The 99269-nt window shown below is 59.3% G+C and carries 84 protein-coding genes (1 of these 84 cut by a window edge); 29 read left to right on the forward strand and 55 right to left on the reverse strand.

Translation table 11 applies throughout. The features are described 5' to 3' along the window. Together pepT and TQ39_RS06180 are read right to left on the reverse strand one after the other, a co-directional pair. Positions 1–898 carry the 5' portion of a peptidase T gene (pepT, locus tag TQ39_RS06175; RefSeq protein ID WP_050004913.1) on the reverse strand. 320 nt of this gene lie to the left of the window's left edge, so the window shows 898 of its 1218 coding nt (coding positions 1–898); it begins with the start codon at positions 896–898; the stop codon falls past the left edge of the window. A gap of 102 nt (positions 899–1000) precedes the next feature. Continuing rightward, a complete protein-coding gene (locus TQ39_RS06180) occupies positions 1001–2380 on the reverse strand; it encodes a hemolysin family protein (RefSeq protein WP_009324650.1) in 1380 nt (459 codons plus the stop codon). 309 nt (positions 2381–2689) lie between these two features. On the opposite strand from TQ39_RS06180, the gene TQ39_RS06185 reads away from it, so the two are divergent. The 8 genes from TQ39_RS06185 (at position 2690) to TQ39_RS06220 (ending at position 11605) form a co-directional block, all read left to right on the forward strand. Next, on the forward strand, positions 2690–3736 hold the full coding sequence (locus TQ39_RS06185) for a polysaccharide biosynthesis protein (RefSeq protein ID WP_050004914.1): 1047 nt from the start codon (positions 2690–2692) through the stop codon (positions 3734–3736). Then, complete coding sequence (locus TQ39_RS06190) at positions 3726–4862, forward strand: polysaccharide biosynthesis C-terminal domain-containing protein (RefSeq protein ID WP_050004915.1); 1137 nt, start codon at positions 3726–3728, stop codon at positions 4860–4862. Before TQ39_RS06185 ends, TQ39_RS06190 begins: the two co-directional genes overlap by 11 nt. Before the next feature lie 2 nt (positions 4863–4864). Next, positions 4865–6004: a non-hydrolyzing UDP-N-acetylglucosamine 2-epimerase gene (wecB, locus tag TQ39_RS06195; RefSeq protein ID WP_050004916.1), complete on the forward strand. Its 1140-nt coding sequence runs from the start codon at positions 4865–4867 to the stop codon at positions 6002–6004. Positions 6005–6055: 51 nt separating this feature from the next. Continuing rightward, complete coding sequence (locus TQ39_RS06200; protein ID WP_050004917.1) at positions 6056–7285, forward strand: glycosyltransferase family 4 protein; 1230 nt, start codon at positions 6056–6058, stop codon at positions 7283–7285. 67 nt (positions 7286–7352) lie between these two features. Next, complete coding sequence (locus tag TQ39_RS06205) at positions 7353–8066, forward strand: glycosyltransferase family 2 protein (RefSeq protein WP_009324661.1); 714 nt, start codon at positions 7353–7355, stop codon at positions 8064–8066. Beyond that, positions 8063–8470: a DUF2304 domain-containing protein gene (locus tag TQ39_RS06210; protein ID WP_009324663.1), complete on the forward strand. Its 408-nt coding sequence runs from the start codon at positions 8063–8065 to the stop codon at positions 8468–8470. The genes TQ39_RS06205 and TQ39_RS06210 overlap by 4 nt, the downstream gene beginning before the upstream one ends. A gap of 408 nt (positions 8471–8878) precedes the next feature. Further along, positions 8879–10378 carry an MBOAT family O-acyltransferase gene (locus TQ39_RS06215; RefSeq protein ID WP_050004918.1) on the forward strand — a complete coding sequence of 500 codons (1500 nt, stop codon included), beginning with the start codon at positions 8879–8881 and terminating at the stop codon, positions 10376–10378. Between the two features lie 12 nt (positions 10379–10390). Continuing rightward, positions 10391–11605 (forward strand): hypothetical protein, encoded by a 1215-nt coding sequence (locus TQ39_RS06220; RefSeq protein ID WP_050004919.1) that lies wholly within the window; start codon positions 10391–10393, stop codon positions 11603–11605. A gap of 211 nt (positions 11606–11816) precedes the next feature. On the opposite strand, the gene cysS is transcribed toward TQ39_RS06220, so the two are convergent. From cysS to murD, 4 genes are all read right to left on the reverse strand, one after another. After that, positions 11817–13214, reverse strand: coding sequence for a cysteine--tRNA ligase (cysS, locus tag TQ39_RS06225; RefSeq protein WP_050004920.1), 1398 nt, complete (start codon positions 13212–13214; stop codon positions 11817–11819). 30 nt (positions 13215–13244) lie between these two features. Next, the gene (locus TQ39_RS06230) at positions 13245–14510 is read right to left on the reverse strand and encodes a methionine gamma-lyase family protein (RefSeq protein WP_009324671.1); all 1266 of its coding nucleotides are present in this window, start codon (positions 14508–14510) and stop codon (positions 13245–13247) included. 69 nt (positions 14511–14579) lie between these two features. Beyond that, positions 14580–15341, reverse strand: coding sequence for a GNAT family N-acetyltransferase (locus TQ39_RS06235; protein ID WP_009324673.1), 762 nt, complete (start codon positions 15339–15341; stop codon positions 14580–14582). Further along, on the reverse strand, positions 15338–16732 hold the full coding sequence (murD, locus tag TQ39_RS06240; RefSeq protein WP_050004921.1) for a UDP-N-acetylmuramoyl-L-alanine--D-glutamate ligase: 1395 nt from the start codon (positions 16730–16732) through the stop codon (positions 15338–15340). The genes TQ39_RS06235 and murD overlap by 4 nt, the downstream gene beginning before the upstream one ends. Positions 16733–17001: 269 nt before the next feature. Between murD and TQ39_RS06245 the strand changes: the two genes are divergently transcribed. Further along, positions 17002–19092, forward strand: coding sequence for a glutamine synthetase III family protein (locus TQ39_RS06245; protein WP_009324678.1), 2091 nt, complete (start codon positions 17002–17004; stop codon positions 19090–19092). Between the two features lie 97 nt (positions 19093–19189). On the opposite strand, the gene TQ39_RS06250 is transcribed toward TQ39_RS06245, so the two are convergent. From TQ39_RS06250 to TQ39_RS06315, 14 genes are all read right to left on the reverse strand, one after another. After that, a complete protein-coding gene (locus TQ39_RS06250) occupies positions 19190–19438 on the reverse strand; it encodes a GNAT family N-acetyltransferase (protein WP_155201376.1) in 249 nt (82 codons plus the stop codon). Positions 19439–19699: 261 nt separating this feature from the next. Then, positions 19700–20743, reverse strand: coding sequence for a hypothetical protein (locus tag TQ39_RS06255; protein ID WP_009324684.1), 1044 nt, complete (start codon positions 20741–20743; stop codon positions 19700–19702). Between the two features lie 158 nt (positions 20744–20901). Then, the gene (gene proC, locus TQ39_RS06260; RefSeq protein WP_050004922.1) at positions 20902–21693 is read right to left on the reverse strand and encodes a pyrroline-5-carboxylate reductase; all 792 of its coding nucleotides are present in this window, start codon (positions 21691–21693) and stop codon (positions 20902–20904) included. Positions 21694–21738: 45 nt separating this feature from the next. Next, complete coding sequence (locus TQ39_RS06265; RefSeq protein WP_133303710.1) at positions 21739–23016, reverse strand: lipopolysaccharide biosynthesis protein; 1278 nt, start codon at positions 23014–23016, stop codon at positions 21739–21741. 153 nt (positions 23017–23169) lie between these two features. Continuing rightward, positions 23170–23568, reverse strand: a complete 399-nt coding sequence (gene atpC / locus TQ39_RS06270) for an ATP synthase F1 subunit epsilon (RefSeq protein WP_009324690.1) — start codon at positions 23566–23568, stop codon at positions 23170–23172. A 12-nt stretch (positions 23569–23580) separates the two neighbouring features. Then, positions 23581–24975 carry a F0F1 ATP synthase subunit beta gene (gene atpD, locus TQ39_RS06275; RefSeq protein ID WP_009324693.1) on the reverse strand — a complete coding sequence of 465 codons (1395 nt, stop codon included), beginning with the start codon at positions 24973–24975 and terminating at the stop codon, positions 23581–23583. A 341-nt stretch (positions 24976–25316) separates the two neighbouring features. Further along, positions 25317–26168, reverse strand: a complete 852-nt coding sequence (atpG, locus tag TQ39_RS06280) for an ATP synthase F1 subunit gamma (protein WP_009324695.1) — start codon at positions 26166–26168, stop codon at positions 25317–25319. Between the two features lie 27 nt (positions 26169–26195). After that, positions 26196–27716, reverse strand: a complete 1521-nt coding sequence (atpA, locus tag TQ39_RS06285) for a F0F1 ATP synthase subunit alpha (protein WP_009324697.1) — start codon at positions 27714–27716, stop codon at positions 26196–26198. A gap of 37 nt (positions 27717–27753) precedes the next feature. Then, positions 27754–28287: an ATP synthase F1 subunit delta gene (gene atpH / locus TQ39_RS06290; RefSeq protein WP_050004924.1), complete on the reverse strand. Its 534-nt coding sequence runs from the start codon at positions 28285–28287 to the stop codon at positions 27754–27756. Continuing rightward, a complete protein-coding gene (gene atpF / locus TQ39_RS06295; protein ID WP_050004925.1) occupies positions 28284–28790 on the reverse strand; it encodes a F0F1 ATP synthase subunit B in 507 nt (168 codons plus the stop codon). The genes atpH and atpF overlap by 4 nt, the downstream gene beginning before the upstream one ends. Positions 28791–28845: 55 nt before the next feature. Next, entirely contained in the window at positions 28846–29109 is a 264-nt protein-coding gene (atpE, locus tag TQ39_RS06300; RefSeq protein WP_009324702.1) for an ATP synthase F0 subunit C, read from the reverse strand. A 93-nt stretch (positions 29110–29202) separates the two neighbouring features. Then, positions 29203–29952 (reverse strand): F0F1 ATP synthase subunit A, encoded by a 750-nt coding sequence (locus TQ39_RS06305; protein WP_050004926.1) that lies wholly within the window; start codon positions 29950–29952, stop codon positions 29203–29205. Next, positions 29949–30368 (reverse strand): ATP synthase subunit I, encoded by a 420-nt coding sequence (locus TQ39_RS06310; protein ID WP_009324706.1) that lies wholly within the window; start codon positions 30366–30368, stop codon positions 29949–29951. Before TQ39_RS06310 ends, TQ39_RS06305 begins: the two co-directional genes overlap by 4 nt. 72 nt (positions 30369–30440) lie before the next feature. Beyond that, positions 30441–30674, reverse strand: a complete 234-nt coding sequence (locus TQ39_RS06315; RefSeq protein WP_009324708.1) for an AtpZ/AtpI family protein — start codon at positions 30672–30674, stop codon at positions 30441–30443. Positions 30675–31349: 675 nt separating this feature from the next. Between TQ39_RS06315 and TQ39_RS06320 the strand changes: the two genes are divergently transcribed. Then, the gene (locus tag TQ39_RS06320) at positions 31350–32831 is read left to right on the forward strand and encodes a DUF1846 domain-containing protein (RefSeq protein WP_009324710.1); all 1482 of its coding nucleotides are present in this window, start codon (positions 31350–31352) and stop codon (positions 32829–32831) included. Between the two features lie 131 nt (positions 32832–32962). Here the strand turns inward: TQ39_RS06320 and TQ39_RS06325 are convergent, their stop codons facing one another. From TQ39_RS06325 to TQ39_RS06350, 6 genes are all read right to left on the reverse strand, one after another. Continuing rightward, the gene (locus tag TQ39_RS06325) at positions 32963–33457 is read right to left on the reverse strand and encodes a DNA-deoxyinosine glycosylase (RefSeq protein WP_009324711.1); all 495 of its coding nucleotides are present in this window, start codon (positions 33455–33457) and stop codon (positions 32963–32965) included. Between the two features lie 102 nt (positions 33458–33559). Then, positions 33560–34369, reverse strand: coding sequence for an HAD hydrolase family protein (locus TQ39_RS06330; protein ID WP_050004927.1), 810 nt, complete (start codon positions 34367–34369; stop codon positions 33560–33562). A gap of 155 nt (positions 34370–34524) precedes the next feature. Then, a complete protein-coding gene (locus TQ39_RS06335) occupies positions 34525–35796 on the reverse strand; it encodes an ABC transporter permease (RefSeq protein ID WP_050004928.1) in 1272 nt (423 codons plus the stop codon). Beyond that, the gene (locus tag TQ39_RS06340) at positions 35783–36499 is read right to left on the reverse strand and encodes an ABC transporter ATP-binding protein (protein ID WP_009324714.1); all 717 of its coding nucleotides are present in this window, start codon (positions 36497–36499) and stop codon (positions 35783–35785) included. Before TQ39_RS06340 ends, TQ39_RS06335 begins: the two co-directional genes overlap by 14 nt. A gap of 1 nt (position 36500) precedes the next feature. Next, positions 36501–38249, reverse strand: coding sequence for an efflux RND transporter periplasmic adaptor subunit (locus TQ39_RS06345; RefSeq protein ID WP_050004929.1), 1749 nt, complete (start codon positions 38247–38249; stop codon positions 36501–36503). Positions 38250–38407: 158 nt separating this feature from the next. Continuing rightward, positions 38408–38614 carry a hypothetical protein gene (locus TQ39_RS06350; protein ID WP_156146198.1) on the reverse strand — a complete coding sequence of 69 codons (207 nt, stop codon included), beginning with the start codon at positions 38612–38614 and terminating at the stop codon, positions 38408–38410. Between the two features lie 137 nt (positions 38615–38751). On the opposite strand from TQ39_RS06350, the gene TQ39_RS06355 reads away from it, so the two are divergent. Beyond that, positions 38752–39360, forward strand: coding sequence for a hypothetical protein (locus TQ39_RS06355; RefSeq protein WP_050004931.1), 609 nt, complete (start codon positions 38752–38754; stop codon positions 39358–39360). 652 nt (positions 39361–40012) lie between these two features. Here the strand turns inward: TQ39_RS06355 and TQ39_RS06360 are convergent. Beyond that, entirely contained in the window at positions 40013–41908 is a 1896-nt protein-coding gene (locus TQ39_RS06360) for an alpha-glucosidase (protein WP_082052144.1), read from the reverse strand. 53 nt (positions 41909–41961) lie between these two features. Then, complete coding sequence (locus TQ39_RS06365; RefSeq protein WP_050004932.1) at positions 41962–42843, reverse strand: aldose 1-epimerase family protein; 882 nt, start codon at positions 42841–42843, stop codon at positions 41962–41964. 132 nt (positions 42844–42975) lie between these two features. Between TQ39_RS06365 and TQ39_RS06370 the strand changes: the two genes are divergently transcribed. Next, positions 42976–43764: a hypothetical protein gene (locus TQ39_RS06370; RefSeq protein WP_050004933.1), complete on the forward strand. Its 789-nt coding sequence runs from the start codon at positions 42976–42978 to the stop codon at positions 43762–43764. Between the two features lie 12 nt (positions 43765–43776). Here TQ39_RS06370 and TQ39_RS06375 read toward each other — a convergent pair whose 3' ends face one another. The 8 genes from TQ39_RS06375 to TQ39_RS06410 form a co-directional block, all read right to left on the reverse strand. Next, entirely contained in the window at positions 43777–45363 is a 1587-nt protein-coding gene (locus TQ39_RS06375; protein WP_050004934.1) for a recombinase family protein, read from the reverse strand. 667 nt (positions 45364–46030) lie between these two features. Continuing rightward, positions 46031–46291, reverse strand: a complete 261-nt coding sequence (locus tag TQ39_RS06380) for a hypothetical protein (protein ID WP_156146200.1) — start codon at positions 46289–46291, stop codon at positions 46031–46033. A gap of 5 nt (positions 46292–46296) precedes the next feature. Further along, the gene (locus TQ39_RS06385) at positions 46297–49176 is read right to left on the reverse strand and encodes a sialidase family protein (RefSeq protein WP_050004935.1); all 2880 of its coding nucleotides are present in this window, start codon (positions 49174–49176) and stop codon (positions 46297–46299) included. Positions 49177–49197: 21 nt separating this feature from the next. After that, positions 49198–50949: a hypothetical protein gene (locus TQ39_RS06390; protein WP_050004936.1), complete on the reverse strand. Its 1752-nt coding sequence runs from the start codon at positions 50947–50949 to the stop codon at positions 49198–49200. A 26-nt stretch (positions 50950–50975) separates the two neighbouring features. Continuing rightward, a complete protein-coding gene (locus TQ39_RS06395; protein WP_050004937.1) occupies positions 50976–53507 on the reverse strand; it encodes a hypothetical protein in 2532 nt (843 codons plus the stop codon). Between the two features lie 125 nt (positions 53508–53632). Further along, positions 53633–55222 carry an ABC transporter substrate-binding protein gene (locus TQ39_RS06400; RefSeq protein WP_050004938.1) on the reverse strand — a complete coding sequence of 530 codons (1590 nt, stop codon included), beginning with the start codon at positions 55220–55222 and terminating at the stop codon, positions 53633–53635. A gap of 56 nt (positions 55223–55278) precedes the next feature. After that, on the reverse strand, positions 55279–56193 hold the full coding sequence (locus TQ39_RS06405; protein ID WP_050004965.1) for a carbohydrate ABC transporter permease: 915 nt from the start codon (positions 56191–56193) through the stop codon (positions 55279–55281). Positions 56194–56227: 34 nt separating this feature from the next. Further along, on the reverse strand, positions 56228–57154 hold the full coding sequence (locus TQ39_RS06410; RefSeq protein WP_009324727.1) for an ABC transporter permease: 927 nt from the start codon (positions 57152–57154) through the stop codon (positions 56228–56230). A 211-nt stretch (positions 57155–57365) separates the two neighbouring features. On the opposite strand from TQ39_RS06410, the gene TQ39_RS06415 reads away from it, so the two are divergent. Genes TQ39_RS06415 through TQ39_RS06430 form a run of 4 tightly spaced genes read left to right on the forward strand, consistent with a single transcriptional unit; the run spans position 57366 to position 63155 of the window. Continuing rightward, entirely contained in the window at positions 57366–58469 is a 1104-nt protein-coding gene (locus TQ39_RS06415; RefSeq protein WP_050004939.1) for a response regulator, read from the forward strand. After that, positions 58459–60276, forward strand: a complete 1818-nt coding sequence (locus TQ39_RS06420; RefSeq protein WP_050004940.1) for a cache domain-containing sensor histidine kinase — start codon at positions 58459–58461, stop codon at positions 60274–60276. Before TQ39_RS06415 ends, TQ39_RS06420 begins: the two co-directional genes overlap by 11 nt. A 4-nt stretch (positions 60277–60280) precedes the next feature. Continuing rightward, on the forward strand, positions 60281–61861 hold the full coding sequence (locus TQ39_RS06425; RefSeq protein ID WP_050004941.1) for a DUF4091 domain-containing protein: 1581 nt from the start codon (positions 60281–60283) through the stop codon (positions 61859–61861). Continuing rightward, positions 61854–63155, forward strand: coding sequence for an alpha-L-fucosidase (locus TQ39_RS06430; protein ID WP_050004942.1), 1302 nt, complete (start codon positions 61854–61856; stop codon positions 63153–63155). Before TQ39_RS06425 ends, TQ39_RS06430 begins: the two co-directional genes overlap by 8 nt. A gap of 63 nt (positions 63156–63218) precedes the next feature. Here the strand turns inward: TQ39_RS06430 and TQ39_RS06435 are convergent, their stop codons facing one another. The 9 genes from TQ39_RS06435 to TQ39_RS06475 all read right to left on the reverse strand — a co-directional run bounded on the left by TQ39_RS06435 (position 63219) and on the right by TQ39_RS06475 (position 75451). After that, the gene (locus tag TQ39_RS06435; protein WP_050004943.1) at positions 63219–64376 is read right to left on the reverse strand and encodes an iron-containing alcohol dehydrogenase; all 1158 of its coding nucleotides are present in this window, start codon (positions 64374–64376) and stop codon (positions 63219–63221) included. 17 nt (positions 64377–64393) lie between these two features. Further along, positions 64394–65326: an amidohydrolase family protein gene (locus tag TQ39_RS06440; RefSeq protein ID WP_157257805.1), complete on the reverse strand. Its 933-nt coding sequence runs from the start codon at positions 65324–65326 to the stop codon at positions 64394–64396. 96 nt (positions 65327–65422) lie between these two features. Next, entirely contained in the window at positions 65423–66358 is a 936-nt protein-coding gene (locus TQ39_RS06445; RefSeq protein ID WP_009324734.1) for a BadF/BadG/BcrA/BcrD ATPase family protein, read from the reverse strand. A gap of 17 nt (positions 66359–66375) precedes the next feature. Further along, positions 66376–67446, reverse strand: a complete 1071-nt coding sequence (locus TQ39_RS06450) for an SIS domain-containing protein (protein WP_050004945.1) — start codon at positions 67444–67446, stop codon at positions 66376–66378. 38 nt (positions 67447–67484) lie between these two features. Beyond that, the gene (locus tag TQ39_RS06455; RefSeq protein ID WP_009324736.1) at positions 67485–68315 is read right to left on the reverse strand and encodes a carbohydrate ABC transporter permease; all 831 of its coding nucleotides are present in this window, start codon (positions 68313–68315) and stop codon (positions 67485–67487) included. A 13-nt stretch (positions 68316–68328) separates the two neighbouring features. Beyond that, the gene (locus tag TQ39_RS06460; RefSeq protein WP_050004946.1) at positions 68329–69312 is read right to left on the reverse strand and encodes a carbohydrate ABC transporter permease; all 984 of its coding nucleotides are present in this window, start codon (positions 69310–69312) and stop codon (positions 68329–68331) included. A gap of 146 nt (positions 69313–69458) precedes the next feature. Beyond that, positions 69459–70784: an ABC transporter substrate-binding protein gene (locus TQ39_RS06465; protein WP_133303715.1), complete on the reverse strand. Its 1326-nt coding sequence runs from the start codon at positions 70782–70784 to the stop codon at positions 69459–69461. A gap of 353 nt (positions 70785–71137) precedes the next feature. Then, positions 71138–73615 (reverse strand): LuxR C-terminal-related transcriptional regulator, encoded by a 2478-nt coding sequence (locus TQ39_RS20150; protein WP_082052145.1) that lies wholly within the window; start codon positions 73613–73615, stop codon positions 71138–71140. Between the two features lie 210 nt (positions 73616–73825). Beyond that, on the reverse strand, positions 73826–75451 hold the full coding sequence (locus TQ39_RS06475) for an FAD-dependent oxidoreductase (RefSeq protein ID WP_082052146.1): 1626 nt from the start codon (positions 75449–75451) through the stop codon (positions 73826–73828). 198 nt (positions 75452–75649) lie between these two features. Here TQ39_RS06475 and TQ39_RS06480 point away from each other — a divergent pair, with 198 nt between their 5' ends. Together TQ39_RS06480 and TQ39_RS06485 are read left to right on the forward strand one after the other, a co-directional pair. Continuing rightward, positions 75650–77758, forward strand: coding sequence for a peptidoglycan-binding domain-containing protein (locus tag TQ39_RS06480; RefSeq protein ID WP_009324742.1), 2109 nt, complete (start codon positions 75650–75652; stop codon positions 77756–77758). Positions 77759–77762: 4 nt separating this feature from the next. After that, positions 77763–78449: a peptidoglycan-binding domain-containing protein gene (locus TQ39_RS06485; protein WP_009324743.1), complete on the forward strand. Its 687-nt coding sequence runs from the start codon at positions 77763–77765 to the stop codon at positions 78447–78449. A 51-nt stretch (positions 78450–78500) separates the two neighbouring features. On the opposite strand, the gene TQ39_RS06490 is transcribed toward TQ39_RS06485, so the two are convergent. From TQ39_RS06490 to TQ39_RS06520, 8 genes are all read right to left on the reverse strand, one after another. Then, positions 78501–79121: an AAA family ATPase gene (locus tag TQ39_RS06490; RefSeq protein WP_009324744.1), complete on the reverse strand. Its 621-nt coding sequence runs from the start codon at positions 79119–79121 to the stop codon at positions 78501–78503. A gap of 15 nt (positions 79122–79136) precedes the next feature. After that, complete coding sequence (locus TQ39_RS06495; RefSeq protein ID WP_050004948.1) at positions 79137–79982, reverse strand: carbohydrate ABC transporter permease; 846 nt, start codon at positions 79980–79982, stop codon at positions 79137–79139. Beyond that, a complete protein-coding gene (locus tag TQ39_RS06500) occupies positions 79982–80878 on the reverse strand; it encodes a carbohydrate ABC transporter permease (protein ID WP_050004949.1) in 897 nt (298 codons plus the stop codon). The genes TQ39_RS06495 and TQ39_RS06500 overlap by 1 nt, the downstream gene beginning before the upstream one ends. Positions 80879–81001: 123 nt before the next feature. After that, the gene (locus TQ39_RS06505) at positions 81002–82363 is read right to left on the reverse strand and encodes an ABC transporter substrate-binding protein (RefSeq protein WP_050004950.1); all 1362 of its coding nucleotides are present in this window, start codon (positions 82361–82363) and stop codon (positions 81002–81004) included. Positions 82364–82485: 122 nt separating this feature from the next. Then, positions 82486–84063 carry a response regulator transcription factor gene (locus tag TQ39_RS06510; protein ID WP_009324748.1) on the reverse strand — a complete coding sequence of 526 codons (1578 nt, stop codon included), beginning with the start codon at positions 84061–84063 and terminating at the stop codon, positions 82486–82488. Further along, positions 84048–85802 carry a sensor histidine kinase gene (locus TQ39_RS06515; protein WP_050004951.1) on the reverse strand — a complete coding sequence of 585 codons (1755 nt, stop codon included), beginning with the start codon at positions 85800–85802 and terminating at the stop codon, positions 84048–84050. The genes TQ39_RS06510 and TQ39_RS06515 overlap by 16 nt, the downstream gene beginning before the upstream one ends. Before the next feature lie 472 nt (positions 85803–86274). Then, on the reverse strand, positions 86275–86667 hold the full coding sequence (locus TQ39_RS20155) for a TIGR04076 family protein (RefSeq protein WP_040910210.1): 393 nt from the start codon (positions 86665–86667) through the stop codon (positions 86275–86277). A gap of 365 nt (positions 86668–87032) precedes the next feature. Beyond that, on the reverse strand, positions 87033–87926 hold the full coding sequence (locus tag TQ39_RS06520) for an SPL family radical SAM protein (protein WP_009324750.1): 894 nt from the start codon (positions 87924–87926) through the stop codon (positions 87033–87035). 339 nt (positions 87927–88265) lie between these two features. On the opposite strand from TQ39_RS06520, the gene TQ39_RS06525 reads away from it, so the two are divergent. The 4 genes from TQ39_RS06525 to TQ39_RS06540 all read left to right on the forward strand — a co-directional run bounded on the left by TQ39_RS06525 (position 88266) and on the right by TQ39_RS06540 (position 93075). Further along, complete coding sequence (locus tag TQ39_RS06525; protein ID WP_009324751.1) at positions 88266–89198, forward strand: DnaD domain protein; 933 nt, start codon at positions 88266–88268, stop codon at positions 89196–89198. After that, a complete protein-coding gene (locus TQ39_RS06530) occupies positions 89195–90166 on the forward strand; it encodes an ATP-binding protein (protein WP_050004952.1) in 972 nt (323 codons plus the stop codon). The genes TQ39_RS06525 and TQ39_RS06530 overlap by 4 nt, the downstream gene beginning before the upstream one ends. Positions 90167–90324: 158 nt before the next feature. Further along, positions 90325–91677, forward strand: a complete 1353-nt coding sequence (locus TQ39_RS06535) for an MATE family efflux transporter (RefSeq protein WP_050004953.1) — start codon at positions 90325–90327, stop codon at positions 91675–91677. Positions 91678–91998: 321 nt separating this feature from the next. Further along, positions 91999–93075, forward strand: coding sequence for a zinc ribbon domain-containing protein (locus tag TQ39_RS06540; RefSeq protein ID WP_050004954.1), 1077 nt, complete (start codon positions 91999–92001; stop codon positions 93073–93075). A gap of 145 nt (positions 93076–93220) precedes the next feature. Here the strand turns inward: TQ39_RS06540 and prfB are convergent, their stop codons facing one another. Continuing rightward, a complete protein-coding gene (gene prfB, locus TQ39_RS06545) occupies positions 93221–94333 on the reverse strand; it encodes a peptide chain release factor 2 (RefSeq protein WP_050004955.1) in 1113 nt (370 codons plus the stop codon). A 155-nt stretch (positions 94334–94488) separates the two neighbouring features. Here prfB and TQ39_RS06550 point away from each other — a divergent pair, with 155 nt between their 5' ends. From TQ39_RS06550 to rpsR, 6 genes are all read left to right on the forward strand, one after another. Continuing rightward, positions 94489–95469 (forward strand): RING finger protein, encoded by a 981-nt coding sequence (locus TQ39_RS06550; RefSeq protein ID WP_009324756.1) that lies wholly within the window; start codon positions 94489–94491, stop codon positions 95467–95469. 30 nt (positions 95470–95499) lie between these two features. Next, positions 95500–96114, forward strand: coding sequence for a GNAT family N-acetyltransferase (locus TQ39_RS06555; RefSeq protein WP_050004956.1), 615 nt, complete (start codon positions 95500–95502; stop codon positions 96112–96114). 38 nt (positions 96115–96152) lie between these two features. After that, entirely contained in the window at positions 96153–97025 is an 873-nt protein-coding gene (gene galU / locus TQ39_RS06560; protein WP_050004957.1) for a UTP--glucose-1-phosphate uridylyltransferase GalU, read from the forward strand. A 260-nt stretch (positions 97026–97285) separates the two neighbouring features. Continuing rightward, entirely contained in the window at positions 97286–97603 is a 318-nt protein-coding gene (rpsF, locus tag TQ39_RS06565; RefSeq protein ID WP_009324759.1) for a 30S ribosomal protein S6, read from the forward strand. Beyond that, entirely contained in the window at positions 97603–98073 is a 471-nt protein-coding gene (locus TQ39_RS06570; protein WP_009324760.1) for a single-stranded DNA-binding protein, read from the forward strand. Before rpsF ends, TQ39_RS06570 begins: the two co-directional genes overlap by 1 nt. Positions 98074–98131: 58 nt before the next feature. Further along, positions 98132–98389, forward strand: coding sequence for a 30S ribosomal protein S18 (rpsR, locus tag TQ39_RS06575; protein WP_009324761.1), 258 nt, complete (start codon positions 98132–98134; stop codon positions 98387–98389). Positions 98390–98486: 97 nt separating this feature from the next. Here the strand turns inward: rpsR and TQ39_RS06580 are convergent, their stop codons facing one another. Further along, complete coding sequence (locus TQ39_RS06580) at positions 98487–98684, reverse strand: helix-turn-helix domain-containing protein (protein ID WP_009324763.1); 198 nt, start codon at positions 98682–98684, stop codon at positions 98487–98489. A 166-nt stretch (positions 98685–98850) separates the two neighbouring features. Between TQ39_RS06580 and TQ39_RS06585 the strand changes: the two genes are divergently transcribed. Continuing rightward, the gene (locus TQ39_RS06585; RefSeq protein WP_050004958.1) at positions 98851–99117 is read left to right on the forward strand and encodes a hypothetical protein; all 267 of its coding nucleotides are present in this window, start codon (positions 98851–98853) and stop codon (positions 99115–99117) included. The last annotated feature ends 152 nt before the right edge of the window (positions 99118–99269 follow it).

Raw genomic sequence — 99269 nt, forward strand, 5'->3', positions numbered from 1 at the left:
CCTTTTCCACGCCGCGCAGCAGCTCCTTGCGCGCCTCAAACTTTTCCCGGTCATGGTCGCGCACGATATATTCCAGACGCGCGGCAGCCGTGTCTCCGGACAGAGCGTCCATGTGGAAAAAGCCCTCCCGGCCCTCGGTGTGCTCAGGCACCTCCCGCGGCGGCAGCATGCCGTCGATCTCGCAGGCCAGCTTCAGCGCGTTTACCATGGTGTCCTTGGCGCTGCCCGGGTGTACCGAAACGCCCGTGATGCGGAACACAGCGGACGCGGCGTTGAAGTTCTCGTAGGATATCTCGCCCACCTCGCCTCCGTCCATCGTATAGGCATAAGCCGCCCCGAAGCCCGGCACGTCGAAATGGTCCGCGCCTTCGCCCACTTCCTCGTCCGGCGTGAAGGCGATCTTCACCGGGCCATGGGGCGCGCCGCTTTGCAGGAGCTGTTCACATGCCGTCAATATCTCCGCAATGCCCGCCTTATCGTCCGCGCCCAGAAGCGTGGAGCCGTCGGCCGTGATGAGCGTTTTTCCCTTCAGCTCTTTCAGGAACGGGAACTCGGACGTTTTCAGTACGCGGCCGCACTGCGGCAGGGCCACGTCGCCGCCATCATAATTCTCATGCAGAATGGGCTTCACATTCTCGCCGGAGAATGCCTGGGCCGTATCCATGTGGGCGATCCAGCCGATGGCCGGGCTTTTTTCGCAGCCGAGCGTAGCGGGCAGGCTTCCGTACACATAGCCGAAGCCGTCCACGCGCGCGTCGGCTATGCCCATTGCGCGCATCTCCTCCGCCAGCATCCGCGCCAGGTCCAGCTGGCGCTCCGTAGTGGGCGTTCGCCCCGTGCCGTCCTGGGATGTGGTGTGTACTTTTACATAATTCATCAGGCGTTCATAAGCGCGCATTGTTCAGCTCTCCTTTGTTTTATCGCCACACCGGGCTTTGTGGTTCAGGCGCCCGGACAAGTCCGCGCCCTAGTTTGCGCCTGCTTTCATCCTGGGACGGGTTCACTTTTCCCCGTCCCTGTCTTTTTTGCGTCCGAAGCGGCGCTTCTGCTCCGGCGCGGGCTGCGGATCGGCCGTTTTTTCAGCCGTACGGGTGATGGTCACCTTCGTCACGGCGCGGGGCGTGGCTTCCGCTACGGTGAGGGTATAGCCCAGCGTCTCCAGCGGCAGCGTCTCGCCCGCCTGCGGGATACGGCCCAATGTCTCGGTGATGAAGCCGCCGATGGTATCACAGTCGGCATTTTCAAAAATGTCCTCGCCCAAAAGGCCCTCCAGTTCATTCACCGGCACATCGCCGCCCACCTCATACACGCCGTCCGCCAGCGTGACGACGGCATTGTCGTCCTCGTGCTCGTCGTCCAGATCGCCCACGATCGTCTCCAGCAGGTCCTCCATGGTCACCATGCCTTCCGTGCCGCCGTATTCGTCTACGACGATGGCCAGGTGCACACGCGCTTTCTGAAATGCGTGCAGCAGGTTGGAGCACGTCATACCCTCGGGCACATACAGCACGCTTCGCATGTATTTTTCCGGCGTGGCGTCGGCATATCGGCCCGGCTCAAGCAGGGGGACAAGGTCTTTTACGAACACAGCGCCCACGATATCGTCCAGGTCCTCTTTATATACCGGGATGCGCGAGAAACGGTTTTCCGCCTGCAGCGCCACGATGTCCTGCAGCGTGGCCGTCACGGGCACGCCCACCACATCGGTGCGGTGCGTCATGATCTCGGACACCTTGCGGTCGTCGAACTCGAAGATGTTTTTGATCATCTCGTGCTCGCGTTCGTCCACGGTGCCTGTCTCCTCGCCAGCCTCCACCATCATCAGAATATCTTCCTCCGCCACCGGCTCCTCATCACTGGCCGGGCCGATGCCCAGCGGACGCAGCACAAGGTTGGTGGACGCGGCGATCAGCTTGATGACGGGCTTGCACACCTTGTTCAGCGCCCATATGACGCCCACGACCTTGAGCGCCACGCCGTCCGGATTCTTCATAGCGATGCGCTTGGGCGCAAGCTCGCCGAAAATCAGCATGAAATAAGAAAGAATAATGGTAATGAGAAACACCGTCACGCCGCGCAGCGTAGACGCGGGAATGGGAATGAACGACAGCGCGGAGACCAATGGGTCCGCGAAGCTGTCCGCGGCTGCGGCCGAAGCCAGAAAGCCGGACAGCGTAACGCCCACCTGAATGGTGGCCAGGAAGTCCGACGGAGCCTCGGTGATGACGAGCAGACGCGCGGCGGGCTTGCTGCCGCCCTCGGCCAGGCGCTTCATCTTCTGTGTGTTGACGGACACCACCGCAAACTCGCTCATGGCGAAAAACGCGTTGGAGGCAATGAGTATGACCTGCAGAAATAAACTGGGCAGGACTGTGTCCATAAAAATCGATCAATCTCCTTTTTTAATAATGGGAAGCTTTGTCTTTTTTGAAGCCGCGCTGAATCTCTTCACACCTGCAGACGGACAGGCTTGTTTTCGCACGCGCCTTTGTTGCGCAGGCGCTGCTTTCCGCGCCGCGCGCCGCTGCGCAGGACAGCTAAGAAAATAATACCAGAACCAAAGCGGACCGTCAAACGGCGAAATCCGTCAAAATCTTGGCATCCCGGGCGGATTATGGTATACTGTACAAGGTTATACTTTTCTTACGTGACATTACAGGGCCGCGCGCCCATTCTTGGAGGTTTCGATATGGAATCCACAGTATTTGCAGGTAAAACACTGCTCATCACGGGCGGCACCGGTTCTTTCGGCAATACGGTGCTCAAACACTTTTTATCCACAGACATCGGCGAGATCCGCATCTTTTCCCGCGACGAAAAAAAGCAGGACGATATGCGCCACGATTACCAGCTCAAATATCCGGAGCTGAGCGGCAAGATCAAATTTTATATCGGCGACGTGCGCAATCCGGACAGCCTGCGCGGCGTGATGCGCGGCGTGGACTATATCTTCCATGCGGCCGCGCTCAAGCAGGTTCCGAGCTGCGAGTTCTTTCCCATGGAGGCCGTGCGCACCAACGTGCTGGGCACCGACAACGTATTGACAGCCGCCATCGACGCGGGCGTAAAAAAGGTCGTCTGCCTCTCCACCGATAAAGCGGCGTACCCCATCAATGCCATGGGAATCAGCAAGGCAATGATGGAAAAAGTTATCGGCGCGAAGGCGCGCACCGTCAAGGCCGAGGCTACCACCATCTGCTGCACCCGCTACGGCAACGTCATGGCCAGCCGCGGCAGCGTTATCCCCCTGTTTATCGACCAGATCAAAGCGGGCAAGCCCATCACCATCACCGACCCGGAGATGACCCGCTTCCTGATGAGCCTGGACGAAGCCGTGGACCTTGTGGCCTTTGCGTTCGGGCACGCCAACCCCGGCGACCTGTTTGTGCAGAAAAGCCCCGCCTCCACCATTGGGGACCTTGCCAAAGCCGTGCAGAAGCTGTTCGGCGATACCGGCACGCACATCATCGGCACGCGCCACGGGGAAAAGCTGTATGAAACATTGCTCACCCGAGAGGAAAAAACGCGCAGCGAGGACCTGTGCGGTTATTACCGCGTGGCCGCCGACGGCCGCGATCTGAACTACGACAAATACTTTGTCAACGGCGAGGTGCGCACCCAGGCGCCCGAGGACTACACCAGCCACAATACCCGCCGCCTGACGGTGGACGAGGTCGTGGACAAGCTGCTGAGCCTTGAATATGTGAAAGAGGAGCTGGCCGCGCTTGGAAAATAAGAAAAAAACGCTGCTCATTACAGGGGCGGGCGGTTTTGTGGGAAAAAACCTTGTCGCCCAGCTTCGCAATGAAGGCTGGAACGACCTGCTTTTGTTCGACGTCGACACGCCAAAAGAGCTTCTGGCGGACTACGCCGCCCGGGCGGACTTTGTGTTCCATCTGGCGGGCGTGAACCGCCCCCAAAATCCGGATGAATTTTACGAGGGCAACCGGGGCTTCACCGAGCACCTGCTCGCCCTGCTGGCCGCGGAGGGCAACAAAGCGCCTGTGCTCGTCACCTCCTCCATCCAGGCGGAGCTGGACAACGACTACGGCAAAAGCAAGCGGGAGGCTGAGGAGCTTATTTTCGCCCACGAGCGCGCCACCGGCGCGCCCGCGCTGGTGTACCGCCTGCCGGGCGTGTTCGGCAAATGGTGCCGCCCGTCCTACAACAGCGTTGTGGCCACGTTCTGCCACAACATCGCAAACGGCCTGCCCATCGACGTGCGGGACCCGGCATACAGCTTCCCTCTGGTATACATCGACGACGTGGTGGCCAGCTTCATCGCCGCGATGGAGGGGCGCGCCGCGCGGGACTGCTCCATTCCCGGCTACTGCCATCTGATGTGCGACGCCTATGATGTGACGCTTGGCCGTCTGGCGGAGCTGATTGAAAGCTTCCGCGGCAGCCGCGGCAAGCTGGACGTACCGGACATGGGCGACGCCTTCACACGGAAATTGTATGCGACATACCTTTCTTATCTTCCCACAGACGGCTTCTCCTATCCGCTGGACATGCACTGCGATGCGCGTGGCAGCTTTACGGAGTTCCTGCGCACCCCGGAGCGCGGGCAGGTGTCCGTCAACATTTCCAGGCCCGGCGTCGTAAAGGGCAATCACTGGCACCACACCAAAAACGAGAAATTTCTGGTGGTGAAGGGCGAGGGCGTCATCCGCTTCCGCCGGCTGAACACCGAAGCCGTGTACGAATACCGCGTCTCCGGCGATAAGCTGGAAGTGGTGGACATTCCCACGGGCTACACCCACAACATTGAGAATGTGGGCGAGAGCGATATGGTCACCGTGATGTGGGCCAGCGAGCCCTTTGACCCGGAGCGTCCGGATACCTATTTCCTTGAGGTGTGAACATGGAAAAGATTAAACTCATGACCATCGTCGGCACAAGGCCGGAGATCATCCGCCTTTCCGCCGTCATCAAAAAATGCGACCGGTATTTCAATCAGCTTCTGGTCCACACGGGCCAGAATTACGACTATACGCTCAACCAGATTTTCTTCGAGGATCTGGAACTGCGCGCGCCGGATTTTTACCTGAACGCCGTGGGCAGTGATCTGGGAGAGACCATCGGCAACATCATTGCCAAGAGCTATGCGCTGATGGCGCAGCAGAAGCCCGACGCGCTGCTGATTTTGGGCGACACGAACAGCTGTCTTTCCGCCATCGCAGCCAAGCGCCTGCACATCCCCATCTTTCACATGGAGGCCGGCAACCGCTGCTTTGACGAGTGCCTGCCCGAGGAGACCAACCGCCGCATCGTGGATCACATCAGCGACGTGAACCTGTGCTACTCCGAGCATGCTCGCCGCTATTTGAACGCCGAGGGCACGGCCAAAGAGCGCACCTATGTGACGGGCAGCCCCATGGCCGAGGTCCTGCGTGCCAATTTTGCCAAGATCGAAGCCAGCGATGTGCTGGAGCGGCTGGGCCTTGAAAAAGGGCGCTATATCCTGCTCTCGGCCCATCGGGAGGAGAACATCGACACCGAGAAAAATTTTCTCGACCTGTTCCGTTCCGTCAACCGTCTGGCCGAAGCCTACGACATGCCCATTCTGTATTCGTGCCACCCCCGCAGCAAAAAATTCCTCGAGCAGCGGAATTTCAAGCTGGACGCCCGGGTGCGGCTGCATGAACCGCTGGGCTTCCACGATTACAACCACCTGCAGATGAACGCCTTCTGCGTGGTGAGCGATTCCGGCACGCTGCCCGAGGAATCCAGTTTCTTCACCAGTGTCGGCCGCCCTTTTCCCGCGGTGTGCATCCGCACCTCCACCGAACGGCCCGAGGCGTTGGACAAAGGCTGCTTTATCCTTGCGGGCATCAGCGGGGGCGGCGTGGAGCAGGCCGTGGCTACCGCCGTGGCCATGAATCAAAACAGCGATTTCGGCATTCCCGTACCCAATTACACCGAGGACGTTTCCGTCAAAGTGGTGAAGATCATCCAGAGCTATGTGGGTGTTGTAAACAAAATGGTATGGCGCAAGGATTGATGCTTTGCCGTCTTTTTCCCACCCCGGAACACTGAAAAAAGGAGTTTTTGCGTGAAAGGCAAACGCATTCTTGTGGTGAGCCAGCACTATTGGCCCGAAAATTTCCGCATCACCGACATCTGCGCGGGCTTTGCGGCAGACGGATGTGAGGTGGATGTATTGTGCGGCCTGCCCAACTATCCAAAAGGCGAGTGGTTTGAGGGGTACCGTTATACCGGCCCCCGGCGCGAGAGCCATGCCGGCGTGCAGATCTTCCGCGCGGGCGAAATACGCCGCAGGGGCAACACCTCCCTGCGCATCTTCCTCAATTATATTTCCTTCCCCGTTACGGCGCTGTTCAATCTGCCGCGCCTGCACAGAAGGAAATATGACGCCGTGTTCTGCTACGAAACCAGCCCCGTGCTGATGATGCTGCCCGCCGTCGTGTACGCAAAGCTGCACCGCGTGCCGCTCACCACCTACGTGCTGGACCTCTGGCCGGAAAACCTGTATTCGGTGATGCCTGTGCGAAACAAGGCGCTGCGCGCCGTGGCTGCGGGCGTTTCCCACTGGTTTTACCGCCGCAGCGAACGCCTTGTGGCCATGAGCCCGGCTCTGGACGAACGCCTGGCCGCCATCGCGCCCCGGGCGCAGCGCACCGTGGTGCCCCAATACTGTGAAGACCTGTATGCGCAGGACGTGCATGACGCGGCTCTGGAAAGCCGCTTTGCCGGGCGGTTCAACGTGGTGTTCGCGGGCAACATCAGCCCCGCGCAAAACCTGCCGCTTCTGGTGGAATGCGCGCGGCGGCTGAAAGCGGCGGACCGCCGGGACGTGCATTTTGTTATCGTGGGAGACGGCATGAGCCGCGACGCCCTTGAGCAGGAAATTGCCGCAGCGGATGTAGCGGATTGGTTCACATTCGAGGGACAGCATCCCGTAACGGATATCCCTGCCTATCACACGATGGCGGACGCACTGTTTGCCGCACTGAATGCCAGCGAGGACGTGGGACTGACGGTGCCCGCAAAAATCACCAGCTACTTAGCCGCCGGGCGGCCGTGCCTTGTTTCGGTGAGCGGTGAAGCCGCCCGCGTGATGGACGAAGCCGCCGCCGGTTTAACGAGCCCCGCAGGCGACGTACACGGACTGTACGAAAACCTGCTGGCCCTGGCCGATATGCCGCCGGAGCGGCGCGCGGCCCTTGGCCATGCGGGCCGGGCCTATTACGAAACCCATTTCCGGCGCGAGCCGCTGCTGCGGCAGCTGGAGGATTTTGTGCTTTCCGGTAAAAAAATGTAACAAAACCTTTTTTTGCCGCGTATTACTACTTGATACGGCGGGCGCGCCCGCCCAAAGAGGTGACGGTTTGAAGACCCTTGTGATCATCCCCTGCTACAACGAAGAAGAAAACCTGGACCGCGTGGTGGAACGCCTGCACGCTGCCGCGCCGGACGTGGATTACCTGATCGTCAACGATTGCTCCACCGACGGCAGCGCCGCGCTGTGCAGAGCCCGCGGCTACAATTACATTTCTCTGCCCGTAAACCTTGGCATCGGCGGCGGCGTACAGAGCGGCTACTTATACGCCCGAGAGCACGGCTATGACGTCACCGTGCAGATGGACGGCGACGGCCAGCATAACCCGTTGTTTCTGGCGGACGTGGTGCGGCCCGTGGCCGAGGGCAGGCTGGACATGTGCATCGGCAGCCGTTTTATCACGAAGGAGGGCTTTCAGACGAGCTTCATGCGGCGGCTGGGCATCAACTTCATCAGCGTGATGATCCGTCTTCTGTGCGGCGTGCGCATACTGGACACCACCAGCGGCTTCCGCGCCTGCAACAAGGAACTGACCGCCTATTTTGCTGACCATTACGCCCAGGACTACCCGGAGCCGGAGGCCATTATCACCGCTGTTCTGAACGGCTACCGCGTGGGCGAAGCCCCGGTCGTCATGGAAGAGCGCATGGGCGGCAAATCGTCCATCAGCCCTTTTAAATCGGTTTATTATATGGTGAAGGTGAGCATTGCGCTGGTGGTGTTCCGCATCACCTCCGGCAGACGGAAGGAGGGCCGCGCATGAACTGGCAGAGCATCAGCCCTATCCTGCGTGTCGGCCTTTTGCTGGGTGCGGTGTGCTATCTTGCCCTCATCCTGTGGCTGCTCAAAAAGAAAAAGCTCACGGTGCGGTACTCCATCATCTGGCTCATTTCGGCCGGAGTGCTGCTCGTTTTCGCAGTATTTCCTTATGTCGTTCTGGTGCTGACAGACCTGCTGGGCATGGCTGTGCCCGTGAACGTGGTATTCCTCCTTGTCATCGCGTTCATCCTGCTTTTGCTGCTCAGCCTTTCCAGCATCGTCTCCGGCTTCGCGGAAAAGATCAAGCGCCTTGCGCAGGAAAACGCCCTCCTGGAAGAGCGCGTGCGCAGACTGGAAGCGCAGCTCGCGGCGCAGGATAAGCAAACGGAAAACGAAAAAACCTCGTAACGCGCCGTCCAAAGGCGGCGACAGCTTGTCAAAAACGCTGCGCTTTTCCGCCAAGCTGCTTACGACCAGGGTCTTTGGCCCCGTTCGCCGCGCACGGCGGCCTTCGGCGGCCTCTTCGCTCTACACATGCCTCGGCACTGGCCCTGCGGGGGCGTCTGCGCGCTAAAAGCCGCGCTTTCAGCGCGGTTGCCCGCAAGGGAGGCTTCGCACCGTTCCGACACGCGCCTGCGGGCGCAATCACCACCCCTTTTTGGCGGCATTCGCCGCGTGGCCTGCACTTTGCCGCGCAAAGATGCATGACTTTGCCACCGCCAGCTTTTTCCCCGGACGCTTCTTTTACTTCTTTGCCTTTTTCAATAGTCTGGCGCCGCCCATGGGCGGCGATCCTCCCCGGAAGGAGTTTTGCGCATGAGCAGCTTTTTCGCTGTGGCGTTCCTTGTGTTCCTGGCGGGCACGTGCCTGGCCTACTTCGTGCTGCCCAAGGCGGTGCGTCCCTACTGGCTTCTGGTGTGCAGTTACCTGTTTTATATGTACGACCCGGAAAATGCGGGCTTTGTGGCGCTGCTGCTTTCGGCCTCGGCCGTCACCTGGGCGGCGGCGCTGCTGCTGGAACGTCTGCGCGTCAAATGGATGCGCCGCGTCTGTCTGGTCGTGTCGCTGGCGCTGTGCGTGGGCTGTCTGTTCTATTATAAATACTTCAACTTTTTGGGCGAAACGCTGGCTGCGCTGCTGGATTCCTTCGGCCTGCATTATACGGCCCCCAGCCTGGATATTCTCGCGCCGGTGGGCATCAGTTATTTCACCTTTGCCGCGCTGGGCTATGTCATCGACGTGTACCGCGGCCGGCAGCGTGCGGAGAAGAACTTTTTCTTTTATGCGCTCTTTGTCAGCTTTTTCCCCTGTATCGTCACAGGCCCCATCGAGCGCGCGGAGCATATAATCCCCCAATTCAAAACGCCGCAGACCTTCGATTACGCCCGCGTTTCAGGCGGGCTGTTCCGCATTCTGTGGGGCTTTTTCAAAAAATTCGTCATTGCCAACACGCTGGGAACAGCGGTGGATGCGGTGTACGGCAACCCGGGTTACGGCGCATACACCGGCCCCATCCTGCTGCTGGCCAGCTTGCTGTATACTTATCAGCTTTACTGTGATTTTTCCGCCGGATGTGACGTGGCGCTTGGCGCGGGGGCCGTGTTTGGGTTTGAATTGACGGAAAACTTCCGCCAGCCGCTGCGCGCCCGCTCCTTTACCGAACTGTGGCGGCGCTGGCACATCAGCCTGACAAGCTGGTTCCGTGATTACCTGTACATTCCTTTGGGCGGCAACCGCCGTGGCAAGGCGCGGCAGTACATAAACCAGCTTGTTGTTTTCCTTGTAAGCGGTCTGTGGCACGGCGCCTCCCTGTCTATGATGGTGTGGGGCCTTCTCAACGGCGTTTACCTGTGCGTAGGCAAGGCCACGCAGGACGCGCGGCGTAAATTGACGCGGCATAATCCGCTGTATCATTTCACGCCTGTGCGGCGCATTTTCCAGACCGCTGTTACCTATCTGCTGTTCACAAGCTGTATCATCTTCTTCCGTTCGTCGGAGGTGTTTGAAGGCAGTAAGGGCATTGCGGACGCGCTGTATATCTACGGCCATCTGTTTTCGGGCTGGGGCAAGCTGTTCACCGCGCCGGACGCCATTGGCCGCGCGCTTGTTTCCATCGGGCTTTCGGTGCAGACGGCGCTGGTACTGGCTGTGAGCATCCTTGTGGTGGAAACGCTGGAATCTGTGCAGGAGCCGGTGAACCGCACCATCCGCAAGGTACCCATCTTCCTGCGGTGGCCGCTGTATTACGCGCTGGTGCTGGGCATGCTGTTCTTCGGCTCATTTGCCAACTCGGGCTCTATTTACGGAAGGTTTTAAGGAGGACGGCAGATGAAAAAACGATTGCGCTTTTTGGGCAGCCGTTTGCTTTCCGCGCTGCGCCTGGCGTTGGGGGCACTGCTGTTTACACCTGTGTTTGCGTTGCTGGTCGCAGTCAATTACGGCGTGGATTGTCAGGGCTACTTCTTGGGCGATACCTATCTTCGGGAGATCGCCACGATGCTGTTTGAAAGAAAAAACGTTGTCGGGTTCAACCAGCTCAATGGACGTGAGCTCGAAGTGCTTGAAGTCATTGTCGCCAACATGAACGAAGAGACCACCCCTGAGACCATCGCCCTCGGTTCCAGCCGCATTTTGCAGTTGACGCGTGAAATGGTCGGCACCAGCTTTTACAACAGCGGTACCTCCGGCGGGGATTTCAACGATGTGCTGAGCGTATTTTCTTTGTATGACAAGGCGGGCAAGCTGCCGAAAAACGTCATCATCGGGCTGGACCCGTGGCTGTTCAATACAGATGTGGACGCCAACGGCTCCAACGATCCATCGCTGTATGCTGAATTTTTGACGGAAAAGCTGGACGTTCCCACAGAGTATGAAAAAAAGGACCTTTCCAAGACATGGAAAAATCTGTTTGATCTGACCTATTTTCAGGGCAACATCGAGTATATGCTGAAGGGCTCCAACAAGAGCGGCGCTACCCAGACCGTGGACGACAGCGCCCTGTATCAGCAGGATACCGAGGTAAAATGTTCCGACGGCAGTCTGGTGTACGACCGGGAATTCCGCGGCTGGAAACAGGACGCCGTGGACCATGCCGCGCTGGAGGTCGCCAATAACGGCATGTTCCGTCTGGATTATTACACAGAACCGGACGCTCAGCGGCTGGCCATCTTTGAAAAATGGCTCCAGTATATGCAGGAGAAGGGCATCAACGTCATCATCCTCCTCTCGCCCTACCACCCCATTATCTACGACCGCGCCCTATCGGACACCGAGCGTTACGGCGGCCTGTTCGGCACCGAGAAAGCCGCGCGCGCGCTTGGAAAAAAATACAATATCCCCGTGTACGGCAGCTATAATCCTTATGCCATTCCCGCCACATCAGCCGATTTTTACGACGGCCTGCACCCTCACGGCGACTGCCTGGCCCGCTTCTTTCCCGGCATTCCCCAGGCTCTGGCCGACCGTGACGCGGGCGTGGATGTAAGCCTGGACTACACTGCCGCCGCCCCGGATGCAGACGACGAAGCCGCAGACGCGGCATAAAAAACAGCAGCGCAGCTGCTGTTTTTACGCGCACCCGGGCACTTTGTGCCCGGGTGCTTGAGATTTTAATGCCGTGGGCCGGGCACGACCCACGGCCATCCGGATACGTTTTTATTGCGGAGCAATAAAAAATCCGACACAAACGCCCCGGCGCCGCTGTTTATAGCGGCGCCGGGGCGTTTGATATGTCATGTGTTTTGGATAGAGCGGCTTATTTTGCGCGGCTCACTTTCGGGCCTTTGGGAGTATCCTCCACCACATAGCCCTTCTCCGTCAGCTCCGCGCGGATGGCGTCGGCGCGGGCCCAGTCCTTTGCCTTTTTCGCGGCCGCGCGCTCGTCCACAAGCGCCAGGATATCCGCAGGGATCTCGTCCTTCTTGCGGTTATATAGGATGCCCAGCACGCCCGTCAGCGCGTCAAAAGCACCCGCCGCGGCCTCCAGCGCAGCTCTGCTGCTCTGCGGCGCAAGCGTGTTGATCTCACGCACAAAGTCAAACAGCGCGGCCAGCGCATCGGGCGTGTTCAGGTCGTCGTCCATGGCGGCACAGAATTTTCCACGGGCAGCCGCGGCCTTTTCCACCAGCGTCTCATCGTCGCCGTGAGCATTTTCAATGGCAAAGTCCAGGTTGTTCCGGCAGGTGTACAGGCGCTCCAGGCTGGCCTTGCATGCGCCGATCAGCTCAGCGGTGTAGTTCAGCGGGCCGCGGTACTGCCCTGTCAGCAGAAAGTAACGGATGGGCTCGTAGCCGTATACTTCGCTCAGCTCGCGCACGGTAAAGAAATTGTTGGCGCTTTTGCTCATCTTATGGTTGTCGATGTTCAAAAAACCGTTGTGCATCCAGTACCGCGCAAAGGTGCAGCCGTTGGCACATTCGCTCTGGGCGATCTCGTTTTCGTGGTGAGGGAAGATCAGATCCTCGCCGCCTGCGTGGATATCGATGGTCTTGCCCAGATGCCTGCGCGCCATGGCGCTGCACTCAATGTGCCAGCCCGGACGTCCCTTGCCGTAGGGGCTGTCCCAGTACGGTTCGCCAGGCTTCGCGGCCTTCCACACGGCAAAATCCGCGGGGTCCTCTTTCAAATCGCCGTCCATCTGGCTGCGAAGCGTGCGGTTGCCGCTTTCAAGGTCCTCCAGCACCAGATGGGAAAGCTTGCCGTATTCCTTGAATTTCTTAGCGCGGAAATACACGTCGCCGTTTTTGGCCACATAGCCGTAGCCTTTTTCAATGATGTCCGCCACGATGGACAATATCTCGTCGATGTGCTCCGTGGCGCGGGGGCGCACCGTGGGCGGCAGTGCGTTCAGACCGTCGCAATCCTTTAAAAACTCCGCCTCATAACGGCCCGCGTACTCCTGCATGGAAACGCCCGCCTCATTGGCCTTGGCGATGATCTTATCGTCGATGTCCGTAATGTTGGAAACAAACAGCACCCTGTTTCCCTGATACTCCAGATAGCGGCGCAGCGTATCGAACACCACCACCGGGCGCGCATTGCCGATATGCACATAGTTGTACACCGTGGGGCCGCATACATAAATGCGGTATTCCCCCGGCACCAGCGGCGTGAGCTCTTCCTTTTTACGCGTCATCGTGTTGAATATTTTCATTTTATGTTCCTCCTCCGTTCGGGGTGGGTTTCATTCAGAGCGCCGCAGACGCAGCATGCGGTCCGCGCCCAGCAGCACGCCCGCGCGGGCGGCGGCAAAATTCAGGCCGCCCTGCATATACACGGTATACGGCGCGCGCAGCGGGCCGTCGGCGGAAAGCTCGATGCTGCTGCCCATGGTAAATGCGCCCGCCGCCATGATGACGGGATCCTCGTAACCGGGCATGTCCCCCGGTTCGGGCGCTGCAAAGCTGTCCACAGGGCTGCCCGCCTGCACGCCGCCGCACAGCGCCACCATACCCTCCGGGCTGCCCGTCTCCACACTGGTGATAATGTCGTTCCGCTGCGCGCCGTAAGCCGGGGTGGCCGCATAACCAAGAAGCTCGAACAGACAGGCTGCATACACGCTGGTTTTCAGCGCCTCGCACACCACGCCGGGCGCATAGTACAGGCCCAGATACATGCCGCGCAGCATGTCCAGCGTGCAGCCGATCTCCCCGCCCACGCCGGGTGCGGAAAGGCGGTGGGCGCAAAGCTCCACCAGATCGGCCCGGCCCGCGATGTAGCCGCCCGTGGGCGCGATGCCGCCGCCCGGATTTTTGATGAGGCTTCCCGCCATCAGGTCCGCCCCGCGCTGGGTGGGCTCCTGTTTTTGAGTGAACTCTCCGTAGCAGTTGTCCACCATGACGATGATATCCGGCTGCACCGCCTTGGCTGCGCGGCTGACGGCTTCGATCTGCTCCAGCGAAAGCGCGGGCCGCGCGGCGTAACCGCGGCTGCGCTGAATGTAACACATCTTTGCCCCGCGGCACTTCCGGGCAATGCCTGCAAGGTCCGGCGTGCCGTCCGCCAGCAGATCCACCTCATCGTACTGCACGCCGAATTCCATCAGATTTCCGTAATGGGTGCCGTCGATACCGATCACGCCGGCCAGCGTGTCGTAGGGACGGCCCGTGACGGCGACCATGCGGTCTCCCGGGCGCAGCACACCGAACAGCGCCACACTGAGCGTATGCGTTCCGGACATAAAGTTGTGGCGGAACAGCGCCGCCTCACTGCCCGTCAGCACAGCGAACACTTCCTCCAGCTTTCCGCGCCCCGCGTCGTCCATGCCGTAGCCTGTGGTACCCACAAGATGGCTGCCGCCCACGCGGCAGTCCGTGAAAGCCTTCAGCATTTTCAGCTGGTTGTATTCCTTGATTTCTTCCAGCCGGGCAAACTGCTCCCGGCACAGCGCCAGCGCCCTTTCGTCTGCGTCCAGCAGCGGGCGCGACAGATCATAAAACTGCTCGATCATTCCCTGTCCTCTTTCATCGTAGTGTCGGCGGCACGCCGCCCTGTTTTTCCTCCCGGCTGCGCAGGCCCTTTATTTTTCCTCCGGCAGCCCGTCCAGCGCATAGCGCTGCACGGTATCCTCCGCCGCAAAGCCAAGACGGTGGTAAAAATTCAGCCGTTCTTTTTTGCAGGAGAGTGCCACACGCCGCCCCCGGGCTGCCAGATCCGCTGCAAGCAGGCCCGTCAGCCAGCCGCCGATGCCCTGCCCGCGCAGCGCTTCCAAGGTTTCAACGGCGGCCAGATATGCGGTATCCGGCGAAAGGGCGTAAGCGCCCGCCGTAGAAACGAGCGCGCCCTCCCGCCGCACGGCCCACACCTCGGCCGCGCCCCGGGCCAGCTTTGTGCAGAGCTCGGAATAAAAATTGTCCCACGCGCCGGGGTCGTCCTCGCCGCGCATCATAAAATCCGTCACCTCGGCGGGCGCGGGCGCGCGGTCCAGCGTCAGGCGGACAGCGTCCGGGCACGGCGGAGCGGCGGCTTTCGCCAGCACCAGATTGTGCAGCGCGTACAGAGGACTGTACCCCGCCGGGGCCGCGCCGCCGGCATTCACATACCGTACGCCCTGCATACGCAGGAACGCGCCCGTCTCCTCCGCGTCGTATGTACCGCACAGCACGGCGCTGCGGCCCTTGAGCTGTACGGCGGCGGAACCATCCGCCACATAAAAGCGCATCAGCGCGCCGCTGCGGCCGAATACGGCCAGATGCACGGGCAGGATATCCCCGAAATAGGGCCTGCCCCGCACCGCGGCAAGAAACTGCGGACGATTGCTCTCATTCAGTTCCGCGATCACAGCGCGTTCACCAGCTCTTTGTAATAGCGCCCTCGCGCCTCAAAATTGGGATAGCTGTCAAAGCTGGCACAGGCGGGCGAAAGAGACACGATATCGCCCGGCTGCGCCGCCGCTCTGGCCATCTCCACGGCCTGAGGCATGTCCGCCGCCCGCAAAATCACAAGCCCGCTTTCGGCAAAGCCGGGGTCCGCCTTCACCGCATCTTCGATTTTCTGCGCGGTGGCTCCCGTAAGGATGAGTGTTTTCACATGAGCGATCAGCTCCGGCGCCAGCGGCGCAAAGCTGATGCCTTTGTCCGAGCCGCCTGCAATAATGATGAGCTTCTGGTCAAACGCCCGCAGCCCTGCGATGACGCGCGTGGGGCTGGTGGCGATGGAATCGTTGAACCACTGCACGCCGTTCAGCGTGCGCACCGGCTCGATGCGGTGCTCCACGCCTGCAAAGCTTTTGGCGACGGCGGCCATGGTGGAGACCTCCGCCATACCCCACACGGCTGTAAACGCCGCCAGCAGGTTTTCCAGGTTATGCTCGCCCCGCAGGGCCACGTCCTCGCGGCGCACGATGGGCGTTACGCGTCCGTTTTCCGCCATGCACAGCATGCCGTCCGCCCGCAGGAAACCACCGTTTTCCACCACGCTCTTACGCGTGAACCAGCGGCAGCTCCCCTTTACATCCGCGGCCATGGCGCGGGTGACCTCGTTTTCATAGCCCAGCACGGCTTTTCCGCCCGGCTTCTGGTACAGGAGGATATTGCGCTTGGCGTCGATGTATTCCTGCATATCCTTGTGATGGTCCAGATGGTTGGGCGTGACGTTCGTCACCACCGCCACCTCCGGGGACTGGCGCATGCTGATAAGCTGGAAGCTGGAAAGCTCCACCACGGCTACATCCGTGGCCGCGATGGCGTCCACCACAGGCAGCAACGCGCGGCCCAGGTTGCCGCCCAGATGCACGGTGTACCCCGCCGCCTCCAATATTTTTGCAATGAGCGTCGTGGTGGTGGTCTTGCCGTCGGAGCCCGTCACGGCCACGATCTTGCAGGGACAAAGCCGGAAGAACAGCTCCATCTCGCTGGTCACCTCGGCGCCCGCCTCCCGGGCGGCCACCAGCTCCGGCGTATAGTATTCAAAGCCCGGCGTGCGCATGATCATCTCCTGTCCCGCCAGCCCGTCGAGGTAATGCTCTCCCAGCGAAAACCGGATGTCCAGCTTGCGCAGCGCCTGGGCATACGGGCCAAAGGCGTCGATGTCCGGCTTTTTGTCGCACAGCGTGATCTGCGCGCCGCACCGTGCGAACAGCTCAATGCACTGCTGGTTCGTGACGCCCGTGCCGATGAACGCAACGCGCCTGCCGCGCAGCGAACGGTAAAAATCCTCGATTTGTTTCTCCATTGTCCCACCTCATTCGCATAAGTATAGATAGTATAGCATATTTATGGTAAGTTTAAAAGGTTCGCGGGGATTTTGGAGGATTTTCCGCCGTGTTTCCGCAGGCTCTGCGCACACGCTGCTTTTTCCGCTCTTTTTCACACCGCCGGGCAACATTTTGTCTTGTGCGTCCCCCGCCCCGCATGGTAAAATATAGGGCGTACAGAAAAAACAGGACACGCCCGCGCCGGGAATCGTTTTCCCTGCCGGGCCTCATAGGGGAGGAACCGTTTTTGGCCAATGAATTGTTCGGGCTGTTCGGCAGCCATCTGTTCGACGACCGCGTGATGCGTGAGCGCCTGCCGCTGAGCGTATATGAATCGCTGCGTGAGATTCGCGACGAGGGCAAGCCCTGGAACCCGGAGGTTGCGGATATTGTGGCAGACGCCATGCAGGCCTGGGCCATGGAGCAGGGTGCGACGCATTACATCCACTGGTTCAGCCCCATGACGGGCACGGGCAGCGGCAAGCACGACAGCTTTATCGATGGTGTAAAGCAGGGCGAGCCTATCTTGAATTTTTCCGGCAAAATGCTTGCCAAAGGCGAGAGCGACGCTTCCAGTTTTCCTTCCGGCGGGCTGCGCGCCACATTCGAGGCGCGCGGATACACCGCGTGGGACCCCACCTCCCCCGCTTTTGTGCTGGGCACCACGCTGTACATTCCCACGGCGTTCTGCGCCTATACCGGCGAAGCGCTGGACCAGAAAACCCCCGTGCTGCGCAGCATGCAGGCGCTCAACAAACAGGCTCTGCGTGTGCTGCGCGCGCTTGGCGATACCGAAACGGTGTCTGTACAGCCCACTGTGGGCGCGGAGCAGGAATATTTCCTTGTGGACAAGGACCTGTTCGACCGCCGGCTTGACCTGAAGGTCTGCGGCCACACGCTTCTGGGCGCGAAGCCGCCCAAGGGACAGGAGCTTGAGGACCACTACTACGGCAGCATCAACGAACGCGTGCGCGAATTCATGCGCGAACTGGACGAAGAGCTGTGGCGCCTTGGCGTACCCGCTAAGACCGAGCACAACGAGGTCGCTCCCGGCCAGTACGAGCTGGCCAGCGTATTCGCCACAGCCAATATCGCCTGCGACCACAACCAGATCATGATGGAGCTGATGCGCAAGGTAGCTTTGCGCCACAATTTTGCATGCCTGCTGCACGAAAAGCCTTTTGCGGGCGTAAACGGCAGCGGCAAGCACAACAATTGGAGCATCGTCACCAATACGGGCAAAAATCTTCTGAATCCCACCGACAAACCCGAGGAAAACCCTGTTTTTCTTGTAACGCTGTGCGCGGTGCTGACGGCTGTCGACAAATATGCGGACCTGCTGCGCCTTTCGGCCAGCTGCCCGGGCAACGAGGAACGCCTTGGCGGCAACGAAGCGCCGCCTGCTGTGGTGAGTATCTTCCTGGGCAACGCACTGACGCATATGCTGCAGGAGCTTGCCGAGGGCCACGCACTGCAAAAGGAAGAGCGCGGCGCGCTTCTGACGGGCGTAAAAAGCCTGCCGCTTTTAAAGCTGGATGATTCCGACCGCAACCGCACCTCGCCTTTCGCTTTCACTGGCAATAAATTTGAATTCCGCATGGTCGGCGCGAGCCAAAGCATCGGCCTTGCCAATGCGGTGACAAACGCTATTGTGGCCGACGTGCTGCACGATTTTGCCGACAAATTGGAAGGTGCGGACGATGTTTCCGCCGTGGTGCGGGAAATCGTGGCTGAGACCTGGCACGCCCACGGCCGCATCATTTTCAACGGCAACAATTACAGCGCCGAATGGGCCGCCGAGGCCGCACGCCGCGGCCTTCCCAATATTCAAAGCATGGTGGACGCAGCCGACGGCTTCATCGCGGAGAAGAATGTAGCCATGTTCGAGCGCACCAAGGTGTTCACCGCTGCGGAGTGCCGCTCCCGATATGAGATCACGCTGGAAACGTACGCCAAGCATATCCACATCGACGCCTCCACGATGCTGGAGATGGCAGGCCGTAGCCTTCTTCCCGCCAGCTATGAATATCTGTCCCGCGTGAGCCGCGCGGAATATTACGCGGAGCGGAACGGCTGCGCCTGTGCCAGCGCCAAGGCGCAGGTGGAAAAACTGTGCGTCACCATCGACAAGACCGCGGGCGCCATGGAGGCGCTGCGCCGCGCTCTGCATGCGCTGGACACTGCACATTTGGGTGAAAAGGCCCGGGCGGACGCCTGCCGCGCGCTGCGCGAGCACGAGATGGCCGCCCTGCGCGAGGCCGCCGACGAGCTGGAGGAGCTTGTGCCCCAGACGTACTGGCCCATGCCGGATTACTGCGAGCTGCTGTTCGACCTGTAAGGTCCGCTGCTCACGGCTTCTGTGTGCAAAAATCATACTGCAAACGCAAAACGGCCCCGTTCCGGGCGGCTGCAAGCCGCGGGACAGGGCCGTTTCCTTATTCCGCCGGGTGTCCGTGCAGCACACGCCGCAGCGCAAAGCCGCAGCCCCCGCCCGGCATTTTCCGAAAGCCCAGCTTTTCGTAAAAGCCCTCCTTGCCTCCGGCCGCAATAAGCTGTACGCTCGTGCGTCCGCCCGGAGGCAGCCGGCTTTGGGCATAGGCCAGAAGCTTTTCTGCCACAGCCTTTCCAATGCCGCGCCCCTGGTATTCCGGCGCGACCACCACGTCCGCGATGACGTCGTACAGCCCGTCCCCACCAAACGCCCCATGGCAACGGCGCGGCCATCCTCCACGGCGGTCACGTCATACAGGGCGGCGGCAAGCGCGCGCCTCGTCTGTTCTTCGGAATGGGTTTCCCACCCCGCAAGCGTGCGCAAGGCACGGTAATCCTCGTAGCACAATTCGTTTTCCCGGTATTCCGGCATCGATTTTCTCCCTTTCGTTCTCCCGCGTCCCGCCCGTGCGCACGGAGTGGGACGCAGCATATCTTTGCCGTTTCCGCAGGTGCTATCCCACCGGGACAAAGGGCGGCGGCTCCTCTCTCGGGCCGTTCACAGCGTATACGGCCCGCAAGATCTCATCCCGGCGCACCGCGGCCTCCTGCTCCGGCAGCTCCAGCCAAACGGCGTGCAGGTCGTATGGCCCGTAACGGAAATGTCCCATCACCGCGCCCCGTATCACGCCGTCCACCAAAAGATACTGCGTTACCTCGCTGCCCTTTTCCGGGCTTTTGTAGCGCTCCTTTCGTGCGCTTTCCCCGCAGCGGACCAGCGGGTCGTTCCGGTGCAGCGCCAGCACGCCGCGCAGCGGCTCAAAGGCCTGCGCCTGCAGAAGCGGCACATCCTGCGCGGGCAGATAGCCCTCCCGCCAGCGAACCAGGATGCCCTGCCGCGCCAGCTCTTCCATCGCCGCGGCAACGTCCCTTGCGGGAAGGCCGTAAAAATCCTTTGCATCTGCCGCCGTCAGGTACACCTGCCGGTGCGCAAGCCGCGGCAGCACCCGCAGCAGGGCTTCGGCGCGGGAGATGCGCGCCGGGTCCACATCCGGGAACATCTCGTCAAACAGGTACCAGCCCCGGTCCCATTCGCCGTCGAACTGGTCCTCAAACACAAGAAAGGCTTCCTGCAGCCGGTGCAGCGCGGGCGTGATCTGCTTCACCAGCAGGCCCGTCATCCGTTTCATCGCTTCGATGTTCAGCGGGCCTTCCCGCCCGATCAGCTCCCGCAGCAGCTCCGAATGCTCCGTGGGCTTATAGGGCCTGCGGTACAGGCCGGCAAACAGCTCCATCTGTGCCGCCTCCACAAACCCGATGTTCCCGTTCTGGAACCGCCCTTTCACCAGAATGCGCTGCCGCTGGCGCCGGCCGTTGTATTCCACGTCGTCAAAATCCGCGCGCTCCACCAGGCACGGCGGCTGCCCGAACCCGTGCCAGTGTACGTTCAGCCCCGGCGAAAGGTCCCGGTACAGCGCATCGTACTCTGCCGCGCCCGCGCGCCGCGTCAGGCAATGGCGCCGCATGCGCAGCGCCGTAACGTTTTCCATTGTCAGCATCCTGCCGCCTCCCCTGTTCCGCCGCCCGTGCGGCGCTTCTGTTCCATGCTATCACAGGGAACCCGACAGCTGCATGTCATGTCGGTCCCACAGCACGCCGCACATGCAAAGCGCCCCGCGCAGAGCCGCAGCGCCTCCGCGCGGGGCTCCGCCCGCTTTTACTTATTCTGGATGGCGTCCACCGCGTTGATGACAGCCGCGCGCATACCGCCGCGCTCCAGCTCCGCCACGCCCACAATGGTCGTGCCGCCGGGCGAGCACACCGCGTCCTTCATCGCGCCCGGGTGGGCGCCCGTTTCCACCTGCATGCGGCCCGTGCCCGCCACCATCTGGCCGGCAAGGCGGTAGGCCATGGCCCGCGGCAGGCCGTGCTTTACGCCCGCGTCGCCCAGCGCCTCGATGAACATGCTCACAAACGCCGGGCCGCAGCCGCTCAGTGTGCCTGCAATGCCCAGCAGGCGGCTCTCCACGGGCTGCACCAGCCCCAAATGGCCGAACAGCTCCTGCACCAGCACGTATTCCTCTGGCGTAAGGGAATGCTTTTCCTCCAGCAGGAACACGCCCGCGCACACGCGCACCGGCGTGTTTGGCATGGTGCTCAAATGGCGCGTTCCGGGCAGCAGCGCCTCGTACCGCTCGAAGGGCCAGCCCGCCGCCACGGAAACGACTGCCTTATCCGCAAGCTGCCCGCGCACGGGCGAAAGCACCTCCTCGATCAGGTGCGGCTTTACGGCCACGATGACCACATCTGCGGCCTCCGCCACCTCCCGGGCGTCCCGGCAGGGGCGCATGCCCCGGGGCTGCGTTGCGGCGCACAGCTTGTCCCAATCCTTCGCACAGGCGCAGATCTGCTCCGGCTCCAGTGCCTTTGAACGCAGCAGCCCCTCGGCAATGGCCTGCGCCATATTGCCGAACCCGATAAATCCCAGCTTCATATCCTTTCTTTCCATCCTTGGTCTTCCCCACTTTCCAATTTTTTCTGAACAGCCCGGCCCTCAGCTGGGCAGGCCGTCGAACGGGTCCTCCGGCTTAGGCAGCGGCCCGCTGCCCGCAAAGTGGCGGCGCGCCATCCGCAGCGCGACGCCGCCCAGCATCACCAGCTGCACCAGCTGGGCCAGAACGGCTGCATAGGTGGTGCCTTGCAGCTCCCACCGGGCGATGCACGGCCCGCTGGCCAGCGCGGAGACGGCAATGGCGCACACGTTTGCCACAATCAGCCCCTTCATACAGCGCATCACCGTCAGCACCATGCTGTAAAAAAGCACCAGCGCCGTCAAAATGGCGGACACGACCATAGGCCCCAGCAGGTACTGGTAATCGGCCAGGCCGGGCGAGACGAACGTCGCCAGCCCCCAGCGTCCCAGAAAATGCGCCACAGCCAGGCCCAGGGGCAGCAGCGCCAGCACAATGCCCTGCACGGCGAACACCGCCTTGAAAAAGCCCTTTTTGTCCCGCCTGGCATAGCTGTCCGCAAACACGGTGATGAACGGATTGAACAGGTAAGTCGCCCCCACCTGCAGCAGCACGACGGGCTGCGTGACGGGGCCGTAAATGCCCAGCGCCGTCTCCCCCATCCGGCTGCTGAGCGCCAATTTGGGGATGGAGGCCGTGGTGGTGTTCAAAAAGCTGTACACCGCCAGCGGCAGGCACTCCCACAGCAGCGCGGCCACGCGGGCGTTCTGCGGCTGCTCCGGCGCATAAAAAGCCCGCGCCTGCGGCAGAGAATAAACGAAAAACACCACAAGGCTCGCGCCCAGCATCAACGCAAGGGTCAAAACGATATCCTGGGTGAGCCACAGCGTCAGCGTAAAGGATGCCAGCGTCACCGCGCCGCGCACCGCATAGGTCTTGCCCACGATGTCCAGCCGCCCGCTGCGCTGGTCGATGGCGTTGTAGATATCGGTAAGGGATTCCACCATGCGGTAGCCCAGGAACAGCAATACGCAGACGCTCTGCTGGGCGCTGTATGGGTTTTCGCCCGTCAGGGCGCTCACCGCTACGAAGCCGATGCACAGCGCCACAGCCAGCGCACAGGTCCATACACGGCTGCGGATGTAGGTGCTTGCGCCGTACTTACCCCGGATGTCCGACACCTGAAAGCTGTACATGCCGTAGGATGCGATGGACAGAAAAATGCCCGTGGCCGTAAGCGCCGTATTGTACACGCCGGAAACCTGCTCCCCGGCCAGGCGCACCACCAGGATACCGCACAGGAACTGGCACAGCATATAGGTGAGCTGTCCGAATGTATTCCACAAAAAATTCCGTCTCAAGGTCTGGGCGTCCTGCAAAGCGCGGCGCCTCCTTTTCACTTATTTTCCCGCACCTTTCCGCGCGGCGGCGGGCGGCAGCCGGGCTAACAAAAATAGTATACCACCCGAACGGCAAAAAAGAAAGACGGGCCAAAGCCCGCCTCTCCTGCACAGCTATTTTGCCGTGACCTGCAGACGTGTCAGCGCGCGCTTCAGGCGCGCCTGTGCCAATTCCAGCTCGCGCTGGTCCTTGGCCTTTTCAATCAGCTGCTCCGCGCGCTCCTTCGCTCGCTGGGCGCGGTCCGCGTCGATATCCTCTGCCCACTCAAAGGTGGTGGCCACAAGGCGCACATTGTCTTTCGTCACTGCCAGCATCCCCCCCGCGCAGGCCGCGCGGCGGCGCTTGCCGTCAATGGTCACCCGTGCCTCACCCGTGCCCAGCGCCGTTACATAGGGCGAATGCCGGGCCAGGATGCACACGTCGCCGTCAATGGCCCGCACGATGAGCTTTTCCGCCTCGCCGTCGAAGAAACCTCCGTCCGGCGTCACGATTTGAAGATGAAAGGTTGACATGGCGTCTCCCCCTTACAGCGTTTTTGCCTTCTCCAGCACGTCGTCGATCGTGCCGGCGAAGAGGAACGCGGATTCCGGCAGATCGTCGTGCTTGCCCTCGATGATCTCCTTAAAGCCGCGGATGGTCTCCTTGAGCGGCACATATTTGCCCTGCATGCCCGTGAATTGCTCGGCCACGCTGAACGGCTGGGACAAAAAGCGCTGTATTTTGCGCGCGCGGGAGACTGTGAGCTTATCCTCCTCGGACAACTCATCCATACCCATGATGGCGATGATGTCCTGCAATTCCTTATACCGCTGCAGGATGCGCTGCACGTCGCGCGCCACCTCGTAGTGTTCGCGGCCCACCACGTCCGGCGTCAGGATGCGGGAGTTGGACTCCAGCGGGTCCACAGCCGGATAAATGCCCAGGCTGGAAATGCTGCGCGACAGCACTGTCGTCGCGTCCAGATGGGCGAAGGTGGTGGCCGGCGCGGGGTCCGTCAGGTCATCGGCCGGCACATACACGGCCTGTACGGAAGTAATGGAGCCCTTTTTCGTGGAGGTGATGCGTTCCTGCAGGGCGCCCATTTCCGTGGCCAGCGTGGGCTGGTAACCCACGGCGCTGGGCATACGGCCCAGCAAGGCGGAAACCTCGGAACCCGCCTGGGTAAAGCGGAAAATATTGTCGATGAACAGCAGCACGTCCTGGTTTTCCCGGTCACGGAAATATTCGGCCATCGTCAGGCCCGAAAGGCCCACGCGCATACGCGCTCCCGGCGGCTCGTTCATCTGGCCGTACACCAGCGCCGTTTTGGAAAGCACGCCGCTCTCCTTCATCTCGTTGTACAGGTCGTTGCCCTCGCGGGTGCGCTCGCCCACGCCTGTGAATACCGAAAGGCCGCCGTGCTCCTTGGCAACGTTGTTGATCAGTTCCATGATCAGCACGGTCTTTCCCACGCCCGCGCCGCCGAACAGGCCGATCTTGCCGCCCTTGGCGTAGGGGGCGATGAGGTCCACGACCTTGATGCCTGTTTCCAAAATCTCGGTGGTGGATTCCTGCTCGTCATAAGCGGGCGGCTGGCGGTGGATGGGCCAGCGCTCCTGAGCCTCCGGCGCGGGAAGATTGTCCACAGGGTCTCCCAGCAGATTGAAGATGCGGCCCAGGCATTGATCGCCCACGGGCACCGTGATGGGGCTGCCCGTATCCACGGCTTTCGCGCCGCGCACAAGGCCGTCGGTGCTGGACATGGCGATGCAGCGCACAACATCGTCGCCGATGTGCTGCGCCACCTCCAGTGTGATGGTGTCGGCCCCGTTCTCCACCGTGATGGCATTCAGCAGGCCCGGCAGATGCCCGTCGGGGAATTTGATGTCCAGCACAGGCCCGATGATCTGGGTGACTGTGCCGATGTTCTGATTGCTCATTGGCTTGTCTCCTTTGAATAGGATGAAAACAGCTTTCGGCTGTGTGCGCCTGCGCTTCGCGCGGTCCCCTGCGAGGGCAGGCTTGAAATACCTGCAGGGCGTTTCCGGATGTGCGGAGCATACGCCGAAAAACGGGAAGCACCCGGTTTTTCAGGCGTGGGACGCGGGGCGTCCATTGAGGACTGTTCTCGTCGCTTCGCTCCTCGAACGGCTAAGGCACCCGCTTGGCGCTCCGGCGCATCCGGCGCGCTACCCGCGCGCCTCTGTGCGCCTGCGCTTCGCGCGGCCCCCTGCGGTGGGGCAGGCTTGAATTGCCCTGCTGGCGTTTCAAGCCAAGTGTCTCATGCCTCCGCGCCGGCCACGATCTCCGTGATCTCCTGCGTGATGGCGCCTTGCCGCGCACGGTTGTATTTCAGTGAAAGATCCTCGATCATGTCGCCCGCGTTTTTGCTGGCCGCATCCATCGCAGTACGCCGCGCCCCCTGTTCGCTGGCCACGCTCTCCGCCATAGCCCCCCACAAAAGGCCGCCCACATATTCCGGAACGATCGCGTCGTATACCGCCTCGCTGGACGGCTCGTAGATCGTCAGGCTCTCCGCCGTGTTCTTTGCTTCCCTGCGCTCGTAGCGGATGGGCAGCATTTTCAGCACCGCCGGCTGCTGGCTGAGCATGGACACAAAATTGGTGTATCCCACATACAGCGCGTCAAACGCGCCCTTGCGGAACTGCCCGCAGAGCATCCGTGCGATGGAAAAGCAATCGCCCAGCGAGACGTCCTCGGCCGTGGCATAGGCGTCCGTCACGGTCTCCAGCCCGCGGTGCGCACAATATTCCACAGCCTTTTTGCCGATGGGCAGCACGCACACCGCCTTGCCGTCCATATGTTCGGCCACCGTTTTAAACAGGTTGGTATTGTAGCCGCCTGCCAGCCCGCGATCGCCCGCGATCATGATATAGCAGGTCTTTTTCACTTCGCGCTGCTGCACGAACGGAGAGGAAAAATCCGTGTTGCCGTACGCGATGTCTGTAAGACATTCATGCAGCGTGGTGAAATAGGGCCGCGTCTCCTCGGCGCGTTCCTTCGCGCGCCGCAGCTTCGAGGACGCCACCAGCTCCATGGCCTTGGTGATCTGCATGGTGCTTTCCACGCTTTTGATGCGCAGCTTGATATCCTTCATGGACGATGCCGCCATGACGCCGTGCCTCCTTCTTCCTTCTTTTTATGCGTGGGATTTGAGGAACGCCGCCGTGAACTCCGCCAGCGCCTTGTCCAGCGCGGCCTTCGTCCCTTCGGAAAGCGCGCCGCTCTCCCGGATGGGCGCCAGCACGTCCGCGTCATGCAGGCTGCTTAGATCCTCGTACAGCTCCTGCTCGTACACAGCGATCTGCTCCACAGGCACGTCCACCAGATAATCGTTGGTAACAGCATACAGGATGCACACCTGCTGCTCCACAGGCACCGGAGAATTGCGGTCCTGCTTGAGCACCTCCACAATGCGCTCGCCCTGCGCCAGACGGCGCTTGGTATCCGCATCCAGGTCCGACCCGAACTGGGCGAAAGACTGCAGCTCACGGTACTGGGAATACGCCAGCTTCAGCGTGCCCGCCACCTTTTTCATTGCCTTGATCTGCGCGTTGCCGCCCACGCGGGACACCGAAATGCCCGGGTTGACGGCAGGCATCACGCCCGCGTGGAACAGCTCTGTTTCCAAAAAGATCTGGCCGTCCGTAATGGAGATGACGTTCGTGGGGATGTAGGCCGAAACGTCGCCGGCCTGCGTCTCGATGATGGGCAGCGCCGTCAGGCTGCCGCCGCCGTATTCGGGGGCCAGGCGCGCCGCACGCTCCAGCAGACGGCTGTGCAGGTAAAACACATCGCCTGGATACGCCTCGCGGCCGGGCGGGCGCCGGATGAGCAGAGAAAGCGCGCGGTAGGCCACCGCATGCTTGGAAAGGTCGTCGTAGATGATCAGGACGTCCCTGCCCTTGTCCATAAAATATTCGCCCATAGCGCAGCCCGCGTAGGGCGCGATATACTGCACCGGGGCCAGCTCGCTGGCTGAGGCCGAGACCACGATGGTGTAGTCCATTGCGCCGGCCACAGTGAGCGTTTCCACCAGCTGAGCCACCGTCGAGCGCTTCTGGCCGATGGCAACGTAGATGCACACCACGTCCTTGCCCTTCTGGTTGATGATCGTGTCCGTGGCGATGACGGTCTTGCCCGTCTGGCGGTCGCCGATGATCAGCTCACGCTGGCCGCGGCCGATGGGGATCATGCTGTCGATGGCCTTGATGCCCGTCTGCAGCGGCACGCTGACGCTTTTGCGCTCAATGATGCCGGGTGCCTTGCGCTCGATGGGCCGCGTTTCGGCTGCGTCAACAGGCCCCTTGCCGTCAATGGGCTGGCCCAGCGCGTTCACCACGCGGCCGATGAGCGCTTCGCCCACCGGCACGCTGACGACGCGGCCCGTGCGCCGGACCGTATCGCCTTCCCTGATGCCCTCGTCGGAGCCCAGCAGCACGATGGCTACACTGTTCTCCTCCAGGTTCAAGGCCATGCCGTATTCGCCGTTCTCAAACTCCACCAGCTCGTTCGCCATGCACTTTTCCAGCCCGTAGGCGCGGGCGATGCCGTCGCCCACAAGAATGACGGTGCCCGTTTCGGCGCATTCGATCCTGCTGTCGTAATTTTTGATCTGGCTTTTAATGATCTTGCTGATATCCTCAGGTTTTAACTGCATAGTCTCACCAACTTTCCAACGTACAGATGTGCAGGCGTCACGCCTGCGTCAGCGCGCGCCGCAGCGCGGCCAGCCGCCCGGCGGCCGTGCCGTCCAGCTCCAGCCCCTCGTACCGCAACTTTACGCCGCCCAGCACGGACGGGTCCACAGCGGTCTCCAGCAGGATGGTCCTGCCTGTCTTTTGAGCCAGACTGTCGCACAGGGCACGACGCTGCGCCTCATCCAGAGGCACGGCGCTCACGGCCTGCACGGGCAGAATGCCGCGCGCCTCATACAGCAGCGCCTTATACTCCTGCAGGCAGCCCGCAGCCATGCCGAGTGCGGATTTCCCGCACAGTATCTTCAAAAAATTCAGCACATAAACGTGCACGCCCGCGCCGAACGCCTCGTCCAGCATGGCCAGGCGTTCTTCCCGCGGCACCGCGGGGTTCTGCACCAGCTTCAGGTAGCCGGGCGTCTCGCGGAAAGCGTCCGCCGCAAGGGTAAGGCCCTCCAGCACCGCGTCCTCGCAGTGCTCCTCGGCGGCAAGTGCGTACAGCGCGCCGCCGTATTCCTTTTCGGCTGCCGTCATGACGCGTCACCCACACGGCTGATGAAGTCGTCGATCAGTTCCTTGTGCGTTTCGGGATCGATCTCCTTCTCCACAACGCGGCCCGCAATGTCCAGGGCAAGCTCGGAAATATCGTTTTTCAACTCTCCGGCAGCCTTGCGGCGTTCGCTCTCGATCTCGGCGTCCGCCTTGCTCTTGAGCGCGGCCGCCTCGGCGCGCGCCGCGCTCACAAGCTCCTCGCCGCGCGCATTGGCGCGTGCCGTGGCGCTTTTCACGATCTCCGCCGCCTCTTCCTTTGCGCTGGCAAGGCGTGTCTCGTATTCCTCTTTCATTGCCTGTGCGTCGCCCTCGGCCTTTTCAGCCTCGGTGTAGGACGCTTCGATCTCCTCTTTACGCTTGGCAAGGATCTGCTCCACGGGCTTGAACAGAAAATGCTTCACGCCCGCCGTCAGGATAAGCAGGTTGCAGATCTGGAAAATGAACGTCCACGGGGCGAGGGTGACGAGGTCCTGAAATTGTTTCATTCTGTCTCCTCCTTTTGGCGGCGCGGCCTGAACGCCCGCCGCCGGTGCCCGCGGCTTACAGCAGGCCCATGAAGATGCCGGGAGCCACGAAGATGAGCAGCAGGCCCGTTACGAAGCCATAAATACCGGTCGTCTCCGCAATGGCGCAGCCAAGCAGCATGGTGGATGTCACGTCGCCCTTGCACTCGGGCTGGCGGCCGATGGCCTCGCAGGCCTTGCCGACGGCGTAGCCTTCGCCGATGCCGGGGCCGATGCCCGCGATGAGGGCGAGGCCGGCGCCCACAGCGCAGCCTGCCAGGATGATTGCTTTTTCCAACATAGAGGTTTCCTCCTACATAAAAATAGTTTGGGTTATTTTCAGCGCCCTTGCACGCAGCGGGCGGCGGAAAAACAAACGGGAGCTTCGCGTCCGTCAGGAATCGTCGGCCGCGTTGGCGATATACAGCGTTGTCAGCATGCAGAAAATGAACGCCTGCATAAAGCTGGAGAACAAATCGAAATACACGCTGAGCACCGCCGGCACGCCCACCTGCAGGATGGGGATCGAGCCCAGCAGCTCGCCTGCCGCACCCGGCAGCCACGCAAACAGTGCGTGGGATGCCGTTGCCAGCGCCGCATACACCAGCGCCGTGATGACGCTGCCGGACACGATGTTGCCGAAATGACGGAACGCCATGGAAATGGGCGTCGCCAGCTCGGACAAAATGTTGAACGGCGTAAGCACGAAGATGGGCTGCGTGAAGCCTTTGAGGTAGCCGCCGACGCCGCCCGTGCGGATCTTGGTGTAGGTGATGAGCACGAACACCATCACCGCCCACGCCAGCGTGGTGGAAAGGTCGCTCGTGGGGGGGAACATCCCCACCAGGCTCAGCAGGCTGGAAAACAGCGACGATGCGAAAAGCGCCGCCACGAACGGGCCGTAATATGCGAATTTTTCACCCATATTGCCGTTCACGAAATTCTGCGCGGTCTCCACCAGGAATTCAGCCACCACCTGCCGCCTGCTCACCGCCCGCACCTTCAGGTTCCGGGTGATGAATATGCTCAGCCCTATGATGATGAGCGTGACCAGCAGGCTGTTGACAATGGTGGCGGTGATGGGGATTCCGCCGAAGATCGGGATGGTAAAATAGATGCGCGCGCCGGTGATATCCACATTCATACCGGCTCATCGCCTCCTTCCTTATTTTTGGGCGGTTTGTACATGCCCAGGATCTGCATTGCAAGAATGGTAAGCCGCGGGAACAGCAGCGGGATCACCGTAGCCACCCACGAAAAGCACGCCAGCTTTACGCCCAGCACCACCACGGCCAGCGTGGCCAGCATGCGCAGGCTGTACGAGAGCTGCAGCACGAGCTTGCCTTTTTTTTCGTTCGGGTCCCCGGCCATTTTCTGCACCGTGAGGCCCAGCAGAAAAAAGTTCAGCACCGCAAAGCCGCCGCCCAGCAGCGTGCCCCACAGCACCGTCAGGTCCCATCTTCCCAGAAGTGCGAACACGCCGTTCATCACCGCCGAAAAGGCCAGCGTGCCCGCGGCGATGTGCAGCGTCTCGCGCTTTGTCGCTTCCTGTATCTTCATAAAAAGTCGATCACATCCAGCTCCGGCCTCCGGGCGCCGCCCGGAACGCCTTGTTTTACGGCCGTACAGCCGCTACTTTTTTCCGTTTTTGCGGCGGAACATTTTCACAAATTCCGCAAAGGTACACGCCGCGGCGCCCAAGCCCAGCACTATGGCCGCGAAATATACCCACGGCCCCAGCGAAAAGCGCCTCGCAAGCCAGCCCGCGCCCAGCAGGCACAGCACCGGCGGCGCCGCCAGCGAAAGGCCCAGCTGCGTCAGCCAGGACAGGTTCTGCAAAACGGAAAACCAGCCTTTTTTCTTCACGCGGCACGCCCCCTCTGCGGCGGGCCTGCGCCGCGCTCCAGCCTTTTGTCAAGCTTTTTGCAAATATCCTTTATGCAAACAGCACCGATATTTATTATATCTGAACACCCACGCAAATACAATCCGTAATCCCGGTGTTCCCCGACAGGCCCCGTATAAATTTTCACAAAAACTTTGTTTGATTTGTTCAGAAACCCTCGAAAAAATCCATATTGCGGAATGCATGACAAAAAATTGTCGATAAGACGCCCTCCGAAAGGTGTCTCCACGCGGGAGAACATCGGGTTTGGACGGACCGGTTGGCGCGCTGCGCATCCAAACCCGCCGAGCCGTGTCCCGGGCGGTAAGGCATATTACCGCCATCGCTGCACGAACGGACCGTTTGCTCAAAGGCTTCACGGAAGCCTTTGCCGCCTTCGGCGGCCGCAAAAAGGAAAATTGCCGCAGGCCGCCTCAAATTTCTGTTTTTTTCGCGCCGCACGCCTTGCCTTGCACATGGGTTAATGGTATCCTATATAAGATATTGGGATTTTCCGGAACAGGGCCAGTATACCATCGGGGACGCGGGGCGGGCAATAGACAAACCCATTTGTTTGTGTATAAAAACAGACAATTCCGCCTGAATGTATAAGCGCATGCTCCGGAAAAGAATACGCAGGAAGAGGGAGCATAACAGTGGAAGCAGGATTTGACAACAGCCTTTATATCCACAAGCAGACGGAGCATATCCGCCAGCGCATTGCGCAGTGGGGCGGCAAGCTGTACCTGGAGTTCGGCGGCAAGCTTTTTGATGATTACCACGCGGCCCGGGTGCTGCCGGGGTTCGACCCCAACGGCAAGATTCGCCTGCTGTACGAGATGCGCGAACAGGCCGAGATCATCTTCACCGTCTCGGCGGGAGACATTGAAAAGACAAAAATGCGCGCGGACCTCGGCATCAGCTATGATATGGAGGTGCTGCGTCTCATCGACGACATCACGCACATGGGCATCCGCGTGAACAGCGTGGTCATCACGCAGTACACCGGCCAGGCGGCAGCCGACGGCTTCGCCAAAAAGCTGACGATGCGCGGCGTGAAAAACTACATCCACCGCCCCATCAAGGGCTATCCCACGGACATCGCCTATATCTGCAGCGACGAAGGCTACGGCGCGAACCCCTACATCGAAACCTCCAGGCCTCTCGTGGTGGTGACGGCCCCCGGCCCCGGCTCCGGCAAGCTGGCCACCTGCCTCTCGCAGGTGTATCACGAAATCCGCCAGGGCCGCGTGGCGGGCTATGCCAAGTTTGAGACGTTCCCCATCTGGAACCTGCCGCTGAAGCATCCGGTGAACCTGGCCTACGAGGCGGCCACTGCCGACCTCGCTGACGTGAACATGATCGACCCGTTCCATCTGGAGGCCTACGGCGTCACCACCGTCAACTACAACCGGGACGTGGAGGCCTTTCCCATCGTGCGCAACATCCTCTCGCGCATCACAGGGGACGAAAGCGTATACAAATCTCCCACGGATATGGGCGTGAACATGGCGGGCTACGCCATCGTGGACGACGAAACCGTCCGCGCCGCCGCCAGCCAAGAGATCATCCGCCGTTACTACAAGGCTCTTTGCGACCACAAGCAGGGTAAGGGCTCGCAGGACGCGGTGGACAAAATCAAGCGCATCATGCAGGAGCTTTCCCTCACCACGGCGGACCGTGCGGTGGTTGCGCCCGCTCTTGCCAAAAGCGAAAGCTCCGGCGTGGCCGCCGCGGCCATCCAGCTGCCGGACGGACCGATCGTAACGGGCAAGGCCAGCAACCTGATGAGCGCCTGCTCCTCCTGCGTGCTCAACGCCATCAAGGCCATTGCCGGCATCGACGATTCTCTCACGCTCATCAGCCCCATCATACTGGAGCCGATCCTCAAGCTGAAGATCGACATCCTCGGCAGCCGTTCCAGCGTTTTGAAGGTGGACGACGTGCTCGCGGCACTCTCCATCACAGCCGCCACCAACACGCTGACGGCCCGCGCCATGGCCGCGCTGCCGAAGCTGCGGGACTGCGAGATGCACAGCACCTGCATGCTGCATTCCGGTGACGAAGGCACACTGCGCAAAATGGGCCTGCGCCTTACCTCCGAGCCGGAATACCCCAGCAAGGACCTGTTTTTCTGAGCAGGCAGACTTTTCAGGAGCGGCAAAGCGGTGCAGAGACGGGGCTCCTCCACGGAAAACACCGGTTTTGGCGCCCAGCGTATTCAAAAAGCCTGGCGATCCACAAAGGATCGCCAGGCTTTTTCGCGCGCTTACAGCCGCTCCGCGCCCGGCGCGGCCTTCTCTCCCAGATAGTTTCCCCACGCCGCCGCCAGCTTATCCATCGTCCAGGCGGCGTTGGCCGGGCTGGTGCTGGGCAGCTTCACGGCCTCCAGCCCGGGCACGCGGCTGTATTTTTCATACAGCCGGTACGCCGTGGCCCCGTTGCACAAAACGCGCCGGATAGGCGCTTTGCGGGCAAGGCCCGCAATATCCGCGGGCACCACGTCCCGGATGGAAGCATCCGAAGCGCCGGTGATGGTACAGCTTTCAATGGTGTCCCACAGCGCCAGGCCATGGGTGAGGATGAGTGCCTTTTTCTCCGGCACGCTTTGGGGCACGGGCGCTCCCAGAAGCCGCGCCAGCAGCGGCCAGAACCGATTCTGCGGATGGCCGTAAAAAAAGCCCTGCTCCCGGCTTTTGGGGCTGGGCCAAGTTCCCACGATCAGTGTGCGGGAATCCGGACCGTATACGGGCGGAAACGCCATTTTTTCTTCCTCCTCTGCGGGCCGGGCCGCTTTGCGCCGGCCGCGCACAGCGCCCTGCCGCGGGCGTCCGCCCCTGTTTTTTCTCTTCCCTGCGCGGGCGCGTCACTCCAGCAGATATTCCCGAACGGCAGCCGCCGCGCCGTCCAGGGCCGCAGCGGGGGCCACCGCGTCGGCCAGGGGCAGCAGGCTCTGCGCGCCGCCCTCCATTGCCACGGCAAAGCCCGCCGCCTCCAGCAGCTCCGCGTCGTTTTCACCGTCGCCGAAGGCCGCCGTTTCCGCCCAGGAGATACCCAGCCGCTCCAGCAGCCGGCCAACGCCCGCCGCCTTGCCTGCGCCCGCGCGCAGCACGTCGTACCGGCCCGGTGCAAAGGGAATGAACCGCAGGCCCAGATGGCCGTATTTCGCTTCAAAGGCCGCTGCATGGCGCGCGTCCATTGCCGCGCAGGCGCCGAAGGGCATGTCCTGCAAATGGCGCACCTGGTCCTCGCCGTCCCGCAGCACGCTGTCAAAAAAGCCGGACGCAGCGTTCTGCCCGCAGTACTTTTCCACAAAGGCCGCGTATTCCACATACACATAGTATGCGTCGGAAAAAATAAATTCCAGCGGCAGCTCATGGTCCTCGCAGAAATCCACAAGCGCGTACATTTCCTCGGGCGTCATGCGGCTCTGCCACACAGGCCGCCCCGCCGCGTCCGTCACGTCCGCTCCGTTCACCGCCGCGAAATAATCCGGCTTTATCCCGCTGCCCAGCACCCACTGCGCCGTATACCGCGCGCGCCCCGTGGCAATGACGACGGCCACACCGCTTTGCGCCAGTTCCCGCAGCGCCTGCACCGCGGCCTGGCCGGGGCCGGGCGCGCCATAGGGCACCAGCGTGCCGTCAATGTCGAACACAGCCGCTTTGATCTTCATGCAAACCACCCATTCCGCCGCCCGCGGCGGCGCAGATTCCGGCGGAGCTTTCCGCCGCTGCGCCCATCATAACACAAAACGCGCCGCCCGTGCAAACCGCCGGACGGCACGCTGCTTCTGCTTTTCAGGGGGCATCCCTGCCCCGCGGCGGCGCGTCATTCGTAGCGCAGCGCCTCAATGGGGTCCAGCCGGGCCGCTTTGTTCGCCGGATAATAGCCGAAGAACACACCGATGGCCATGGAGAACGCCACAGCAATGAAAATAACGCCCGCGCTGGGCGCGGCCGCATAGCCCAGCAGGTTCGCGCCCGCGGCGCCCAGGCCCAGGCCCGCCAGAATCCCCAGAACGCCCCCGATGAGGCAGATGATGACGGATTCCACGATGAACTGCACACGGATGCTGCCGTTCGTCGCGCCCAGCGCCTTGCGGGTGCCGATCTCCCGTGTGCGCTCGGTGATGGACACCAGCATGATATTCATTACGCCGATGCCCCCCACCAGCAGGCTGATGCCCGCGATGACCGCGATGGCCAGGCTGATGGTGGAGAGCATCTCCGTCATGCTCTCCATCAGGCTCTCCATGCTGGAGGCCGTGGCCGTATAGGAGGTATTGCGCGTGTAATAGCCGGCGAAGAAATTTTCCGTCTGCGTCAGAAATGCGCTGGTGTCCACGCCTGTGGCCGCCACCACCGTGAAGCTCTGGTAGCCGTCGTCCGCATGGGACATGGCTTTGGCCGTGGAGATGGGCAGGTACATGTCCGTGGTGGGGGTGGCGTCTGTGGATTCCAGCACGAGCCCGTTGCTCTCATACGGGTACACCCCCACGATATAAAATGTGTATACCTTGGTGCCGTAGGTGAGCTGGAACGCCTGGCCGATGGCCTCCTGCCCTGGAAACAGTGTTTCAGCAAACACGTCGCTCACAACGGCCACCGTGCGGGCTTTTTCCTCGTCCTCCTCCGTGAAGAAGCGCCCGCGGGACAGCTCCACGCTGTTGGCGGCGGCATATTCGGTGTTCACGCCCGTGACGTTCACGCCGGCTTCGTCCGCGTTTGTGCTCACCGTATAGCTGCCAAGACTCTGTGTCAGGCTGACAGCGTAGATGCTGCCGCCGTAAAGCGCGCGGTAATCCGCCAGCATCTCGTCCGTCAGCAGGTCCTCCGCGCCGGGAGTGGTTGGGCGGAACATGCGCGTCTGCGCACCCTCGGTGTAATCGCTGTCGCTTTTTTGCGTCAGGCTGACGGTGATGTTGTTCGCGCCCATGCTCTGCATGCTGGTGGTGATGGAGTTCGTCATGCTGCCCGCCACCGTCATGATAGCGATGACCGAGCCGATGCCGATGATGATGCCCAGCATCGTGAGCAGCGCGCGCATCTTGTTGGCCCGCAGGCCGTTAAGGGCAAGCTGGATGTTTTCAAACAGCAGCATCCGCAGCGCCTCCTCCCCTGCGCACGCCCGTGACGCGGCCGTCCTTGATGGTGACGATGCGCTGGCATTCGCCGGCAAGCTCCGGGCTGTGGGTAATGAGCACGATGGTCTTTCCCTGCTCCCGGTGCAGCCGGTGGAACAGGTCCATCACCAGGCGCCCCGTGGCGGAATCCAGCGCGCCCGTCGGCTCGTCGGCCAGCAGGATGGCGGGGTCGTTGGCCATGGCGCGCGCAATGGCCACGCGCTGCTTCTGCCCGCCGGAAAGCTGGCTGGGCGCATGGCCCGCGCGGTCGCCCATTTCCACCATATCCAGCAGCGCGCGGGCGCGCTGTGTGCGTGCCGTGCCGCGCACGCCGTTGTACATCATGGGCAGCGCCACGTTCTTCAGCGCGCTGGTGCGGGGCACCAGGTTGAACGTCTGGAATACAAATCCGATCTTCCGGCAGCGGATGCGGGAGAGCTGCTTGTCGCGCAGTGTGCCTACGTCCACGCCGTCCAGCACATAGGTGCCTTCCGTGGGGCGGTCCAGCGCGCCGATGATGTTCATCAGCGTGGATTTGCCCGAACCGGACGCGCCCACGATGGCCACAAATTCGCCTTTGCGCACCGTCAGGTCAATGCCGTGCAGCACCTCCAGTTCCTCGCCCGTGCCGATGGGGAACCGCTTGACGATGCCGTGCATGTCGATGATGGGAGCATCCATATCACATCCCTCCCGGGCCGCCGCTGGGCATGCCGCCGCCACCGGGCATATCGCCGCCCGGCATGCCGCCGCCCATGTCCATGCTGAACATGGCGTTTTCCCCGCTCTGCTGCGCGTCGTCCGCGCCCGCGGCGGCCGTGGCCGTATCATTGGCGCTCGTCTTTACCTCCATCCCGTCGGAAAGCCCTTCGCCGGAGATCTCAATATAATAATCCGTTTCCATGCCCGTTTCCACAGGGATGGCCGTGAATTCCGTTTCGCCTCCGCTGCGGGCGTAAACCACGCTGCCGCCGTTTTCGTCCGTGCCCACCGCATCGTAAGGAACGGCATAGACGTCCGTCACCTGGGAAAGGATGATCTCCACCTTCGCGGAAAGGCCGATGAGCAGGCCGCTGTCCTTCCCGGTTACGGTCACCTCGGCCCCGAAGCCAGAGCTGCCGGTACCGCCCTGCGTACTGCCTGTGGAGCCGGAGGTGAGCGAAAGCTGGGACACCGTGCCCGCGATCTCCGTGTCTCCGGTGGCGTCGCTTTTGATGATGGCCTGCTGGCCCACAGCCACGCTTTTGATATCGTCCTCGTCAATGGTAATGGACACCTTCAAATCGTCGGTGTTCTGGATGACCGCCAACGCCGTGTTGGAGGTACCGCCGCCCGCGGCCGAGCCAACCGTCGCGTTCAGCGTAGTGATGGTGCCGGACGCACCTGCGGTGATGGTGCAGTCCGCGATCTGCTCCTCCAGCTCCTCGATCTCATCGCTGGTGCCCGCGTTTTCCAGATTTTCGGCCGCGGTCTCCATGTTTTCCTTAGCCTGCCGGAGGGTTTCCGTAGCCGTCTCGTAGGTGCTCCTGGCCTGCAGCCAAGCCTGGTCCGCCGCGGCATAGGCCTGATACAGCGCGTCGTAGCCGCTGTTTGCCTTCGCAGTCTTGAGCGCATCCTCCGCCGCCTGCCGCGCGGCGGACTTCGCGGTGTAATCGCTTTGCGCCGCCGCGGCCGTGTTCTGCGCCGCCGTCAAAGCCGCCGCCGCGTTGTCCCGGGCCGCCTGCAGCTCCGGGTTGGCGCTGTCCGCATCCAGCGCGGCCTGTGCGGCGTCGCAGGCAGCCTGCGCAGCGGAAAGTGCCGTGTTGGCGTTGTTCAGCGCCGCGCCCGCCTCCTGCTCCGCCGTCAGAGCCGCGTCGTAGGCGCTCTGATACGACGAAACGGAATTGGCCGCGTTCAGATATTCGGTGTTGCGCGCCGTTTCCAGCGCCGAAGCCGCACTGGCGTAGGCGTTGTACGCCTCGGTCTGCTTCGCCGCCGCGCTGTTGTAGCTTTCCACGGCCTTATCGTAATTTTTCTGCGCCGTTTCCCTGCTTTCGGCCAGCGCCTCCTGCCGTTTGGCAAGCTGTTCCTCCAGGTCGGAGGAATCCAGCGTGCAGATGACGTCGCCCTCGCTTACCGTGTCGCCCACCTGCACAAAGATCTCCTTGACGGGATAGGAGAGCGACGTGGTGACGTTGGCCACGCTTCCGCTCTCCACCGTGCCCGTGACGGTGATGCTCTCTGACAGCGTGGTTTTTTCCAGCCGGGTGGTGCGCACCGCGTCAGCCATTGCGGGCAGCGCCCCGCCGGCAGGGCGCAGGAAGCGCCAGACGCCGAAGCCCAATGCCGCAGCCGCCAAGACGGCCGACACCAGGAGCACACGCTTTTTGGTGAACCGGAACGACCGCAGCCTTTTCCACAGCCGTTTGAACCAAAGGCCTGCTTTTCCCATAATAAAACCCCTTTCTTTGTACCGGATCTTTACAAAAAATGGTAAATAAAAAATGTGAAAGGGATGTGTGGAGCAGCGGAAAGAACGGTGAAAACAACGCGGAAAAGCCGCGCCCCAAGGGAGGCGCGGCCTAAGCGCAAAAGGAGCAGAGCCGCCGGTCACGGCGAGGGCGGCGCGCTTTTCGCACGCGGCAGCTTTACCGCGCATTCACGCTCCGCCCGCCTGAAAAAGCGCGCCAGCGTCGCCGCGGCCGCGGCAGCCACCTCCAGCTCGGCCGCTGCCTGGGCGCAGGGCAGGCCGTACAGCGGGAACAATGCATCCAGCAGGTTCCAGATGGCCATAGGGCATGCAAAGACGTTTTCCACGCCCCCAAAAGGAGCTTTCGCGCTGGAGGACTTGCTCGAGAAAATAAAAATGTATATACTCAGTACAAAGAAAAGGAAACAGGTGAGCCCGATGGTGCGGAAATAATAGGCCTAAAACCCAAAAGGAGGTTCTCTGCGTGTCAAAAAATAAGACAGCCAAAGAGAAAAGACCTTGGCATATATTGATTTGGCTTATACTGTATCTTGTTAACCTGCTTGCAGCCCTGGCCTTCCAATATTTTTTCATTCATACATACTCCGCGCCATTAACAGCGGAAAGTCTCGGGAGCATTTCGTATTTTAACGGGTGCGAAATATTGGACATAAGCGGTGAGGGTGTTCCCGATAACAGTTTGATTGGCAAAAGTTCACCGGACTGGATTCTTTATAAAAATCAAGCTGGTGAGACTCATGCTGTACGGATTGAATGGAATTTATATATGCCAAGATTCAGGATTGAAAAAAACAGTAATACGCTTATTCCAAATGAAGAAAGCTACACCTTTTCAATGCGGGACTTTTTGGAAAAAAACGAAGTTACTGTTGAAAATCAAGAGGCTATTGTTCAATTAAAGTGGTCCGGATTATTCAGGCAGCAGGGTTATATTCAGGGCATACATATGTTAACCGCTTTGGGATTGCTGCTTCTGGAGGCGTGGATTTATCTCCGTATTCAAAAAAACAAAACGCATAATTACAGCAGTTACAACTGTCAATTAAACATTTTGAGTAGTAGGATTTGTTAGGAGCAATCATTCATCTTATTACTAAATCACAAATTTTGGCACAATGACCATCGTAAAAGCAAATATGCATAAGCATGATACAAAAGCAAGAGAATCGGCATCAAGCGCCGCATACTATACCTTTGTGGCATACTTCGTTGACGGTTTTGGCAGTCTGTATGGAAGTCCCTTGCGAATCTAACGGTAGGAAACAATAATTTCTCTTAGTGTGCAACTTAGCTGCTTCACAAAATTGTATATATTAACCATCTAATAAAGCACGGCAACTCAAAATGAGTTGCCGTGCTTTAATTGGGTAAGCGATAGAAACAGCCTCAATGGAAATCTTTAGGCAGGTTGTTCATATTCTTCTTGTTTACCCCATTGAACGCTAACGAATATGGCGCAACGATAAGTGCAAAATTCTTCAAATAAAAGCCAGACAAAAGAGCCACGGTTTATTGCCGCCTTTCAGTATGGCGTGTTGCAGCTTTGTTCCGTCAGAGTTCTGCAATCATATCTCTTTCTTTTGGGCGAAACTTTTCCGCCTTATCCCAACGGATAAGCTACTTGCACCACAGGATATCACCAGGGATGGCGCTTGATGCCGTTTTATGAGCAGCTATGCGAAAAGACGCTTTTTGCCGTTTCCCTCCGGCGGGCCGCTGCCCGCTCACAGCACCTCGTATACGTTTGCCTCATAGGGGCGCAGCACGGGCGCTTCCTCGGCATAATTACCGATTCGCTTTGCCTGTGCGCCGGAGAGCGGCGCCGGGCGCGGCGTCTGGTGGGCCGTCAGGTTGCATTCCACATAAAACTTTCTGCCGTCCAGCACACGGAAATAGCAGAACACATCCGCATGCCTTTTCGTCTTTAAAAACACGGGACGGAACGCGCCGTATACCAGCGCCGGGTTTTCCCGCCGCAGCGCGATCAGCTTCTTATAATAATGGAACACCGAATCCGGGTCCCGCATCTCGTCGGCGGCATTGCACGTCTGCCAGCCGTCCGCCATGCGCAGCCAGGGCGTTCCTGCGGTAAAGCCGCCGTTGGGCCCCGCGTTCCATGGCATGGGCGCGCGGGCATGGTCCCGCGTACCGGCCAGGATGCGCTTCCACGCTTCCTCCGACGGCATTTTGCCGCACAGCTCCTGGTACAGGTTGCGGCTCTCCACGTCGTTGATCTCGTTGATGGATGCAAAATCCACATTGGCAAGGCCCAGCTCCTGCCCCTGATAGATGAACGGAGTGCCCTTGAGCGTGAGCTGAAGCGTCGCCAGCAGCTTTGCCAGCGGCGCGCGCACAGCCGGGTCCGGATTCACTTTGCTCACCATGCGCGGGTTGTCGTGGTTTTCAAAAAACAGGCTCATCCAGCAGTTGTCACCGTAATTCTGCTGCCAGTCCAACAGGTATTTTTTCAGGTAGCGCAGGTCGTACCGGTAATCGTCAAAGCGGGTCTTGCCCGGGTTCTCCAGCGCGTCGAAGTTGAACACCATGTCCAGCTCCGCGCGGCTCTCCGCGGTGAGCATTTTGGACATCTGCATGCCCAGGCCCGCCGTCTCGCCCACAGTGACGGCGTCGTAACGGCCAAAGCTCTCCCGCCGCATCTCTGCCAGATATTCGTGCAGGCGCGGGCCGTAAAAATAATGCTCGATGCCCCGCAGGCCGATGGCTCCCGCCAACGCCTCGCTGCCGTCAGCCAGGCCGTCCTTAGAGATCAGGTTGATGACGTCCATGCGGAAACCGTCCACGCCCTTGGCCAGCCACCAGTCGATCATGTCATAGACCTCGCGGCGCAGCGCGGGGTTATCCCAGTTCAGGTCCATCTGCTTTTTGCTGAACAGGTGCAGCGCCCATTCGTCCCGTTCGGGATAGTAATTCCACGCGGGGCCGGAAAAAAAGCTCACCCAGTTGTTCGGCTCTTTTCCGTCCCTGCCTTTGTGCCAGATGTAATAGTCCCGGCAGGGACCGTCGGGGTCGCGCAGGGAACTTTGGAACCAGGGGTGCTCGTCGGAGGTGTGGTTCACCACAAGGTCCATGATAAGCTTCATGCCGTTCGCATGTGCCTCAGCCAGCAGGGCGTCGAAATCCTCCATGGTGCCGAACTCGGCCATGATTTTCCGGTAATCCCGGATGTCATAGCCGTTGTCGTCGTTGGGGGAATCGTATACGGGCGAGAGCCACAGCAGATTTACGCCCAGTTCCTTCAGATAGGGCAGCTTTTCGCGGATGCCCCGCAGATCGCCCACGCCGTCGCCGTTTGAGTCCGCAAAGCTGCGGGGATAGATCTGGTAGGCCACGGCCTCCTTCCACCATTTGCGGGTGATGCCGCCTGTGGGCGCGGGCGGCGTCTGCGTTTCATGGTTCAGCAGGCCCAGCAGGGAATCCACCAGGCTGTCGTCCAGCCTGCCCGGCGCCAGCTTCTGCAAAGCGCGCAGTGAAAGGCGGCGCACCACAGGGTTGGCGACGGCCTTTTCCGGAAGGCCCGTCTGCAAAAGCAGCGTATGGATGATGTCGTGCCCAATGGGCGTCGCATAGATCTCGCCGATGCGGCTGTCCCGTGTCAGCATAAACAAACCTCCTTCGGCGCGGCCGTGCCGCGTGCTTCCAATAAACGCGCGCCTCACCGTGCGAACGTCATCGCAAGGCCGGTGCTCCAGCTTTCGCCAGGCGCAAGGCGCACCGTGTCGGGCTTTTCCTCCCAGATGCCGCTGGCCGTGCGCGCGTCCGGCAAGCCGTGCCACGGCTCGATGCACACATAGCGGACAGGGCCTTTTGCGCTCCACATCAGCACATAGGGGTAGCCTTCGATCCCCACGCTCACGCGGCGGCCCGTCTCTTTTTCCACAATGGAAAGGCTCCCGGCCGTCAGCCGGGAAAAGCAGGTGCTGTCGTGGTCGAACATGCCGTCATGCAGCGGAATGTCTGTCTCACTTTCAAAATAAACACGGGTCGCGCCCGTCACAAGGCCGTCGTCCTCCCCGGTTTCGATGACGGTGGGCGTCTGCGGCGTATCGAACCGCAGCACGTAGTCCCCCGCCTTATGCGCCGCGTCGAACGGGCACAGAAACGCGGGATGGTACCCGAAGGCGAAGGGCATCACCTCGCCGCCGTCGTTCTCCACACGGATGTCGTGGTGCACCGTCACGCCCTCCAGCCGGAAAGTGGAAAACAGCTTGAATGCAAACGGGAATTTTTCCATCGTCAGCACATTTGCCTCCAGGCACAGCGTCACGCTGTCCCCGCTCTGTTCCACCAGCGCGTGCTCCATATCCCGGGCAAAGCCGTGCTGGCCGCCCTCATAGGACACGCCGTTGTGGGTGAACGCGCCGCCCTTCAGCCGCCCGCAGTAGGGGAACAGAATAGGCGCATGCCGGTTCCACACAGCTGGGTCCGCCTGCCAGAGCATCTCCTCGCCCGTTTCCTTTTTCACCACGCTGCACAGCTCAGCGCCCCTGCTCTGCACCCGCACGCACAAAAAATTATTTTCAATCGTAAATTCCATAAACGCCCTCCGTTCGCTCCAAGATTCGGGTCTAAAACCAGTATATCCCAAACAACGGCAAAAAGGAAGAGGGAGCCCGGGTGTCAGCACAGGTTTTCAAAGAATATCCTAAGACAAGAAAGGAGTGTTTGTATGAACTCTGACAAACAAGGCCGCGCCATGTGCGCATGCGGCGGCAGCAGCGGTGCCGCTCCGGGTGCGGAGCCCGCCGCCGCTGTGCCGCAGTGCAGGTGCCGCACCGCACCCCGCGCGCCTTCACCCGCTCAAAACATCACCGCCGCCATCGCCGCGGCGGACCTTACCGGCACAGGCTTTCTGCGCCTGCGCAGCTTCGCCGCCAGCAACGCGCAGCCCGTGCCTGACGTCATCGTCACCATATCCCAGCGTTCCGGCACCGGAATCCCGGACAAAACCGTCACCACCGGTCCCGAGGCATTGTCCGACGACGTTGCCATCGCCTGCCCGCCCCGCTCTTACTCCCTGGACGAAAACAACCGTACCGTCCTGCCCTATGCCGTGGTGGACGTGACCGCCGAGCATGAGGGCTATGACCCCGTGCATGTGGCGGGTGTGCAGGTATTCGACGGTGAGGTAAGCCTGCTGGAACTGCTCATGATTCCTGTGGAGGAGGACGAAACGGCCGCCTACACCGTGCGCAGTCTCCCTGAGGATTTCGATATCCCCACGCACAAGCTGTTCGAGGGCGGCGAATCCTCCGGCCCCACCCCGCTGTCTGCCTGCCGCCCGCGCATTCTGGACCAGCCCATCATCCCCGAAAAGATCATGGTACACCTGGGCCGCCCCTCGGCCAATGTGCAGAACGTGACGGTATCGTTCCGCGATTACATCAAAAACGTCGCCTCCAGCGAGGTATATCCCACCTGGGTAGGCTCAACCAACCCCACAATTCCGGGCCTTTAAAGCCCCTTTTGTTCAAAACTTCCAGTCAATTTCAATTTTCCGGGTGTTTTCCATGACATCGGGAGGGTACACTACTACTTTTCTAATCAGCAGGCAGGCCAGCTCACGGTCCAACGCTTTTATTTCCCCGGCTGCATTGAAGCAATGCTCCAGCGTTTTTTTCTGCCCTGGCGTGTTCGCTGCCCGCGCCAGGGCGTCTTCCAACAGCACGCACCTTTTTTCAAGGCGATCTGCTTCGTCCAAAAAAGCACGGTTCATCTGCGCAAACTGCGCGGAGCTGACGGTCCCGCTGCTTTTATCCAGATACAGTTCCTGCATTGCTTTCCGGCGGCGCTGTATTTCCGCCTTCAGACGTTCCAATTCCTCACGTTTCGCTTGGCGGCACTGCTCCGCTTCTGATTTTATCTGTTCCGCTTCAAACCATTCCGGCTTCAGATGCCCAGCGATATGGAAGCGCGTCCGCTCCAGTACCAGCTCCTGCAGCTGCTCCATCGGCATATAGTTCTGCCCCGGACAGCGTGTTTTGTCCCGCTGTGAAGTGCGGCAGCGAAAGTAGCGGTTCGCCTTTCCTGTTTTTTTGCCGGCGCAGCCCGAAGCGGTCTGCTCCATCGTGCAACCGCATATCCCGCAAACCACCTTCCCCGCCAGTGGATTTACTGTGCCCCGGCCTCCGCCCCGGGCATGCGCGCGCAACATCTGCTGCACACGCTCAAAACTATCCCGTTCGATGATCCCTTCGTGCGTGCCTGGCACAACGATCCAATCTTTTTTCGGGATCCACACGGTCTTTTTCGATTTATAGCTCACCTTTTTGTGTCTTCCCTGTTCCATATCTCCGGCATAGCTTCGGTTGGTCAGCATACGGTAAATCGTCGCCTTTCCCCACAGATCCTCATTTTTGTAGCGCGCGGGCCTTTTCCATACAACACCATGCTCCCGCTTATACTGTGTCGGCGAAGGTACGCATTCCTCGTTCAGTATTCTCGCAATGCGGGTCGTTCCGTTGCCCGCCAGATAAAGTGCGAAGATACGCTTTACCACCTCTGCTGCTTCCGGGTCGATCACCAGATGATTCTTGTCCGCCGGGTCTTTCTGATACCCATACAAAGCGGAAGAACCGATAAATTTTCCTTCCCTGCGTTTGTGGGACAATACGGAACGGACATTATTGGACAGATCCTCCAGATACCACTCATTGACAAGGCCATTGATCTGGCGGCTTTTTTTGTTTGCCTCGTCCGCAGTGTCCACATGGTCCACGATGGCAATGAAGCGAACGCCCCATTCAATAAATTTCCCATGCAGATATTTTTCCACCAATTCCATATCACGCGTAAAGCGCGACTGTGTTTTTGCCAGAATGACATCAAATTTGTGCTGGCCGGCCGCTTCAATCATCCGGTTGAAAGCCGGACGGGCGCGGTCAACGCCCGAATAATCCTCATCGCAGTAGATCTGATAAATATCGTATCCCTTTTCGACCGCATAATGGATCAGCATGGATTTCTGGTTTTGGATGCTCTCCGATTCTCTCCCACTTCCGTCTTTTTCTAATTCCTCATCCTCCTTGCTCAACCGGCAGTAAATTGCAGCTTTCATCGTTCACCCTGCCTTTCGTTGCAGCCGCTGTACTCAAGCGCCGGTATGTACCAGCCGCTTTTCAAGAATACGAAAGTATTCCGCCGCCAATTTTTCCAGGTTCCTTTCCCGTTCCTGCAAAGTGTCTGAGATAAAAGTCTCGGATATGGTATACGCTCTTTTTCCCATTTTGTTCTGCCCCCGCATATTTTGTCTGCTGCGCCATGTACGGGGCTGCAAGCCCCATGGTCCATGGTATGTTGCCTCAAACGGCAAAATACCGAAAATAATGTCTCTTCGCGCGCCTGAAAGCAGCGTTCAAAGCCTGCATCATATAAAAAAATAGCCGCAGACTATTTTTTTGCCATGCAGGCCGTCCCCGGCCTGCGGCCATTAAAATGCGCTTTTTTATGGCGCAGCAATAAAAAACAGGCCTCCAGAGTACATCTCTGAAAGCCTGCTGATACCTTTTGCATATAAAACCAGGAGCATGGCTGCCGCTCCGGCGCCTCAGCCCTCATTCGCCTTCCAAATCAGCTCCAAAGGCACCTTGGGCGTGCGGTCATAGGCGAGCAGCCCGTTCTGCCCCTCGCATGGCTGCGTGCAGCAATAGTCCTGCACCAATGGAGTGTGCAGCAGTTCGGCTGTAAGTTCCGCGATATGGCAAGTATACGCCCGGGGAGCGCAGTCACTGGAATATCCCGCAGCCGTCCGCGCCTTTTTCCGTGAAGCAGCTGCCGCCGTATTCGCTGACGAGCACTGGCTGTCCGGCGTATGCATGGCCGCAGGCATACAGGGCATTTCCGGCGGGCCTGCATTGCAGGATGCGCTCCATCTCCGGGTACCAGCCGTGCAGCACCTGCGCCGCGCTCTCATGGTCGTTGTAATATACCACTTCCGGGCCAAATGGGAGAAGCCGGAGGAACCGCCTGTTCCTTCGGCGGCCCATATCCTTCAATTCATCAGCGTCTCCGCCCGGAACTCCCGGTAATAGATCCTCTGCAGCCCTTCGTCCCAGGAGGCGGAGGGGGAGGATTCGTACAAAAGCGCCACACGCCCGTCATTCAGCTCGGACAGGCAGCTGTAGGCATACAGCGTTCCCGCCGGCGTTACGTCATACTGGTATTCCCAGTCGATCCGGTATTTGCGGGCGCCGCCGGGGTATGTGCCGTCCTCCTTGAGCAGCCCCATGAAAAGCCTGCCGTTCGTGCGGTCCTTCCGGTTGGCGCAGGACAACAGGAGCGCCGGATATTCCTTCCCGTCCGCACGGGAGCGCACCGGACTGCCGAGCCGGACGGCCGACATCTGGCAGTTGATGCCCGCGCTGTTGTTTCCAAATGTGGATTTGACGTCCCGCCAGGTCTGTCCGCCGTCCGTGCTGGTCGCCTCGACGACGGTTCCGCCCAAAACAGACGTGTTGCGCAAAAACAGCTTGAGGCTTCCATCCGGCATTTCCACCGGAGCCGCTTCGCTCAGCCCGTAGATGGAGGAAACGCTTTCGCCGTGCTTCCATGTCCGGCCTCCGTCGTCGCTGTAAATGACCTCTGCATCTGGCGCGCCCTGATAATAGACCGGCACGATCAGCCGCCCCGCATAAGCGCCGTTCTGTATTTGCAGCCCGCGCCCGGGACCGAGGATATAATACCGGGAGCTTTCCCGCTTTACCATGCCGGAAATGATTTTGTCCGTATGCCAGCTGGCGCCGCCGTCATCGCTGTAAAACTGCATGATATAGCTGGTGTTGTACATCTGCAGCTCCGAGTCCTCGTAGAATATCTTCATCGGTACTTCCACAGGCCCTGCGCTTTGGTTTTCGGCGTTCTGGGCCACGGTCAGCAGCGTTCCGTCCCTGCAAAGCTCATACTCTTTTGTAAGGCTGTACGCCGACAGCCCGCCCAGCGACAGGTTCGCATCGCTGACGGGCGTGCCCACCGCCTTGTACGCCCTGGGCGTCCCGTTCAGATGGTAGACCGGGTAACGGCCGTTTTCGTCCGGCGCGCCGTAGATATCCGCAGCGTAGTTAAAACGGCTCCGGTCTGTGTTTTCGTTGATATTCCCCGTCTGCCCGTTGGCGTTCCCCTTCCGGTTCTGGTCGGAAAGCAGAAGATATTTTTTGCCCCCGATCGTACAGAAGCCGTCCCCCCTGGCCACGCTGCGCATCTCGGTGCCGCCGGACGCATCGGCCAGGTGCTGGAACAGGCCTCCGTTCCAGGCCCAGGCGTCGGCAAGCAGCAGGATGCGCCCGCCGCCCAAAGTATCCTGAACGATCACCGCGTCGATGAAAGATGCGGATCTCTGGCGGTACCCGTTTTCATCCGCATAGTCCAGCATGTGCATCGCATCCGGTACGAACGCATCCTGCCAGCCCTCCATCGCCCCGTATCCGGCCGCGTTGGGCTTGCGCCGCAATGCGATATCGATGTTTTCTGCCGAATCCCCGCCGCTGCCGAAATTGGCGTCCGCCCCGGCGATCAGCGTCCCGTCAGGAGTGTTCCACAGAAACGGGATGCGGAAATGCGCCGAGCCCGTCGCGTCCCCCGCATAAAACACGAAAGCGTCCCCGCGCTGCGTCTGTGCGGTGCGGGCGGCCAGCTCCTCGTCCGGGAGCGCGCCGGCATAGATCTCCAAACGCTCGATCGTCCCGGTGAAGGGATATCCCTCCGGGTCGTTGCCGCGCACCGTCTTGCCGACGCTGCAGCTCGACCAGGAGGCCGCGTCGCTCAAAAAGCGGTAATCCGCCCCCGTTTTTTCCAGCGAGGCCCCAAGAGCGCCGTTGGCAAACAGGCGGTACCCTGTATCGCGCCCCGCTGAAAAGGCCACCGTGTTCCACTCTCTGGCATATATCGTGCAGGACGCCTCATAGAAGGGGTCGTCCCTATCCCGGTATTCAAAGCCCAGCCTGTCGTTGTTCTGGTAGATATGAAAATGCGCCGCGGCCTGTGCGGGGTCGCTTACGCTGAACAGCGAACCGACGCCCGTGTTCGTATTTTTGAATTTCACGATGACCGTCATCTCGTCCAAAGCGGCGATTCGGCCCGCGAGCGTCTGCTCCAGCTCCACCGCCTGGGACGGAGTTTCTATGACGATATTTTCTGCGGCGTAAAGCAGCTGCGGGGCCTGTCCCCAGCGTTCCCCGGTAAGCTGCGCCGCCTGCTGCTGGCTGAGCGCGCGGGGAATAAAGGCAACTGCCGCGATGCGCCCCACAAACCCGCCCGCGCCCGGCAGGCCGCCCTCCACATTTCCGATGCTGAGGAACTTCAGCCCGTTGACCGTTTCATTGGCGTTGAACCAGGAGGCATAGTCCGGATACTGCGTAACGGCGCTCCCGTCGAAGCTGGTGACCGTTTTGCCTTCCGTAACGCCCGGCTGCGATGCATCCACACTGTACACAAATGTGTGCCAGCTGCCCGACGCCCTGGTGTCTGCAAGATTTGCCTGCATCCCGCCCGGGAACTGGACGCGCTGCCGGTCCACCGACGGCGCCGCATTCGCCAGAAGCGCCCCGCACCCTTCCGTCTCTGCGGACCCTCCCGCGGCAAAAATGATCTGGTTCGTGTCCGCCGTCGTATTGTAGCGAACCAGCAGCGTACCCTGGCTGCTGGCCTGCAGGCGCGCCATATCCTCCGCGGAGCCTTGCAGGCATCTGGCGCCGTCGAACACCTGGTCCTGCCCTTCCAGCACATAGGCAAAGCCAGTGCTACGGGCCTCGTCCAAAAATTGAGCAAGCGCGGCAGGCCCGCCGTCCGGCGCGGCCTGCTCCGCTCGGGCCGGGACGAACGCCCCCGCCCACAGAATGGATGCGGCGCACAGAGCTGCCGCCAAACGCTTTTTCATGGACTGCGCCTCCTTTTCATCTTACGCGCGGGACGCGCGCGCCTGCGTCTCCCCCGCGCTTGTGCTTTCGTCCTTCTCCTGCGTCCGGAAGGCGTGGAATTCCCGCAGACAGCCACAGTCCGCGACGTCGTAACGCGTTCCCTTCCGGGGCGGGTAGGCGCGCGTGGCGCGATATCGGTTGTCCGTCATACAGATCTCCCCCGTCTGGCGAAGCTGCAAAATCCGTTCGTCGAAACAGAAAAAGGAATTTCCCTCCAGCGCGATGCGGCGGTGGAAGAACCAGCCGCCGGAATGCGCCGCCTTCGGGCAGGCGACGATGGGGGCCGCCCCCCACGCGGGGATGTAGGAGCAGTTCACAAAACGGTTGTTTTTGAAAACCAGCTCCCGCGTTGCGCCGGATTCATACCAGTATTCCGCCTCGCCCTCCAGATACACCGCCGCGCCGGGGACTTCAAACAGGCAGTCCTCCACAAGGGCGCTGCGGCAGGTGAGCAGCATGCCTCTGGCCCGGTTTCCGCGGAAAACGCACCGTTTCACCGTCACCTCCGGGGAAAGCGTAAGGTTTTCAGCCACCCAGTGGCCCTCCTCCGGCAGCGGCGGCGGCGTTTCCAGCTCCACCACCATTCTTCCCGCCTTGTCCTCCGCCACACTGCGCACCTTTCCCTGCCATGCCGGGCGCAGCACGTTTGCCTGCATCAGCGCCAGAACGTCTCCCTCCCGTGCCAGCTGCACGCCGCGCTGCATGGGGTGGCCCCAGTCCAGCAGCAGACGGCGCGCGCCCGGCCGGCCGCGCACCACGGCATAAAAGCCGTGCACGTTCAGCCCGTCGTCCATCTGGTTTTCAAACCGGCAGCGCTCCAGAGCGACCTTCCCTCCGCAGTTGACGAAATGCGCGGCGTCAGCCGCTGCCGAAAAGCACCGTCCCGTCCCGGGTGAGGGCGTCACGTCGAACCGCTTCAGTGTGACGTTTTCGCACCGCTCGGCCAAAAAGCCCATGCCTGCGGCATGATGGACGCGGATGTTCTCACAGCAGATATCCTTGGAATCCGCGGCATAAACGGCAGGGGCAGTGCGGGGATGGTGCCGGAATACCAGCCGGTTGCCGGCGCGGCTGCCCGCAAAAAAATGCTCCCCGCCCTTCAGCGTGATCTGCACCAGGTCTCCCGCCGCCGCCTTTATGGCCGGGTGCAGCCCCACCTTCTGGGTTTCGGTACAAAAATACAGGTCCTCCGTTCCCCAGGCCGGCGCGCGGGTCTTTGCATCCATCTCCAGCCACAGGTGCATGGCGCGGCGGAAATTTTCTCCCGTAAAAACAAGGCGGCCGTTTTCCACATGCCAGGGATATTTTTCCGGGTCGATCCACACCGTCATCTGCTGCGGGCGGACCTCCCGTATCACGCCCTCCGAATAAACGGGACGCGCAAGGTCCAGGGAAAAATTCTCAAGCCGCACGCCGCTGCTGTGCGCGACGCGGCACGGGAGCATCTGTGCGTGAAAGACCCACCTGCTGCCTCCGCCGTCCAGTGTAAAATCGCGAAAGCCCTCCAGCAGCAGCCCCGCCGCCTGCCCGCCGCACGCATCGTGGTTCGAGATGTTCCATCGGTGCAGCGGCAGGCCCTGCGGGTAAAAGTGATATATCCCCGGCTCCATGCAAAGGCGGACGCCGGGCCTTTCTCGGAGCGTGGACAGCAGCGCCCCGAGGCGCGCCGCCAGGGAAACGTCGTCCCCTGGCAGGACGCCCCAATCTGCGGCGTTGATCGTTTCCATTCCCATCAGCCTTTCCTTTCTCTGCGCGCCGCTTACTGCCAGACCACCCGGTCGATCTCGACCCAGCGCCCGCTGGACTCCGGCGACTTTTCCGCCTTTACCGTAATGCGCACCGTATGTGTACCGGGCTCCAGCGTGCCTGTATCGTACAGAACCTGCTGCAGCATCATTTCCGGAGCATAGGCGTCGATATCCGCAGCCGCCGCGCCGTCCACCGTTATCTGCGCCCGGCCGCACCACGGCCCCTTGAGGCCGTAGATCACCGCATTGCTTCCCTCGAAGCTGAATTCGATGTGCGCTTTCCAGGTATTGCTGGAGCTGTCGTCGTCGTGATAACTGCCCGGGACCGACTGGTGCTTCCAGACGGAAAACTTTTTCAGATTCGGGTTTTCGTCGTTCCAGACGACCTTATTTATAACGGGCGCGCCGTTTTGGCTGTCCGACAATTCAACCTTGTCGAATTCGATCCACGTATCGGAGGACGCTTCGTTTTTTTCTCCCGCGACTGTGAGCGTCACCGTGTGTTCCCCATAAGGCAGCTCACCGGTGTCAAACAAAAGCGCCTGCTCCTGCGTTGTACCGGCATAGGCGTCGATGCGCACGGGCGCCCCAAAGTCCACCTGTGCGTCCGCCATGCCGCACCAGTTTCCCCGAAGCCCGTAAAGCTTCGCCCCGGTGCCTGTAAAGGTGAATTCCACAAAGCCGTCTTTTTCTTTACAGGACGCATCGTCGTTCCGGTAGCTGCCCGCCGACGCCTGCTGGTTCCAGTTGGCGCTGTAAGACAAATAGGGCGAGTCGTTGTTCAGTGTTACCGTCCCGCCCCCCGGCGCTTCCTGCGTTGTGAAGCAGGCCGTCCCGCTCGCCGCGGAACCGGCCTGGTTTTCCGCCGTTACCCGCCAGTAATACGTCGTTCCCGCTTCAAGCTCCCGCGCGGCCTGGTAGCGGCACGCCATGCCTGTGTATGTATCGATCACGGGTGCAGAAAGGTCTGCGTTGGGCGATACGGTAAGGCGGTAGTTCCGCCCGCCGTCCACGGGCGTCCACGCAAATGCCTGTGCCGTCCCCGCGCCGCCGGCGCCGTTCCCGGGGCTCAGCAATTCCGGCTGTCCGGGCGCTTTTCCCGGCGCGACGGAGCTGAACGTGTACACCACAACACTCTCTCCCGGTATGCCGCCCGTATAGCTTCCGCCCGTCACGGCTTCGCAGCCGGCGAAGAGGCTGCGGTACTCCGGCGCCGTGTCCCATACGCTTTCTCCGCTCAGCACCATCGCGCTTACGCAGTCCATCTGCTCCGGTACGTTCAGCGTAAGCTGTGTGGCGTCCCATTTGTTCAGCACGATCACGCGCAGGTCTGTCTGCGCCGCATTGCAATATGCGTAGACCCGCACCTTCTCCGCGCTGCTGGACGCGCCCAGCCGGTTTTCCAGAACATTCTGGTTGACGATCCTGTGCGCGGCCGCCGGGCCCGTCAGGCGCACAGTCTTTCCCTCCAGATACCACTGGTCCAGGTCGAACCAGCCGAACGCGTTTTCCGGACAGCCCGAAATAGACGCTTTGCTGGGATAATGCGAAGGCCAGGTGACGATGCGGGAGTACCTGCCGTCCCCGATCATCTCCAGCATCGCGTTCAGCAGCGCCATGCTGCCGCCCATGTCCCGCACATGTCCCGCGTTCCAATCGTCCTGAACCGGCGTCCAGCCGATGTTGCATTCGCCCAGAATGCCCTCTTTCCCCTCGATGGGCGTCCCCGGCTCCAGCAGCGCGTCGCTGTTCTTGTCAAAATACTTGTTCCAGCCGTAGAACGCATAGCGGTGGTCGTCATATGCGTCGAACGCCCCCTGCGCCGCCGAGACGAGCGCGCTGTTCCAGCTGTTCCACAAAATATTTTCCGGCGCCCGCTGCAGCACCAGGCGGTAATTGGGGTTTGCCGCCTTGACGATCTGCTGGAACTCCGGGAAAAGGCTGCCCAGATACCTGGCGTTGGCAACACCGCCCGCGCCGTTGTTCCAGGGCTCGTTCCCCATGTCGAAGTAGCACAGCTCTATCCCTTCCTGCGCAATGTACTGCGCCATCGACGCCGTCAGCGCCTTTACCTTTTCCAGGCCGGCCTGTCCGCCGAAGGCGTCCAGCGATTCAATGGGTATCATGACGAAGGGCACGATGTCCTGCTGCTTGCAAAAGCGGATGAACTCCCGCAGGCCGAAGCTCCCGGCCGCGTCGCGGCTGTTCAGCCCGCCCCAGTACCGGTTCTCCGAAAGGGGTGTTTCCTGTTCCCAGTCAAAGGCCCAGGCGTCATACCCCCAGCGCATCATATCCAGCTCGCCTGCAAAAAAGCTCTGTTCCATCCAGTTTCCGTTCGCCTGCCACATGGCGTCGCTGATCATGGACATTTCGATATTGGTGCCCACCCTGCGCGCGCCGGCCAGGGGCGTCACGTCCGCTCCGTCCACGGTAACGATGACCTGCGCCGGCCCCGCCGCCCGGGCGGGAACGCCCCAGCTGCCCAGGACCGACGCCGCCAGAACAGCGGCAAGCATGCGGATAATTCGTTTTTTCTGTTTCATAGCGGCCTCCTTGATTTCTGTTTTATCATCTTTTCGGCCCGGCGCAGCGCCGGGCCGCCTACCAAACAAACGGCAGCGGGGGCGGAGCCTTTGCCCCGCCCCCGCTGCCCGGCAGTATTTTTTCGTCAGCCGCCGTTGGCCTTATTAAAAGCCTGCGCCTGTTTTTGCATCTCCGCATACACCTTTTCCGCGCCTGCCGCCGCCATCTTTTCCTTGAGCTTTGCAATGTCGCCGGCCGGGTCGTCGGTAAAGCCCAGGCCCAGCAGCTTGTAATCGGTGTTGAATATTTCAGTGATGGCCGCGATCTCGTTTTTCACGTTGCTGTCGTCAAACACAAACGTCTGGTAGCGCCCGCTGCGAGCGTTTTCCTTCCAAACCTCATTCATCTCTTCAAAGTTGGGAATGCCTCCCTCCACAACGCGCCAGTACGCATCGTTCCGCACGCCCCAGTTGCAGTTGCTGTCATAGGCGTAATTCGTGCTGTCCGGAAGAGACACCAGGCCGTGCTCGCCCGAGGCCTCCCAGTGCTTTCCCTCGATGCCGTAGCAGAACAGGTTGTTGATCTCCGCGTCGTTGCGCAGGTAATCCAGCGCCATCAGCGCACGCTCGGGGTTGCGGGATTTGGAGAAGATGCTCATGCCGTTGGCCAGATAAGAGTTCAGGACCGGGGGAACATCCTCCTGCGCGTCGAACACACGCACGTCCCATTCCGGGTGCTCGGCCGTCATCTGCGCATAGATACTTTTGGCCGTATTTACGTTGCACAGCGCCAGCGCCGATTTTCCCGCCTGGAAGCTCTCGGTGTTGTTCTGCGTGTTCACCACCGCGTTTTTGCTCCAGAAGCCGCGGTCCTTCCAATCCTTAAGGCGCTCGACGACGCCCTGGAATTCCGGCTGTTCAAAGTTGCCCTTTACCGCCGCGCCGTCGTCCAGCTCGCCGACGCTGGCCATCGCCTGCCACGACCCGACGCCTGTTACCTTTTCCTCGGATTCCCAGTTCGCTTTCTGCCACATACGGTCGAACACGAACAGCTTGTCGTAGTCCGAACCGACGTCCAACGGGATGAGCGTGGGCTCATTGGCCACGATGGCGTCCATGTAAGCCTCCGCCTCGTCCAGGGACGCAACGGATTTGATATCGTATTTGTCCATCAGGTCGCCGCGCACCAGATATACATAGGAGGTAATCTCCTTGTAATTCATAGGCAGCATGTACACCCTGCCGTCCACCTTCGCCTGTTCCCACGCTTCGGGATACATGCTGCCGGCCGTCATGGGCGCATAGGTCTCCAGCGCTTCTTGCGTGATCTCCCAGAAGCCCTGCTTTGTAGCCTGCGCGTTGTAGAAGCACCAGTCCGCCGTATAAATGATGTCCCAATCCTCGCCGGACGCAAAGATCAGCGGGTATTTCTGCTCATATTCGCCCCAGCTCATGAACTTGACGTCGATTGTGGCGTTGATCTCCTCTTTCAGCTTTTCATTGATTTTTGCGAACACCTCGTCGTTGTCCACCGGACGGTCCCCGATCAGGTACATCGTCAGGGTGACGGCCTCGGACGTGTCCGGCTTTCCCGCCTGCGCGCCGGACGCCGGCGCGGAGACGGAAGCCGCCTGTGCCGGTGCGCTGGACGCGGGCGCGCCCGTGCAGCCGCTCAGGATGCCGAGCCCCATCGTCAGCGCCGCCAGAAATGCGCAAAACCGTGTTTTCTTTCTCATAGATCGTTCCTCCCTTTTTTATTCAAAATTCTTGCGAATTTTTTTGGTTCCACCCGTTATCCCTTTACCGCTCCGATGGTAACGCCCTTGACGAAATATTTTTGCAGGAACGGATACAAAAGGATGATCGGGCCTGTGGCGACCACCGTCATTGCCAGCTTCATCGGTTCGCTGGGCACGTCGCTGGCGGGGATGCCGCTGCGCGCGGCGGCGGCGTTCATCGCCTGCGCCTTGGTCAGGATATTGTTCAGGAAGTATTGCAGCGGGTACAGGTTCCGGCTGCCCTCGTCTAGAAACAGCATCGCGTTGTACCAGTCGTTCCAGTAATTCAGCGCGATGAAAAGCCCCACGGTGGCCAGCCCCGCCTTGCACAGGGGCAGCGCAATGCGGAAGTAGATGGTAAAATCCCCCGCGCCATCCAGCTTTGCCGATTCATACAGCGCCTCCGGGATGCTCGTCATGTAGCTTTTCAAAATCAACAGATATGTCACATTGATAAGAATGGGCAGGATCAGCGCGATGACGCTGTTGTGAAAATGCAGGTATTTCGTATTAAAAATGTACCACGGCACCAATCCTCCGCCGAAAATAGAGGTGAAGTAAAAGAAAAACGACACCTGGTAGCGGTACCTGAAATCGCGGCTGGACAGCACGTACGCCGCCATGCTGGTGAGCCAGAGCCCCAGGACGGTTCCCACGGCCGTCACAAAAATCGTAACGCCATAGGCCCGCAGCAGCTCTTGCGGAATGCGGAACAGCATTTTGTATGCGTCCAGCGAGATGGTTTCCGGGAAGAGCCGGTAGCCTTGCAGCTGGATGGAATACTGCTCGGACACGGAGCCGCTGAGCACCAGCAGGAACGGCAGCAGGCACGCCGCCGAAAGCGCCGTGAGCACCGCATAGGAAAGTATGTTGAACAAAACACGGTCCCGGCCGACCGGTTTTTTTGCGCGTCGTTTTGCGCCCGCCATGGGCAAGGCCTCCTTTTTTCCGGCAGGCGCCGCCTCAGAACAGCGCATAATCCGGCTCCACTTTCTTTACCGTGTAGTTTGCAAGCAGCACCAGCACGAACGACAGGCCGGACTGGTAAAGCCCCGCGGCGCTTGTCATGCCGAATTCCTGCAGGTCCAGCAGCGAGCGCGTTACATAAGTATCGATCACGTCCGTGACCTCCAGCACCATTGGGTTGTTTCCGGTCACCTGCCAGAACATCTGGAAGTCGCCCTTCATGATCGTGCCGATCGCCATCAGGAACAGGATCGCAATGGTGGGGCGGATGCACGGCAGCGTGATATGCCATATCTTCTGCCACATGGTGGCGCCGTCAAGGTCTGCCGCCTCGAACAGCTGGCCGTCAATGTTGACGATGCTCGCCAGATACATCACTGTGCCGTAGCCCACATTTTTGAAAGCGCTCACCACGATGAGTATAACCGGCCATGCGTTTTTATTGGAGTATACGTCCACGGGCGCCAGCCCCACCGAGCGCAGAAAGCTGTTCACCGCGCCGAACTCAAAATTGAACATATTGTAGATGAATGCGCCCACGACCACCCAGGAGATGAAGTACGGCAGAAACATCACCGACTGCGTGATGCGTTTGAAATATTTCCCCGCCAGCTCGCTGAGCAGCACGGCGCACACGATCTGCAAAAATGTATTGACGCACAAAAACGCGATATTGTAAAGCACCGTATTCCGCGTCGTCGTCCACGCCTTTCCCGACTGAAAAAAATACCGGAAGTTTTCAAGCCCGACCCACGGGCTGCCGAAAATGCCATCGTGATAATTGTACGCCTTGAAGGCGAGTACGATCCCGCTCATGGGAATGTAGCACATCAGGATCACCACCACCGCAGCCGGCACAAGCATGAGCCACTTTGTGCGGTTCTCCCGCAGGTCACGCAGCAGCGGGCTTCCTTTTTTCTTCATCGCGTCTCCTCCTTCGTGCGTCCTGCGGCGCCCGGTTTCGCTGTTCTTATCCTAACAAAGCCGCCATCCAAAAACAACGGGACAAAATTTTGAAAGGAGGGCAAAATTATGTTGTTTGGCCTGTTTTTTATTTTTTGAACTAAATTCACTTGAATAGTTGTCGCATTTTATATATTATTGAGACAACAAATCCGGGCAGGAGATGAATGCCATGAGCTTTACCGTTCTGATTGCCGACGACGAGGCGATGCCGCGCACCGTTTTGAAAGAGCATATCCCGTGGGAGGAACTTTCCGTAACGCAGGTACATCTGGCCACCGACGGCGAGGAAGCCGTGGAGCAGGCGCGCAGGTTCCGCCCCGAGATCATCATCAGCGACATCAAAATGCCGCGGCGCAACGGGCTGGAAATGGCGGCCGCCGTGCGGGAATTTTTGCCCGCGTGCCAGTTCATTTTTCTGAGCGGCTATTCCGACAAGGAATACCTGAAGGGCGCCATCCGGCTGAGGGCCGCCTGCTATGTAGAAAAGCCGCTGGATCTGAGCGAGATCACTGCCGCGCTGCGGGAGGTAACGGCGGAGCTGCTGCGCCATGCGCAGCCCACGGAGGAGGAGCTGTTTTTCCACGGCGGGCATTCCCCGGAAAGGCCTATGAACCAGACGGTGTTTTCCTGCGGGAAAAGCGCGCTCAGCCAGCTGGAAAAGCTGATTCGGAGCAACCGCGGAGAGGAAACGCTCGCCGCGCTGGGCAGGATGTACGCAGAGATCAGCCGGTGCGAGGGCACGTCCCCCGAATATCTGCGCCACCTGTACTGCCAGATCATCTTTCTGTTTCTGCATGCGGCCGAGAGCCACAATGTCCGGGCCGTCACCGAGCGGACGGATTTTTTGCTGTACACCGCGGTACGGCAGGAAACGCTTGCCGGCCTGTGGGACATTCTGCGCCGGACCGCGCAGGACTATTTTTCCGCTTTGAATCCCTCCTGTCCCGATATCGCTGTTCGGGTGGAAAATTACATCGAGGCCCATTACCGCAACTGCGGTCTCACCGTCCAGAGCATCGCCGGGGAGCTTGGGTTCACCAACTCATATCTGTGCGCCGCATACAAAAAAAGCTGCGGCAAAACGGTCAACCAGCGTTTAACGGAAATACGCCTGCACCATGCGAAGGAGCTTCTTGCGGGAACCAGCCGCAGGCTTTACGAGATAGCCAACGCCGTGGGCTACGGGGACGGAAAATATTTTGTCAAGCTGTTCACCCGGGAGGTGGGGCTTTCGCCCAGGGAGTACAGGGGGAGGCATTCATATGAAGAATAGTCTCCTGCGGTGGCTGCAGTGGTCCACCTCCTGCGGAAAGCTGCGCAGCAAGCTGCTCTGTATTTATTTCCTGCTTATCGTCATCCCGCTGGGGATGTTTTCCCTCTATGCCTATCTTCGCGTGAAAAGCGTTATCCAGGAGCAGACCTTCTCGGCCGCGCAGAATGCCTTTGACGATACCTGCCTGTCTCTGGAGCATCTTCTGGGCCGGCTGGACGGTGTCATCGACATCCTGTCCACAGATTCCCTGATCTATACGATGGCCTCCAACGATCCGCGCGACTTTACATATATCCGCCGTCTGGAGGATTCCGACCAGCTTGCCACCACCTTCGAGCACCTGCGTGTGCTGTCCGGTGTGGACCGCATCCGGCTTTATGTCGGAAACGATTACCCCTACTCCAACACCAGGACAAATATCGTCCAGATCAGCCGGATAGAGCAGAGCGGCTGGTATCAGGCCGCCGCGAAGGGCCGCCGGCGGCTGTGGTGTGCCCCGGCCGACCTTGGGGAATCTTCCGAAACCGGGCAGCCGTGCTTTTCCTCCATACAGATGGTATACAATCCGCGCAGCGTAAAGGAGCCGCTGGCAATCCTCCGCGCGGATATCGACGCCCGCCGGGTACAGGAGCTGGTGAGCGGCACCTCCATCACCGAAAACGGTCTTTTGCTGCTTTTGCGCGGGGACGAGGTCCTGCTCGCGTCCGATCCGGACATTCCTCTCTCCCGTCTGGACACGCTGGTGGAGCAGCTGCACGGTTCCTGCGCGGGCGCATGGGCGACCATACAGGCCAACGGCACAGATTACTATGTGCAGTCCAAGGGTATCGGCCCGTCGGGCTGGCGCATCGCCAGCATCCTGCCCTACCGTGACGTTTTCCGCCTGAGCCATGAGCTGAGCATTGAAATGCTTGTTATTGTCATAGCCGTCGCCCTGGCGGCCTATCTGCTGGCATATCTCATCAGCCAGTCCACATTAAAGCGGATATCTCAGCTTACCGGCACGATGCAGGCTGTGGAAAAAGGCAACGTCACCGTGCGGCTGGAGCCGTCGGGCAACGATGAGATTGCTCAGATGATGGACGGCTTCAATCAGATGATGGACCGCGTGGACACGCTGATGGAAGAGCGGGTGGAATATGGACGCCAAATCAAAAACCTTGAGCTGAAAGCACTTCAGGCCCAGATCAACCCACATTTCCTGTACAATTCTCTGGATTTGATCAACTGCACCGCCATCAGCCGCAACGTGCCCGAAATCAGCCGTATGGTGAACGCGCTGGGCCGTTTTTACCGGCTCTCTCTCAGCAAGGGGCGCGAAGTGATCCCCCTGTCCGATGAGCTCAAGCACGCGCAGCTTTATGTGGAAATCCAGAATCTGCGGTTCGAAAACCGCGTCTCTGTCCGGTGGGCGCTTGACCCTGCCGCCGCCCAATGCCGGATCATCAAAATCGTGCTGCAGCCGCTGATTGAAAACGCGATCATCCACGGTATCTTTGAAAAGCCGTCAAAATGCGGGCGCCTCGCCGTGGCAGTGCGCCGTGAACCGGACGGCATCCGCATCACCATCGAGGACGACGGCGTGGGGATGGATGAAGCCACCCTGCTCTCCAACTTTTCCCCTGCCGCGCCGGGCCAGATCACAGCCACTCCCGGCGGATACGGCGTGCGCAACATTCAGGACAGGCTGCGCCTGGCCTACGGCGAACCGTTCGGGTTGTCCTGCGTCAGCCGGCCGGGCAAGGGCACCACAGTCACAGTTTATATCCCGGCCATTGAGCCGGAAGAACAACCGCAGGAGGGGTAGGCACATGCATTTTTCCGTTTTCAGCGATGCCGAATGGCTGTATCCCGATTCCGCGCACAGCGCGCTGTCCGGCATCAGCCTGCATCTGCCGCGCGGCGGCCACGACGGCGCCCAGCTTCTGGGCGGCATACTCTCCGGAACGCTTTCCGCCGTGCTCCGCTGGGACGGCGGCCGCGGGCCTGCGGTGCGGCTGTACCGTCTGCTCCCGGTGGGCGTAAACGAAAACACCTCGCCCACGCTGATGACGACGACCGACTACGAAAGCTGCCGGGAATTCGTCACGCGCAAAGCCCCCTTCGAGGTCTTTGACGCGCTGAAGCCTTTGACGGAACCGGAAATGCCGGACGGAACACGGCTTGCGCTTTATCTCTGTGCAGAGGCTGCCGCGGATGAAACGCCCGGGGAATATTCCGGCACGCTCACCGTTACAGTGGGTGCGGACAAGGCGGAGCTTTCCGTCCGCTGCACCGTGCATGCGCCAGTGGTCCCGCCGCCTGCACAGGCGCGCCTGAGCATGCTCAATTTTTTTGATTACGACGGCCCCGTCCGGCAGCACGGGCTTGTCCGAGGCGGGGCGGACTACTGGCAGGCGTTCCGAAGCTATGTCCGGGCACAGCTCGACATGCGCTGCACGCATATCCTGCTGCCGCCGGGCGAAGCGGTGTATCGGGACGGCGCGCCGGCCGGGTTCGATTTTTCTTTTGCGCAGCAGGCCGGCCGCATCGCCCTGGAAGAGGGCGCCGCCTTTCTGTGCGGCGGGCATGTGGCCCACTGGCACGAATGGGACGACAGCGAGTATTACCCCAACTGGGACAGCACCACCGGCGTGAGCACTCCGCAGGGATATCTGCAGCTGCGCCTGTATTTTTCCCAGTGGGCCCAGGTCATCCGTGCCAACGGCTGGCAGGGCCGCATAACGCAGGCGCTGGCCGACGAGCCGCAGACGCACAACGACAAAACTTACCGTGTACTCGCCGCCATATGCCGCAAATTCCTGCCCGGCGTGCCCATTCTCGACGCGGTGGAAACAACGGACCTGGGCGGCGGCGTCGACATCTGGGTACCCAAGCAGGACACCTATGAAAAATGGCGGGAGGAATATACGGCCCTGCAGGCCGCAGGCGAAGAAATGTGGTTCTACACCTGCGCCTTCCCGGCGGGGCCGGCCATGAACCGCAGCATGGATCTGCCGCTTGCCGTGAGCCGTACCGTGCTGTGGATGGGCGCTCTTTACCGGCTGTCCGGGTTCCTGCACTGGGGGTTCAATTACTACATCGGGGAGGATATCTGGCACGGCGCCTGCTGCCCCCATAAGGGCGCGCTGCTGCCCGCCGGGGACGCGCATATCGTCTATCCCGGCAAGGACGGCAGGCCGTGGCGCAGCATGCGCTTCGAGGCCCAGCGCGCCGGCGCCGAGGACTACGAGCTGCTCATGCAGGCTGTGGACGCCGCCCCCGGCGAGGCCGACGCGCTGGTCCGCACCGTATGCACAACGTTCCGCAGCTATGCCCGCAGCGGAACGGCGGTGGCGGCCGCGCGCCTGCGGCTGTTTCATCTGCTGGAGGAGGTCGCTCGGAATGGCTGACATACAATGGTTCTGCGACGCGCGTTTCGGCATGTTCATCCACTGGGGGCTTTACGCCGTTCCCGCCAAGGGGGAATGGTACGCCAGCATCGGCCGCGTCCCGCCCGAGCGCTACGAAGAATATCTCCGCACGTTCGACCCCGTTGATTACGACCCGCGCGCATGGGCGCGCCTGGCCAGACAGGCCGGCATGAAATACGCCGTGCTCACAGCAAAGCATCACGAAGGATTTTGCCTGTTTGATTCCGCCTATACCGATTACAAAGCCACAAACACCCCCGCCGGGCGCGACCTGGTGCGGGAATACGTCGACGCCTTCCGCGCCGAGGGGCTTCGTGTGGGGCTGTATTATTCCCTGGTCGACTGGCACCATCCCGACTATCCCGCTTACAACGACCCCTTCCACCCCATGCGCGGGACGCCCGCCCGCCGGGAGGAGCGCTGTGATTTCAGCCGCTATCTCGACTATATGCACGCACAGGTCCGGGAGCTTTGCACCAACTACGGAAAGCTGGACCTGCTCTGGTTCGATTTTTCCTACGACGGACACTGTGGCCAGGACTGGCGTGCCGGAGAACTTGTGGAGATGGTGCGCACGCTACAGCCCGGCATCCTGCTCAACAGCCGGCTGGAGGCGAGCGGCGGCTCGCTGGGCAGCCTGCTCTCCGGCGCGCCCACGCCCTGGGCGGGAGACTTCGCCACCCCCGAGCAGATCCTGCCGCCCGCGCCCCTGTGCCGCCCGGATGGCACGCCGGTCTGCTGGGAGGCGTGTCAGACCATGAACAACAGCTTCGGGTACACAGCCGCGGACCGGTGCTTCAAAACGGCGCGCACCTGCATCCGCCAGCTGGTGGAATGCGTCTCAAAGGGGGGCAATTATTTGCTGAACGTCGGGCCGGACGCCCGCGGCAATATCCCGCCGCAGTCCCGCCGCATTCTGTGCGAGATCGGCGAATGGATGCGCCTGAACGCCGACAGCATTTACGGCTGCGGCGCCAGCGCCATTCCCGCCGCCGCGTTCGGCTGCCGCGCCACCGCCCGCGGCCAAAACCTGTATCTCCACGTCATGGAGCAGCCCGTGGGGCCGCTGGCGCTCACAGGGCTTTCGCCCGCCGCCATCCGCTCCGCACGCGTGCTCGCAACCGGCGCAGAGGCGGACGTCCTGACAAGCGGCTGGGCCGTGCAGAATTATCCTCAAACCGCGTTTCTCAGCCTGGCAGCGCAGGCCAACGAAACGCTCCCACTGCCGGATGAAACGGATACCGTCCTCCATCTGACGGTCTCGGAGACATAAAACGACGGCGGCAGCCGCATCCATCTGCCCCATGGATGCGGCTGCCGCCGTTTTTGCCTTTGTCTATGAAAATATATTTTCCAATATTATCCGTGCGTCTTCCTTTTTCATCCTGCGGGGGTTAAACGCCTGGAACAATTCCATTTCAATTTCCGCCGCCATCCGATCCAGCATGCCGTCGTCCGGCCGTTCGGCAAAGCCCGAAACCGGGCGCAGACGCAGCGTTTCATCTCTGAAGGCTATGACAGCCCGGCGGACGGCCATGCCGGCCTGCCGCGGTGTTTCGGCGCCTGTGAATGAACATCCGAACATCCGCCCCACCGCGGCCGTTTTTTCCGGGAGCGCCGGGGCGTTGAATTCCAGCACCCATGGAAGCGCATAAGCACATGCATATCCGTGCGGAATGCCGCACCGCGCGCCCAGTATATGCGCTACGGAGTGTCCTGCGTGCGTATGCCCGTACCGGAGCATCCAGCCTCCCAGCATACTGGCCACGGCCATATGCTCCCGCGGTTTTACCGCGTCCGGGTATGACACCGCCAGAGGTAGCCATTGTATGACCGAACGGATATTCCCCTCGCTGATCTGGTCTGTCGGGACGGACGCCGCCGTGGATGTGTAGGATTCCACGGCGTGCGCCAAAACGTCCATTCCCGTGGACGCCGTAAGCCCTGCCGGCAGCCCCACCGTAAGCAAAGGATCCAAAACAATATACTCCGCCATCGCGTTCGTTGCCAGGATCGGGCATTTGACGTGTTCGGGGCTGGTGATGACCAGGCCGTCCGACAATTCGCTCCCGGTACCCGCCGTCGTGGGAATCGCCACAAGGCCGCCCGCTTTTTTCATTTCGTTTTTCGGCCCGGCGTAATCCATGATCTTCCCCGGATTGCAGCGCAGCAAATTGATCCCCTTTGCCGTATCGATGCTGCTTCCTCCGCCCACCGCTATTACAGCGCCGCACCGTTCCGCCCTGCAGAAGGCCGCACCCTCGTCCACGACTTCGCTGGGCGGGTCCGCCTGTACTTTGTCAAAAAGCGCGAATTCCACCCGTGCCTGTGTCAGGCTGTTTGTTACGCGCTCCACAATACCCGCCTTTTTCACGCCCTCGTCGCAGACTACCAGCGCCTTGTCCACGCCGAGCCGGCGCAGCAGCGCCCCTGTTTCCTGTACCTTCCCTGCGCCATACAGTATCCGGGCTTCCTGCAGCAATGTAAATTCCATTTTACATCCGCCTTTCCTCACAAATGAAGCAGCTTCGCTGCATTTCCGTAAAACACCTTGTCCGCAAGAACAGGATCGTCCGCAAAAGCCTCTTCACAGGCTGCAACAGACTGTGTGATCCCGTCGAAGGGATAATCGGTTGCAAACAACAGCTTATCTTCGCCAAACAATCCGGCCAGTTCCCGCATGACCTTTGCGTTTTTAAACGATGTGTCTGTATACACATTTTTCCAGCCGTGCTTGTGAACAGCCTGCGCCAGCTCCTCGTACTCCCAGCCGCAATCTCCTCCGGCATGCGCGGGAATAAGGATGTAATCCGGATACCGCTCGATCAACGCGAGCATATAATGCAGCTCTCCATATTCCTTTGGCGCCAGAGGCTGATATTTACTTCCCGGCTTATAATAATCATTGATCCCGCAATGTGAAGTGATCGGCAGGCCCATTTCTCCAAACACCTCTACGGCTGCGTAAGTGCGTTCGTCCGTGAGAGGCACATTTTGCAGAATGGGATGCAGCTTTAACCCTTTTGCGCCCCTTATGATATCCCTTTTCAGCTTGGCCTTCATTTCCGGGATGGGAAGGCGGAAGTCCGCACTTGTAAACGGGAGCAGCCTCGGCTCCAGCTTTGAGGCGGCTAGCGCTTCTTCGAAGCTGGAATTCGGCATAACGGGCAGCGACACCGCATAATCGATATGGTTTTCATCCAGCGCCTTTTGTGTCGCCTCCAGGCTTCCGTATTCCCATGTCCTCAGTTGACCGGCATCGATCAGGATATTCTGTTCCTCCTGGTTTTCCGTAACCAGCGCGCGGCTGTAATGATCCCGCGCCAAATCCTCAAACGGGTCCGGATAGGGGGGGAAATGAAGCTGCGGATGGAATACGATGTTTCTGCTGTCGTGAAAAATATCCCCCAGATGCGTGTGGAAATCAATGATCCTTCTTTTCATGTCCAAAATGCCCCTCTCTTCCATTGTTTCATACACAGGGCAGCCTGTAAAAAGGCCCCGGCCGCGCTGGACGCGCTGCACCGGGGCCTCGGCTGATCATTCTGCGTCCTTCAATCGCGCCTGGGCGATCCTGCACGCTCCCATCGCGGCATCTTCCCGGGCAATGAGCACCTCAACATTGTCATATTTCTCCGTAAACAGCTCTTGAAAAAACTGAAAATGAAGCTTGCTTTTCACGATCGCACTGCCCCAGGCTCCCACTCGGAATACCGGCCGCTCTGCAAAATGCAATTGCTGTACAACCGCATCTCCCAGCGAAAAAGTGTGACGCGCCGCCTCTTTGAGTATTTCAACCGCATAGGGATCGCCCTGCTCGGCCGCCTGGTCCACGACCCTTGCGAGGCCCGGATTTTTCCAGCACATATGTTCAATATCGATGCACACGCCAATCAGATCTTCCTTGCGCTCCAAATGCAGCACCTCGTTGAGCATCCTGCTGAGGATGGACGGCCGGGCCCTGCCGTCCATCAAAAGGCTCAGATGATTCAGTGCGCGCATGCTGATCCAGCTTCCCGATCCTTCGTCGCCGAAGATGCAGGGAGGCCAGCCGCCGCACCGTGCCGTCTGCCCTTTTTCATTGCAGCCGAACGCAATGGAACCGGTGCCGGCAATAACGACTGCGCCCACTCCCCCGGTGACGGCAAATTGCGCCACCTGCGCGTCATTTACACACAATACCGGACACACAAAGCCGGAAAGGCCTTTGTAAATGTCATCCACCGCCTGCTGGTCCCGGTCCGTATCCAAGCCTGTCGTCCCGCACACAAGATAAACGCATTCTTTGCGGGAACCTCCGAATTTTGCCAGGCATGCATCAATATTTGCATTGACCCGTTTGATCACTTCTTCACGTTCCAGGCGGTAATGCGGCGCCGGAGGCCCGACGTACTCCGCGACCACGCCGCCCTCCGGGGTACAGGCCCGGACAAGATATTTGGTACCGCCGCTGTCTATGCCTAAGATATATTTCATATCATCTTGCCCTGCCTTTATCTTCCGTTATTGTATTTGGTGGGACAGTTTTTCGTATACAGATCATATGCCGGCGACCCCTCAGCCAACCCCAGCAGCTCCGGTACCCGTGCCGCCAAAAGCTGAGGGAGCAGTACCGCTTCAAAAATCTGCGTGTGGTCATGGCCAGTGCGCAGAGCATGCAGCACTTTCGCCCCCTGGATCGACTCATCCGTGGTGACCATATAGGCATAGGGCGAAAAATGGGCATGGCAGCGCGCCAGCTCCATCATGCGCTCCCGTTCTCCGGGCGCGTCACTGATATAGAACACCCCGCCCAGTTCCCGGTCTGTCAGAATGATCGGCCCATGCAGATACTCTTCGAATTCAAAGCTCATGGACGGCACCTTGATCGTCTCCAGAATTTTCAGGCATCCCTCTGTGGCGGCTGCAAACGCACTGCCGCACCCGACCAGTACATATTTGCGAATCTGCACCAGTTCATCCTGATTCCGCCGGAACCATGCTTCCGTGCGCCGGATATTTTCTTCCATCTGGTTCACAGCAAGGTCCAGCACACCGATCTCCGCATCGTATTTATCCGGCCCGATCGTCCCGGCAGCCAAAGCGGCCTCCAGCGCGCATATGTAAAAACAAAGCACCGACGCTGTATATCCTACCGTCTTTGGGCCCGCGAGCTCTTCCCCGCAGCCGATGAGCATATGATGGCTGCTGCGCCGCCGGATCTCACATTCCGCCTCCCCCGTGATGCTGATGGACGGGTAGGCGGCAAGCTGTTCCATCGCCTGCAGCGTGTTGGTGGACGAGCCCCCCTGCGAGATAAACACCACCATGGGCCGTTCGCCCCGCAGCTGCGGGATGCGTGAAGAGGGTACCGCGCATACGTCCACATCCAACATTGTCTCCATATATCCTGCGGCGGCACGCTCCGCATTCAGCGAAGTGCCGCTGCCGATCAGATACAGTTTATCCGGGTTCACCGCACAAAACAGCTTCACAAATTCTTCTGTCTGTGATTTTCTTTGCTCAAGGATCTGCCGGAGCACCTCGGGTTGGCTTTTCCAGTAATGATACATACTGTTCCCCATGAAATCATTTCTCCTTTTCAAAGTCTTCCGGCAGCGGCTCATCCCTTCAGGCCTGATGTAGCGATGCCTTCAACAATATATTTTTGGAACAAAAGATATACGGCTACCGGCGGAATGCCGCTGAGCAGCATCGCAGCGATTTTTACGCGGCCTTCAATCCAGGAACCATCCCCCAGAAGACCGGCCACCAAAACGCTGACGGGCTTCCATTTGGTTCCCGCCACCAATGTCGGCCACAAAAAGGAACCCCACACCTGCATAAACTGTATGACCGTCACCGTCAGCAGCGGCGTGGCCATCAGCGGCAATACCACACGCAGAAATATTTTCAAATGCCCTGCGCCGTCTATCTCGCCGGCTTCTATCAGTTCATGCGGCATGCTCTCCAGAAACTGTCTGATGATGAATACCGCAAATGCGGACGGAATGGACGGAATTGCGAGGCCGATCAATGTATCGCTCCAACCCAGGTTATACACAAATCGGTAAAGGGGGATGATGTAAGTGATCATCGGAAGCATCATGCTCGACAAAATAAGCATAAAGATCACATCACGCCCCGGAAATTTAAAGCACGCCAGCTCATACGCCGCCAGAGAGGACACGATCAGCATGCCGACGATGGTCACGCTCACATAGATAAGCGTCTGGAGAGTTGACGGTGACATATTGGTTTGCAGCAATGCCTGTTTGATGTTTTCGATGCCGCTGGACAGCGAATTGGGATAAAATGTAGAAACGATCCCTCTGTCCGCAGTCGAAAATGTCACGCTGATCAGCTGCGTAAAGGGCAGCAGGCACACGACCAGCCAGAAAAGTGCAAATATCCAGCTGAATATCTTTGCCGCCGGAGAAGTTTGCTTCATCATAATACCGCCCCCTTCAATTGTCCTTGTTCTTACAATTGCGGTAAACAATCTGGAGCAGCGTAATGGCGAAAATAATAAGCATCAGCACAAAGCCTTCTGCACATGCACGCCCCAAATTGCCCGCTTTGCCCGAATATACGTTGCCCACAATCTCCATGACCGGATAGCTGGCAAACGCATTCTTGCCGCCGATCACGCCCACGGCGCTGGAGTTGGAAAGCACCCACGGGATGTCATAGGTCTGGATCGCCCCGATGAAGCAATTCACGACCACAAAAAACAGCACCGGCTCCAGCATTGGGATGGTGATATGGATCCACTGCTGGAATGTACTTGCACCATCGATTGTTGACGCTTCGTACAGATCGTTAGGAATATTTTTCATGCCGGCGGTCAGGATGATCATGTTGAAACCGATGGCGCGCCAGAGGTCAATGATAATCAGAAGCGCCGTAAAATACCCCGGCGTCAGACGCCAGGTAACGCCTTCGCCAATTCCCATTTTAGCCAGAAGCACCGCCACCAGCCCGGTGTCCGCACTCATCAGCCACAGCCAAACGCCCGTAGCCAGAAAGAACGGTGCAACATACGGCATAAAAAACGCGCCGCGCAGGAAATTGTGCATGCGCCCGCGGAACTGATTGATCACCAGAGAAATGACCGTGGCAAAAATAAGGTTCAACGGCACCACCAGCACCACGAAAAGCGACAGGTTTTTCAGTGAAGTCAAAAAGCGTTTTCCCTGCTGCGTTCCTTCGCTGAGCACGGTTTTAAAGTTCTCAAACCCGACAAAAGAAATTTCCGCATTTGTTCTGGTAGACCAATCAAAAAAGCTCATCACCAGCCCATAAAGCATCGGCCACAAAATAAAAACGCCGAAAAAGACAACAAACGGCGCAAGCCCCAGATAGTGCTTTCCGTACTTGCGCCAGAAAGCTCTGCCTCTGGTTTTCCCACGACTCTGCCCCGTAACACGTTTTGCGGCTGTATTTGCCATGGCGCTCTCTCCTTTTCACCTGATTCTTCCCAGGCCCCGCCCGAATGGCGCGGGGCTATGGCCAACCCGCCAGAAGCCTCTCGCGGGCTGGCCATAACCGTGGGTGTGCGGCCGGGCCGCACACCCACACAGCTTACGCAGCCGGTTTATGCATTTTCATTGATCATTGCAATGGAGTCCTCGGCAGCCGCCTTTGCATCCGTGAGGCTTCCATCCCAAAGCCCGAACATGGAATCGGCACAGCCTGTCTCCCACATCATGTCGCAGCGGAACGGGACCGCCTGGTTCACGCAATTGTTCACGATCTCGTTGCATACGCTCAACAACCACGGCGACTCCGGATCATTTGCAATTTCGTCCATCGCGTCATTGTTCATAACAGGGCGTCCCATCTCGCGGCAGAACGTCTTCATCTGCTCGGTATCGGTGATGTACATCAGGAACCCGGCCGCCGCATCGTTGCGTCCCTGGTCTTTGCTGTCTACAACGCCCAGCCATTCGTTGCCGTAGGAAGCACTGTACGGGCCTCCTGCCACCTGAGAAGGCATCGGGATAGCGTCGTATTTGAAATTGCTGTTTTCCTGTGCGGCAGCTTCCAGGTTGGGGTTCAGGAACGGGCCGTGCACAGTAAAGGCCAGCTTATCAGACGTAAACGCATCCGTGGCTGCCTGGTCCAGGAACGTATAAGCCGCAGAGTACTGTCCAACTTCCTTCAGCAGCTCGTATCCGGGCTCCAACGCCTCAGCCGTGATCGTCGTTTCTCCATTCTCCCAACCGACCTTCAGGTCCGGGTTGCCGCATACAAACGCGCTCGTTACCCAATCGCTGGCCGTCAGGTTAGGCAAAACATCATAACCATTTTCCTGCACGGCCGCAAACTGTTCCAGCAATTCATCCAGTGTTTTAGGACGCTTGGACGTATCAACGCCGCAGGCCTCCAAAACAGTCAGATTGCGGTATAAAAGCTGACAGTTTGCAGTGAACGGCAGCCCCCAACAGGTTCCTTCCGGATTCGTCATCAAATCCTTCATGGCGTCGGCATTCAGGGCGTTTTTGTATTCTTCGGGCGCCGCGTCGTAATAAGGCTGAAGGTTCAGAATATTCGCGCTCTCCACAATGCGCTTGCCGTTTAGGAACTGGATGGCAAACATGTCCGGCAGAGAGCCTCCCGCCATAAACCCGGATACGATCTCTGTGTCCGGTTTTCCAACAAAGGTGATGCTTTTCACCTCCGGATGCTGGGCAATGTATTCATCCGCCCATGTGTTGAATATCTCTGCCGCTGTACCTACAGTCCAGTCCTGGAACAGCCACATGGTCAGCTCATACCCTTCACCGCTCCCCTGGCTGCCGGCCGGTTCTGCCGGTGTACTGGAACCTGCACCGGACGTACCTCCACCGCCGCAGGCGGCAAGGCCTGCCGCCATGACCAGCACGAGCACAAGACTTAAAATCCGTTTCATCTTTTTCATCCTTTTCACCTCATTTTTATTTTCTATTGCATACGCAATAAAATCCAATGCTGCACCGTTTTCTGTTCCACAAGGCTGTTCTTATGGATATTTTATATATTTTTCTTTCTGATACTGCACAAAAAAAGTACATTTTGCTTTCACTGCTTCTATTATAGCCGTTCGGGCCTTTCAGCGGCACTATCATTAATAATAGTATTGCCGGGGCATTTCCCCTCATTGTTTTTTCACTCCCCCCCTTATTGATAGGGCGGTCTTTTTTCTGCGCGCAAAATAAGAGCGCTGTGAATGGGGTTCACAGCGCTCTTGTGCATATGGGGAGCCAAATTGATCTGCGCGCAACAGCATAAAACTTACAGCAGCTTCAGCTCCTGCGCCTTTTTTATCGCCAGAACTTTGTTGTTCACTTCCAGTTTTTGATAAATGTTTTTAATATGATAGCGCACCGTTGTCACTGAAATAAACAGCCTTTCGCCGATCTCTTCATGCTTGCAGCCCCGTTCCAGCAGGCCGAGGATCTCTTTTTCCCTTGCAGTAAGCACAACTTTGCTGAAGTTCAGGCGTTCCACACGCTTTTGATATTCCTGCGCACAGAAAAGAACGCGGTTCATGTAAGCGGCTTCAAAAACATTCTGGTCTGAAATTTTTTCCAGCATGTCCAAAATATACACAGCATTTTCAGCGAACGGCAACACGATCCCGTCCGCCTGCCCAATTTCCAATGCACGGCACAACGCGGCGCACCCGGCTTCTTCTCCATGCAGCTGTTTTTGCGCCACAGCCATATAAACAGCATTGTGCAGAAGCCCCAATTGATTTTGATACGGCGCAAACTCGCGCAGCGCCATCTCGCACACCGCTTCAAGCCGGATCGCATCGCCGCTCAGCATCACAGCTTTCGCATGTACGGTATGATAAAACGGCATTCCTTGGCGCAGAAAGCTGGCTCCGCTCAAATCGCCGCTGCGTATCCATTCCGCAATCTCACCACCGCGTCCCAGGCAGGCATTCAAATATCCGTCGCACAGCGCAAACGTCGAATTGAGGACCGGGTTGTTCTCCTTCAGCACCTCTTCCCGAAGAGATTCCATCATCTGCGGGTCCCTCTCACTGGTACTGCACAGAATCTCCAGCCGTGCCAGCGCAAATTTGGCGCAAATCATCAGACACGTCTGCTTTGCCGCCTTGGCTTTGTACATCGCTTTATATGCATGCAGCTCCACATGGTCGAAGTCCCCCGTCTCCAGAGCGTATTCCGCCAGCGCGACAGAATCGCACCCCATGCCGCAGCCATCAATGGGGGCCGTCAGGCTTTCGCTGTGCTGCGCAAGATATTCTGCTGTGTGCTGCAGTCTGCCCTTTTCTTTGTAATATCCATAGAGAAGATGCGGAGAACCGAACGTGAATTCTTTGCGCCGCGTTACGATGCAGGAACATCCTCCCGAAAAATACTCCATTGCTTTTTCATTGCACCGTACCATCGCCTCCAGATCGTTATATACCACAAACGTACGAACTACATTCACCTCGCCCAAAAGGAACCGCTTATAGCCGTCGTTCAGTGACGAGCCCCGGATATACCGTTCCATTGTATCCAGGTCGTCCCGGCACCGTCCCGGCGCACCCGGCTCTGTGCCCATCGCGCGAATACGGATATACTGCAAATATGCAATTGGGTATTTAAGACACTGCTCCTGTGTAAGCGTATCAAAAACATGAAAAAGCTGCCGAAATTGTGTAAACTGAATGTCCGGCGTATTCTCACGGTTGAATTCCGCCAGAATCATCTCTATCTCGCCGGCCTGATACAGATATTCAAAAGCTCTTCCATACTGCCGCTCGCGCAAATACCATTCTCCGGCCCGTTTGTACAAAGGCTGAAAATCAATATTCAGGAATTTGGCCCGCAGCATAAAAAATTCCTGCAGCAGATTTCGTATCTTATAGCTTTTATCAAACTCATTGTATACAACAAAGGTATTTTGCTTGATCAGCGTCTGCAGCACATATCCCGCCTCCGGGTCATCCAGCACATAAAGCGCCATCGAGATCGTAAAGGTCTCCAAAAAGGACAGCCTGCAGAGCGTCTCACGCGCCTTTCCACTGAGCGTATTGTACAGATTCTGTTCAATGATGTCATTTATCGTGTCGCTTTTTCCCACCGGCAGGCCGCGCTGCACGCCCTTCAGCAGCACATACACCATGGATACCCAGCCTTCTGTGTAGCTGTATATTTTTTCCACATCATCTTCAGACAGCATACAGCCGGCCATATTGAAATACCGTTGAATCTCCTCTCCGGTAAATTTCAGGGATTTTTCCGTCAAAGTAAAGCACAGCTGTTTCTGGTACAGGCCCGCCGCATCCAATTTTGACAAATCACGTGTGATCAGCACAATATGCATATTCTTGATATGCTCCTGCACTACGAGCTTGATCAGCGCAAACACTCCCGGGTCATTGATCACTTGAAAATCATCCAGCACCAATACCGCCGGGCGTTTATATTCATAGTCGATCAGCAGATCCACCAGATTGGCACGCTTGAGTTCATCATAGGGATAACCCATTTTTTTCAGCGTATGGCGCAAATCGCTCCCCTGAATATTCTCTACCAGATGGTTCCACAGATATTCCACCGACCCGCCGCTTCCTGCCAGGGAGACCCACACAAGATCCGCCGTTCCGGCATACTGGTTCAAAAACTGGCTGACTGCCGTTGTCTTTCCATATCCAATGGGCGCATGCACGATAGACAGCGGATACAAAAAAATGTTTTCCAGCTTCTGGTTGATCCGCCTGCGATTGAGCAGTTTTGTTTTCGTCTGCAAAACAGCGCCCCCTTTGCAGCAAATTTGCTATTTTTTTATTGCAATACAGCAATTTGCATGTTAATTTATTATACAGCGCGCAGCATGATTATTCAAGGTTTCTGTTTTTCCAGATACCGGTATGAAAACAGCTGCCGGAGAAGGGCTATTTCCCTGCTCCGGCAGCTGTTTTTGCACATCCGAACAATTTACGGTGCGCTTCATCCTCTTCTATCCCTGCGCTGCGTTTCGCCCCGCAATTCGTCCAAAGGTCAGTGCGATCGAATGGCTCAGCCCCGGAACGGTAAGCGGATAGTCCACAGAAAAGCGATTGCCCTGCACGTTTCCCGCAACGTACAGGCCCGGGATTGCCTTTCCTTCCTCATCGTAACAGCGCGCTTCCTCATCACTTTCCAGGCCCCCCATTACTGCGATCATCGTGGCAGGAACGAACTTGGCGGCATAAAAAGGACCTTTTTCCACCGGGAACAACCGCATGGCCCGCTTGCCGTAATCCCTGTCGTTTCCCTCTGCGCACATGATGTTGTAGCGTTCCAGCGACACGAGCGTCTGCTCCATGGGAAGGCCTGTTTTTTCTACAAGCTCTTCCAGTGTATCCGCCCGCAGCAGCTTGCCGCTCGCCACCGCCTTTTCCACAAGTGCAGGCGAAATATAATTGTCTATCGTAGAGAGCTTGCTGTACAGCGTACCATCCTCCAATTCCTCATCGGTCACGAAAAAACAGACTGAGCCATGGTTCGGGTGCACCCGCCGCACCTGCTCCGGCCAGTTGCTGTCCACAAATTGCCAAGCTGTTTTGTCCGGCAGATTCTCGATCTGGCTCCCGATCTGCTGCCCCGGAGCATCCTCATTCACAAAACGCAGCCCCCGCGTGTTCAGCAGCACAAACCCGGACGCCCCGAAAACGCTTCCCATATGGTGGGCGCAGGGGGCGTGTGGGCTGTCCTGTAACTTGGCACCGATCCACATGCCCATCCGGTGCCCGTCGCCCGTGTTGCTCGGGCTATGGTTTTTATCTCTCCCAAGCCATAATTGCGGAGTATCGGCCATGCCGGGGCAAAAACGGCGAAGCATCTCCGCGTTGCTCATATAGTCCCCTGTGGAAAGCACCACCCCTTTTCTGGCCAGCGCTTTTATGTATCTGTCTTGCCCGACCTGGGCCACCGCGCCCTGCACGCGCCCGTCTTTCTCCCGCAGCAGTTTCACAACCGGCGCCGAAAACAGGCATTGCGCCAGCCCAGTCTGCATCAGCATTTGCACGTTCCCCTGGAATACCGGGATATGCGTCGGCCGAACCCAGGCGGTCGTTTGATAGCACTTAAAGCGTTCCGTACCGTTCTCAAAGCTCTCCGGTGCTGGACAGCGCCTCGGCTGTATCCAGCACTTTGTTCCTTCCGGCGGGACCTCCGCCGTCGTTTTCAATACCGGGATGTCGGGATAGCCTTCCAGATACCAATCAAACGCCTCGCCGGCCTCCTCTGCCCAACGGCGCAGGATGTTCTGGCTCACCTTATATGCCATATCCCGCATCAGGTCGTTGACGATCTGGACCTTATCCACGTCGCGGCGACCCCAAACATCCGCCACACGGCTGTCCATTACGGCAAAATCACCCGAACGCGCCTGTGGAGCCTCACATTTTTCCAGCAGGAGCACCGTGCTGCCCAACTCCGCTGCGGCGCGCGCTGCAGCCACTCCCGCCAGCCCTGCACCGACTACGACTACATCCGCTTCCATTGTTTTTTCGATCCGGCTTTCTTCAATTTCCGGAGGCTTGCCCAGCCAGGTTTCACCCTCATAAAGTGATTTCTTCATCATCAACTGCTCTGTATCCACAACAGGGCACTATCCTCCTTTTTATATTTAGCCGGAAGTGTTCAATCTGGCTTTACGCCTATTATAACGGAAACGTCCCTTTCTGGATACTATCATTGCTAATAGGTTTCTGTTCTTTTCGTACCTCTCATTTCAAAAAAGGCTGCGCCGCATTAAGCGCCTCCATGCAAGCAGCACCACACCAGCGGATAAAATTCTTTGAACTGCCCCATTCAGTTGCTCGGTAATTTTGTGGGTTTGGTTGGTCCCACCTGGCCGGAGCAGGCCCTGCGGGCCAACATCCACGCTCAGATCAGCCTGGCGCTGAACCGCGTATATACTGAATGGTACCGCAGCAAAGGCTACAATTTTCAAATCACCAGCTCCACCAGCTACGACCAGTACTACGTCCATGGCCGCAACATCTTCGAGGTGATGAGCCGCATTACCGACGACATCTTCAACACCTACGTACGCCGCATCGGTACCATCGACCCCTATTACACCGAGTACTGCGACGGCAAAACCGTATCCTGCCCCGGCATGAAGCAATGGGGCACCGTCACGCTGGCCAATCAGGGACGCAACGCGCTGTCCATCCTGCAATATTACTACGGCAACAACATTGAGATCGTACGCACCAACAACATTCAGGCCATTCCCGAAAGCTATCCCGGCACACCGCTGCGCCTGGGCAGCACAGGAAATGCCGTGCGCACCATTCAGCGCCAGCTCAACCGCATCGCCCGCAACTACCCCTTCTTCGGCACTCTCGAGGTGGACGGCGTGTTTGGCGCCTCTACCGAGGCTGTGGTAAAAAAATTTCAAAAGCAGTTCAGCCTTGCCCAAGACGGGGTTGTCGGCCGGGATACCTGGTACAAGATCAGCTATATTTACGTAGCGGTCAAAAAGCTTGCGGAGCTTTCCAGCGAAGGCGAGGCCGCCACCGGCAACCTTGTAGCCGGCCAATGGCCCGGCACCCTGCTGCGTGTGGGCAGCCGCGGCGACGATGTGGAACAGATCCAGTTCTGGCTCAACGCCGTGGCCGAATTTGTGGACACCATTCCCACCGTCACGGTGGACGGCATCTTCGGCCAGGCCACGGACCGGGCCGTGCGCGCCTTCCAGCAGCATTTCGGCCTGACGGTGGACGGCATCGTGGGACAGGCGACCTGGAACAGCATCTACAACGAATACAGCTCTATCCAGACAGATATCGCCCCGCCCAACGTCGATACTCCGGGCCAGTTCCCCGGCACCACGCTCGCTGTAGGCAGCCGCGGCAACGACGTCAAGCAAATGCAGTTTTATCTGCGCATCATCTCCAACTCCAACAGCGCCATCCCGGCCATCACGGCGGACGGCATCTTCGGCTCCGCCACCGAGCGTGCTGTGCGCGCTTTCCAGCAATTCTACGGGCTTACCGTGGACGGTCTGGTGGGCAAGCTGACCTGGAACAAGATCTACGAGGTGTACACAGGCATCATCAACGGCCTGCTGGCGCCCACCGAACGCCCGGGCACTTACCCCGGTGCGCCTCTGCGCATCGGCTCTACGGGACGGGCGGTCAAGGAAGTGCAGTATTACCTGTACCTGATGAGCGCCTACTACACGGAAATTCCCGTCATCGCCTTTGACGGCATTTACGGCACCGCAACGGCAGAAGCCGTGCGGGCCTATCAGCGCCTGTTCGGCCTGGCGGTGGACGGCGTCGTCGGCCCCGCCACCTGGAACAGCATTTACAACCAGTTCTCCACGCTGCGCAACGTGGACGGCCCGGTGAACCGCTTCCGTGTGTTTGCATACCCGGGCTATGACCTTCAGGAGGGCATGAGCGGCAGTATGGTGCAGTTCGTTCAGTTCATGCTGGCTTACATCGGCTCGTTCTACGACACCATCTCCCCCATCACCGTGCTTGACGGCGAATTTGGCCCCGAAACCAAGGACGCTGTGGAGAGCTTCCAGCGGGAGTTCGCCTTCGCCATCACGGGCATTGTGGATGAACCCACCTGGGCGGCGCTCGTCATCACTTACCTGAGCCTTGCCTCCGACGAAGGCGAAAACGATCTGCCGGAGGGTGAATACCCTGGCTTCGTGCTGGCAATCGGCAGCGCCGGGCCAAGCGTCCGCCGCCTGCAGCGCTACATGAACGGCATCGCCTCCCGCTTCTGCGTGGCCTGGTTCGTGCCCGAAAGCGGTATTTTCGACGAGATTACGCTCAATGCCGTGAAGGAATTCCAGGAGGGCTTCGGCCTGCCTGTGACGGGCCTTGTGGACCGCGCCACCTGGGACGCCATTTACAATTACTACATCATGGAGGAGGAATAGGGCCATGGCCAAGGTCATCGTATACGACGAGTACACCAATCGTCTGTTCACCTATAACCTGTCTGAAAACGACCCGATGCCCTACGCCTACGGCAACACGATGCGCGTGCGCGAGTTCCGCGGCTCATCCAACAGCCCTACGCTTTGGACGACGACGCGCGCCATGGAGGCATGGAACCTTACGCGGCGGCGTTACGGTAAGGGCATTTACATCGGCTATGCGTTCAAGCGCATCTGGGAAGGCGGCCACGGAACGGCCAGCCAGCACTACGCGGGCGTGAGCTTCGACGTGGGGCAGAACGTTTCGTATTCCCAGCGCGTGGCCATCCGCAACGCGGCTGTGGCAACCGGCGCCTGGGGCTATGTGGAGCCCATCTCCATGACGCCGACCTGGGTGCATTTCGACCGCCGCTACGGTACTCCCGCGTGCAGCGGCACCACGGCGGGCTACCCCACCGTGCGGCGCGGCAGCCGCAGCACCTATGTGCTGATCCTGCAGGATGCCCTCAATGCGCTTGGCTACACCAACCGCCCGCTGGACGGCATCTTCGGCGGCGGCACGGAAAACGCGGTGCGTGCGTTCCAGCGCGCCGTGAGCCTGACGGCGGACGGCATCTGCGGCTGCAACACCTGGAAAAAGCTGACGGCGGCCAGCGTGGGCATCGGCCGCACCCGCACAGTCATCGACTGAGCCGCAGAACAAAAATCCCCGGTTTTGGCAATGCCAAAACCGGGGATTTCCTCAATACTGCCAGGAGTTGAATTCAAACGCATTGGGGCATTTTTCGCCTTGGTCCTCACTTTCCAGCAGCGCCTTGTATTTTTCATAGATCTCCGCCGCGCCCTCGGTCTCGTAATAGGGCTCCACGCGGCTGGCCTCCGTCAGGAAGTGGTACACGTCGCGGCCCATCTCGCGGCCGCGGCGGGTATGCATGTCCAGCGCGTAATCCGGCACTTCAAACTTTGTCCCCACTTCAAACTCGTGGTTCAGCAGATTTTTCACATGGTCGCTGGAGCGCTCTTTCTTCTGGCGGCACAGGTAACGGATGGCATGCACGAAGAACATGGGCCTGTCGCCGTCGTTGTAGGGGAATTCCTGGCGCATTTTGAACAGCGTGTACACCAGGTTGGGGGCATCCGGATTGCCGAAGCCGATATCCTCCACGCTGATGCACAGCAGGCGGCGCCACAGCTTTTCCTCAAACTGGGGGCTGGTGATGTACATTTCATAGGCCGCGTGCAGCGCGTCCTCTTCCTTGCCCCTGCGGATGGCCTTTTGCAGCATGGCTACCATTTCGTCGCCGGCATAGCCGTTGCGGGTGGTGATCTCCGCCCAAGGATCGTAAGACATAAATTCGCTCATGGTCAATACCTCCGTTTATTCCTTTGTTGCGCCCGCCGAAAGCCCTTCCGTGATCTGCTTGTGGAAAATCAGGTACAGCACTACGGTGGGGATGAGTACTACGATGATGGCGGCTGCCAGCGTGGGCCAGGAGCCCTGCTGCGCACCCGCGTAATTCATCAAAAATGTGGTCAGTGTTTTGAGCTTTGTTTTCGGCATATACAGGTACGGCACGTACATGTCGTTGACGATGTTGACGATCTTCAAAATGACGACCGTGGCCGTTGCCGGGGCCAGAAGCGGAAAAATGATGCTGTAAAAAATGCGGAAATAGCCGCATCCGTCGATAAGCGCGCTCTCGTCCAGCGCTTTGGGTATCTTGCTGACGAACTGCATGTACAGGTACAGCTGCATCAGGTCGGACGCCACATAGATGATGATGGGCGCGCCCAGCGTGTTGTACAGTCCCATGCTCTGGATGACCTTGAAGCGGGCGATCTCGACCACAAAGGTGGGCACCAGCATGCCCAGGTAAAAGCAGCCCATCACCAGCCTGCGGAAGCGGAACTCAAAGCGCTGCAGGCAATAAGCTGTAACGGACCCCAGCAGCACGTTGAAGAAAATACTCACCACCAAAATCACGGCGGTGTTTTTCACTGCCACGGGCAGCAGCTTCGCGCCCAGCACCTCGGCATAGTTGTCCCAGTTCCACGCACCGGGAGCGGGCGGCAGGATGGGTGAGGTGGAGGCGAGCTGGGCCTGTGTTTTCACCGATGTGAACAGCGTGACCAGCAATGGGCCGACAACCACGGCAACCACCGCGGCGCTCACAAGATATTTCACGCACAGGAACAGCGTGCGTTTGCATTTGTCCCGGTTCATCACGCCGCCTCCTCCTGGTTGAACACTTTTTTCAGCACCACGTTCTGGAACACATACACCAGAATGACGATGGCCATGATGGCCACGGCCATGGTGGCGGCCATGCCGAAGCTGTTGTACTTGAACGCGGTGTCGATGGTGTACAGCGTAAAGGTGGACGAGGCGTAGCCCGGCCCGCCGTTCGTCATGATGAACGGGATATCGAAGCACTGCAGCGTGCCGCGGATGCAGTCGAACATCACGAAGCTGAACACCAGCCAGATGTTGGGCAGCTGGATGCGCCAGAGCTGGTGCCACGCATTGGCGCCGTCGATACGGGCTGCCTCCATCATCTCGGTGGGAATGGACGTCAGGCCCGTGGAAAACAGCACGATGTGGTATCCGCTGAACCGCCAGGCGGACACCGCCGCCAGCACGAAATTGACAATTGCAGGGTCGCTGAGCCACTTGCAGATCCAGCCGGAAAGCCCCAGCCCCGTCAGGATCTGGTTGAACGCGCCGTTCACCGGGGAGAAGAAATAGGAAAACGCATAGGACATTCCCACGCCGTTGATGATAAACGGAAGAAACGCGATGGTCTTTACCAGCTTTGCGCCCTTAAAGCCGCTGTTCAGCATCACGGCGATTCCAAGCTCGATGGGGATCATCACCATGTGCACGGCCAAATAGATAAAGTTGTTGCGCAGGGAAAGCCACAGGTCCGGAGACTTTGTGAACATTTCGATGTAATTGCGTATCCCGTTGAACGGCCGCTCCGGCGAAATGCCGTCCCAGCTTGTAAAGCTCATGGCCACCAAATCCACAGAAGGGTAGACCACGAATATCAACAGCAGGATCACCGGCACCACGAGCGACAAAATAATAAAGCGGTTCCGGCTTTTGTGGATGGACTTCATACAGCTGCCCTCCTGAACGATTTTGGTTGCTCAAAAGCCCGCAAAAAGCGGCCGGGGCCCGAAGGCCCCGGATGAAAGCGGCTGTGCGCCGCCTTTCTGCTTACGGATGCGCTGCCGGGGAGCTTATTTCATCCCCAGTTTCTCGCGCGCGGCGGACCAGTCGGCGTTGAGCTGGGCGAAGGTTGCTTCCAAATCAAAGCCGTCGGTCAGCATCGAGGTGCCCACCTTGTTGTAGTCGAACTTGCACTCGTTGACGATGGCGGTGTAATCGTCGCCGCCGCCCATGTAACTCACAAGCACGTACTCAGGCTGCTCCTCATCGGCGAACACCATGTACGGGTCCTTGTCCTTGGGTGCGTTGGTCATAGTGCTGTCGCTGGCCACGCGCAGGATGAACTCGGGATAGAACTCGGCGAAATAGAATTCCAGAAACGCCTCGGCCAGCTCCGGGTTCTCGGAGGTATTGGTGATGCCCAGGAAGAAATCGCCCTGGACGATGTGGTTGAAGTTGCCCTCCTCGTCCGTATAGGGCATATAGAAGGTTTTCAGGTTGGTCAGGTCCACGCCGCTGGCCTCGATCTTGGCCAGGCCCATGGAATTGTCCACCATCATGGCGGCCTGATGGTTCAGGAACAGGCTCAGCGCCTGGTCATAGCCCAGGCCCAGAGGGTCGGAGCCCAGCACGCCCTTTTGCAGAAGGTCATAAACCTTGGTGTACGCATCGCGGATGGGCTCGCCCTCTGCGAACGGCTCGTCCACCGTAGCCATATAATCCCAATAAGCTCCGTTGCCGGAGAAGCTTGCCGGCGAGTACTCCATCAGCGGATACATGGGCCAGCTGTCCTTGCAGCCCATGCCGATGGCCATAAAGCTGGGGTCCTGTGCGCCGAAATAGCTCTGCAGCTTTTCGCTTGCGGCCACAAAATCCTCCCAGGTCTTGGGCACCTCCACGCCGGCTTCCTCAAACATATCGGCCCAATAGAACACGTAGTCGGTGGAAATTTTTTCCGGCACGCCGATGATCTTCCCATCCACGGCAAATTCAGCCGCCAGAGTGTTGTTCGCCGCGGCCTGCGTGTGGCTCAGGTCCACCATATAGTCCTTGAACACCGGATAATAGCGGGTCTGAAGATACATCAGGTCCGGCAGCTCGCCGGCAGACGCGCGGATCTTCATCTGGTTGAAATACTCAGCGTCGTCCTTGAACTCCTCGATCTCGATGTTCACGTTGGGGTACAGCTCCTGGAATCGGCCCTCCAGATCCATCTCCTCATACAGGTCCATGGCCTCGTTGTCGTAGGTGGCAAAGGTGAGCGTCGCTTTGATGTTTGGGTCCAGCGCGCCCGCGGCGGAGGCGCTGGTGCCCGCAGCGGCGCTGCCGGAAGCGGAAGCGGCGGCGGAAGAGCTGCCCGCGCCGCCGCAGCCCGCCAGCAGCATGGCGGCCATGCACACGCACAGAGCCAGTGCCAAAACTTTTTTCATCATGATTTTCCTCCTTTAAGCTGTGCCGCGGCGGCAAGACGCCCGCCGTGCCGCCGCGCACTCTGTAAAACGTACTATGAGCATAACACAAAAACTCCGCGCCTTGAAATGACACGGAGTTTGTTTTATTGATGTTTTTTTACATTTTCCTTCCGGTATTGCAGCGGCGTCTGCCCCGTCGCCCGTTTGAACGTACGCAGAAAATGCTCCACGCTGTTGTAGCCCACCGCGTCGCAGACCTCGTACATGCGCATATTGGTTTTCTCCAGCAGCTCCCGCGCGGCGGCAATGCGCAGGCCCGTGAGGTAGTCGGAATAGGATACGTCGAACCGCTTTTTGAACAGCGTGCAGAAATATTTTTCATTGTAGCCGCTGCGCTGCGCCACCTCGCCCAGCGTCAGGTCCGCGCGCATGTAGCTGTCGTCCAGAAAACGCTTGGCCCGCAGGACGGGGTCCGGGAACTGCTGGTCGTAGTTGGATTCAAAATATTCCATGATGCGCCGCAGCACCGAGGTGAAATAGATCACCAGGTCCCGCTGGGTCTCGATGGCGCGCAGCCTTTGGTACAGGCGGTGGTCCAGCCCCAGCTTGTAGGCGACCTGCATATCGTAAAAGCCCATCTCATAATACAAATTGTACAGGTACAGCAGCGCCAGAGACTGGCCCTGCTCCAGCGGCAGGTCCTGCATATAGCCCACCAGCTCGTTCTTATACTGCTCCACCTGCGCGAAATCGGCCTCCATTACGGCACGGATAAAGGGCATGCAGCTTTTTGCCTGGCGCAGCGCCGTCACGGGGTCGAATTGCGGATAATAGCTTTCGTCATAGATACGCCCCGGACCCAGCACATAGCGCAGGGTGGTGTTGGTCTCGGCCTGCTCCAGCACCGTGTAAAACGACGTCTCCGGCTCGGCATGGGGCGCGGCCATGCCCACCGTACAGGAAATATTCATGTAATTCTTCCATGCGCGCTGCACCTGCGCCAGAAAGGTGCGGGCCTTTTCCACCGTACGGCCGGGCTGTGCCAGAGAATAAAACAAAAAGTGGCGCGACATGTCAAAGGAATAAAAACCGTCGGTGGAGCGGAACTGCGGCATCTGCATCACCAGCTTTGTCAGGGGCTGGGTCAGCGTAGCATTCACGTCCGTGCCCAGACGCGCCATCTCCCGGTATATTTCATCCAGAAAGAAGCAGGCCACAACATAGCCCTGCTCCAGCCCTGGCAGTTCCCCCGGCAGCGCGTTGTGGAAAATCACGTCCTGCAAAATGGCATTGGTATCACGCAGCGGCGCCGCGCCTGGGGCGGGTGCCGGCGCATCGCCGCCGGCACACAGTGCCGCCCGTGCCTCGCGTACCAGCTCCAGCATGCGGGCGGGAACGATCTCCTGCTTGAGCACATAGTCCGCCGCCCCTTTTTTGAACGCCTGCTTCACCAGAGGGAATTCATCGAAAGCGCTGAGCACTACGATGTGGGGCGCAAGGCCCAGGGCATGCACGCCGTCGATGAATTCCAGCCCGCTGCAGACGGGCATTTTGATATCTGTGAACACAAGGTCCGCCGGACACCGCTCCATAGCCTCCAACGCGGCCTGTCCATTGGCGTAGCAGCCCGCAAGCTGAAAGCCCTCGGCCGCCCAGTCCACCATTTTTTCCAGCGTGGCCCGCACCAGGATCTCGTCGTCCACGATTATTGCGCGCAGCATGGCAAGCCTCCTTCCCGCCCGCTCCCAGCGGGCAGCGTGATCGAAATACAGGTGCCGCGGCCCGGCGCGCTGTCCACCCACAGGCCGTAAGGCGCACCGTATTGCAGCAGGATGCGCCGCTGCACGTTCGCCAAACCGATGGATGAGCCGGCTTTTCCCTCACCGGGGCCGGACAGGCACGCGGCCAGCCGCTCCGGGCCCATCCCTACACCGTTGTCGCAGACGCTCAGGTACAAAACGCCGTCCTCCGTGCGCCCGGACAGGCTGACCTCGCCGTCCTCGCAGCCCTCCAGGCCGTGGAGCAGGGCGTTTTCCACCAGAGGCTGCAGCAGTAGCTTGGGCAAACGGCACGCCAGGCTCTCGGGGCTGAAAGCGCACCGGAAGCTGAAGCTGCCGGAATACCGCACCTCCATGATATGGATATACGCTTCCAGTATTTTCGCCTCGTCCGCCAGCGTATAACGCTCTGCGGGAGTCCGCAGCATACAGCGCAGAATCTCCATCAGGTCCGCCGCCATGTCACGGATGGAATCAAAGCGCGCAAGGTCCGCCATAAAACGGATGGTATTGACGGTATTCAGCAGAAAATGAGGGTTGATCTCACTTTGCAGGGCCTTCAGCTCCTCGGCATAGCGCTGCTCCTCCCGCAGGCGGTTCTCCTCGATCAGGGCCTGCATCCTGTCACCGGTATCGTTATAGCGCTGCAGAAGTTGGCGCATCTCAAGGTGGCCCTCGGGCGGCAGCTTATGGGTGAAATCTCCCTGCTGCAGACGCTCCATGCCCTCGTTCAGATGCTGCACCGGCAGCACGATGCGCCGCAGAAACAGCACCGAAAACAGCGCGTACGAGCCCAGCATCGCGGCCACCGCTCCGGCGCACAGCCACAGCGTCCGTTCGTAGCCCGCCATCAGCTTCCGGTTGTCCACCAGCGACACCACGGTGAGGCCTGTGTTGCGCACTTGTGTGGCGATGCCCCAATCCATTCCGCCGCCGGGAACGCCCTCCGGCCCCAGGAAACGCTCTACGGCCGGCGCCAGCGCCTCGTCCCCGGCCAGGAACGCCCCATCCAGAGCCAGCGCCATCCGCACCGCGCCCGCTTCACTGTTGTAGCTTTCCAACATCTCCTCCGCGTCCGTCTCAAAATAAAGGCATGCCACTTCCAGCGCGCTCCCACCATATCCCGGCTCCACCTGGAGCGCCGCCGTCAGCAGCAGATCTCCGCGCCGGTTTTTGCCGGAGAGCAGCGTTCCCGGCTCCGCCACGCCCACACAGACCTCCCCCGGCCTCTGCCGGGCGGCGCGGTACCACGCGGCTTCCTTCACCCGGTTCTGCGGCACGGCCAGGCCTGTATACAGCTGATAGGACGTACCGTCCGTCAGATACAGGTGCAGCGCCTCCAGGCGGCGGCCCGTCAGGCGGTAATAATCAAAAATGCTCTCCAGCCGGGCGGCCGTTTCATACCGGCGGCTGGACGACGCGGGCAGCTCGTCCACCAGAGCAAGGCCCTCGCTGTCTTCTGAAAGAAGGAAATGCGCCAGCTGCAGCGAAGCCTGCCGCACGTCCTGTGTGAGCGCGGAAGACACCGCCTCCTGCCGCATTTGCACCATTTCCCGTGCGTCGGCCAGCAGCTTGCGGTACAGCAGGGCCGAGCCGGCGGCAGCCACCGCCACCAGCGGCAGCACGATCAGCAGACAGAATGAACGGTAAAACGTGCGGCGCACGCTCGCCTTTTTTCTCATAAAATTCCTCCCGCGCGGCGCTGTGCCGCTGTGGCCGCGGCGCTCTGCGCCGAAGCGGCTCGTCTTTCCCGGCTTTGCTTCGCAAAGCCGGGAAACCCTCCTGTGGCCCCCCGAATCACGCTCTTAAAATCCCGAGCGGCCCGGCTGCACATAAAAGCGGCGGCACTGCCGCTGTTTAGACCGCCCGCAGAGTCCAAAAACAGGCGCGGGCTGTTTTTTATTGCTCTGCAATAAAAAGCTTATCTTGATAGCCGCGGGCCGGGGACAGCCCGCAGGATCTGAAAAACAATCTTCGGCTATTTTTTATTGATTATAGAGACGGAAATCGCCTTATAACTTCCTGCAAATGTTTATTGAAGCGAGAAAAACGCCTGTATTTTCATATCGTCGTATAAGTTGGTTTTGCAGGCTCGAGCCACCATTTTAGCACCACAAATAAGACAATACACATAAGTACTGTTTGGAATTGTACTTATTTTTCGTCAATTCTCTCAATCTTAAATATTACAGGCCTTGTTCCATCTGAGCAACAAGCTATCATTGTATTCTCTTCTTTCATCCAACCTTTCATAATCGAGCCACCCTGCAGCCCTGTGTAGATGTATCTTGAAATTGCATCCCAGGCTTCTGAACAATGTGGCATTTTGGGTCCGCCGGCCACTGTATCAGGATCCGACGTTGTTTTCGTTAAGGTATTCAGCCCCATATGCCAGAAATCATCTCTTTCATCATTACGATAAAAAACAAATTCATCGCCAACATTATAGCAAGGGCAAGAACCCGAATCAGAGTCTGCGCAATACTGTTGCTGCAATTCTGGATATAGCTTTTTATCTATTACCGTTACTTTCACTTTATGTTTCATAATACATCGATCCTTTGCAACTTCATGTTCGTTAATTTGTTCGATTGGGTCAGACCATACATATACAAGTTCCCCTCTCCTTTTTCCATTTATATGGATGGTTCTCCCTTATATTTGTCCGTATCGTTTTATTTCTCTATGGGAAATTCAAGCGCCATCTGGGCGCCAAAGTGTCAAAAATTGTTCTTATTTAAAGCACCTTGAGGGGCACAAACTTATAGTGTTTGCAAGGCCTTTCACCGCTCAAAGCTTTTGGACAGCCTAAAAACGACCTGCGGTTATTTTACCATATCCCACGGCCGCCGCAAAAGCCCGGCTGAAAAAACTCTGCGGGCACGCTGCCCGAAGTCCAGGCTGCCGCTCCGCTACAAAAAGCTGAGTTGTCCGCTGCCGTAGCCCTGCCGATACGCTGCCACAATATCCTGCATGCCATACAGAAGGCCCGTTGCGCGGCATTCTCCCGTAAACGCCTGCCACAGCTCCCGCGCCCGCGGGCTGCGGCATTCATACTGTGTGCCGAACTGCCGCACATACCGCGCCCGCAGCCCTGCGCCGGGGAACAGCTCGTCCAGCCTGTCCAGAAAATAGGCCCGCTGGTTCTGGCGCAGCGTCACACCGAAGGCCGGATATACAAAGCGCGCCCCTGCGTTGTACGCCGCCCGCACCAGCCTGCGCACCCCGTCCGGCGTATCCTCCAGGAAAGGTAGGACGGGCATCAGCAGAACGCCTGTAAAAATGCCCTGCCCCGCCAGCTTCTCCACAGCCGCCAGCCGCGCCGAGGACGAAGGCGCGCGCGGCTCCAGCTTCGCGGCCAGCGCATCGTCGCAGGTCGTCACCGTTATCTTGCACAGCACCGGCGAATGAGACGCGATCTCCCGCAGGATATCCGCATCCCGGGTGATGAGCGTCCCTTTTGTGGCGACGGCCGCGCCGAAGCCGTAAGCATCCAACAGCTCCAGCGCGTGGCGCGTCAGCTGCAGCTCCTTTTCAAACGGATTGTAAGGGTCGCTCATGGAGCCTGTGGCCACCACGCCGCTCTGCGTCTTGGAGCGAAGGTCGTTCCGTATGACGGCCAGCGCGTCCGATTTTACGCGCACGGTATCAAAATCCTGCACGCCGTAACACTCGCTGCGGCTGTCGCAGTAAATACAGCCGTGGCTGCAGCCCCTGTAAATATTCATCGTATACCGGGTGCCGAACCAGGCGGTGCTTTTGTTTTTGATGACAATGCTCCTGGCCGGGATGGTCGGCACATCCATAAGCGCCCTCCTTTTTAACAATGGGAAGCCCGTTTTACCGGCAGCTGCGGCTGAATCTCTCTGCGCAGCCGGGGCGGCGGCGTTTTTTACCACGGAACGCCCGTCTTCCCCGCAATCGCGGCCGCAGCTCTTTGCGCGGCCGGGGCGGCGGCGTTCTTTTTCGGGCAGCTGGGCAGGTCCGGCTGTTCCGTCCGGAACGTCTGCGCTGCTTTTATTGTAGCAAACCGGGCAAAAATATGCTACAATAAAAGCCGATATCTGCGCACAAAGCCGGCAGCGCCCTCTTTGCGTTTGAAATGGCGCGGATGTCAGCGATTTTTGAAGGGAAGAAACCAAACGATGGCATACCGTCTTGTGGAAAACAAAGGGGACAGCGTGGCCGTGCCGCAGCTGGTGATCGCCAAGCTGCCGGAGCTGGAGGACGACTGGCTGCGCGTGGCGCTGTTTGTCGTGGCGACAGGCGAAACCGACCCCGCGCGCATTGCCGCGGCGCTGCGCCTGAAAAGCCCGGAGCGGGCGCAGACGGCGCTTGTTTACTGGAAAGGCGCCGGCCTTTTGGAGAGCTGCGGCGAACCGCAGGCCCGCGGTGGCATTGACGCCGCGCCCGCGCCTCGCGCACACCTGACCACGCCTGAGGTTGCCAGCGCGGCACAGGGCGACCCCGCCATTGCGGGATTGGTGCAGGAATGCCAGGCGCTGATGGGCGGCGTCATTACGCAGGCGGACACCAACATTCTCGTCTCGATGTACCTTTCCGACGGCATGCCTGTGGATATGATCCTGCTGGGCGTGGCCCATTTTGCCGCGCTGGGCAAGCGCAGCGCCCGGTACATCGAGCGTGCGCTGCTGGGCTGGCAGCGGGAGGGTATCGATTCCGGCGAAGCCGCCGAGCGCTATCTGCGTCTGCTGGACCAACGCGCGGCTCACGAAAAAGAAACCGCAAAGCTGCTGGGCCTTGCCGACGCCAAGTTCACCAAAGCCGACAGCCGTGCCATCGCGGACTGGTACGAAAGCTACGGTTACGGTCCGGACATGATCGCCGAGGCTGCCGCCTACGCGGGCGAGAAAAAAAGCGTAAAATATGTCAACGGCATCCTGCGCGCATGGTACACCAAGGGCTACAAAACCGTGCGCGACGTAATGGCCGAAAGCGCCATGGGCTCGAGCAACGTGCAGGCCGCCGCGCCCGCCGTGAAACACAATATTCTGGGCGGCGGGCTGCGGCGCGCACCGCGTGTGCCGGGCATGCCGCAGGAAGGGAAAACACAATGAACAGGGATGAGCTTTACCGCCGGGCGCAGAGCATCGTAGCGGGCCGCCGGCAGCGTGCTGTTACAGCTGCCCGCGCCGCGGCCGCTCAAGCCGCGCAGACAGTGCCCGGTCTGGCCGCGCTGGAAAACGGACGCACCGCAGCCGGCATCGAGGCCGCGCGTCTGGCAGCCATGGGCGCGGAGCGGACGGCCGTGGACGCGGCGCTGGCCCGCGCCGCACAGTTCGACAGGGAGCGGGACGCGCTGCTGGCCGCTCACCCGGATATTGCCGCGCGCCTTGTCCCTGCGTATACCTGTCCCATCTGTCAGGACACCGGGCGCGACGGCGGCGAGGTGTGCGAATGCGTGCACGCGCTGGTGCGGCAACTGCGCCAGCAGCAGGTGAACGCCTCCTCCCCGCTCTCGCTGTGCTCCTTCGAGACGTTCGCGCTGGAAAAATATCCGGATACACTGGTGCCGGAGCTTGGCCTCACGGCCCGGCAGCATATGGCCCAGGTACTGGAATACTGCAAATATTATGCGGCGCATTTCTCCCCGCGGGAGAGTACCAGCCTGTACCTGTTCGGCAGCGCGGGGCTTGGGAAAACACATCTTGCCCTCTCCATCGCCAATACCGTGCTGCAAAAGGGCTGCGACGTGGTGTATGTCAGCGCGCAGAACGCGTTTGACGCCATCGAACGCGAGCGCTTCGCCTCCGGCGAGGGCGACACCATGGCCACGCTGCAAAGCGCGGAGCTGCTTATTCTGGACGACCTCGGCACGGAGTATATTTCCCCTTATGTAAACAGCTGCCTGTACAGCCTTGTCAATACCCGCGTGTGCCGCCGCCTGCCCACCATCTACACCAGCAACATCGTCAACGACGCCGACCTGCAGCGCCGTTATACCGAAAAGGTGGTTTCCCGCCTGCTGGGCAGCTGCGAAACACTGTGCTTCTGCGGCACCGATATCCGGCTCATGGACAAATGACGGAATATTGGTGAAAAATTTCACCAGGATTTTTGTACAAAAAGCGCACATACTGCAACGGGGAACGCTGCCATTCCGGCATTGTTCCCCGTTTTCTTCTATTATATTGTATGTTAGAATAGTAAGGTATTGTAAAAAAGACAGGAGAATCGTGAAAAATGGAAGAAAGAAGAGAGAATATCATGGGCACGCAGCCCATCAACAGGCTGCTGCCGAGCATGGCGTTCCCCATCATGCTCAGCATGCTGGTGCAGGCGCTGTACAACGTGGTGGACAGCGTGTTCGTCTCGATGGTGAGCGAAAACGCACTGACCAGCGTGAGCCTGGCCTTTCCGGTGCAGAACCTGATGATCGCGGTGTCCGTGGGCACCGCCGTGGGCATCAACGCGCTTTTGTCCCGCCGTTTGGGTGAAAAAAACTTTGAAGCCGCCAATAAAGTGGCGGAAAACGGCATCTTCGTCACCATGCTGAGCTGGGCTGTTTTTGCGGTGTTCGGCGCGGCGTGCAGCGGCCTGTTTATGGGAGCGTTCACACAGAACGCCGAGATCCTCGCGGGCGGCACGGACTACATGTGGATCGTTACCGTGTTCTCCCTCGGGCTGTTCATGTCCGTGACCATGGAGCGTGTGCTGCAGGTAACGGGCAAGACGGTATACCAGATGATCAGCCAGATGACGGGCGCCGTGGTGAACATCATCCTGGACCCTGTCTTTATTTTCGGCTGGCTGGGCCTGCCGGCCATGGGGGTGGCAGGCGCGGCCTGGGCCACGGTCATCGGCCAGTTCTGCGGCATGGCCGTAGGCATCGGCATCAACCATGTGAAAAACCATGAGGTGCGTCTCAACTTCCGCCGCTTCCGGCCGGACTGGCACTCCATCAAGGGCATCTATCAGGTGGGCCTGCCCTCCATCATCATGCAGAGCATCGGCAGCGTGATGACTTTCGGCATGAACAAAATCCTCATCGCTTTCACCGAGACGGCTGTTTCCGTGTTCGGCGTGTATTTCAAGCTGCAGAGCTTTGTGTTCATGCCCGTGTTCGGCGTCACCAACGCGTTGGTGCCCATCGTGGGCTACAACTATGGCGCGCGCAGCAGCCAGCGCATTCAGCAGGCTACGCGGCTCTCGCTGCTGATGACGACCGCCATCATGGCGCTGGGCACAGTGATCTTCCAGGTGGCGCCCGGCCCGCTGCTGAGCCTGTTCAGCGCATCGGACACGATGCTCTCCATCGGCATTCCCGCCCTGCGCATCATCTCCGTCAGCTTTTGCTTCGCGGGCGTGGCCATCGTGTTTTCCAGTGTATTCCAGGCACTGGGCGACGGCATGCTCAGCCTGGTCATGAGCGCGGTGCGCCAGCTGCTGCTGCTTTTGCCCTGCGCTTTTGTGCTTGCCAAGCTCGGCGGGCTGGACGCCGTGTGGTTCAGCTTCCTCATTGCGGAGGTCGCCTCCGTAACGCTGGCAGTGGTATTCTACCGCAGCCTGTACAACAAAAAGATCCGTCATATCTGAAAAACGGACACGGCCGCCCTGGGAACAGAGGCGGCCGTGTTTTTTTATAGCTTTGCACAGCAAAGCTATAAGAAGCGGCTAGGTGGACCGTCCCGGCCCACGGTCTTAAGACCTCAAGCATCTGGGTACAAAGTGCCCGGATGTGCATAGAAAACAGCAGCGCGGCTGCTATATTTTATTGTTCCGCCTGTACGCAGAAAGGCGCAGTGTTTGATCACCCGTTGGATTGACAAAATTCGTGCTTTATTATACAGTTAATTCATAAATTGTGCCGCATTCTTGCCCGCGCAGTACTGCGGCCGAAAAAACGGGGTGGAACGTGTGCAGAATCAAACGCAATATTACGATACCGTACCGTTGGAATACAGAAAATTAAGCGGCTGGATGATATTTTTTATCGTCACGCAGGTTTTGGGTATGTTCAGCAACCTCAACTCGACCCTCTCGTTCCTCCGTTCGGGCGCATCTCTATGGGTTTTCTTCACCTTGCTGGTTATTGTGCTGCAAGTTCTTATGCTTATATTTTTGGGAACACGGCGGCGGGAATTCTGCTATTTTTACTATGCAATCGGCGCTGTCAATATTTTCTTGTATTTTCGAATGTTCTTTCTTCCCGGCGCGGATGTTCCCCTCACATTTGTACAGCTCATCAGCTGGGCATTGGTTTTCACCGCATGGTGCGTCTACTTTAGTAAATCCGCCCGCTTGAAGTACTATTTCATCTGGAACGATAACGAAAACCAGCAGTTTCTTGCCGTATACGAGCAAAAGGTCCTTTTTTTGCTGGACGCCGTCAGCGGGGCGCACGCCGCAAGCAGCTTTGCCTATATGCCCGCTCAACACGTTCAGGCGGTTATCCTTTACCCCGCCGCCGCTTATGTATGCGGTTTACCGGAAAGCGCCAATTTAATGAACGCATATCCGTTGGTATTGGAACGTATTCCCGTATTTCTCGGGCACAGCGAAACGATTTATTCCAATGCGCTGCGCCAGTATGATTTGTATCATGCCGCGTTCCTCCGGCGCGAAATGGAGCCGCCGCTGGACGCCATCGCTTGTGAGGTCGTGCGCGCGCTTGATCCGTCTCGCGTCTCCGTTCCGGAGGTTTCGGCCATGCTGTCTTCCATCCGCAAAGCATACCAAACCGCATTTTCCGCGGCGGCCGCCACATCTTATACACCATACCCGGCAGCTGCCCAGCAGCCTGCAGCCCAGCCCATTGCGCAGCCCGTGCCCACCCCCACGCCGCGGCCTGTTTTCGCACCTGACGCAGTGCCGCCCTCCACGGCTCAACCCGACCCTCAGCCGCCGGCAATCCGGTATTGCCAGTTCTGCGGCGCGCCGTACAGTGCGCAGGCAAAATTCTGTACGCAGTGCGGTGCACAGCTCCCTTCCTGACGCTTCCTCCCATTGCCCATTCACGGCCGCATAAGGCGGCGGCAAAAAACAGCTTTCAAAAGCGCCCTGTTTTCCTCACTTGGAAAACAGGGCGCTTTTCTCTATCCACATCTATGAATACTGCTGTTTTTCAGCCGCGGCGCGCTTACAGCTCGCCCTTGCTGGACATTTTCAGATATGCGTTGATGAAGCCGTCCAGATCTCCGTCCATCACGCCGTTGACGTTGCCGTTTTCAAAGCCTGTGCGGTGATCCTTGACCAGCGTATAGGGCATGAATACATAGCTGCGGATCTGGCTGCCCCAAGCGATGGCGTTCTGCACGCCTTTGATATCACTGATCTTGTCCAGATGCTCGCGCTCTTTGATCTGATACAGCTTCGCGGCCAGCATCTTCATACACATGTCGCGGTTCTGGAACTGGCTGCGCTCGTTCTGGCAGCTCACCACGATGCCCGTAGGAATATGGATGAGACGCACGGCGCTGCTTGTCTTGTTGATGTGCTGTCCGCCCGCGCCGGAGGAGCGGAACACCTCCATTTTGATGTCCTCCGGCTTGATCTCCACAGTGATGGCGTCGTCCAGCTCCGGCATGACCTCCAGCGAGGCAAAGCTGGTATGGCGGCGCCCGGAGGCATCGAAGGGCGAAACACGCACCAGGCGGTGCACGCCGTTTTCGCTGCGCAAAAAGCCGTAGGCGTTGTGCCCCTCCACCAGAATGGACGCGGACTTGATGCCCGCCTCGTCGCCCTCCAGATAGTCCAGCACCTTCACGGTCCAGTTGTGGCGTGCGGCAAAGCGCGTGTACATGCGGTACAGCATCTCCACCCAGTCCTGAGCCTCTGTGCCGCCCGCGCCCGCATGGAAGGTCAGGATGGCATTGTTCGCGTCATATTCTCCATTCAGCAGCGTCACAAGGCGCAGCTCCTCCACCTTGGCGTCCAAGCTGTTCACGGCCGCGTCGGCCTCCTCCGCCAGGGCGGGGTCGTCGTCTTCCGCACACATTTCCAGCAGCGTTTCGGCATCCTCCAGCATGGTCTGCAAAGCGGCGTACTGCTCCAGCCTGTCCTTCAGCTCGCCCATCTCGGCAAACACCGCGCCGGACGCTGCCGCGTCGTCGTAAAACTCCGGGCTGGCGCTCTTCTGCTCCAGCTCCTCCAGACGCACCCTGCTGCGCTCGATGGCCAGCGCGTCGTGCAGATCCGTTACTTCCGGCGCCAGCTCGGAAAGGCGGCGCTTTACTTCATCTAAAATTACCATAGAATCCTCACTTTATTTTCCCGCAGTATGGTATTTGTTCATATTTTTCTATTATAATTGAAACAAAGCCGCTTGTAAAGGCGCTTTGCCCTTTACTTTCACGGCCTGTTTGGAGTAAGATAGGGATATATAGGAAAATTTGGAGGAACCCCTGCATGATGGATTACAAAGGCTGCAAATGCGCATCCTGCCATAAAGTATTGAAAGAGGGAGACGACATCGTCATCTGCCCGGAATGCGGTGCGCCCTATCACCGGGAATGCTATGCCGCGGAGGGCCGGTGCGTGTTCAGCGCCAAGCACGGCAAGGGCTTTGAGTACGTGCCGCCGGAGGCCAAGCCCGACGTAAATGCCAACGGGCCGATCTGCCCTGTGTGCCATGCACAGAACCCGCCCGACACGCTGTTCTGCGAACGGTGCGGCCAGCCCATGCGCGGGGGCGTACCGCCCCAGGCGGCGCAGAGCAGCCCACAGTATGCCGAGCCGGGTATGAGCGGCACGGGCATGCCCGGCGGCTTCGGCGGGCCGGGCGCGCAATACGCCACCGGCGACGTGATGACGCAGCTCCATCTGGCCAAGGAATACGACGGCATCTCCACGCAGGACTGGATGAAGTACATCGGCAATTCCGCGCCGTATTATCTGTATCAGTTCCAGCGCATGGATGAAAGCGGGCGCAAGACCAGCTTTTGCTGGAGCGCGCTGTTCATCCCGGAGTTTTATTTCTTCTACCGCAAAATGTGGGGCTGGGGCGCGCTGGCGCTGGCGGTGTCCCTTATCGTAAGCATCCCGTCCCTCCTTTCGCTCATGGCTGCGCTGGGCATCGCCACGGCTTTGCCTCTCTCCGCCTCGGCGCTCTCCACGCTCATCACAGTGTGCGGGCTTCTGAACTGGGGCGTTCGCATCGCCTCGTGCCTGTTCGGTTTTTACCTGTTCCGCCAGAGCGCGGCCAGGCGGATGCGCGCCATGAAGGACGACAGCACCGACGACGACCGCTACCGCACCGAGCTGGAACGCCGCGGCGGGCCGTCCCGTGTGGCCGTGGTCCTGGTGGGCGTGCTGCTGCTGGTGTGCAGCTTTGCGTTTTCCGCATGGATCGGGCCGGATCGCCTGATGTCCGCCTTTTATCTTTACTAAAATCCCCTTCGGGCAAAAGGGAGGAACAAATTGAGCAATACTCCCACACTGGAGACCGAACGCCTGATCCTGCGCAAATTCACGGAGAATGACCTGGAGGCCCTGTATCAAATATACCGCGATCCGGATGTGAACCGGTTTCTGCCCTGGTTTCCCCTGCAAAGCATGGATGAGGCCCGAAAATTCTTTGAAGACCGCTACGCATCCCTTTACGCGGAGCCACAGGCCTATGCCTACGCCATCTGCCTGAAGCGCGGCAACCGACCCATCGGATATGTCAAGGTAGATATGGCCGAGCCCCACGATTTCGGCTATGGCCTGCGCGCGGAATTCTGGCATCAGGGAATCGCTACCGAGGCCGGAAGGGCCGTCACCGCACAAGTAAAGCGGGACGGGCTGCCCTATATCACGGCCACGCACGATGTCAACAATCCCCGAAGCGGCGGCGTGATGCGGCAAATCGGGATGAAGTACCAGTATTCTTATGAAGAGCAATGGCAGCCTAAGGATCTCTTGGTCACTTTCCGCCTTTACCAGCTAAACCTGGATGGCAACGGCAGCCGGGTGTATCAAAAATACTGGAATGAATCCGCCGTTCATTTTGTGGAGGAGGAAGTCTCGGCTCATGTTTTCCCCGCCCTGTAGGGCTGTAAAAAAGAAACTATCAAAGGAGAATGTTTCCCATGCAGAAGATCCGTAAAGCCGTCATCCCCGCGGCAGGCCTGGGCACCCGCGTGCTGCCCGCCACAAAGGCCATGCCCAAGGAGATGCTCCCCATTGTGGACAAGCCTGCCATCCAGTACATCGTGGAGGAGGCCGTCGCCGCCGGCATCGAGGAGATCCTCATCATCACCGGCCGCGGCAAGGGCATCATGGAAGACCATTTCGACCGCGCCCCCGAGCTGGAGGCCGGCCTTGCGAAACCCGGCAAGGAAAAGATGCTGGAGGACGTGCGCTCCATCGCGGGCCTGGCGGACATCTTTTTTCTGCGCCAAAAAGAGACAAAGGGGCTGGGCCACGCCATTCTGAAAGCGCGCCCCTTCACGCAGGATGAACCCTTTGTCGTTCTGTACGGCGACGACGTCATCATGGGCGAGGACCCTGTAGCTGCGCAGCTCTGCCGCGCTTACGCGCAGTACCGAAAGGCCTGCGTGGGCATTAAGGAGGTCTCTCCCGCCGATATCGTGAAATACTCCTCCATGAAGTTGGACCATCTTTCGGGCAACCTGTACAACATCACCGACATGATCGAGAAGCCTGCGCCCGGACAGGAATTCAGCCTGTTCTCCATCCTGGGACGCTGCCTGCTTACACCGGAGATTTACGGCATCCTCGAGAAGACGCAGCCCGGCGCGGGCGGCGAGATCCAGCTTACGGACGCCATGGCCGTGCTGGCGCGCACCGGCGGCATGACGGGCGTTGATTTCACCGGGAAACGCTACGACATGGGCAACAAGCTGGGCGTGATGGAGGCCCAGGTGGAGACCGCGCTGAAGCATCCGGAGATCGGCCCGGCGTTCCGCGCTTACCTGAAAGAACTTTCCAAAACGCTGTAGGGCGTTGAAGGCATAAGGACAAAGGTTTTTATTGTTCCGCGCCGCAAAACGCATTTCAGCGGTTACGGCTCCGGAACGGCCGCAGAGCCGAAAACAGCTCGCGGCTGTTCTTTACAAACCAAGTCATAAAAAATGCCGTGCCTGTCCACAATATGCTTGACGGGCACGGTGTTTTTATTGTATAATTAATTGCTTGCCGTGAACAGGCAGGTAATCCTTGCCCCTTCGGGGGCCTTACGTCCAAAAGGAGGTGCACAGAAATGGCAAAGTATGAAACAATGCTGGTTACCACCGCTACTCTCGACGAGGAAGCCACGGCCGCGCTGGTCGGCAAGTTCAAATCCCTCATCGAAGCGAATGGTACGATCGATTCTGTCGAGGATTGGGGCAAGCGTCGCCTTGCATACCCGATCAACAAGGAGAACGAAGGCGTTTACACTCTGATCAACTTCACGAGTGAAGCCGACTTCCCCGCCGAGCTCGACCGTGTCTACAAGATCACCGACGGCGTGCTGCGTTCCATGATCGTGGCGAAAGAAGAAGCCGTTCCCGCGAAAGCTGAAACGGAGGCAAAATAATGCTGAATGTTGTAGCTTTGATGGGCCGCCTTGTAGCGGACCCCGAACTGCGCCACACCCCGAACGGCGTTGCGACATGCACGTTCCGTATCGCGGTGGACCGCAGCTTTGTGCGTGCCGGTGAAGAGCGCAAAGCAGACTTTATCGACATCGTGGTCTGGCGCCAGACTGCGGAATTTGTTTGCAAGTATTTCCACAAAGGCAACCTCATCGCCGTGGACGGTTCCATCCAGACGCGCACGTATGAGGACAAAACCGGCAACAAGCGCTATGCGTTTGAGGTCGTTGCGAACAACGTCCACTTTACCGGCGAAAAGAGCGGCAGCACCGGCGGCCAGGGCGGCTACGGCGCGCCCGCGCCCATGCAGGCTCCCGCCGCGCGTCCCGCGCCCGCAGAGCCCGTCAGCTATGCGGCCGGCAGCGCCGACGATTTCGCCGTGATCGACGACAACGAAGATCTACCGTTTTAAGGAGGCGGACGTGCCCGGCGCGCCCCTTCCGCTACTTTGAGACAAGGAGGAAAACACCATGCCTTTCGACAGAGACCGTCAGGATAGCCGTGGTGGCCGCCCCCGTGGACGCCGCAAGAAGGTTTGCAGCTTCTGCGTGGACCGTATCGACCACATTGACTATAAAGACATCCCCCGCCTGCGCAAGTACATTTCCGAGCGCGCGAAGATCATTCCCCGCCGCGTTACCGGTACCTGCGCTTTCCATCAGCGTGAGCTGACCGTCGCCATCAAGCGTGCGCGCCATGTTGCGCTGCTGCCCTACGTGAGCGACTGATTTTACCGGCATACAAAGGGCCGCACGGTTAACACCGTGCGGCCCTTTTTTGTTTTGCACGAAAGCACAGGCGTTTTGCCGCCCGAGCGGCTGATGCTCATTCTTCGGTAAACAGGTCCTGCACTTCGCAGTCCAGCGCTTTCATCAGACGCTCCAGCGTGTCGATACGCACAGATTTGCTGGCGTTGTCGCAGATTTTGTTCACGGTCGCATAGTCCGTTCCCATCTGTTTTACAAGCCAGTATCTTGTTTTATCTTTTTTGTCTAAAAGTGCTTGAACGTTAAATTGCAACATGCTTATTTCTCATTTCTTGTTGTATCTTTTATACTCTATTGTATGGCATAGTAAAACGCACAAATAGTCGTTATTAAAATAGTGTGTTATAAAATAATATATTTATAGATTGACTATTTAAGCTGTTTTTGTTAGGATAAAAGAAAACAAAAGGTGGTGCTTATATATGAACCTTTGGAAAGACCGCCGCGTGGATTCTTTGCATCGCGTGGTGCTGCCCCGGGAAGCGTTCAGTTTGCTGGGCTGGACGTCGGACGAAGTGCTGGAGGCGGAAGCCCTGCTCGCGCAGGATGCTCTGCTGCTGCGCGCCCAAAACCATCCGCGCCCGCAGTGCTGTGCGTGCGGCGGCGCACAGGACCTTGTTTCCCTGGGCGGCAGGCGCTGGCTGTGCGGGGCCTGCCTTGCCGCCGCGAACGCCGCAAGCAAAGCCTGATCTTCTCAACCCGCCGCAGCAAAAAGCGCCCCGCCTGTATTAGGCGTGTTGGCGCAAGAAAACATCGTCCTTGAAGCGGGAATTTCCGCGCATAGCTTCGTCAAATCGCCTTGACAACCACAAAGGGTGCCTGCGGCAATTTTCCTTGCTCT

It is taken from the genome of Ruthenibacterium lactatiformans, assembly GCF_000949455.1.
GTDB lineage: Bacteria > Bacillota > Clostridia > Oscillospirales > Ruminococcaceae > Ruthenibacterium > Ruthenibacterium lactatiformans.

Excerpts from the sequence above, each read along its gene's own strand:
- TQ39_RS06425 (WP_050004941.1), top strand. The coding sequence starts at position 60,281 with ATGCATTTTTCCGTTTTCAGCGATGCCGAATGGCTGTATCCCGATTCC.
- rpsF (WP_009324759.1), top strand. The coding sequence starts at position 97,286 with ATGGCAAAGTATGAAACAATGCTGGTTACCACCGCTACTCTCGACGAG.
- atpG (WP_009324695.1), bottom strand. The coding sequence starts at position 26,168 with ATGGCGGCATCGTCCATGAAGGATATCAAGCTGCGCATCAAAAGCGTG.
- TQ39_RS06380 (WP_156146200.1), bottom strand. The coding sequence starts at position 46,291 with ATGGGCCGCCGAAGGAACAGGCGGTTCCTCCGGCTTCTCCCATTTGGC.
- TQ39_RS06495 (WP_050004948.1), bottom strand. The coding sequence starts at position 79,982 with ATGAACCGGGACAAATGCAAACGCACGCTGTTCCTGTGCGTGAAATAT.
- TQ39_RS06255 (WP_009324684.1), bottom strand. The coding sequence starts at position 20,743 with ATGCTGACAATGGAAAACGTTACGGCGCTGCGCATGCGGCGCCATTGC.
- TQ39_RS06375 (WP_050004934.1), bottom strand. The coding sequence starts at position 45,363 with ATGAAAGCTGCAATTTACTGCCGGTTGAGCAAGGAGGATGAGGAATTA.
- TQ39_RS06435 (WP_050004943.1), bottom strand. The coding sequence starts at position 64,376 with ATGGAATTTACATTGCTGCAGGAAGCCCGGATACTGTATGGCGCAGGG.
- TQ39_RS06430 (WP_050004942.1), top strand. The coding sequence starts at position 61,854 with ATGGCTGACATACAATGGTTCTGCGACGCGCGTTTCGGCATGTTCATC.
- TQ39_RS06330 (WP_050004927.1), bottom strand. The coding sequence starts at position 34,369 with ATGAAGATCAAAGCGGCTGTGTTCGACATTGACGGCACGCTGGTGCCC.
- TQ39_RS06500 (WP_050004949.1), bottom strand. The coding sequence starts at position 80,878 with ATGAAGTCCATCCACAAAAGCCGGAACCGCTTTATTATTTTGTCGCTC.
- TQ39_RS06340 (WP_009324714.1), bottom strand. The coding sequence starts at position 36,499 with ATGGATGCTCCCATCATCGACATGCACGGCATCGTCAAGCGGTTCCCC.
- atpA (WP_009324697.1), bottom strand. The coding sequence starts at position 27,716 with ATGCAGTTAAAACCTGAGGATATCAGCAAGATCATTAAAAGCCAGATC.
- TQ39_RS06450 (WP_050004945.1), bottom strand. The coding sequence starts at position 67,446 with ATGGGGAACAGTATGTATCATTACTGGAAAAGCCAACCCGAGGTGCTC.
- TQ39_RS06490 (WP_009324744.1), bottom strand. The coding sequence starts at position 79,121 with ATGAGCGAATTTATGTCTTACGATCCTTGGGCGGAGATCACCACCCGC.
- murD (WP_050004921.1), bottom strand. The coding sequence starts at position 16,732 with ATGGAGAAACAAATCGAGGATTTTTACCGTTCGCTGCGCGGCAGGCGC.
- TQ39_RS06580 (WP_009324763.1), bottom strand. The coding sequence starts at position 98,684 with ATGTTGCAATTTAACGTTCAAGCACTTTTAGACAAAAAAGATAAAACA.
- TQ39_RS06455 (WP_009324736.1), bottom strand. The coding sequence starts at position 68,315 with ATGATGAAGCAAACTTCTCCGGCGGCAAAGATATTCAGCTGGATATTT.
- TQ39_RS06220 (WP_050004919.1), top strand. The coding sequence starts at position 10,391 with ATGAAAAAACGATTGCGCTTTTTGGGCAGCCGTTTGCTTTCCGCGCTG.
- TQ39_RS06210 (WP_009324663.1), top strand. The coding sequence starts at position 8,063 with ATGAACTGGCAGAGCATCAGCCCTATCCTGCGTGTCGGCCTTTTGCTG.
- TQ39_RS06550 (WP_009324756.1), top strand. The coding sequence starts at position 94,489 with ATGATGGATTACAAAGGCTGCAAATGCGCATCCTGCCATAAAGTATTG.
- TQ39_RS06180 (WP_009324650.1), bottom strand. The coding sequence starts at position 2,380 with ATGGACACAGTCCTGCCCAGTTTATTTCTGCAGGTCATACTCATTGCC.
- TQ39_RS06445 (WP_009324734.1), bottom strand. The coding sequence starts at position 66,358 with ATGAAATATATCTTAGGCATAGACAGCGGCGGTACCAAATATCTTGTC.
- TQ39_RS06185 (WP_050004914.1), top strand. The coding sequence starts at position 2,690 with ATGGAATCCACAGTATTTGCAGGTAAAACACTGCTCATCACGGGCGGC.
- TQ39_RS06325 (WP_009324711.1), bottom strand. The coding sequence starts at position 33,457 with ATGGCGTTTCCGCCCGTATACGGTCCGGATTCCCGCACACTGATCGTG.
- TQ39_RS06465 (WP_133303715.1), bottom strand. The coding sequence starts at position 70,784 with ATGAAAAAGATGAAACGGATTTTAAGTCTTGTGCTCGTGCTGGTCATG.
- TQ39_RS06460 (WP_050004946.1), bottom strand. The coding sequence starts at position 69,312 with ATGGCAAATACAGCCGCAAAACGTGTTACGGGGCAGAGTCGTGGGAAA.
- atpH (WP_050004924.1), bottom strand. The coding sequence starts at position 28,287 with ATGACGGCAGCCGAAAAGGAATACGGCGGCGCGCTGTACGCACTTGCC.
- TQ39_RS06410 (WP_009324727.1), bottom strand. The coding sequence starts at position 57,154 with ATGAAGAAAAAAGGAAGCCCGCTGCTGCGTGACCTGCGGGAGAACCGC.
- TQ39_RS06525 (WP_009324751.1), top strand. The coding sequence starts at position 88,266 with ATGGCATACCGTCTTGTGGAAAACAAAGGGGACAGCGTGGCCGTGCCG.
- TQ39_RS06335 (WP_050004928.1), bottom strand. The coding sequence starts at position 35,796 with ATGCTGCTGTTTGAAAACATCCAGCTTGCCCTTAACGGCCTGCGGGCC.
- TQ39_RS06395 (WP_050004937.1), bottom strand. The coding sequence starts at position 53,507 with ATGAAACAGAAAAAACGAATTATCCGCATGCTTGCCGCTGTTCTGGCG.
- TQ39_RS06390 (WP_050004936.1), bottom strand. The coding sequence starts at position 50,949 with ATGGGAATGGAAACGATCAACGCCGCAGATTGGGGCGTCCTGCCAGGG.
- TQ39_RS06385 (WP_050004935.1), bottom strand. The coding sequence starts at position 49,176 with ATGAAAAAGCGTTTGGCGGCAGCTCTGTGCGCCGCATCCATTCTGTGG.
- TQ39_RS06360 (WP_082052144.1), bottom strand. The coding sequence starts at position 41,908 with ATGCTGACACGGGACAGCCGCATCGGCGAGATCTATGCGACGCCCATT.
- TQ39_RS20155 (WP_040910210.1), bottom strand. The coding sequence starts at position 86,667 with ATGAAACATAAAGTGAAAGTAACGGTAATAGATAAAAAGCTATATCCA.
- TQ39_RS06420 (WP_050004940.1), top strand. The coding sequence starts at position 58,459 with ATGAAGAATAGTCTCCTGCGGTGGCTGCAGTGGTCCACCTCCTGCGGA.
- prfB (WP_050004955.1), bottom strand. The coding sequence starts at position 94,333 with ATGGTAATTTTAGATGAAGTAAAGCGCCGCCTTTCCGAGCTGGCGCCG.
- TQ39_RS06520 (WP_009324750.1), bottom strand. The coding sequence starts at position 87,926 with ATGGATGTGCCGACCATCCCGGCCAGGAGCATTGTCATCAAAAACAAA.
- TQ39_RS06400 (WP_050004938.1), bottom strand. The coding sequence starts at position 55,222 with ATGAGAAAGAAAACACGGTTTTGCGCATTTCTGGCGGCGCTGACGATG.
- atpE (WP_009324702.1), bottom strand. The coding sequence starts at position 29,109 with ATGTTGGAAAAAGCAATCATCCTGGCAGGCTGCGCTGTGGGCGCCGGC.
- TQ39_RS06535 (WP_050004953.1), top strand. The coding sequence starts at position 90,325 with ATGGAAGAAAGAAGAGAGAATATCATGGGCACGCAGCCCATCAACAGG.
- atpF (WP_050004925.1), bottom strand. The coding sequence starts at position 28,790 with ATGAAACAATTTCAGGACCTCGTCACCCTCGCCCCGTGGACGTTCATT.
- TQ39_RS06215 (WP_050004918.1), top strand. The coding sequence starts at position 8,879 with ATGAGCAGCTTTTTCGCTGTGGCGTTCCTTGTGTTCCTGGCGGGCACG.
- TQ39_RS06345 (WP_050004929.1), bottom strand. The coding sequence starts at position 38,249 with ATGGGAAAAGCAGGCCTTTGGTTCAAACGGCTGTGGAAAAGGCTGCGG.
- TQ39_RS06370 (WP_050004933.1), top strand. The coding sequence starts at position 42,976 with ATGAACTCTGACAAACAAGGCCGCGCCATGTGCGCATGCGGCGGCAGC.
- TQ39_RS06515 (WP_050004951.1), bottom strand. The coding sequence starts at position 85,802 with ATGAGAAAAAAGGCGAGCGTGCGCCGCACGTTTTACCGTTCATTCTGT.
- rpsR (WP_009324761.1), top strand. The coding sequence starts at position 98,132 with ATGCCTTTCGACAGAGACCGTCAGGATAGCCGTGGTGGCCGCCCCCGT.
- TQ39_RS06405 (WP_050004965.1), bottom strand. The coding sequence starts at position 56,193 with ATGGCGGGCGCAAAACGACGCGCAAAAAAACCGGTCGGCCGGGACCGT.
- TQ39_RS06530 (WP_050004952.1), top strand. The coding sequence starts at position 89,195 with ATGAACAGGGATGAGCTTTACCGCCGGGCGCAGAGCATCGTAGCGGGC.
- wecB (WP_050004916.1), top strand. The coding sequence starts at position 4,865 with ATGGAAAAGATTAAACTCATGACCATCGTCGGCACAAGGCCGGAGATC.
- atpD (WP_009324693.1), bottom strand. The coding sequence starts at position 24,975 with ATGAGCAATCAGAACATCGGCACAGTCACCCAGATCATCGGGCCTGTG.
- TQ39_RS06230 (WP_009324671.1), bottom strand. The coding sequence starts at position 14,510 with ATGATCGAGCAGTTTTATGATCTGTCGCGCCCGCTGCTGGACGCAGAC.
- TQ39_RS06310 (WP_009324706.1), bottom strand. The coding sequence starts at position 30,368 with ATGAAGATACAGGAAGCGACAAAGCGCGAGACGCTGCACATCGCCGCG.
- TQ39_RS06305 (WP_050004926.1), bottom strand. The coding sequence starts at position 29,952 with ATGAATGTGGATATCACCGGCGCGCGCATCTATTTTACCATCCCGATC.
- cysS (WP_050004920.1), bottom strand. The coding sequence starts at position 13,214 with ATGAAAATATTCAACACGATGACGCGTAAAAAGGAAGAGCTCACGCCG.
- TQ39_RS06440 (WP_157257805.1), bottom strand. The coding sequence starts at position 65,326 with ATGAAAAGAAGGATCATTGATTTCCACACGCATCTGGGGGATATTTTT.
- TQ39_RS06570 (WP_009324760.1), top strand. The coding sequence starts at position 97,603 with ATGCTGAATGTTGTAGCTTTGATGGGCCGCCTTGTAGCGGACCCCGAA.
- TQ39_RS06510 (WP_009324748.1), bottom strand. The coding sequence starts at position 84,063 with ATGCTGCGCGCAATAATCGTGGACGACGAGATCCTGGTGCGGGCCACG.
- TQ39_RS06505 (WP_050004950.1), bottom strand. The coding sequence starts at position 82,363 with ATGATGAAAAAAGTTTTGGCACTGGCTCTGTGCGTGTGCATGGCCGCC.
- atpC (WP_009324690.1), bottom strand. The coding sequence starts at position 23,568 with ATGTCAACCTTTCATCTTCAAATCGTGACGCCGGACGGAGGTTTCTTC.
- TQ39_RS06585 (WP_050004958.1), top strand. The coding sequence starts at position 98,851 with ATGAACCTTTGGAAAGACCGCCGCGTGGATTCTTTGCATCGCGTGGTG.
- TQ39_RS06485 (WP_009324743.1), top strand. The coding sequence starts at position 77,763 with ATGGCCAAGGTCATCGTATACGACGAGTACACCAATCGTCTGTTCACC.
- galU (WP_050004957.1), top strand. The coding sequence starts at position 96,153 with ATGCAGAAGATCCGTAAAGCCGTCATCCCCGCGGCAGGCCTGGGCACC.
- TQ39_RS06415 (WP_050004939.1), top strand. The coding sequence starts at position 57,366 with ATGAGCTTTACCGTTCTGATTGCCGACGACGAGGCGATGCCGCGCACC.
- proC (WP_050004922.1), bottom strand. The coding sequence starts at position 21,693 with ATGGAAAGAAAGGATATGAAGCTGGGATTTATCGGGTTCGGCAATATG.
- TQ39_RS06365 (WP_050004932.1), bottom strand. The coding sequence starts at position 42,843 with ATGGAATTTACGATTGAAAATAATTTTTTGTGCGTGCGGGTGCAGAGC.